Annotated in this window: 97 protein-coding genes, 3 tRNA genes, 1 rRNA gene, 1 pseudogene and 1 riboswitch (1 of these 103 only partly in view); of the genes and pseudogenes, 76 read left to right on the top strand and 26 right to left on the bottom strand. The window is 40.7% G+C overall.

Translation table 11 applies throughout. The annotated features are described in order from the left end of the window. The first annotated feature begins 5 nt into the window (after window positions 1-5). The 4 genes from rrf to ACTU7M_RS06570 all read left to right on the top strand — a co-directional run bounded on the left by rrf (window position 6) and on the right by ACTU7M_RS06570 (window position 1,285). Window positions 6-121: ribosomal RNA gene (gene rrf / locus ACTU7M_RS06585) — 5S ribosomal RNA — on the top strand. Between the two features lie 130 nt (window positions 122-251). Beyond that, window positions 252-536: a GNAT family N-acetyltransferase gene (locus tag ACTU7M_RS06580; RefSeq protein WP_443473597.1), complete on the top strand. Its 285-nt coding sequence runs from the start codon at window positions 252-254 to the stop codon at window positions 534-536. 96 nt (window positions 537-632) lie between these two features. Next, window positions 633-705 (top strand) — tRNA-Thr (locus ACTU7M_RS06575). Between the two features lie 133 nt (window positions 706-838). Continuing rightward, window positions 839-1,285, top strand: coding sequence for a DUF4385 domain-containing protein (locus tag ACTU7M_RS06570; RefSeq protein ID WP_443473588.1), 447 nt, complete (start codon window positions 839-841; stop codon window positions 1,283-1,285). 10 nt (window positions 1,286-1,295) lie between these two features. Here the strand turns inward: ACTU7M_RS06570 and ACTU7M_RS06565 are convergent, their stop codons facing one another. Genes ACTU7M_RS06565 through ACTU7M_RS06550 form a run of 4 tightly spaced genes read right to left on the bottom strand, consistent with a single transcriptional unit; the run spans window position 1,296 to window position 5,848 of the window. Then, window positions 1,296-1,811 (bottom strand): glycosyl-4,4'-diaponeurosporenoate acyltransferase CrtO family protein, encoded by a 516-nt coding sequence (locus ACTU7M_RS06565; protein ID WP_443473587.1) that lies wholly within the window; start codon window positions 1,809-1,811, stop codon window positions 1,296-1,298. A gap of 11 nt (window positions 1,812-1,822) precedes the next feature. Further along, entirely contained in the window at window positions 1,823-2,929 is a 1,107-nt protein-coding gene (locus ACTU7M_RS06560) for a glycosyltransferase (RefSeq protein WP_443473586.1), read from the bottom strand. A 12-nt stretch (window positions 2,930-2,941) separates the two neighbouring features. Next, window positions 2,942-4,339, bottom strand: coding sequence for an aldehyde dehydrogenase family protein (locus ACTU7M_RS06555; protein ID WP_443473585.1), 1,398 nt, complete (start codon window positions 4,337-4,339; stop codon window positions 2,942-2,944). 15 nt (window positions 4,340-4,354) lie between these two features. Next, window positions 4,355-5,848 carry a phytoene desaturase family protein gene (locus ACTU7M_RS06550; protein WP_443473584.1) on the bottom strand — a complete coding sequence of 498 codons (1,494 nt, stop codon included), beginning with the start codon at window positions 5,846-5,848 and terminating at the stop codon, window positions 4,355-4,357. 173 nt (window positions 5,849-6,021) lie between these two features. On the opposite strand from ACTU7M_RS06550, the gene ACTU7M_RS06545 reads away from it, so the two are divergent. From ACTU7M_RS06545 to ACTU7M_RS06520, 6 genes are all read left to right on the top strand, one after another. Further along, the gene (locus ACTU7M_RS06545; protein ID WP_443473583.1) at window positions 6,022-7,533 is read left to right on the top strand and encodes a phytoene desaturase family protein; all 1,512 of its coding nucleotides are present in this window, start codon (window positions 6,022-6,024) and stop codon (window positions 7,531-7,533) included. Between the two features lie 18 nt (window positions 7,534-7,551). Further along, window positions 7,552-8,427 (top strand): phytoene/squalene synthase family protein, encoded by an 876-nt coding sequence (locus ACTU7M_RS06540; RefSeq protein WP_443473582.1) that lies wholly within the window; start codon window positions 7,552-7,554, stop codon window positions 8,425-8,427. A gap of 4 nt (window positions 8,428-8,431) precedes the next feature. Beyond that, window positions 8,432-8,878, top strand: coding sequence for a MarR family winged helix-turn-helix transcriptional regulator (locus tag ACTU7M_RS06535; protein ID WP_443473581.1), 447 nt, complete (start codon window positions 8,432-8,434; stop codon window positions 8,876-8,878). Between the two features lie 21 nt (window positions 8,879-8,899). After that, complete coding sequence (locus tag ACTU7M_RS06530; RefSeq protein WP_443473580.1) at window positions 8,900-9,370, top strand: glutathione peroxidase; 471 nt, start codon at window positions 8,900-8,902, stop codon at window positions 9,368-9,370. Window positions 9,371-9,474: 104 nt separating this feature from the next. Continuing rightward, entirely contained in the window at window positions 9,475-9,855 is a 381-nt protein-coding gene (locus ACTU7M_RS06525) for a hypothetical protein (protein ID WP_443473579.1), read from the top strand. A gap of 76 nt (window positions 9,856-9,931) precedes the next feature. Beyond that, a complete protein-coding gene (locus tag ACTU7M_RS06520; RefSeq protein WP_443473578.1) occupies window positions 9,932-10,780 on the top strand; it encodes an SDR family oxidoreductase in 849 nt (282 codons plus the stop codon). Between the two features lie 41 nt (window positions 10,781-10,821). On the opposite strand, the gene ACTU7M_RS06515 is transcribed toward ACTU7M_RS06520, so the two are convergent. Further along, entirely contained in the window at window positions 10,822-12,165 is a 1,344-nt protein-coding gene (locus ACTU7M_RS06515; protein ID WP_443473577.1) for a ferredoxin reductase family protein, read from the bottom strand. A gap of 176 nt (window positions 12,166-12,341) precedes the next feature. Here ACTU7M_RS06515 and ACTU7M_RS06510 point away from each other — a divergent pair, with 176 nt between their 5' ends. The 9 genes from ACTU7M_RS06510 (at window position 12,342) to ACTU7M_RS06470 (ending at window position 24,342) form a co-directional block, all read left to right on the top strand. Beyond that, window positions 12,342-14,423 carry a glycoside hydrolase family 3 protein gene (locus ACTU7M_RS06510; RefSeq protein ID WP_443473576.1) on the top strand — a complete coding sequence of 694 codons (2,082 nt, stop codon included), beginning with the start codon at window positions 12,342-12,344 and terminating at the stop codon, window positions 14,421-14,423. Window positions 14,424-14,911: 488 nt separating this feature from the next. Then, on the top strand, window positions 14,912-15,868 hold the full coding sequence (locus ACTU7M_RS06505) for an ABC transporter permease (protein ID WP_443473575.1): 957 nt from the start codon (window positions 14,912-14,914) through the stop codon (window positions 15,866-15,868). Between the two features lie 9 nt (window positions 15,869-15,877). Further along, window positions 15,878-16,807, top strand: a complete 930-nt coding sequence (gene opp4C, locus ACTU7M_RS06500; protein WP_443473574.1) for an oligopeptide ABC transporter permease — start codon at window positions 15,878-15,880, stop codon at window positions 16,805-16,807. Between the two features lie 17 nt (window positions 16,808-16,824). Beyond that, window positions 16,825-18,456, top strand: coding sequence for an ABC transporter substrate-binding protein (locus tag ACTU7M_RS06495; protein ID WP_443473573.1), 1,632 nt, complete (start codon window positions 16,825-16,827; stop codon window positions 18,454-18,456). A gap of 18 nt (window positions 18,457-18,474) precedes the next feature. Next, window positions 18,475-19,854 carry a M20/M25/M40 family metallo-hydrolase gene (locus ACTU7M_RS06490; protein ID WP_443473572.1) on the top strand — a complete coding sequence of 460 codons (1,380 nt, stop codon included), beginning with the start codon at window positions 18,475-18,477 and terminating at the stop codon, window positions 19,852-19,854. Between the two features lie 21 nt (window positions 19,855-19,875). Next, window positions 19,876-20,973 carry an ABC transporter ATP-binding protein gene (locus tag ACTU7M_RS06485; RefSeq protein ID WP_443473571.1) on the top strand — a complete coding sequence of 366 codons (1,098 nt, stop codon included), beginning with the start codon at window positions 19,876-19,878 and terminating at the stop codon, window positions 20,971-20,973. After that, window positions 20,930-21,925: an ABC transporter ATP-binding protein gene (locus tag ACTU7M_RS06480; protein WP_443473570.1), complete on the top strand. Its 996-nt coding sequence runs from the start codon at window positions 20,930-20,932 to the stop codon at window positions 21,923-21,925. The genes ACTU7M_RS06485 and ACTU7M_RS06480 overlap by 44 nt, the downstream gene beginning before the upstream one ends. After that, a complete protein-coding gene (locus tag ACTU7M_RS06475; protein ID WP_443473569.1) occupies window positions 21,913-23,130 on the top strand; it encodes a M20 metallopeptidase family protein in 1,218 nt (405 codons plus the stop codon). The genes ACTU7M_RS06480 and ACTU7M_RS06475 overlap by 13 nt, the downstream gene beginning before the upstream one ends. A 114-nt stretch (window positions 23,131-23,244) precedes the next feature. Then, window positions 23,245-24,342 carry an NADH-dependent flavin oxidoreductase gene (locus ACTU7M_RS06470; protein ID WP_443473596.1) on the top strand — a complete coding sequence of 366 codons (1,098 nt, stop codon included), beginning with the start codon at window positions 23,245-23,247 and terminating at the stop codon, window positions 24,340-24,342. Between the two features lie 48 nt (window positions 24,343-24,390). Here the strand turns inward: ACTU7M_RS06470 and ACTU7M_RS06465 are convergent, their stop codons facing one another. Continuing rightward, window positions 24,391-24,588, bottom strand: coding sequence for a hypothetical protein (locus ACTU7M_RS06465; protein ID WP_443473568.1), 198 nt, complete (start codon window positions 24,586-24,588; stop codon window positions 24,391-24,393). A gap of 96 nt (window positions 24,589-24,684) precedes the next feature. Continuing rightward, the gene (locus ACTU7M_RS06460; RefSeq protein ID WP_443473567.1) at window positions 24,685-25,884 is read right to left on the bottom strand and encodes a hypothetical protein; all 1,200 of its coding nucleotides are present in this window, start codon (window positions 25,882-25,884) and stop codon (window positions 24,685-24,687) included. Window positions 25,885-26,064: 180 nt separating this feature from the next. On the opposite strand from ACTU7M_RS06460, the gene ACTU7M_RS06455 reads away from it, so the two are divergent. Both ACTU7M_RS06455 and ACTU7M_RS06450 read left to right on the top strand, forming a co-directional pair. Further along, window positions 26,065-27,261, top strand: a complete 1,197-nt coding sequence (locus ACTU7M_RS06455; RefSeq protein ID WP_443473566.1) for a M20 metallopeptidase family protein — start codon at window positions 26,065-26,067, stop codon at window positions 27,259-27,261. Window positions 27,262-27,383: 122 nt separating this feature from the next. Continuing rightward, window positions 27,384-27,995 (top strand): TVP38/TMEM64 family protein, encoded by a 612-nt coding sequence (locus ACTU7M_RS06450; RefSeq protein WP_443473565.1) that lies wholly within the window; start codon window positions 27,384-27,386, stop codon window positions 27,993-27,995. Here ACTU7M_RS06450 and ACTU7M_RS06445 read toward each other — a convergent pair whose 3' ends face one another. Continuing rightward, a complete protein-coding gene (locus ACTU7M_RS06445) occupies window positions 27,996-28,580 on the bottom strand; it encodes an ECF transporter S component (protein ID WP_443473564.1) in 585 nt (194 codons plus the stop codon). It lies immediately after the preceding gene. Window positions 28,581-28,702: 122 nt separating this feature from the next. Between ACTU7M_RS06445 and ACTU7M_RS06440 the strand changes: the two genes are divergently transcribed. The 5 genes from ACTU7M_RS06440 to ACTU7M_RS06420 all read left to right on the top strand — a co-directional run bounded on the left by ACTU7M_RS06440 (window position 28,703) and on the right by ACTU7M_RS06420 (window position 31,717). Beyond that, window positions 28,703-28,984, top strand: a complete 282-nt coding sequence (locus ACTU7M_RS06440; RefSeq protein ID WP_443473595.1) for a phasin family protein — start codon at window positions 28,703-28,705, stop codon at window positions 28,982-28,984. 24 nt (window positions 28,985-29,008) lie between these two features. Beyond that, complete coding sequence (locus ACTU7M_RS06435; RefSeq protein ID WP_443473563.1) at window positions 29,009-30,598, top strand: ABC1 kinase family protein; 1,590 nt, start codon at window positions 29,009-29,011, stop codon at window positions 30,596-30,598. An 88-nt stretch (window positions 30,599-30,686) separates the two neighbouring features. Beyond that, window positions 30,687-30,770, top strand: a tRNA-Tyr gene (locus ACTU7M_RS06430). A gap of 1 nt (window position 30,771) precedes the next feature. Next, a tRNA-Gln gene (locus ACTU7M_RS06425) sits at window positions 30,772-30,842 on the top strand. 242 nt (window positions 30,843-31,084) lie between these two features. Next, entirely contained in the window at window positions 31,085-31,717 is a 633-nt protein-coding gene (locus ACTU7M_RS06420) for an FMN-dependent NADH-azoreductase (protein WP_443473562.1), read from the top strand. A 48-nt stretch (window positions 31,718-31,765) separates the two neighbouring features. On the opposite strand, the gene ACTU7M_RS06415 is transcribed toward ACTU7M_RS06420, so the two are convergent. Continuing rightward, window positions 31,766-32,383 carry a DUF975 family protein gene (locus tag ACTU7M_RS06415; RefSeq protein WP_443473561.1) on the bottom strand — a complete coding sequence of 206 codons (618 nt, stop codon included), beginning with the start codon at window positions 32,381-32,383 and terminating at the stop codon, window positions 31,766-31,768. A gap of 135 nt (window positions 32,384-32,518) precedes the next feature. On the opposite strand from ACTU7M_RS06415, the gene cdaA reads away from it, so the two are divergent. The 10 genes from cdaA (at window position 32,519) to ACTU7M_RS06365 (ending at window position 42,804) form a co-directional block, all read left to right on the top strand. Next, entirely contained in the window at window positions 32,519-33,361 is an 843-nt protein-coding gene (gene cdaA, locus ACTU7M_RS06410) for a diadenylate cyclase CdaA (protein ID WP_443473560.1), read from the top strand. Next, a complete protein-coding gene (locus ACTU7M_RS06405) occupies window positions 33,358-34,389 on the top strand; it encodes a CdaR family protein (RefSeq protein ID WP_443473559.1) in 1,032 nt (343 codons plus the stop codon). Before cdaA ends, ACTU7M_RS06405 begins: the two co-directional genes overlap by 4 nt. Window positions 34,390-34,421: 32 nt before the next feature. Beyond that, complete coding sequence (gene glmM / locus ACTU7M_RS06400; protein ID WP_443473558.1) at window positions 34,422-35,774, top strand: phosphoglucosamine mutase; 1,353 nt, start codon at window positions 34,422-34,424, stop codon at window positions 35,772-35,774. 470 nt (window positions 35,775-36,244) lie between these two features. Beyond that, window positions 36,245-38,041 (top strand): glutamine--fructose-6-phosphate transaminase (isomerizing), encoded by a 1,797-nt coding sequence (gene glmS, locus ACTU7M_RS06395; RefSeq protein ID WP_443473557.1) that lies wholly within the window; start codon window positions 36,245-36,247, stop codon window positions 38,039-38,041. A 91-nt stretch (window positions 38,042-38,132) separates the two neighbouring features. Then, window positions 38,133-38,879, top strand: a complete 747-nt coding sequence (locus ACTU7M_RS06390) for an alpha/beta fold hydrolase (protein WP_443473556.1) — start codon at window positions 38,133-38,135, stop codon at window positions 38,877-38,879. A gap of 30 nt (window positions 38,880-38,909) precedes the next feature. Then, window positions 38,910-39,992, top strand: coding sequence for a ribosome small subunit-dependent GTPase A (rsgA, locus tag ACTU7M_RS06385; protein ID WP_443473555.1), 1,083 nt, complete (start codon window positions 38,910-38,912; stop codon window positions 39,990-39,992). Between the two features lie 72 nt (window positions 39,993-40,064). Then, the gene (locus ACTU7M_RS06380; RefSeq protein ID WP_443473554.1) at window positions 40,065-40,415 is read left to right on the top strand and encodes a DUF2200 domain-containing protein; all 351 of its coding nucleotides are present in this window, start codon (window positions 40,065-40,067) and stop codon (window positions 40,413-40,415) included. An 18-nt stretch (window positions 40,416-40,433) separates the two neighbouring features. Then, window positions 40,434-41,201 (top strand): tryptophan-rich sensory protein, encoded by a 768-nt coding sequence (locus ACTU7M_RS06375; protein WP_443473553.1) that lies wholly within the window; start codon window positions 40,434-40,436, stop codon window positions 41,199-41,201. An 83-nt stretch (window positions 41,202-41,284) separates the two neighbouring features. Continuing rightward, entirely contained in the window at window positions 41,285-41,827 is a 543-nt protein-coding gene (locus ACTU7M_RS06370; protein WP_443473552.1) for a cysteine hydrolase family protein, read from the top strand. 11 nt (window positions 41,828-41,838) lie between these two features. Further along, window positions 41,839-42,804 (top strand): alpha/beta hydrolase, encoded by a 966-nt coding sequence (locus ACTU7M_RS06365; RefSeq protein ID WP_443473551.1) that lies wholly within the window; start codon window positions 41,839-41,841, stop codon window positions 42,802-42,804. On the opposite strand, the gene ACTU7M_RS06360 is transcribed toward ACTU7M_RS06365, so the two are convergent. Together ACTU7M_RS06360 and ACTU7M_RS06355 are read right to left on the bottom strand one after the other, a co-directional pair. Next, complete coding sequence (locus ACTU7M_RS06360) at window positions 42,787-43,377, bottom strand: trimeric intracellular cation channel family protein (protein WP_443473550.1); 591 nt, start codon at window positions 43,375-43,377, stop codon at window positions 42,787-42,789. The genes ACTU7M_RS06365 and ACTU7M_RS06360 overlap by 18 nt on opposite strands. Window positions 43,378-43,449: 72 nt before the next feature. Beyond that, window positions 43,450-43,920: a GNAT family N-acetyltransferase gene (locus ACTU7M_RS06355; protein WP_443473549.1), complete on the bottom strand. Its 471-nt coding sequence runs from the start codon at window positions 43,918-43,920 to the stop codon at window positions 43,450-43,452. Window positions 43,921-43,996: 76 nt separating this feature from the next. Here ACTU7M_RS06355 and ACTU7M_RS06350 point away from each other — a divergent pair, with 76 nt between their 5' ends. Continuing rightward, window positions 43,997-44,431 carry a VOC family protein gene (locus tag ACTU7M_RS06350; RefSeq protein WP_443473548.1) on the top strand — a complete coding sequence of 145 codons (435 nt, stop codon included), beginning with the start codon at window positions 43,997-43,999 and terminating at the stop codon, window positions 44,429-44,431. Window positions 44,432-44,527: 96 nt separating this feature from the next. On the opposite strand, the gene ACTU7M_RS06345 is transcribed toward ACTU7M_RS06350, so the two are convergent. After that, window positions 44,528-45,112, bottom strand: a complete 585-nt coding sequence (locus ACTU7M_RS06345) for a sugar O-acetyltransferase (RefSeq protein ID WP_443473547.1) — start codon at window positions 45,110-45,112, stop codon at window positions 44,528-44,530. Window positions 45,113-45,239: 127 nt separating this feature from the next. On the opposite strand from ACTU7M_RS06345, the gene ACTU7M_RS06340 reads away from it, so the two are divergent. The 8 genes from ACTU7M_RS06340 to ACTU7M_RS06305 all read left to right on the top strand — a co-directional run bounded on the left by ACTU7M_RS06340 (window position 45,240) and on the right by ACTU7M_RS06305 (window position 54,863). After that, complete coding sequence (locus ACTU7M_RS06340) at window positions 45,240-46,220, top strand: diaminopimelate dehydrogenase (protein ID WP_443473546.1); 981 nt, start codon at window positions 45,240-45,242, stop codon at window positions 46,218-46,220. Window positions 46,221-46,294: 74 nt separating this feature from the next. After that, complete coding sequence (locus ACTU7M_RS06335; RefSeq protein ID WP_443473545.1) at window positions 46,295-46,492, top strand: DUF1697 domain-containing protein; 198 nt, start codon at window positions 46,295-46,297, stop codon at window positions 46,490-46,492. Between the two features lie 116 nt (window positions 46,493-46,608). Further along, window positions 46,609-46,809: a hypothetical protein gene (locus tag ACTU7M_RS06330; protein ID WP_443473544.1), complete on the top strand. Its 201-nt coding sequence runs from the start codon at window positions 46,609-46,611 to the stop codon at window positions 46,807-46,809. A gap of 77 nt (window positions 46,810-46,886) precedes the next feature. After that, complete coding sequence (locus tag ACTU7M_RS06325) at window positions 46,887-47,792, top strand: hypothetical protein (RefSeq protein ID WP_443473543.1); 906 nt, start codon at window positions 46,887-46,889, stop codon at window positions 47,790-47,792. Between the two features lie 556 nt (window positions 47,793-48,348). Then, a complete protein-coding gene (locus ACTU7M_RS06320; RefSeq protein ID WP_443473542.1) occupies window positions 48,349-51,507 on the top strand; it encodes a polysaccharide deacetylase family protein in 3,159 nt (1,052 codons plus the stop codon). Between the two features lie 73 nt (window positions 51,508-51,580). Continuing rightward, window positions 51,581-52,804: a glycosyl hydrolase family 8 gene (locus ACTU7M_RS06315; RefSeq protein ID WP_443473541.1), complete on the top strand. Its 1,224-nt coding sequence runs from the start codon at window positions 51,581-51,583 to the stop codon at window positions 52,802-52,804. Window positions 52,805-52,932: 128 nt separating this feature from the next. Next, window positions 52,933-53,355, top strand: a complete 423-nt coding sequence (locus tag ACTU7M_RS06310; RefSeq protein ID WP_443473540.1) for a GNAT family N-acetyltransferase — start codon at window positions 52,933-52,935, stop codon at window positions 53,353-53,355. A gap of 77 nt (window positions 53,356-53,432) precedes the next feature. Next, window positions 53,433-54,863: an FAD/NAD(P)-binding protein gene (locus tag ACTU7M_RS06305; RefSeq protein ID WP_443473539.1), complete on the top strand. Its 1,431-nt coding sequence runs from the start codon at window positions 53,433-53,435 to the stop codon at window positions 54,861-54,863. 32 nt (window positions 54,864-54,895) lie between these two features. Here the strand turns inward: ACTU7M_RS06305 and ACTU7M_RS06300 are convergent, their stop codons facing one another. Continuing rightward, window positions 54,896-55,732, bottom strand: coding sequence for an AraC family transcriptional regulator (locus ACTU7M_RS06300; protein ID WP_443473538.1), 837 nt, complete (start codon window positions 55,730-55,732; stop codon window positions 54,896-54,898). Between the two features lie 494 nt (window positions 55,733-56,226). Between ACTU7M_RS06300 and ACTU7M_RS06295 the strand changes: the two genes are divergently transcribed. From ACTU7M_RS06295 to ACTU7M_RS06250, 10 genes are all read left to right on the top strand, one after another. Continuing rightward, window positions 56,227-57,975 carry a DUF4153 domain-containing protein gene (locus tag ACTU7M_RS06295; protein ID WP_443473537.1) on the top strand — a complete coding sequence of 583 codons (1,749 nt, stop codon included), beginning with the start codon at window positions 56,227-56,229 and terminating at the stop codon, window positions 57,973-57,975. Between the two features lie 146 nt (window positions 57,976-58,121). Next, a complete protein-coding gene (locus ACTU7M_RS06290; RefSeq protein WP_443473536.1) occupies window positions 58,122-58,940 on the top strand; it encodes an undecaprenyl-diphosphate phosphatase in 819 nt (272 codons plus the stop codon). A gap of 46 nt (window positions 58,941-58,986) precedes the next feature. Beyond that, complete coding sequence (locus ACTU7M_RS06285) at window positions 58,987-59,706, top strand: glycosyltransferase family 2 protein (RefSeq protein WP_443473535.1); 720 nt, start codon at window positions 58,987-58,989, stop codon at window positions 59,704-59,706. Between the two features lie 12 nt (window positions 59,707-59,718). Then, entirely contained in the window at window positions 59,719-60,429 is a 711-nt protein-coding gene (locus tag ACTU7M_RS06280; RefSeq protein WP_443473534.1) for a lysophospholipid acyltransferase family protein, read from the top strand. A gap of 207 nt (window positions 60,430-60,636) precedes the next feature. Next, complete coding sequence (locus ACTU7M_RS06275) at window positions 60,637-61,161, top strand: CDP-archaeol synthase (RefSeq protein ID WP_443473533.1); 525 nt, start codon at window positions 60,637-60,639, stop codon at window positions 61,159-61,161. 14 nt (window positions 61,162-61,175) lie between these two features. Next, entirely contained in the window at window positions 61,176-61,781 is a 606-nt protein-coding gene (locus tag ACTU7M_RS06270) for a CDP-alcohol phosphatidyltransferase family protein (RefSeq protein WP_443473532.1), read from the top strand. A gap of 2 nt (window positions 61,782-61,783) precedes the next feature. After that, entirely contained in the window at window positions 61,784-62,650 is an 867-nt protein-coding gene (locus tag ACTU7M_RS06265; RefSeq protein WP_443473531.1) for a phosphatidylserine decarboxylase, read from the top strand. Beyond that, entirely contained in the window at window positions 62,643-63,527 is an 885-nt protein-coding gene (locus ACTU7M_RS06260; protein ID WP_443473530.1) for a UbiA family prenyltransferase, read from the top strand. Before ACTU7M_RS06265 ends, ACTU7M_RS06260 begins: the two co-directional genes overlap by 8 nt. 13 nt (window positions 63,528-63,540) lie before the next feature. Beyond that, window positions 63,541-65,952 (top strand): PEP/pyruvate-binding domain-containing protein, encoded by a 2,412-nt coding sequence (locus ACTU7M_RS06255; protein WP_443473529.1) that lies wholly within the window; start codon window positions 63,541-63,543, stop codon window positions 65,950-65,952. Further along, complete coding sequence (locus ACTU7M_RS06250) at window positions 65,930-67,000, top strand: hypothetical protein (protein ID WP_443473528.1); 1,071 nt, start codon at window positions 65,930-65,932, stop codon at window positions 66,998-67,000. The genes ACTU7M_RS06255 and ACTU7M_RS06250 overlap by 23 nt, the downstream gene beginning before the upstream one ends. Before the next feature lie 27 nt (window positions 67,001-67,027). Here the strand turns inward: ACTU7M_RS06250 and ACTU7M_RS06245 are convergent, their stop codons facing one another. Next, entirely contained in the window at window positions 67,028-67,933 is a 906-nt protein-coding gene (locus ACTU7M_RS06245) for an exonuclease domain-containing protein (protein WP_443473527.1), read from the bottom strand. Window positions 67,934-68,082: 149 nt separating this feature from the next. Here ACTU7M_RS06245 and ACTU7M_RS06240 point away from each other — a divergent pair, with 149 nt between their 5' ends. After that, window positions 68,083-68,706 (top strand): flavin reductase family protein, encoded by a 624-nt coding sequence (locus ACTU7M_RS06240; RefSeq protein ID WP_443473526.1) that lies wholly within the window; start codon window positions 68,083-68,085, stop codon window positions 68,704-68,706. Window positions 68,707-68,933: 227 nt separating this feature from the next. Here the strand turns inward: ACTU7M_RS06240 and ACTU7M_RS06235 are convergent, their stop codons facing one another. Together ACTU7M_RS06235 and ACTU7M_RS06230 are read right to left on the bottom strand one after the other, a co-directional pair. Further along, entirely contained in the window at window positions 68,934-69,419 is a 486-nt protein-coding gene (locus tag ACTU7M_RS06235) for an LURP-one-related/scramblase family protein (protein WP_443473525.1), read from the bottom strand. Window positions 69,420-69,437: 18 nt separating this feature from the next. Continuing rightward, window positions 69,438-70,127 carry a YjjG family noncanonical pyrimidine nucleotidase gene (locus tag ACTU7M_RS06230; protein WP_443473524.1) on the bottom strand — a complete coding sequence of 230 codons (690 nt, stop codon included), beginning with the start codon at window positions 70,125-70,127 and terminating at the stop codon, window positions 69,438-69,440. A gap of 127 nt (window positions 70,128-70,254) precedes the next feature. Between ACTU7M_RS06230 and ACTU7M_RS06225 the strand changes: the two genes are divergently transcribed. Further along, window positions 70,255-70,722, top strand: coding sequence for an S-ribosylhomocysteine lyase (locus tag ACTU7M_RS06225; protein WP_443473523.1), 468 nt, complete (start codon window positions 70,255-70,257; stop codon window positions 70,720-70,722). Between the two features lie 34 nt (window positions 70,723-70,756). On the opposite strand, the gene ACTU7M_RS06220 is transcribed toward ACTU7M_RS06225, so the two are convergent. Further along, entirely contained in the window at window positions 70,757-71,206 is a 450-nt protein-coding gene (locus ACTU7M_RS06220) for a VanZ family protein (protein WP_443473522.1), read from the bottom strand. Between the two features lie 72 nt (window positions 71,207-71,278). Here ACTU7M_RS06220 and ACTU7M_RS06215 point away from each other — a divergent pair, with 72 nt between their 5' ends. The 4 genes from ACTU7M_RS06215 (at window position 71,279) to ACTU7M_RS06200 (ending at window position 73,053) form a co-directional block, all read left to right on the top strand. After that, window positions 71,279-71,614 carry a thioredoxin family protein gene (locus ACTU7M_RS06215; protein WP_443473521.1) on the top strand — a complete coding sequence of 112 codons (336 nt, stop codon included), beginning with the start codon at window positions 71,279-71,281 and terminating at the stop codon, window positions 71,612-71,614. Between the two features lie 13 nt (window positions 71,615-71,627). Further along, window positions 71,628-71,882 carry a DUF6718 family protein gene (locus ACTU7M_RS06210; RefSeq protein ID WP_443473520.1) on the top strand — a complete coding sequence of 85 codons (255 nt, stop codon included), beginning with the start codon at window positions 71,628-71,630 and terminating at the stop codon, window positions 71,880-71,882. Window positions 71,883-71,932: 50 nt separating this feature from the next. After that, window positions 71,933-72,083, top strand: a riboswitch (adenosylcobalamin (AdoCbl) riboswitch). Between the two features lie 68 nt (window positions 72,084-72,151). Beyond that, window positions 72,152-72,535, top strand: coding sequence for a DUF4430 domain-containing protein (locus ACTU7M_RS06205; RefSeq protein WP_443473519.1), 384 nt, complete (start codon window positions 72,152-72,154; stop codon window positions 72,533-72,535). Between the two features lie 2 nt (window positions 72,536-72,537). Beyond that, entirely contained in the window at window positions 72,538-73,053 is a 516-nt protein-coding gene (locus ACTU7M_RS06200; RefSeq protein ID WP_443473518.1) for an ECF transporter S component, read from the top strand. Between the two features lie 57 nt (window positions 73,054-73,110). Here ACTU7M_RS06200 and ACTU7M_RS06195 read toward each other — a convergent pair whose 3' ends face one another. Continuing rightward, the gene (locus ACTU7M_RS06195; protein ID WP_443473517.1) at window positions 73,111-74,301 is read right to left on the bottom strand and encodes a coenzyme F420-0:L-glutamate ligase; all 1,191 of its coding nucleotides are present in this window, start codon (window positions 74,299-74,301) and stop codon (window positions 73,111-73,113) included. A gap of 222 nt (window positions 74,302-74,523) precedes the next feature. On the opposite strand from ACTU7M_RS06195, the gene ACTU7M_RS06190 reads away from it, so the two are divergent. After that, complete coding sequence (locus ACTU7M_RS06190) at window positions 74,524-74,961, top strand: VOC family protein (RefSeq protein ID WP_443473516.1); 438 nt, start codon at window positions 74,524-74,526, stop codon at window positions 74,959-74,961. A gap of 305 nt (window positions 74,962-75,266) precedes the next feature. On the opposite strand, the gene ACTU7M_RS06185 is transcribed toward ACTU7M_RS06190, so the two are convergent. Continuing rightward, complete coding sequence (locus ACTU7M_RS06185; RefSeq protein WP_443473515.1) at window positions 75,267-75,893, bottom strand: YczE/YyaS/YitT family protein; 627 nt, start codon at window positions 75,891-75,893, stop codon at window positions 75,267-75,269. A 132-nt stretch (window positions 75,894-76,025) separates the two neighbouring features. On the opposite strand from ACTU7M_RS06185, the gene ACTU7M_RS06180 reads away from it, so the two are divergent. The 3 genes from ACTU7M_RS06180 (at window position 76,026) to ACTU7M_RS06170 (ending at window position 80,019) form a co-directional block, all read left to right on the top strand. Next, window positions 76,026-77,378 carry an MATE family efflux transporter gene (locus tag ACTU7M_RS06180; protein ID WP_443473514.1) on the top strand — a complete coding sequence of 451 codons (1,353 nt, stop codon included), beginning with the start codon at window positions 76,026-76,028 and terminating at the stop codon, window positions 77,376-77,378. A gap of 69 nt (window positions 77,379-77,447) precedes the next feature. Continuing rightward, window positions 77,448-78,221, top strand: a complete 774-nt coding sequence (locus ACTU7M_RS06175; protein WP_443473513.1) for a helix-turn-helix domain-containing protein — start codon at window positions 77,448-77,450, stop codon at window positions 78,219-78,221. A gap of 304 nt (window positions 78,222-78,525) precedes the next feature. Beyond that, the gene (locus ACTU7M_RS06170) at window positions 78,526-80,019 is read left to right on the top strand and encodes an MFS transporter (RefSeq protein ID WP_443473512.1); all 1,494 of its coding nucleotides are present in this window, start codon (window positions 78,526-78,528) and stop codon (window positions 80,017-80,019) included. 47 nt (window positions 80,020-80,066) lie between these two features. On the opposite strand, the gene ACTU7M_RS06165 is transcribed toward ACTU7M_RS06170, so the two are convergent. Beyond that, entirely contained in the window at window positions 80,067-81,110 is a 1,044-nt protein-coding gene (locus tag ACTU7M_RS06165; RefSeq protein ID WP_443473511.1) for an aldose epimerase family protein, read from the bottom strand. A 98-nt stretch (window positions 81,111-81,208) separates the two neighbouring features. On the opposite strand from ACTU7M_RS06165, the gene ACTU7M_RS06160 reads away from it, so the two are divergent. The 6 genes and pseudogenes from ACTU7M_RS06160 to ACTU7M_RS06135 all read left to right on the top strand — a co-directional run bounded on the left by ACTU7M_RS06160 (window position 81,209) and on the right by ACTU7M_RS06135 (window position 87,338). After that, window positions 81,209-82,117, top strand: a complete 909-nt coding sequence (locus tag ACTU7M_RS06160) for a Gfo/Idh/MocA family protein (RefSeq protein WP_443473510.1) — start codon at window positions 81,209-81,211, stop codon at window positions 82,115-82,117. Between the two features lie 171 nt (window positions 82,118-82,288). Then, window positions 82,289-82,684, top strand: a pseudogene (gene tnpA, locus ACTU7M_RS06155) (IS200/IS605 family transposase); the annotation flags it as partial. Window positions 82,685-82,695: 11 nt separating this feature from the next. Beyond that, window positions 82,696-83,838, top strand: a complete 1,143-nt coding sequence (tnpB, locus tag ACTU7M_RS06150; RefSeq protein WP_443473509.1) for an IS200/IS605 family element RNA-guided endonuclease TnpB — start codon at window positions 82,696-82,698, stop codon at window positions 83,836-83,838. Window positions 83,839-84,056: 218 nt separating this feature from the next. Further along, complete coding sequence (gene tkt, locus ACTU7M_RS06145) at window positions 84,057-86,060, top strand: transketolase (protein WP_443473508.1); 2,004 nt, start codon at window positions 84,057-84,059, stop codon at window positions 86,058-86,060. A 200-nt stretch (window positions 86,061-86,260) separates the two neighbouring features. Next, window positions 86,261-86,629 carry a YccF domain-containing protein gene (locus ACTU7M_RS06140; RefSeq protein ID WP_443473507.1) on the top strand — a complete coding sequence of 123 codons (369 nt, stop codon included), beginning with the start codon at window positions 86,261-86,263 and terminating at the stop codon, window positions 86,627-86,629. A gap of 70 nt (window positions 86,630-86,699) precedes the next feature. Continuing rightward, complete coding sequence (locus ACTU7M_RS06135; protein WP_443473506.1) at window positions 86,700-87,338, top strand: SGNH/GDSL hydrolase family protein; 639 nt, start codon at window positions 86,700-86,702, stop codon at window positions 87,336-87,338. Between the two features lie 45 nt (window positions 87,339-87,383). On the opposite strand, the gene ACTU7M_RS06130 is transcribed toward ACTU7M_RS06135, so the two are convergent. The 3 genes from ACTU7M_RS06130 to ACTU7M_RS06120 form a co-directional block, all read right to left on the bottom strand. Continuing rightward, complete coding sequence (locus ACTU7M_RS06130; RefSeq protein WP_443473505.1) at window positions 87,384-88,361, bottom strand: aldo/keto reductase family protein; 978 nt, start codon at window positions 88,359-88,361, stop codon at window positions 87,384-87,386. Window positions 88,362-88,461: 100 nt separating this feature from the next. Then, entirely contained in the window at window positions 88,462-89,322 is an 861-nt protein-coding gene (locus ACTU7M_RS06125; RefSeq protein WP_443473504.1) for a DegV family protein, read from the bottom strand. Further along, entirely contained in the window at window positions 89,319-89,891 is a 573-nt protein-coding gene (locus ACTU7M_RS06120; RefSeq protein ID WP_443473503.1) for a DUF1836 domain-containing protein, read from the bottom strand. The genes ACTU7M_RS06125 and ACTU7M_RS06120 overlap by 4 nt, the downstream gene beginning before the upstream one ends. Before the next feature lie 112 nt (window positions 89,892-90,003). Between ACTU7M_RS06120 and ACTU7M_RS06115 the strand changes: the two genes are divergently transcribed. Continuing rightward, window positions 90,004-90,282, top strand: coding sequence for a DUF503 domain-containing protein (locus tag ACTU7M_RS06115; protein ID WP_443473502.1), 279 nt, complete (start codon window positions 90,004-90,006; stop codon window positions 90,280-90,282). Between the two features lie 59 nt (window positions 90,283-90,341). Here the strand turns inward: ACTU7M_RS06115 and ACTU7M_RS06110 are convergent, their stop codons facing one another. After that, window positions 90,342-90,776 (bottom strand): universal stress protein, encoded by a 435-nt coding sequence (locus tag ACTU7M_RS06110; RefSeq protein ID WP_443473501.1) that lies wholly within the window; start codon window positions 90,774-90,776, stop codon window positions 90,342-90,344. Between the two features lie 163 nt (window positions 90,777-90,939). Between ACTU7M_RS06110 and ACTU7M_RS06105 the strand changes: the two genes are divergently transcribed. The 3 genes from ACTU7M_RS06105 (at window position 90,940) to proS (ending at window position 93,676) form a co-directional block, all read left to right on the top strand. Beyond that, on the top strand, window positions 90,940-91,392 hold the full coding sequence (locus ACTU7M_RS06105; RefSeq protein WP_443473500.1) for a hypothetical protein: 453 nt from the start codon (window positions 90,940-90,942) through the stop codon (window positions 91,390-91,392). Continuing rightward, window positions 91,386-91,934, top strand: coding sequence for a GNAT family N-acetyltransferase (locus tag ACTU7M_RS06100; RefSeq protein WP_443473499.1), 549 nt, complete (start codon window positions 91,386-91,388; stop codon window positions 91,932-91,934). Before ACTU7M_RS06105 ends, ACTU7M_RS06100 begins: the two co-directional genes overlap by 7 nt. A gap of 302 nt (window positions 91,935-92,236) precedes the next feature. Next, window positions 92,237-93,676: a proline--tRNA ligase gene (proS, locus tag ACTU7M_RS06095; protein WP_443473498.1), complete on the top strand. Its 1,440-nt coding sequence runs from the start codon at window positions 92,237-92,239 to the stop codon at window positions 93,674-93,676. Between the two features lie 52 nt (window positions 93,677-93,728). Here proS and ACTU7M_RS06090 read toward each other — a convergent pair whose 3' ends face one another. Both ACTU7M_RS06090 and ACTU7M_RS06085 read right to left on the bottom strand, forming a co-directional pair. Continuing rightward, entirely contained in the window at window positions 93,729-94,031 is a 303-nt protein-coding gene (locus ACTU7M_RS06090) for a DUF896 domain-containing protein (protein WP_443473497.1), read from the bottom strand. 57 nt (window positions 94,032-94,088) lie between these two features. Then, the gene (locus ACTU7M_RS06085) at window positions 94,089-94,700 is read right to left on the bottom strand and encodes an alpha/beta hydrolase (RefSeq protein WP_443473496.1); all 612 of its coding nucleotides are present in this window, start codon (window positions 94,698-94,700) and stop codon (window positions 94,089-94,091) included. A 148-nt stretch (window positions 94,701-94,848) separates the two neighbouring features. On the opposite strand from ACTU7M_RS06085, the gene ACTU7M_RS06080 reads away from it, so the two are divergent. Continuing rightward, on the top strand, window positions 94,849-95,464 hold the 5' end (the start) of the coding sequence (locus ACTU7M_RS06080) for a UDP-glucose--hexose-1-phosphate uridylyltransferase (protein WP_443473495.1). It continues 869 nt past the right edge of the window; 616 of the gene's 1,485 nt are visible here — the first part of the coding sequence; it begins with the start codon at window positions 94,849-94,851; its stop codon lies beyond the right edge, outside the window.

Genomic DNA, 95,464 nt, shown 5'->3' with positions numbered 1-95,464 from the left:
AGATGTGCGGTGGCGATGGCGAGAAGGCCACACCTGTTCCCATCCCGAACACAGAAGTTAAGCTTCTTAGCGCCGATTGTAGTGAAGGGTTTCCCTTTGTGAGAGTAGGACGCTGCCGCGCAAAATTAAAACACCTTGGATTATTTATTAATCTAAGGTGTTTTTTGGTGCCCTCAAATACAAATTATTATCTTTTTACTATCTTCAATGCTAAACTGAACTTGATATTGGAAAATGAGAGGGGAATTATTATGGAGTTTGTTAAACATGGCAATGGCTATCGAAAGCTGGATGAATCAGGGAAGATGGTAGCAGAAATCACTTACAAGCCGATTGATGATAACACAGTGGGAGCTAACCATACCTTTGTTGATCCTTCATTGCGTGGTCAAGGAGTAGCCGAAAAGATGCTTGATCATTTAGTAGATGAAATGCGTAAAGAAGGCAAGAAGATTGTTGCACAATGTTCTTATGTAGTTACGCAATTTGATAAAAAACCTGATAAATATGCTGATGTCATGGCAGAAAAGAAGTAGGACACAGCTTATTGGAGAGGACTTTGAAATAAAAGTCCTCTTTACTTTTCTCAAAATAGTTTTATAATAATTCTTGTATGTGCTAGCACATCAAAAGCCGGATTAGCTCAGTTGGTAGAGCATCGCACTCGTAACGCGGGGGTCACAGGTTCAAGTCCTGCATCCGGCATACTGAAAAAAATAGATATATCAAGGTTTTCATGACCTTTGATATATCTATTTTTTGTAGCCAAGATAGTTGATTTGAATGATTTAGTGGAGTATGGTTTGTCATGAATGAAACTATTAAGGAGGTGGGAAAAATGACATTCAATTACGAACTCGATTTTGATAATATCAATTTTCGCGAACAACCTGAACTGTACAGAGTGGGTCGAGGAGAACAGGGTGTTCTGCTTGTAGAACCTTACAAGAGCGAAATTCTTCCGCACTGGCGCTTCAAAACTCCAGAAATTGCCAAGGAGTCATCTGAAAAAATATATCAGATGTACCTGGATTACAAGAAAGCCGCAGATTTTGTGGGAATGGATATGGCCAGGAAATTTCTACAGATGGGATACACCCGCTCCCGACGCTATGCCAACTATAAGGGCGGCAGGAAGTACGATGAAAAAGGCGAAATAAAAGAACGGACGCTTAATGAAGAAAAGGCAGCCTCCGCAGCCATATTCATGGAAAAATGGAAAATCGTGAGGGAAGATCAAGACTACCTCAAGCTGAAGAAAGAGCACCAGAAGAAATATGGCTGAAAATTGGTAATCACGGTTTTTCCTGCACTGCTTGTCGTTGCTGGCGACGCAAAATCAGTTTGTAGAGTCGTTCCAAACGGGGACGGTTATAGCGTTGCGCCATGATGAAAGGGATATTTGCCAAGAGGGCATAGATTACCATGATACTACCAGCCCAGGGTGGATTCCAGATGAAAAAAAGAAATGCGGGTGGAATCAAGGCCCAATGCGTCAGTTCGGCCCGTTTGGTCTCAATGATGAATTTCCGCAGGCCGTCTAAATCCGTGCCCTGTAAATTGGTTTTGTTATAGGCATTTTTAACAATTATGCTGCCGTCCGGGAGGAACCTTTTCCAATTGCGGATGCCGAAGAGGCTGTTCCAAAAATCGCCGTTCCGTTCCCATTCCCATGGCCGGAAACCTTTTTCCGTCCGCGCATACCAGTCATCGGGAACTTTCATGAAGAAGAGAGAGATTGCCATATGGAAGAAAAACCAAGCTACAAAATCAAGGATGATAATCCACGCGACAGGTAACGTGACGAACATATGGCAACCTCCTAAAGTTTTATTTTTCGCCCTTTCCAGGAGACACTTTTGAACACGAATGTTTGGAGAGCCGACCAACCAAAAAGAAAGACGAAATAAATAAATAGCACTGGATAACAAAATAAAGCGAGCCAATAGAAGCGACCAGATTTCCTTGCCATTCTGAAAAACAGCATGAAATACAAGAGATATCCAACAATAGCAACTAATAATTCAAAAGGCTTTCCTAGCAAAGCGGCAACTATTAAATAGAAAAATGTAGTTAGAGCACCGGTTATCCAGAAGCTCGTGCAAATTAATAGAAAAGGATGCGTCGCGACTGAACCGGAAGCAAAACTTTTAGCCCAGCCCTCAGCCAGACTACCAATCCCATCAGGATACATCCGAAAATGCAAAGTATGTTTACCCGAAAAGAGTGAAACCGGAAAATCCTGTTCGTGGAAGTATTTCCCTAGTGCAACATTCTCCATAATGGAGTCACGAACTTTTTTGTGGCCACCTACTTGAAAATAAGCGGACCTTGTACAAAGCAATGACGGACCAAAAGCACCCGCAGGTCTCAGACGGTTTCCTAAAACAGAAAAATAATTCATTCCGGTAAGGACCATAATATTAAAAACAGTTGATAAGTTTTCGTATAGGTGATGGACTATGTGGTAGGGTTGAATTGAAAGAACGCCTTCTTCTTGAAAGTGATTTATAATTCGAAGGAGGCTATCGGTTTCTGGGAAAAAGATATCCGCATCCAGAAACAATAACCAATCCCCAGCTGCGGCTTGGGCGCCATACCAACAGGCCGCTGACTTGCCAACCCAGCCAGACTTGTCGGCTTTAAATTGAATAACCTCTGCACCGTATTTTTTGGCAATGAGGGCAGTCTGGTCTTGGGAATGATCATCGATGACTAAAATTTCAAGTGGTTGGTAAGTTTGTTTTCTTAAGGAATCCAGGAGAATCGGCAAATTTTTCTCTTCATTTCTAGCTGGAATAATAATGGATACGTGTTTATTTCTTTTTTTGAGCTGCTCCCTATTTTCCGTAAGCGTTGGAACATGCCAGAGCATCGCCAATCCACTTAATAACGATAAAACTAAAATAATGACATAAATATAAAGCACGATTCTCCCTCCTTAGAAAATTTTTTTCCGTAGTTTTCGTAAGGCTTGTAGTGCTGATTTTGAGTAGGGTGGAAATTGCTTGGAAAGTCCTAGGGGAGCCTTTTTGGAATAAACAGCTCGTGGATAAGTAAAAGCTTGGAAACTAGCCTCACCATGATATCTGCCAAGGCCGCTCTTTCCTTTCCCACCAAATGCTACAAAAGGATTCACTGCGTGCATAATAACTTCATTAATGCTGAAAGATCCACTTTCCAAACCTTTTTGCAATTCCTCAATCGTTTCTTTTTTTGAACTAAAAACATATATACACAAAGGAATCGGTAGCCGATTCAATTCTGCTTTCAGATCGTCCAGCGAATCATAAGGGATTACGGGAAGAATGGGCCCAAATATCTCATCTTTGGTAACCTCACTGCCGGGTTTAACATCCACCAATAAAGTCGGCGCAATATAGCGGTTTTCCTCAGAATATTCACCACCGTAATAAATCTTCCCATCATCCAAATAACGTAAAACTTTGTGGAACTGTTCAGCATGAATAATCCGCCCATAATCTGGCGAAAGTTGCGGATCTACTCCATAGAATGCTTGAATCTGTGATTTCATTTTTTCCAGAAACGAACCCAACTGTTCACGAGGAACATATATCGTATCCGGAGCGATACAACTTTGGCCCGCATTTAAGAATTTGCCCCAAGCAATCTTTTTGACCGCCGCATCATTAACACCAGATTCATCCAAAATACAGGGATTCTTCCCACCTAATTCCAATAAAACCGGGGTTAAATGACTCGCCGCTGCCTCATACACTTTCGTGCCGGTCTCAGGACTCCCCGTGAAAAAAATGAAGTCCCATTGCAGCCTGGTTAAACTTTCTGCAACTTTGCTGTCCCCCTCAACCACATATAAAACCTTTTTTGGAAAATAAACAGGCACAAGTTTCGAGAGGAGTTTACTTGTTGCTGGCGCAAATTCGGAAGGTTTTAGAACAACGCCATTTCCACCCGCCAGCGCACCAATGACCGGCATCAATGCTAACTGTAAAGGATAATTCCAGGGGGCTAAAACCAACACACTGCCATAAGGATAATAAGAAGTGACGACTTTATCTTTGCCTGACAATAAAAAGCGACCCTGTGAAAGAGGTTTTAACCAGTCAGCTAAATTCTTCTCTGCATATTCAATTTCATTCAACAACACCCCCAGCTCAGAAGCATAAGCTTCTACTGCCGGTTTACCAAGATCTTTTTTCAGAGCCAGGAGCCATTCGGACTCATGTTCCTCTAATAGTCGTTTTAGTTGTGAGAGGGCGTAAAGCCGATGATCTAATCCTGTACACCCTAACTCGCAACTGCGTTGACGCTGTATTTTTTGAATGTCTTCAATCAGATCCAGATTATTGGTAACCATAAACAGGACACCTCATTATCGGTTTTGTTCTTTTTTGACGATTTTATCACTCACTTGTTGGCCACTGAGAGTAACCATTGGCATACCGCCACCTGGGTTGACCGTTCCGCCTACAAAATAGAGATTGTCATATTTCTCACTCTCTTTTTCATGCTTGAAACCGCGATTTGCTTTACGGTTTGAGACTGTTCCGTAAATAGCACCACGATGGGAGTAATAGGTCTCTTGAATATCTTCCGGCAACCATCTATTTTTTACAACCGTTCTTTTGCGTAAATCAGTCAAGCCCATCTCTTCCAACTTGATGAGCACCCGTTCCTCTAATGCATCATAGTCCGCTTTTGTAAAAGGTTTGTCCTGTATATAGGGGATATGGGGGAGGACCTTTATGTTCTCGTGGCCAGGGATCGTCTGGGACTCATCCGTTTTATTGACATTTACCAAATAAATCGTTGGATCATCGGGTAGTTCGTGCTTATGGAAAATTTGATTAAAGCTTTTTTCCGGGTTTTTTGAAAAGAAAAAGTTATGATGTGCAAGCTGTGGGTACTCACCTTTAACACCTAGGTGAAGAACCAATCCGGAACTTGCCGGTTCGAATTTTTCTTCCAGCTTTTTGGTGAATTTTTCACTCTCGCCCAATAACTTGTCATAAGCTGGAATAACTTCCATATTGGAAATAAAATAATCAGCTTCTACTAACGTACCATCTGCAAGTTCAGCCGATACAATTTTGTCACCATCGGAATTCAGGCGAATAATTTCCTGGTTCGTATAGAAATCAACACCGATTTCTTTCCCTAGTTTTACAATGCCGTCAGCTATCCCATGCATGCCACCCGGTACATACCAAATGCCTTGTTTATGTTGCATATAAATCATCATATTTAAAACAGCAGGTGCATCGTAAGGAGAAGAGCCCACATATTTGATGAAATAAGCAAGCATGTCCCGCAATTTTTGATTTTGGATGCGTTTTGCAATCGCATCATACATCGTTGTAAGAAGATCGAAACCCTTGATTGAATCAATGAGCCCATGATGACGGAACACTTCACCCGTATTATCGAGCCCCTCGTTAAAATAACCTTCTTCGGTGATTTCATATAGTTTGCGGGCATATTCCAGAAATTCCCGGTACTCATCCATATCCTGTTTACTTAATTCTGAATTTTGTTCAGCCATTTTTTCCAAGTCGCCGTAGAGATCCAAAATACTGCCATCGGGAAAGAAGGAACGCCATTCATGCTCTACCCGTTCCGTCGAAATGTAATCTTCCATCTTTACATCACTATTAGTAAAGAGTTTTTCAAAAATAGGCTTCATTGTCAGAATAGAGGGACCTAAATCGAAACCAAAGCCGTCTGTGTTTAAACGGTTGAGTTTTCCACCTAAGTGTCCATTTTTTTCATAAAGTGACACTTTGAAGCCACGCTGTGCCAAGGATACTGCTGCAGAAAGTCCACCTAAACCGCCACCGATCACTATTGCTGTTTTTGCCTGATGCATGTCTGTCCCTCCGTTTAATAATACATTTTGAATATCAAAATCATCTTACCTTATATCGCACACGATGTAAAACGTTTTCTTTTTTACTTTTTTGGGTTATTATTGTTTACATCGTACAAGATATAAAATATGATAGGGGTAATACTAATAAAATTCGAAAGAGACGGTGCGGCATGTATAGTGAGAAAAAGAAGGTAATCGTAATAGGAGCAGGGGTAGCGGGTTTATCAAGTGCTATTCGCTTACAAAAAGAAGGTTATGCAGTTGAGATTTATGAAAAAGAAAGTATTCCTGGTGGGAAGATGCATGTTATTGAAAAAGATGGCTTTAAATTTGATTTAGGCCCAACCATTGTGATGATGCCGGAGCTTTATCGTGAGGTTTTTGAGTTCGCCGGTAAGAATCCGGATGACTACATTCCAATGAAACGTCTGGACCCCATGTATCGTTCTTATTTCGATAGAGGAACGGAAAGTATTGATATTTCTTCTGATCTCGTTCAGCTTATGAAGACACTTGAAGCTAGAAGTCCACAAGATGCGGCTGGATTCCTGCAATACTTGAGCAGTATCTACGATCGTTTCTCGGTAGCGCGGGATTATTTCATCCAACGTCCTTTCAGAAAGAAAAAAGATTTCTATAATCCGTTTATGTTGCAACAAGCTTTGAAATTAAAAACATTCGATTCAGCGACAGACTCCATCTCCAAATTCGTTAAAGATGAAAAAATCCAGCAAATGCTGACTTTCCAAACGTTGTATATTGGCGTCAGTCCGAATAATGGTCCATCACTCTACACGATCATTCCCATGATTGAACTTCTCTATGGTATTTGGTATATCGATGGGGGTATGCACAAAATGGCAGAAGGAATGGAAAGTGTATTCCTGGAGTTAGGGGGTAAAATCCACTATAATTCTCCCGTTGAAGAAATTGTGGTTGAAGAGGGTCGTGCGACTGGTATCCGTGTAAATGGCGGGGAACAAAGTGCTGACTATGTCGTTTGCAATGCTGATTTCCCTTATGCAATGAAGAATTTAGTGAAGAATAGAGTGGCTAAAGGCAAATATACGGATGAAAAGATAGATAAGATGAAATATTCCTGTTCTTGTTTTGTACTTTATTTAGGGATGGATCGTAAATATGAGGAACTGGAACACGTGCATACTTTCGTCTTTTCTGAGGATCTGGATAAGAACCTTGAACAAGTCTTTTCCGGGGAATTTGTAGAGGATCCTTCTATTTATATCGTGGCAGCTTCAAAAGTTGATCCTACTGTTGCACCAGAAGGGAAAGAGGGACTGTATGTCTTGGTTCCCGTTTCAGACTTGGCAACAGCTGATTATGATTGGAACGACGAAGCAACTGCCAAGTATTATCGTAAGAAAGCCTTGGATGCTGTCAGCAATTTGCCGGGCATGGCTAATGTGGAAAATGAAATAATTTCCGAAAGTATGATCACACCACTTGATTTCCAAGAACGATTTAATGCCTACAATGGTGCTTGTTTTGGATTACAGCCAACCTTGCTGCAAAGTAACCACTTCCGCCCGCAAGCGAAAGCAGAAGCTTGCGAAAATCTTTATTTTACAGGAAGTAGTACGCATCCTGGAGCGGGTGTTCCAATTGTCCTTTTATCCGGAAAAATTGCCGCCGATGAATTAATGCTTGACGACAATAAATAAAGTGAAAGGGTGAATGCAATGGCAGGAACCGACTTGAAGAAAGATTATGCTTACTGTGAAAAAGTGATAAAAGCTTCTTCGAAAAGTTTTTATACGGCCTTTTCAAAGTTACCTAAGGAAAAAGCGGAGGCCGTCTATGCAATTTATGCATTTTGTCGACAAGCCGATGACACGGTGGACGCGAACGAGCCGACAGCGTTAAAGAAAAAGAAATTAATGCAACTGGAAGAGGAGCTGACTGCCTTCACCCAGGGAGAGACGCCTGATCACCCAATGTGGCGAGCGTTACGCGATGTTTTTACCCGTTATGATATGGACGCAGCACCATTTTTTGATCAACTTGAAGGGCAGAAACGTGATCTGTCCTTTCAAGAAATTACGGATTTGGCAGCTTTGAAAGAATATAGTTACTATGTAGCTGGTTCGGTCGGATTGATGCTATTGCCCATTCTGGCCCATCAAAAAGGAATAAACAAGGAAATAAAAGAAAGTGCTATATCCCTCGGTGTTGCAATGCAATTGACAAACATTTTACGGGATGTGGGCGAGGATTACCGCGATAACGACCGTATCTATTTGCCAACTGAATTGTTGAACCGTCATCATGTGCATTTAGAAAAAGTGATGCAGGCGGGGCCTGACCAAGCCTTCATCAGTTTATGGGAAGAACTGGCTAAAGAGTCGGAAGAGGGATATCAGAACTTTTTCGGTAGTATTCATTTGTTTGATAAAGATTGTCAGTTACCAGTCTTGGTTTCCGCAAAACTGTACAGTGGTATTATGGATAGTGTCCGCAAGAATGATTATGATTGCATTAATAAAAGAAATTTTGTTCCTGAAGTTAAAATGACGGAATTGATTCTTCAAGCAAGAAAACTTTTAAAGAAACGGTGATTTAATGGATGAGTCTATTTTTGATCGGCGCCTCGATGAACAGCTATGTTTTCGGCTATATCGTGCCTCGAGTGGCATCAACAAAATATATGCCCGGGCACTGCAGACTTTTAACCTGACATTCCCCCAATATTTAGTCTTACTTGCTTTATGGGATGACGAAGGAGTACCTATCAGTTCTATTGGAGCAAAGACCGGCATGGGGATTGGAACATTAAATCCGATACTGAAAAGAATGGAAGCAAGCGGGTGGATTGAAAAGAACCGGCATCCTTCTGATAAAAGAACCATACTAATTTTTTTATCAACGCATGCAAAGGAAAGTAAGCGATTAATAAACCAGTCCATTCTCAAGGAACTGGAAACCTGTAACTTCGAAGGAATTGATTTACCCGATTTAATGAGACAACTTTCGAGTTTACAACAACGTCTAGACGAGATAAATGATTGAATTTAATGGAGGTTAACGGATATGGGGATTTATGATATTTCAGTAACAACAGAAAATGGCGAAACATATAAATTAGACCGTTATAAAGGGAAAACAATGCTGATCGTCAATACAGCGACCAAATGTGGTCTTGCCCCCCAGTTTGATGAACTGCAAAAACTGTTTGAAAAATATCAAGACCAAGATTTTGTAGTCCTGGGTTTTCCTTCCAATCAGTTTAAACAAGAAGTGACTACTGCGGGCGAAGCCGCTGAGTCATGCCGAATGACTTATGGTGTATCATTCCCCATGCATAAAATTGTAACAATAAATGGAAAAGATGCCCATCCTCTTTTCAAACTTTTAACTGAAGAAACCAAAGGTATTTTGGGAAGTGCCATCAAGTGGAATTTCACCAAGTTCCTGGTAGATAAAAACGGGGATGTCATCAAACGCTTCGGGCCAACTGAAGAACCACTGTCTTTCGAAAATGAAATAGCAGCTTATTTGTAAAATGGATTTTTTGGCTAGTCGCGGCAGCATGGTGCCGTGACTAGTTTTTTTTAGGAGGTTTGATACAATAACCTTAACAAATATTCTGGCAGGAGGGATTGGATGTGTCAGTAAAAATTACGCGTAAGACGGGTTGGATTGGTCTCCTTGTATCAGTAAAAATCCGTATAAATGGTGATAAAGTTGCAAGAATTAATGATAACCAAACCATTGAGATGGAACTGCCAACAGAAGAAGCAATGATTCAAGTTACCCAACAAGGCTTTCGCAGTAATAAGCTGCAAGTTAAAAAGGGCGACAAACTCATGATACACATGCGCAAAAGTGCAAAAATTATATATTTATTAATGTCTTTTACACCACTATTATCCATTCTTTTTCTGTCAGGGTATGAGCATCAATTAATGATTAGCCTGGTAGCCATTCTGGGGCTGGGTGCAAGTTTATTTCTTTTTAATACACATATAATCACTAAAATTCCTTGATCCATATCATTAGGAAATGCCTCTTTTTGTTGTTACGCTTATTTTGTAAGGCAGTAAAACAAGAGGAGGATTTTTTATGCGTAAAAAAACGATTCTGATAACAGGTGCAGGGACGGGCTTCGGTAAAAATATCGCCTTTAGATTAGCGGAAAAGGGACATGATGTCATTGCCGGTGTCGAAGTAATGTCGCAAGTATCGGCTTTGGAAAAAGAAGCACGGGAAAAAGGGTTGGAACTGAGACTCGAACAACTCGATGTAACGAATCCTAAAGACCGCGAAAAAGCCTGGAAATGGGACGTCGATATTTTGGTGAACAATGCCGGTATTAAAGAGGGAGGCTCCTTAGTGGATATCCCAGAAGAAAACTTGCGCCGTCAAATGGAAGTAAATGCGATTGCACCCATGATTTTAACAAAAGAATTTGCGCGCAAGATGGTGCAGAATAAAAAAGGAAGAATCATATTCGTATCGTCCATTTCTGGACTGGCTGCAAATCCATTTTCGGGCCCGTACGCGGCTTCCAAGCATGCGGTTGAGGCTTTTGCGGAAGCATTGAGTATGGAATTGCAAGAATTTAAAGTCGAAGTCGCAACCATAAATCCAGGTCCTTATTTGACGGGATTCAACGACCGTGAATTTGAAACCTGGAAAAATTGGGATGATGATCCTGCTACGCGCGTCTTTGATTACGAAAAGCTCGCTTTTGCTATGGAGCAGTTCGATCCCGATGAAGTAACGGAACCAGCCATCAAAGTCATTTTGGGTGAAACCAAGACTTACCGCAACCTTATCCCGGAAAAAATGATTCCGATGATTAAAGAGAAAATGGATGCAGTATGGCAAAAAACCACCGATGATAAATTAGGTAAACGGCATCCTGCTGTCCAGAAGTCTTATGACGCTGAACCAGGAATGAAAGCATAATCTAAAAAGGGCCAGGACACGTGTCCTGGCCCTTTTTGTATTTAAAACGCAAATTCTTCCAAGAAAATCCGTTCTGGATCAACATGATTATCTGCCAACATTTTTTTAGCGGCATTCAGCATCGGAGGTGGCCCACAAATATAATAATGGGCTTCATCATAAAGATCTCCCGCACCAATTTCCTGTAAATATTTGGGGGAAATGAATCCATGGGCATACCCTGGCACTTCCTCATTGCTGAAGATAAAATGATAAGTGAAATTAGGGAATTCTTTTTCCAGTCGGTCCAATTCTTCGACCAACATAATATCCTCTTTAGTAGCCAAGCCCCAGACAAAGAAAATGCGCCGATCGGATTTATTCGCGATTTCGTGGCGTAAAATGCTCAAGTTGGGTGTAACACCGATACCACCGGAAAGAAGAACCATCGGCGTTCTAGACATTGCAGCGTCTTTAGGGAAATAATCCCCATAAGGGCCATCTAGAGTCACTTTATCACCGGACTTGACTTGATTGAGGGTCCGGGTGAAGTCACCTGACTCTTTGATAATCATTTGGAGTTTTTCCTTGCTGTGTTCAGGGGAACTCGAGAGGGAAAAGGGGTGACTTTCATTTGCTACATCTGAATCGACAAACCTCAGGAAGGCATATTGTCCTGCTTTATATGTCAGAACAGGTTGATTGTCAGCCGGAATTAATTCGAGCTGGTATAAGCTTTGGGTCGGCTTGCTAATGCTGTGGACGCTATACCTTGGTAAACGCATCAAGTTTATTTTGTAGATAGCATACCAACCTAAAACCACAATAGTGTAGGTAGTCAATAAGGTCATGAATATGGCATTTGAGGAGACGAAACGCAAGTTGAACAAGTGGAAATATATGGCCACGATTGCCAATAATGATAAACGGTGCAACCATAATTGCCGCTCACGTTTATATATAGTATCTTTCCGTTTCATTAATTTTTTGGAGCGCTTGATGAAGGTGTTGGAGAGCACAAAAACACCTGTCAATATGACGATAAGGAGCGAGAAAGCCCCGATAAAACCAAAAAGTGAGGCAGTGGATACTTGACCGGAAAAAATAACGGCGAAACCATTCCATTGATTCAGGAAGTGAATGAGGACCGCTAAGAGTGCTGCCATTCCCATAAAGCCGTGGACCGCATATAAATTTGGCAGGCCGATATGGTGCTCGATGACCTTGATTCTAACGGAAATCAACACTTGGGTCAGCATAAGGGAATAAGCAAACAAACCGCAAGCAAATGAAACGAGTACTTGCCATGAACCCGGGGTCCATTCCAACAAAAGGGTGCCTAATAAACTAATGAAAATAAGCAATGCCAAACTTGGGAAAAGTAGACGCATATATATTTTAGTCATATCTATTCCTCCAATAGGAAAATTACCTGTCCTACACTGTTAAACGACATGATTATTATGCAATTATTGTATCATTAACGACTTTTTATTAAAATTTTTATACTCATCGACACCTTTCTTAAAAATGATAAATATACTATAATCAAAATAGTGATAATTTGGAGGGAGCATTATTAATGAAACAACCAGACTTAACAGTAACGAGTAAATCACTTATTGAAGTGGATGGATTCAAATTTAAAGATTTAAATGGAAACGGTATCTTGGATGCTTATGAGGATTGGCGGTTGACAAGCGAAGAACGTGCTAAAGATTTAGTTAGCCAAATGACTACTGATGAAAAAGTGGGTATGATGCTCATCAACCAAATGAATATGGGTAAAGCGAAAAAAGAAGGCGACAATACACAAGTTTTGGATGAAGAATTCGAAAAGGCTGATGGCTCACCAATGAAACGTCGCGATAAGTACCCTTCGACAGAAACAATGGAACGATTGAAATTACGTCATTTCATTTTGCGCGACAATATGCCAAGCGAAGATATTGCGGAATGGGTTAACAAAGTTAATGAAGTAGCGGAGGCAACACGCTTAGGAATTCCGGCTCTTATTGCATCGAACTCTCGTAATGAAAACAGTGACGTTACCATTGAAGGTGATAAAACAGAAGGTAGTTTCTCACTCTACCCAGGAACATTGGGAATAGCGGCTGCTGTCCAAGGTGAGTTATCAGCTGATGCTGATTATACATTAGTGGAGGAATTTGCTGAAACGGTGCGTAAAGAGTGGTTGGCTGCAGGAATCCGCAAGGGGTACATGTATATGGCCGATATTGTAACAGATCCAAGATGGCAACGGTCGTATGGGACATTCGGTGAAAATCCTGATTTGGTTGGAGAGATCATTAGCCGCTTGATTCCGGGTATCCAGGGAGAGAAACTGTCTGAAGATTCCATTGCGATGACAATCAAGCATTTCCCGGGTGGTGGACCACGTGAAAATGGGTTTGATCCGCACTACTTAGCCGGTAAATGGAATGTATACCGCACTCCTGGCAGTTTGGAAGATTATCATTTACCACCGTTTACTAAAGCAGTAGAAAAAAACCCCAGCTCCATCATGCCTTATTATTCTGCACCAAGCATTGAAAAAAGTCATTGGCAAGCAATTGAGGGGGAAATTGTACCCTTTGAAGAAGTGGGAATGGCTTTTAATGCGTATATGCTCCAAACTTTATTGCGGGATAAACTTGGCTTCAAGGGCTATGTTAACTCTGATTCCGGAGTAACAGATAATACGGCTTGGGGAATGGAAGAGGCAAGTGTTCCGGTTCGTTTTGCCAAAGTTGTGAATGCTGGAACGGACATTATTGGCGCAACTAATGATGTCGGGAATTTAAAAGCAGCTGTTGTGAAGAACTTCATTGCACCCCAACGTATCGACCAAGCAAACGTACGGTTGTTGAAGGAAATGTTTGATCTCGGGTTGTTTGATGATAAGACATACGTGGATGTCGAAGCTGCGAAAGCTGTTCGTTTAGAGCAAGCAGGTAGAGAAAAAGCTTATGAAGCTCATCTTAAATCCGTGACATTATTGAAAAATGAAGCAGGTTTGCCAGTCGGCAAAGACAAAGTTTATGTGGAAGCTTTCCATAAAAACTTGGAAAAAGCAGAAAAAATTACTCGAAATGCACGCGAAGTTGCAAAAGAGTTAGGCATTTCACTCGTTGATGACTATAAGGAAGCTGAGACAGCAATCTTGTTCCTACAACCTGAAAGTGGTGATTACTTCAATGCTACTCCAGGTTTACTGGAACTGGAAATTTGTGAAGATAAGACAAACATTGCCATGAATGGTGATACTTATAAAGAAACGACTCTTTCCAATTATAAGCGCTTTGAAAAAATCGCTGATGAGATGCGAGCAGCCGGGAAGACAGTGGTTGCCAGCGTAAATATCACGTTGCCGTGGATTTTAGGAAATGTAGAGCCAAAGGTAGATATTTTAATCGCTGGCTATGATACCTTCCTTAAGGCACAGCTGGAAGTTTTAATTGGCAATTATCAACCAAAAGGTAAATTGCCGCTGACTTTGCCGAAAAATACGGCTGTTATTGCGGTAGACGAACATGGCGTTTGTGTATCCCGCAATGATGTTCCGGGATATGACAAGGACAAATACTTCCGTGAAGGCATGACCTATGCTTATGAAGATACATCGGGAAATGTTTATAAATTTGGATATGGCTTAACTAAATAATAACGAAAGTCAGAGCGGAAATAGATCGCTTTGACTTTTTTCTTTTACGGATTATTCTCTAATCTTTTGCTGAACCGGTGTTTCTCATCATCAACAAATATAAAAAAAGTTTCATTTCTCATAAAGCCGAGGCGTCAACTTTTGTAAACGCTAACTAATTCAAAACCAAAATTATGATTAAAAATAAATTAAAAAATGGTTTGACATTCTCATTTTGTAAAGGTAAAGTAAGGGCACTAAAGAACAGACAAGGAGCGTTAACTATGACGAACAAGCAAACCTATTTCGCAAATCCGAATAATAACGCTCATGCAGCAATTATTTTATTAATTAAGCCCTAGGATTCTAACTATTAAATTAGTTGAGTCCTCATTTGTGTACCATTGAGGGCTTGGCATTTCTGAAGCCCTTCGATGCGAAGGGCTTCTTTTTTTATTTGCTGGTCTGAGAACTTGAGTATTGCTTACGAACTATTTGGAGGTGTCAGCATGAAAAAATATTTATGGAAAAGGTTTATGATTGGATTCGTTGTTCTATTTTTTATCACTTTTCTGTCTTATATGATTATTAACTTTGCACCAGGAGATCCGGCAACCTTATATGTGAGTGCCGATGCTACTGAAGAGCAAATCAATCAAGTGAGAGAAAGCTTAGGTCTGGATAAACCCCTCCTGATTCGTTACGGCTATTGGCTAAAAGAGCTCCTGCAAGGAAACTTAGGTAATTCGTTTGCGACTCGCCAACCGGTTATGAACATTCTGATGGAAAGAGTAGGCCCGACCGTAATCTTGATGGGGTCATCCCTAGTGGTGGCATATCTGATTGCTATCCCACTCGGAATCTACAGTGCTGTTAAGCAAAACACTTGGGTGGATTACCTTATCACAGGTTCATCGATTATGGGTGTATCCATTCCAAATTTCTTTTTCGGATTATTCATGATTTACATCTTTGCCGTTCAGCTGAAATGGTTACCTACTGGCGGGATGCAAGTTTTGGGATCAGATGGCGGGTTTTGGGAAAGAGTTCAGCATCTCATCTTACCGGTTGCCGTTATTGCCTCTACCATTTCAGCCAATATGGTTCGTTATGTGCGTTCAACCATGATTGATATTTTTGGGGAAAATTATTTAAGAACAGCTAAAGCTAAAGGATTGAAACCGAGTCAGATTATCTTTAAACATGGTATCCGGAATGCCTTGGTTCCTATCATTACCATCATTGCATCTGATATTCCAAAATTAATAGGTGGCGCGATTGTTACCGAACAAATTTTCCAATGGCCCGGACTTGGAGCCCTGACCATTAGCTCAATCCAATCAAGGGACTACAATGTTTTAATGGCAATTACACTGATTTCAGCCATCTCAGTATTGGTCGCAAACATCTTGATGGATATATTTTATGCCGTAGCTGATCCACGGATTCGTTACAGAGAAGGGTAGGGATAATCAATGGCTTCAATCACGACAGATTTTCAACGCGTTAAAAATGACGATACCCTGTTTCCTCAAGAACAGAGTGTTGCACAAACAGTAAAAACGGAAAGTAACCGTCAAATTGTCCTGAAACGATTTATGAGACACAAACCCGCTGTTATGGGATTGACCGTTTTAACCGGCATGATTCTAGCAGCCGTGTTCGCACCCATGATTACACAATTTGATCCCACTTTGATTACGCCAGATTTCGAGGCCAAACCAGATGCGACTTATTGGTTGGGGACCGATGCGATAGGCAGAGATGTCTTTAGCCGCTTGATTTATGGTTCCCGTGTCTCCTTGTTTGTGGGTGTTAGTTCGGTAGCGATTTACACCGTTATCGGAACGACACTGGGATTGGTTGCAGGATTTTTTGGAGGGAAAACAGACAATTTTATTATGCGGATGACAGAAATCATCCAGTCATTTCCATCCTTCATGGTTATCCTCGTCCTCGTCAGCATTATTGGACCCGGAGTATGGACCATTACCTTAGTCTTGGGATTATTGAATTGGGTTCCGTTATGTCGCATCGTGCGCGGAAATGTTTTGACCATCAAAAACACTGAGTATATTCAGGCAGCTATTTCTGTAGGCTACAGCACGTCATATATCTTGTTCAAGGAGATACTACCGAACGTACTCTCCAGCATCTTCGTGAACGCAACCTTCGGAATCGCCAGCGCGATATTGACAGAATCGTCCCTTAGTTTTTTGGGAATGGGAATTCAACCACCAACAGCAAGTTGGGGGAACATGCTCTCCCAAGCCCAATCTTTAACTGTATTATCCAGCCAACCATGGTTGTGGATTCCAGCGGGAATTATGATTGTGCTCGCAGTTTTATCTATCAACTTCATCGGTGATGGCTTAAGAGATGCCTTTGACGGCACGACAAACTAAAAATTGGAGGAATGAAAATGAGAAGAATGAATAAAAGATTTATCGGTTTTATGATGACGGCGAGTATGATGGTGTTGGCTGCTTGTGGGAACACAGATGCAGCAGAGGAAGGCACCTCAGGAACGGAAACAGCCAGTAGTTCAAAAACTTCAAGCGACACCCTTTATGTTGGTGTGACGAATCCGATGGGTAACTTGAGTCCAATCAATGCCAGTGGTGTTTCAACCAGATGGGTACAGCGTTATTACTTCGATACGCTTTTGGAAATGACGAGTCCATTGGAATTTGAACCAAAACTGGCCGATTCATTCGAAACAACGGACAACCAAACATATACGGTAAAGCTTAATCCGAACGCAACTTGGACGGATGGCACACCAATCACAGCCGATGATGTAGTCTTCTCATTGAATCTTTTTGCTAATCCAGAAGTTCAGACCACCGGACTCTATTTAACGGCACTGGAAGGCGTGAATAATTCCGGAAAATTGGAAGAAGGAACGGAAATTCCGAACCTTGTTGCGGTGGATGAACATACGGTAACTTTCAAAACGAAAACCCCAACTGACCCGAACTATGTTAAAGAAATGATTGGAACAAACATTTTTGTCCAACCTAAACATGTGGTAGAAGGCATTCCCTTTGCGGAATTGGATGCATCTGATGCTTTCACAAAACCATCCGTAACGAGCGGACCTTACAAATTTGTTGAATACGTACAAGATTCCCATATGGAGTTGGCTGCCAACGAAGATTATTATCGTGGGGCACCAAAAGTTTCTTCCGTATTCATCCGCGTTATGTCGGGTACAAACTTGGCAACGGAGTTGCAAACGGGTGGGGTCACCATGAATGCGAGTGGTGGAATCGGAGAAATTGCCATTTCCGATATCGATATGGTTTCCGGTGTAGAAGGTGTGACGCTTGAAACACAGCCTTCCTGGACAGCACAGTATATGTATATCAATACAACCCGTTATGATGAAAACATTCGTTTGGCAATGTCCCACGCGGTAAACCGTGACACAATCGTAGACAATCTGCTCCAAGGAAATGCGGATGTTATTGCGAGTCCATATTCGGCAGCGAGCCCTTATTATAACGACGATTTGAGTCCGTTGGCATATGACCCAGAAAAAGCAAAAGACTATATCGCAAAATCAGAATATAACATGAGCGAACCAATTGAATTGATGGTTCCAACAGGAAACAAAGTGCGTGAACAATCCGCTAACTTGATTGAGCAGGAACTGGAAGCAGTTGGTTTTACCGTTGAACAAGTTACTTACGACTTCCCGACTACTTTGGAAAAAGCGCGTGCTGCTGATTTTGATTTGTACCTAGGTGGAATTGCAGTCCCGGTTGACCCGGATTTGGCAAGTTACTTCGGTTCAGAAGGCGGCTCCAACTATGCACATATCCAAGATGCTGAAATCGATGCCATGCTGGAGGCAGGGAAATCTGAAACGGACAGTGCCAAACGGAAAGAAATCTATGACGCTTTCCAAGTTATGTTGCAAGAAAAAGCACCAATCGTTCCGCTATATTCCCAACACGATATCGTCATCAAACAAGATAATTTGACTGGTGGTATTAAGGAATACTGGGGTGGCTCATTGTACGATGTACATGAATGGACATTGGATTAATTAAATGGAGGTAGAAGCATGACAAGAACCTATCAAACAACAGCTATTGAATCGGCTCAGGAAATGGCCCATAAAAGAATGGAAGAATTTGAAGACTATTTACGTCTGGAGTCTATTTCAACAGCAAACAGACAAATTCCCGAAACAGTTGCCTACGTGAAAGCATTAATCGAAAAAACGGGGGGAGAAGTCCAAGTCCTGGATGACTTGGGCGGAAATCCAGTTATATATGGCTTCTTCGCTGCTTCACCTCAAGGGAATAGTGAACGGACGCTTCTTTTCTACAATCATTACGACGTTCAACCGCCCGAACCACTTGAAGAATGGCTAACAGAGCCTTTTGAACCAACTGTTAGCGATGGCGTCCTTTATGCGCGTGGTGTATCTGATAACAAAGCCAACTTCATGGCCCGCTTAAATGCTCTTTCAGTACTGAGAGAAGCAGGCGGCTTTCCTTGCAACGTGAAATTTTTATTGGAAGGAGAAGAAGAAATCGGCAGCCCCAATTTGGGAAGGTATATTGAAAAGTATGCGGATTTATTCAAAGCAGATGCATGTATTTGGGAAGCGGGATCCAAAGATAAGTACGAAAACTATGTCGTGAGTGCCGGTATGAAAGGCATCGCCTACTTTGATTTAGAAGTAGATACAGCAAGTATTGATATCCACTCTTCCATGGCAGCGATTGTGGATAATCCAGCATGGCGTTTGATTCACGCTTTGGAATCAATGAAAAACAGTAATAATGAAATCGTGGTTGAGGGCTTCCATGATGGTATCCAGCCATTATCAGAAAAAGATAAATTAGCCGCAGCCACCCTGCCTTTCGAACCTGACCAGGTTGTCGAACAATACGGATTGACCGGTAAATTCATTACTGATGGCACAGATGTAACTCCGACAGAAGCGTTGGCGTTCTATCCAACAATGACCGTATGTGGCTTCTCCAGTGGCTACACGGGACCGGGCATTAAAACGGTTTTACCACGTTCGGCTAAAGCGAAACTGGATTGCCGACTTGTACCGGGGCAAAGTCCTGAAAAAGTTCGCGACAGTGTTCGTCGCCATCTGGATGAAAAAGGTTTTGAAGATGTCCGTTTAACGATGATTGCGGCAGAAGGGGCCCAACGTACCTCAGTCGAAGATCCGTTTATCCAGACAGTGGTTCAAACTGCGCAAACAGTTTATGGTGATAAAAATCCGGTCATCGTTTCGCCAAGCATGGCGGGAACAGGACCGAGTGAATTGTTTGAAAAATATTTGCACCTACCGATCGCAGGTGTTGGTGCAGGTTGGGCCCATTCAGGCGCACATGCCCCAAATGAAAATATTCGTTTGGAAGATTTTTACGAAAATATTGCACATATGGTGACCTTGATGGAAGTGTTTGGCAGTTAGAGAGAAGGAATAGGTGAGGATATGCATAAAAAGCTTTTGGAAGTAAAGAATCTGGAAATAGGATTTCGTACATATGCGGGGGAGGTTCAAGCGGTCAGAGGTGTTAACTTTGATTTGTACAAAGGAGAAACATTAGCGATTGTGGGTGAATCTGGATCAGGAAAATCGGTCTCTACGCAAGCAATCATGGGTTTGTTGGATAAGAAAAATACGATGATTAAAAATGGCGAAATACTCTATTTAGGACAAGATTTACTTAAGTTGAGCGACACAAAAATGCAGGACATCCGGGGAAAAGAAATAGCAACGATATTCCAAGATCCTATGACATCTTTGAATCCGACCATGACTGTCGGCAAACAAATTGCTGAATCGATTATCCAACACCAACGGACCTCTAAGGAGGAGGCTTTGGAAAAAGCCAAAGAGCTTCTCGAAATGGTTGGGGTGAAGGACTTTGAAAATCGGATGCATCACTATCCGCATCAATTTTCCGGTGGGATGCGGCAACGGGTCATGATAGCAATCGCCCTGGCCTGTAAGCCTAAAATCTTGATTGCCGATGAACCGACGACTGCATTGGATGTGACAATACAAGCGCAAATTTTGGAACTCATGAATGATTTGAAAGATAAAATTGATACATCCATTATTTTTATAACTCATGATTTGGGTGTTGTAGCCAATATGGCGGACCGCGTAGCTGTTATGTATGCGGGTAAAATCGTGGAGTGTGGCACAGTGGACGAAATTTTTTATAATCCTCAACATCCGTATACATGGGGCTTATTGGCATCCATGCCGACGATTGAAAATGTCGATAACGCTCTTTATTCCATTCCAGGGACACCGCCAAACATGCTCAATCCACCAATAGGGGATGCGTTTGCGGAAAGGAATGTTTATGCATTGGCGATTGATTTCAAGGAAGAACCACCTGTTTTTCCTGTTTCCAAAACCCATTTCGCGGCAACGTGGCTTCTGCATCCAGAGGCGCCGGCAGTAACACCACCTGCGGAAATTGTACGTCGCTATAAACTATATCAAGATAACCTAAAAGGAGGGACGAACGTTCATGGCACAAACAAAGAAAAAGTTGCTGGAAGTCAGCAACCTTAATCAGTTTTTCAACGCAGGAAAACCCAATGAAGTAAGAGCAGTGAATGATTTGTCCTTTTTTATTTATGAAGGTGAAACGTTTGGTCTGGTGGGTGAATCCGGATCGGGCAAATCGACGACCGGGAAGCTGGTTTCCAAACTTCAGGAAGCCACTTCCGGTGCCATCAAATTTGATGGCACCGACATCAGCTCGGTAAAAAAACGGCGCGAACTTCAAGCATTCCGCAAATCTGTTCAGATGGTCTTTCAAGATCCTTATGCATCATTAAATCCCCGTAAAACGGTTATGGAAATTATTGGTGGCGGACTTGAAGTGCATGGCTTGGTAAAAACACAAGCTGAAAAACAAGCGAAGGTTTTTGAACTACTTGAGCTAGTGGGTTTGAACCCCGAATACGCAACGCGCTATCCACGTGAGTTTTCTGGTGGCCAGTGCCAACGGGTGGGGATTGCCCGAGCTTTAGCGGTTGATCCCTCGTTTATTATTGCAGATGAGGCAATATCGGCACTGGATGTTTCCATCCAGGCCCAGATTGTTAATCTTCTTATCAAACTGAAAGAAGAACGTAATCTGACCTATCTTTTCATCGCACATGATTTGTCGATGGTAAAGTACATCAGTGACCGTATCGGTGTGATGAATGGCGGCCGGTTGCTGGAAGTTGCACCGGCAGATGCTCTTTATACAACGCCTTTGCATCCATACACGGAATCTCTCTTGTCGGCTGTTCCGCTTCCTGACCCAGTTAAGGAGCGCCAGCGCCGACGTATTGCTTACGACGAAACATTCCACCAATATGAGAACGAAAGCGACGTTGGACTGTATGAAATTGCACCGGAACATTACGTCTATTGCAAGAAACAGGAAATTCCTTTTTTAAGAAAAAAACACGAGAAAATGACTGCGCAAGCGCGAGCTTTCGAGAAAGAAGGTAAGGCATGGAACATGTAAAAATGACAGCAACAAATACTTACGAACGTTGGGCAGAAGAATTGGAGGAGAATTATACGGAAACGGTGGCGATGAGACGCCATTTGCATCAGCATCCGGAACCTTCCTTTGAAGAAAAAGAAACGGCGGCTTATATTGTCAATAAATTACGTTCTTTTGGCATTACGGATATTCAGGAGAATGTTGGCAATGGCTATGGAATCGTGGCAAAAATCGTTGGTGCTTATCCAGGCCCGACCCTTGCCTTCCGAGCGGACTTTGATGCACTTCGTATCCATGAAGAAAATGATGTGCCTTATAAGTCCCAAAATCCAGGCGTCATGCATGCTTGTGGCCACGATTCCCATACGGCAACGTTATTGAGTGTGGCGCAAGTACTAGCCAAATCTGCTGACGAATTACATGGTAATGTCGTTTTAATTCATCAAAATGCCGAGGAAGTTTTGCCAGGAGGGGCCAAAAGCATGGTCGAAGCCGGTGCAATGGATGGTGTTGATTATGTATTTGGTCAACATATTCAATCGTTACTGGAAGCAGAAACGATTGGCTATACACCAGGATATGCCATGGCGGCAGCTGATTTTTTCAATATTTCCATTCAAGGAAAAGGTGGACATGGCGCTTATCCGCATGAGACTGTCGATTCCGTCATTATTGCTACAAAATTAGTGGATGCCTTGCAAACTTTGGTAAGTCGGGCTGTTAATCCGTTGCATCCAGCGGTTGTTACTGTTTCAACTGTCCAAGCGGGGGGTGAAGCGAATAATATTATCGCGGATACTGCTTTGATCAAGGGAACGATCCGGACTTATCATGAAGAAGCGCGTGAAACGATTCGTAAAGAGATGGCTGTCATGGCGGATAGCATTGCTTCCATGTATCATGGAACAAGTGAGTTAACGTATGTTCGTGGTTATGATGCCGTGTATAATCATCCGGAAGAAACCTCCCGTTTTGTGGAATTGATGAAACAAAAATTTGGTGAGGAACGCGTCGTTGAACGTGAGCCTTCGATGGGCGGTGAAGATTTTGGCTATTTCACGAAAGTTCGTCCAGGAACTTTCTTCAATGTGGGTGCTTTCAATCCTGAATACGATGCAACTTTTCCGCACCATCATCCCCGTTTTAACATCGATGAAAAAGCGATGCTGGTTGCAGGTAAGGCCTTCCTGGCAATTGCAGATGATTATTTAATTAAAGAATAAAAGTAACAGAGTCCATTGTGTTGGTGAATCGACATGATGGACTTTTTGCGTCGCGATATACTATGATAAATGGAAAGACGAAAAAAGGAAGCGATCAGAGTGAAGCAAAGAGATATGAGAATGTTTGAACCTTTTACATTTCCAAACGGGGTTACGATTGAGAACCGGATTATCATGGCGCCGATGACAACCAATTCATCCTTCGTGAACGGAATGTTGACAACGGACGAGCTAGCCTATTATAAACGTCGTACGAAAGGGTTGGGCGCCGTTATCACCTCCTGTGCCCAAGTAATGGAGAATGGCCGTTTTGCCGGCTCTTTAAGTGCAGCGTCCGATGAAATGATTCCGAGTCTGCGCAAACTTGCAGATACCATTCATCACAACGGTACGAAAGCGATATTGCAGATTTTTCACGTGGGAAGGATGGGATCTCGGGAAACATTGAAAGGGCTCCAAACCGTCAGTGCCAGTGCCGTTGCGCCTTTACGTGAAAAGGCTGAAGAACCACGTGCTCTGGAAGAAGAAGAGGTTGAAGAAGTGGTAAACGCTTTTGGAGAAGCCACCAGACGAGCCATCGAGGCCGGGTTTGATGGTGTCGAGTTGCATGGCGCCAATACTTATTTAATCCAACAATTCTTCTCTCCTCATTCAAATAGAAGAGAGGATCAGTGGGGCGGAACGTTAGAAAAAAGGATGGCGTTTCCTCTTGCCGTAGTAGAAGTGGCAAAAAAAGCTATCACTAAGCATGCAACTAAACCATTTATTCTAGGCTACCGTATCTCACCAGAAGAATTAGAAGAGCCAGGTATTACGTTGGATGACACCATGCTATTATTAGATGAACTGGGCAAGACGGGATTGGATTATCTCCACGTTTCATTGGGGCATTATAATCAATCCTCTATGCGGGATAAGACGGATAAAACGGCTCTCCTTTCGAAAATAATTACACACATTGGCGACCGTATCCCAGTAATAGGGGTTGGACAAGTTAAGTCAGCGGAAGACATTAATCACGTATTGAAAATGGGTGCACCGTTAGTGGCTGTCGGGCGCCAATTGATTGTTGATCCGGATAGCGTGGAGAAAATCCGTAAAGGAAAAGAATTATTAGCCACTATTTCCGAAGAAAATCGCGAGGATTTAGTGATTCCCGATATGATGTGGGAATACCTGCATGGTCGTCCCGGATGGCTCCCCTTTGAATAAACAGAGAAACCGCCTTGCTCCAAGAAATTGGAGCAGGGCGGTTCAATTTTATTTGTCTTTATCTTCTTCATCTTTTTTTGCTAATTTGTCGGCCGCGTCGAGGTTAAAATGTTCAAAATCTTCCGGAACAACATCGGCTTCTTTTTCTTCTTCAGTCGGTTCTTTTTTTAAGTCTTCGTCATCAACCAGGGCATCGGGATGAAGAACGGGATTGACAATTTTAGGAATATCTTCTCTGTTTTGCATCTCTGCCACCTCCTTTTTCGCTCTATTTTCCCTAACTATAACATTATAAGAAAGCGTTTCCTAGCGAGATGGTCAGTAGAAGGGATTACGATTCTGTTACAGGCCTGCGATGATGGATGCAGCGATTCCAGCCAAAACGACAGAACCAATGGATACAGTGACGAATCCCGCCACCAGCATTTTAGGGAGAATGTGATTCCGGATGGCATCGCGCTCCTCGTCCGTTGTGCCGATAGCTTGGGTAACTTCCTGTGACACGATGAAAGTGCCCGGGAAGCCAAACAAGGCGGATATGCCGATTCCAAAACTCATCCACATGGACATTTTTAAAATTTTGCTTGCAACAAATGTGAAAAGCAGGATTCCGATAGAACCAAAACAAAGTGCCACCAAAATACTCGGCAAAAGACCAAAAACGATTTCTGGCGTGGCGGCTGCCAATGTGGACAGGATAACCGAAGTCAAAGCCGCCATTCCCAAGCCAAATGAATTACCTTTGACCAGAATGTTATTATCAAGGAATCCCAATTCACTGAAGACAATTCCCAGCAATAGGGCCATGATGTTTGCGTCCATCAAACGGAACCCGACACCATCATTTATCCAGGTGGCAACGTAAGCCGCGAGTAAAGCGATCAAGGCTGTCTTAGCCAGAAAATAGTTGCTTGACTCGTAAGCAGTAGGGGCTTGGGGGAACAGTTTTTTCTTTTCAACCTTTTCTTCGGTTGCTGTTTCAGCCTGCACGGGGGCAAGGCTTCCGGCAATAAATTGTTCCCGGACGATTGTTGCTTCTTTCTTCAAGAAAAATGATGCCAATGGATAACCGACAAAACCTTGGACAACAACCAGCAACGAGGCCAAAACGGCCAAGTCTTCACGTCCTAGGAAATTTGCGGCTTCAGCCATCTGGATTCCCGCAATCACACCCCCGGAAACAGGTGGTGCAGCAACCAATGCTGCTTCCAGCCCGATAATAGGAGACCCCAAAAGGACGATGCCGACCGAAACACCGACAATAGCTAACAAGGCAATAATGACCGTTTTCCATTGTTCTTTCAGTTGTTTAATATTCAACAGAGTTCCCATGTGCACCAATAGCATGGTAATCATGACCTGTCCTAATGCAAGCAAATTAGAATCAGCAAAAATCGTGGTCGGCAAACCGGACCAAAAAGCAGTTATAAAGAATACAGAAGCGAAAAAGAGCATGGAAATGATACTTTTCGTCTTGACCGCCAGCATATCACCGATGGCGAAGACGACTAAAATGATTGTTAAAGCCAAAAGACTGTTCATGATTGAACCTCCAAATAAAAGTTGTGTATAAATGTTTCTTCTAATCTTATTATAATATAAGTAAATCGTCAATTTACATTAGCTTATGAAAAAGAAATAACCATTTGACATTTAAAAGGATTCGCTTTAATCTAAATTGGAGCATGATTAAAAAAAGGTTAAAAAGGGGTCATTAATCGTATGGTACAAAATGCTATTGAAACAACAATAAAAGAATTCCTTCACGAAAACGAGGAACTGATGATTGCTTTTCGCCGGGACTTACATCGTTTTCCGGAATTGTCCTTTGAAGAAGTAGAAACGACTCGAAAAGTTGCTGAAAAATTGGATGCATGGGGTGTTAGCTACCGTCTGACCGAACCTACCGGATTGATTGCAGAAATCGTAGGCGGAAAACCAGGCAAAACAGTTGCCTTGCGTGCAGATATGGATGCATTATCCGTGCAAGAATTATCAGACGATTTAGAGTATCGTTCAACCACTGAAGGAAAAATGCATGCTTGCGGGCATGATGCACATACATCCATGTTATTGGCTGCTACTAAAGCTTTGAACAGTGTGAGAGAGCATATTCCGGGAACTGTTCGCTTGTTATTCCAACCAGCGGAAGAAATTGCTGAAGGTGCGAAAAAAATGATTGAGCAAGGAGCTATTGACGGTATTGATAATGTCTTTGGTATCCATATTTGGGCACAGGGACCAGCCGGGAAAGTTTCTTGTCCGGTAGGTCCATCGTTCGCAGCTGCTGATATTTTTAAGGTCCACTTTAAGGGCAAAGGGGGCCATGCTGCAACACCACATTTGACTATCGATGCAGCCGTGATTGCAGGGCAATTCATTACTGATGTTCAATCAATTGTTTCACGTAAAGTTGATCCATTGAAACCAGCTGTTGTCACAATCGGCAAAGCAACGATTGGACAACGATTCAATGTCATCGCGGAAGATGCTTATATGGAAGGAACAGTTCGGACTTTCCATAATGATATCCGTCAAACGATTGAAGATACATTGCGAGCATATGCAGTTGCTTTGGCGGAAGCGAACGGCGCAACGGTGGAGTTCGAGTACATTCGAATGACCGAACCAGTTGTTAACGAAGAAAGAACAGCGCATCTCGTTCAGAGAGTAGCGGAAGATGCTTTTGGAAGAAATAATTTATATTCAGAGCCACCAACAATGGGTGCAGAAGACTTTGGTTATTACATGGCTGAATGTACAGGGGCTTTTGCTTTAGTAGGTGCCGGAAACGAAGAAAAAGGCACGACTTGGCCACATCACCATGGGCGCTTCAATGTTGACGAAGAAGCTATGATAGTTGGTGCCGAATTATATGCCCAATATGCGTTAGCATATTTGAGCCAGGATGAATTTTAATAAGCAGATAAAAAAACCGACAGAGTTTCTGTCGGTTTTTTTAGTTTATGTAAATGGGACTTAAGGCGCAACCAATTCTGGTTTCAGTTGGTTATAATGAAAAAAGAAAGGGGTGAGCCAAGATGACAGAAAAACAGATTATTGAAACCAACCGCAATGTTATTCGCCTATTCACTGTAATGGGCATCCTTTTATCCGTTGGATTGGCTTACTATACCTATCAAATCGGCTATAATGAAATATTGTCCGGTACACAAGCCCTCATATTCAGAATGGGAATCTTGGGACCCATTATATTTATCCTCTTACAAATGTCCCAAGTGATCTATCCCATCGTGCCGGGAGGGATTATTCTCATTATCGCCCCTTTACTATTTGGTAATCTTTGGGGGTTTATCCTGAGTTTCATCGGTGTGACATTGGGGTCGATAGCCAACTTTTTCTTGGCCCGTCGGTTTGGAAAAACGTTTGTCCGCGCTTTTGTTCAAGAAGAAACCTATCAAAAATATTACGCCATTCTAACCAAAGGAAAACGATTTGATATTTTTCTGGGGGTCGCTTTTGCTTTTCCTGGCTTTCCGGATGATTTTTTATGCATGTTGGCTGGCATTACGGCGATGACTTTCAATCGGTTCATGAAAATTTACCTTTGGACTAAACCATTGAAACTCTTTGTTTATGGCATCGGTGGGGCATCCATTACTGATTGGTTCATGCGTTACCTGGGACTATGATCAGCGTTTTACTTTCATCAATGCTTTGGCGATAATAGGTGCAATGATGGCAGAAGCGACAGCTTCGGCAATCCCGTTCGTAGCTACAACGGCAGCCAGGGCACCCATTAGATTAGCTGAGCTGATTCCCAAGGCCTCAGAGTATTGCTCTCCAAAAAGCAGGGCAATAAAACCGAGAACTAAAATTGTATTTGTAAGTGAACCAACGACAGCTCCAATAACCATACCGCGTTTTTCTTGCCCGCGTTTATTGAATTGTTGGAAAATCCATCCAGCAGTTAAACCAATCAGAATACGGGGAATAAGAGAAATCATGGGATTGGTAAATAATAATAAATCAAGTGGAGAAGTTGGTAAGGTATAGGCTTTTAACATACGTACCAATCCCCAAATCCCACCGACAATCATCCCATCTTTAATGCCCAAAACAAAAGAAGCAACGATAACCGTGATTTGAATAATGGTTGGATTAAGTGGTGGAATCGGAATATTTCCAAGAAACGGGACAAAATTTTGAATGATGATGATAGCTGATAAAATTCCTAAAATGGCGATTCGATAGGTTTTGTTTTTGCTTTCTTTCATGGTTTTATTCTCCTTTGAAATGTTCCTTATATTTTACCAGATTAACTACATGGCGCAAATGATATTTTAGTTATGGTAAAATAGAATTAGATTAAAAGTTTTTATAAAGGAGAGGGAAAATGATGGAAGAATTGAAGAAAATATTTCTAGCTGGTGTTGGCCTGACCTCTATGTCTGTGGAAAAAGCAGAGAAACTGATTAATGAAATGGTAGAAAAAGGGCGGGTAACCGTTCAAGAAGGAAAAGAGCTACAAAGTGAACTGACGCGAAAAGTCACTGACAAACGCCCTATTCAAAAGAGCGAACTAGCTGACCTGGGCTATGCGAAAAAAGAAGACCTTGACGAAGTACATGAAAAATTAGATGCTTTAAGTGCAAAATTGGAAGCGCTGTTGAATAAATAATGGAAATAGGCGGGGGAGAGAACAATGGCAGATGACAAACGCTTGCGGGAAATTGTGCGGGTCCTTTCAAATTACGGATTTCGTTTTGTTTACCACCATAAAGTTCAAAATCGGACAGATGCTGTTGAGATTGATGCAGTTAATTTGCGCAAAGCTTTTGAAAAATTGGGACCAAGCTTTATTAAAATCGGCCAAATTCTCTCTACCCGTCTAGATATTTTACCGCAAGCTTTTGTGGATGAATTGACGCTCTTGCAAGATCGTGCGCCAGAATTCCCATTTTCCGAGGTGGAACGCATTTTTCTTGAGGACACGGGACTGTCTTTGGGCGAAGTCTTTTTGCATTTGGATGAAAAACCGTTAGCGAGTGCCTCGATGGCCCAAGTCCATAAAGGAACGTTGCGAACGGGCGAAGTGGTTATTCTTAAAGTGCAACGCCCGGTTATCGATGAATTACTTATTCGGGATCTGGATATCTTGATTCGCTTGAGTGATTTAATTCCGAAAGGGATTGTCGATGTTATTGACCCCAAGGAAGCTTTCCAGCAAGTGAAAGATGCAACGATGATAGAACTCGATTTTCGTAATGAAGCAAAACTCTTGGTGGAGTTCCAGGAAAAGAATAAGAGTGTAGCTTGCGTGGCAGTGCCTAAAGTGTATGAAGGTTTGACCAGAAGAAGAGTTCTGGTCGAAGAATATATTGAAGGAACAAAGATAACCAATAAGGATGAATTGGAATTGCTTGGTTATGATATGGAAGATATCAGTCAAAAATTGATTCTTTCCTATTTAAAACAAATTTTTAAGGATGGCTATTTCCATGGCGATCCTCATCCGGGGAATATGATTATTAAAGACGGCAAAATCTATTTCATTGATTTCGGTATTATGGGGAAATTGAGTGAAACCTTAAGGCTAGAACTCAATCGTCTAATAGAAGCTTTGGCTTTACAGGATCTCGATATGATGGTCAAGTCTGCTTTGAAGATTGCAACGCCAAGTATGCCCATGGATAAACGTAAACTATACCGTGATTTGGAATACATCTTTGATGTTTATTTGACCTCAGATATGCAAAATGTGCGCATATCCGAAGCATTAATAGACTTCATTAAAATGTTTAAACGCCATAGCATGGTGATTCCCAGTGAGTTGACGATTTTAGCCAAGGCACTTTCAATCCTGGAAGGCGTTTATTTGGATTTGGCACCAGATTTGAATTTAATTCGGACCGCAAAAGAGTATTTGGCTGAAAACATTAATGTCTATACCTTACTAGAAAGATTTGAAAAAGAGAAGGTTTTAGGTAAAGGGTATACCGTCCTAAAAGACGTCAGTGAAATGCCGGAAAATATTTCTACGCTCCTGAAACAAATCATCAATGGTCGTTTGCGTTTGAATATCGATACGGATGATCTGGACGAAAAGTGGGCGGACGTAAAAAAAATGTCGAACCGGGTCGTCATGGCCATCATCATTGTAGGATTATTACTATCTTCCTCTTTCATGTCTTCTACAGAAGGCGGACAGTTGCTGGGGCAAACTGGTTTCGTCGTTTCAGGTTTGTTTGGTATTTGGCTTCTTTACTCGATATTCCGCTCGGGTAATTTGTAAATGAGAATATCATTAAAAATGGTTGAATATAATTGAAAAATATCCAGACCTATTTTAAGATGGATAAGTCCGTAATTTACGGATTAAGGGAAGGGTAGCGAAGTGGCTAAACGCGGCGGACTGTAAATCCGCTCCTTCGGGTTCGGCAGTTCGAATCTGCCCCCTTCCACCATTGGGCTATAGCCAAGCGGTAAGGCAACGGACTTTGACTCCGTCATCGTTGGTTCGAATCCAGCTAGCCCAGTTCAAAATCGAATAATAAGAATGAGTGCGGCGATGAGGAGATTCGAAAATCCTCATCGCCGCTTTTTTTGAGAAAATGCGGCGATGGCTAGCAAAATATTATCCGAACGCCACACTCCACGGTGTTTCTGTGATTAAATAATTCCAATTTGAAATTTCTTAATCCAGGCTATTGATAAAAGCTTGTGAATAATGTACTATACTAAAAGTAAGCGAAATTATTCCCCGGGAGGACAATACATTATGAACGTATTATTAATTAAAGCAAATGACCGTCCAGCAGCAGATAGTGTTTCAAGCCGTATGTATGAAACATTTTTAAATGAGGTACAAAATAAAGAAAACTTGAATGTACGTATTTATGATATTTTTGAAGAAGATATGCCTTATATCGGTCAAGACCTATTTAACGCTTTTGGTAAAGGCGCAATTGGTGGCCAATTAACCGAAACTGAAAAAGCTGTATTAGAAGCAAACAATAAAGCACGCGAAGCATTTACAGAAGCTGATGTTATCGTTATTGCATTCCCATTATGGAACTTAACAATTCCAGCACGTTTACAAACATTCATCGATTACGTATTTGCAGGTGGTTTCACTTTCAAATATGACGCTGAGGGCAACATGGTTCAACTACAACCGAACAAAAAAGTTATTTTATTAAACGCACGTGGTGGCATCTACTCAACAATAGAAACACAGGCGATGGACATGAGTGTAAACTACCTACGTAATGTATTTGGCGGAGTTTTTGGTCAAGAAATTATTGCTGAAGTCGTTATTGAAGGACATAACGCACAACCTGACAAAGCAGAAGAAATCATTGCTGAAGGTTTGGAACGCGTTAAAGAAGCAGCTCAACTTTTATCTAAATAATCAAAAGGCAAGCCCGTTAATTTACGAGGCTTGCCTTTTTTCACTTATTTATCTAGAAAGTGCTAAGTAATAGCGTGTCCAGGTTGCTTTTTGATAAGGGACCGAGTAAAAGGCGACCAGGCCAAATGTGAGAGAAGCCGCCAGGTCCCACAATATAAAAGACCAATCCATCACGAACAAGTCCCATTTATAGCCATCCGTCAGACGTTGGGACAAGTCAATCGCTTGGGTGATGGTGATGGAATCATCTTCGGCTAGAATATACGGAACCAGAGAATAGGAATAGGCCTTGACGATGCCCGGAATAACCAACAATAATGTCCAGAGAAAGGTGTAGAGTCCCACCAAAAGCATGGCACCTATGTCGCGCAACCAGCGTTCGTTCTTAAACATACTTTCTTTCACATTATTAAATGAACCGATGCTCAAGTGAATGGCCAAACGACTAAGGGGAACTAAAAAAATAAGCTCAAAAATATTTAACCACTGAATCCGAATCTGAATCTGCGTATTTTTACCGATCAGTGAGGATGAATCATAGTTATCAAACTGCGAATAACTCTGGAAAAAAATAATAAAAATAGAAATAAGAGCAACCAAAAGCCAAGGTAAATAATTGTTACGTACATCATGTTTAGCTTGCTTTTTTAATGTTTTCCGATTCAAGTAACCACTCCCTTTTTATATAACAATATTGTATAGGAAACCCCTGAATTTGTAAAAGTTTGTTGATGATGGGTTATTCTAATAAACTGTTATGATATAATTAAGCAGATCTTACTAGTAGGGGTGGTCTTGTATATGAACTTTGACTTTGACAATATACTAAGCTGGCAAAACCTCACGAATGTCATTGATATCATGCTTGTTTGGTACTTAATTAACAAATTAATCACCATACTTAAGGGAACTCGGGCAATTCAACTTTTAAAGGGCGTTCTGGTCATTGTCCTTATTAAGATGGGGGCTGTTCTCTTGAATCTGAGCACGATTGATTGGATTATTAATCAAATCATTCGTTGGGGCGTAGTTGCGGTTATCATCGTTTTCCAACCTGAAATTCGACGCGGCTTGGAACATCTTGGTAAAACGGGTTTTCGGAATCGAGCAAATCGACGGGTTCGAACTTCTGAATATTTTATCCAGGAAATCGACAAAGCGGTCCAATACATGGCAAGGCGTAAAATCGGGGCTTTAATTTCAATTGAACTGAATGATCTTTTGGATGAATATGCACACACGGGTATACAAATAGGTGGAGATGTTTCTAATCAGTTATTGATAAACATCTTTATACCCAATACGCCCTTGCATGACGGTGCAGTCATCATTCAAGATTTTAAAATCACTTCCGCTGCCGGTTATTTGCCTCTGTCGGAGAATCCCTTGATATCCAAAGAATTAGGGACAAGACATCGGGCAGCAATCGGGTTAAGTGAAATTTCAGATGCATTGACCATTATCGTTTCCGAAGAGACTGGTGGCATCAGTATTGCACACCAGAATCGTTTGTACCGGGATATGACGCGAGAGGATTTTGTTGCTTATTTAACTGATCAGCTTGTTATGGACGAAGATGAAGAAGAGAAACCGAATTTGGTACAAGAATTCCTGGATAATTTGAAATGGGGGAATCCCAAATGAGTAAAAAAAACAAGGATTTATTTGAGAATGTCTGGATAGTTCGATTGACTTCTTTACTCGTTTCCATTCTCCTGTTTAGTTATGTTTATTCAGAAAACTATGGGTTGAGTACAACAAACCGAAATGATGCAATCAGCACGTTGCGAAGTGAAACAATTTCTAATTTACCAATCCAGATAAATATGGACACAGATCGTTACTTTATTTCCGGTCTACCGGAAACGGTGATGCTTAACGTCTCGGGTCCAGAAAGTGTCATTGTTCAAACTTTATCCGCCAGCGATTTTAATATCGTTACGGAAGACTTGGATTTACTTGGTCCGGGAAGGCATACTGTTCAATTACGGGTAGAAAACTTATCGGAAGAATTGACCTATCAAATTGTACCATCGCGTATTAATGTTCAAATTGAAGAGAAAGTAACAATTGAGAGTCCGATAAAGGTTGTGTTCGATACTAATTCGGTAGACGATTCTTATGTTGCAAAAGATCCGATTTTAAGCCGAGAGTCGGTAATTATAACAGGACCAACATCTACGATTGACCGAATCGATCGTATTTATGTGCGTGTCCCTTCTGAAAACGAACTGACAAGTTCAATTAATGCGACGCTTGTCGTTCAAGTAGAAGATGAAGCCCGCAATAAATTAAATGTTGTTGTGGAACCACAAGAAATAGACGTGGAAATTCCAATTGAACCATATGAAAAAACAGTCCCTATTCGTTTAGTCCAAAAAGGGACACCGGTTTCTGGTCGTACGTATGAGTTAAGCCTGGCAGGTACGGAGAATGTAACGTTGACTGGGAATCAAAAGCTATTGGCTGATGTGAATGAAGTGGTTGCCGAGGTTGATATCAGTAATATTCGTACGACTTCAGTTGTGACAGCAAATGTGGTACCATTAGATATTATGGGCACAGAAGTAACTCCAAACCAAGTTGAAGTGAATGTCACTGTTAAGACCACGGAGACAGAAGCAACTTCGGACCGTACAAACCAGACTACAAATACTACAAATAATAGATAAAAATTTCGAGGATACATAAAGGAGATTGAAGAATGGGTAAGTATTTTGGAACAGATGGCGTGAGAGGCCTTGCAAATAGTGAACTAACACCGGAATTAGCATTTAAATTAGGGCGTTATGGTGGACATGTTTTGAAGGAGCACGCTCCAGATGTAAACAAACCTCTTGTTTTGGTTGCACGTGATACAAGGATTTCTGGTCAATTACTTGAACATGCTCTTATAGCAGGTTTGTTGTCAGTCGGCATTGAAGTATTGCAATTAGGCGTTATTACTACCCCTGGCGTGGCGTATTTGACACGCGTTCAAGGTGCAGTAGCAGGCGTTATGATTTCAGCTTCACATAATCCAGCTGAAGATAATGGCATTAAGTTTTTCGGCGCAGATGGATTCAAACTTTCTGATGACCAAGAATTGGAAATTGAAGCATACTTGGACCAAGAAGAAGATACTTTACCACGTCCAGCAGCTGACGGTTTGGGAACAGTTGACGAGTATAATGAAGGTGTATTGAAATACATTTCATACTTGCAAACAACAATCCCCTCTGATTTATCAGGTTTAACAGTTTGTGTGGATGGTGCGAATGGCGCAGCTACGCCACTTGTAAACCGTTTGTTCGCTGATTTAGAAACAGATTTCTTCACGATGGGTGTTAAACCGAATGGTACTAATATCAATGCTGGTGTTGGTTCTACTCATCCTGAACAATTGCAAGAATTTGTACGCGAAAAAGGTGCTGATATTGGTGTTGCCTTCGACGGTGATGGGGACCGCTTGATTGCAGTGGATGAGAATGGTGAAATCGTTGATGGCGATAAAATCATGTTCATCTGTGGCAAATTCTTGAAATCAAGAAATGAATTAAAACATAATACAATCGTATCTACTGTTATGAGTAATCTTGGTTTCCATAAAGCAATTGAAAAAGAAGAAATGATTGCATTGAAGACCCAAGTTGGTGACCGTTACGTTGTTGAAGAAATGCGTAAAAATGGCTACAACTTAGGTGGAGAGCAGTCAGGTCACATCGTATTCCTTGATTTGAATACAACGGGTGATGGTATTTTGTCCGCTATTCAATTAATGTATGTCATGAAAGCAACAGGCAAAAAACTTTCCGAGTTGGCTGCTGAAGTAACAACTTACCCACAAGAACTTGTTAACATTCGGGTTAAAAATAAAAACGGTGTTATGGAAATTCCAGCTGTGAAGGCTGTCATCGATCAAGTTGAAGCGGAAATGGCTGGAAATGGTCGTATCCTGGTTCGTCCTTCCGGTACAGAGCCATTATTGCGTATCATGGCTGAAGCTGAAACAGATGAAAAAACACATGAATACGTAACACGTATTGCCGATATTGTCCGTCAAGAAATCGGTGAATAGAATATTATGAGAAGCAGTCAGGTTTTCCTGGCTGCTTCTTTTTTACAGCTTTATTTGATGGAATTAAACCATTTTGGACGAAGGTTAAGGTTGAAATGGTTTAATCCTGAATAATTAAACCATTTGAAGTAAAAACTTATGTCAAAATGGTTTAATTATTAAAATGGAAGAAATTAATGAAGCATTTGAAGGGATTGTTGACTAATTGCTGTCATTTAGTATATACTTTCCTTGCTTCTGGAAAATTTGAGAATAAGGAGGATAGGTGAGGTTAGAACGGATAGCGCCAGGCCTAACCAAGCTGACATGCTTGTGTAAGGTGACGAGGATTGAGTTTATCGAAAGATTCGGCGGATGACTCAAGGTAAGTGTAATCTACAGAGTGGATAAAAAATAAACTGCAAAGTTTAAACAGAGGTCCATTCCCACACCCAGAAGCAAATTTAATAGAAAAATGAGGTTTATTTGCTATGTGTGGAATTGTAGGATATATCGGTCAAGATGCTGTACAGGAAATTTTATTATCAGGTTTAGAGAAATTGGAATATCGGGGTTACGATTCAGCAGGGATTTTTGTGGTCGATGAAGAAGGGAAAAGTCATCTGTTCAAGGAAAAAGGTCGTATTGCGGAATTACGTGAGGTTGTTGATTTTACGGTTCCCGCACATATGGGGATTGGGCATACACGTTGGGCGACACATGGCGTACCAAGTATCGTGAATGCTCATCCACATCAATCAGTGGATGGTCGTTTTACACTTGTCCATAACGGTGTCATTGAGAATTTTCAGGAACTGAAAGAAACCTACTTACAAAATATTTTACTTTATGGAAATACAGACACAGAAATCGTTGTGAATGTCATTGCCCATCTGGCACAAAAAGAAAAATTATCCACCAAAGAAATATTGCGGAATACGTTAAAATTAATCAAAGGTTCGTATGCCTTTGCTTTAATCGATTCCGAAGCACCAGCAACGCTTTTTGCCGCTAAGAATAAAAGTCCATTACTGATCGGTGTTGGAGATGGCTTCAATGTCGTCGCAAGCGACGCGATGGCAACGATCCAGCTAACAAATGAATATGTAGAAATTCACGACGGCGAAATGGTTACTTTGACAAAAGACCATGTTGAAATTGAAACGCTGGAAGGTGAAGTAATTTTGCGCGATTCCTATCAAGCAACTGTGGACGCAGCGGATTTGGAAAAGGGCATGTATCCTTACTACATGTTGAAAGAAATTGATGAACAACCTGCGGTATTGCGGAAAATCATCCAACAGTACCAAAACGACAGGGGTGAATTGGCAATTTCCGCTGATTTAAAACAAGCTATTCAAGAGGCAGACCGCATCCATATTGTAGCTTGTGGCACGAGCTACCATGCTGGCTGGTTAGGTAAACACTACTTGGAGAAGATAGCGAACATCCCAACTGAAGTGCATGTGGCAAGTGAGTTCTCTTACAACCCGCCATTGGTTGTTGGAAAACCATTGTTTATCTTCATTTCCCAATCAGGCGAAACAGCGGATAGCCGTCAAGTTTTGGTAAAAGTGAAGGAGTGGGGTTATCCAACTCTGACAATCACCAACGTGCAAGGTTCGACGTTATCGCGCGAGGCTGATTACACGCTGTTACTGCATGCTGGTCCGGAGATAGCGGTAGCCTCAACCAAAGCCTACACAGCCCAAATTTCTGTTTTGGCGGTGCTTGCGGCAACACTCAGTGATTCAGCGGATATTGACATGATTCACGAGCTGGGTCTGGTTGCGAACGCTATGGATACCGTCATTACTGAAAAAGAACAAATTGCTTATTTAGCGCAAAGTTACCTCGCTGAGCAGCGCAGTGCTTTCTATATTGGTCGGGGACTGGATTACTACGTCTCGATGGAAGCAGCCTTAAAATTAAAAGAAATTTCTTATATCCAAACAGAAGGATTTGCGGCTGGAGAATTGAAACATGGGACCATTGCCTTGATTGAAGAAGGTACCCCTGTGATGGCAATTATCACCCAAAAAAATAATGCTAGCCACACCCGCGGAAATATTGAAGAAGTGCGTTCTCGTGGCGCACATACGTGTATCTTTGCGATGGAAGGATTGGAGCAAAGGGATGATCAAATGGTATTGCCAGCTGTTCATCCGTTGTTGGCGCCGCTATTGGCAGTCGTACCAACCCAGTTATTTGCTTATTATGCCACTTTGCAACGTGGTTATGACGTGGATAAACCTCGTAATTTAGCGAAATCTGTTACAGTAGAATAGACATTGCGGAGCAGGAGAAAGTTATTTCTTCTGCTCTTTTTGAATTTAGACTTATAATAAGAGTAACGAAGGGATGAAAGTGGGAGAGGACATGAAGAAGGTAAAAAAAGTGTTGGGTAGCATATTCATTTTCCTGCTCATTATGGTGGGTATATTTCTAATCTATGTGAATGATGATTCAAATGCGGAAGATGTAGCACTTACAGCCCTGGAATCTGACGACCTCATTCAAGTGGTGGGGGAAGATCCGCTGTACTTTTCTCCAAAAAACAAAGCATCAAAAGAAGTAGGGATTATTTTTTATCCAGGGGGCAAAGTGGAATATGAGAGTTATGCACCGTTGATGCGTCAATTGGCTGAAAATGGTTATTCGGTATTTTTGGTAGAGATGCCATTTGGATTGGCGGTGTTTGATATTGATGCGGCTGGAGATGTAATGATGGAACATCCAGAAGTTACGGAGTGGTATTTGGCGGGGCACTCACTGGGTGGGTCGATGGCTGCAATTTTTGCGGGGAATGATCCAAACCATGTAGATGGATTGATATTGTTGGCTGCCTATTCCACTGCAGATTTGGCCGAAACGGGTCTTCCGGTCTTGAGTATTTATGGTAGCGAAGATACAGTTTTGAGTCAGGAAAGCGTAGAGGAATACCGTTCGATGTTACCCGTTAACTATGTAGAATTCATAATTGAAGGTGGAAATCATGCGCAATTTGGTAATTATGGTGAGCAAGATGGCGATGGCGAGGCTTTGATTTCGCCTTTGGAGCAACAACAAGTCACGGTTGAAGAAGTGACGCGTTTTATAGAACAGGCCGAACTTTCACCACGTTAAGATGGTAACAAGCTAGGAGGAAATAAAAAAATGACGAACCTAGAAATGGACAAAATTGCCCTCACGGAATCATTTGTCAACGAAGCCCAAAAATATCCCGATTTATTTGTCGGTCGGGTTTCATCGCAATCGAAAAATTTATATAAGGTATTGACGGAAAAAGGTGAAGTCACAGCTGAAATTTCTGGTAAATTTCATTATCAAACAGAGGAACTGTCACAGTTTCCTGCGGTGGGAGATTTTGTGATGGTTGACCGGGTGAATGATGCATCTGGCCATGCCATTATTCATCACGTTTTGGCACGAAAAAGTGTCTTTGTACGAAAAGTAGCGGGCACACGCGAAGATAGTCAAGTGGTAGCAGCCAATATCGATACCGTCTTCATTTGTATGGCGCTAAATAATGATTTTAATTTAAGAAGGTTGGAACGCTACCTGGCCGTGGCTTGGGATAGTGGAGCGATGCCGGTTGTTGTACTGACGAAGTCGGACTTAAGTGCCGATGTTGAAGCGCAGCTGAATGATATTCATGCGGTGGCGGTCGGGGTGGATGTATGCATAACTTCGAGCGCACGAGAAGAGGGTTTTGACGCGCTACTAAAATATGTGGCACCTGGGAAGACGGTTGCATTTATCGGTTCTTCCGGTGTGGGCAAATCGACCCTCATCAATCACCTGGTCGGCAAGGAAATAATGATGACCCGAGGCCTCCGCAATGATGACAAAGGAAGACATGCCACGACTAGCCGTGAGTTACTTCTTGTTCCGGGTGCCGGTGTAGTCATTGATACACCAGGGATGCGGGAACTTGGCCTCATTCAAACGGACTTAGCCAAATCGTTTAGTGACATTGAAGAACTAGCCACCCACTGCAAATTCAATGATTGTACCCATACGACTGAACCGGGCTGCGCCGTTCAGCAAGCCATCCAGGAGGGCACCTTGCCAGTAGAGAGATTGGAGAGTTACCGTAAACTTGCCAAAGAAACGAAATATGATGGCTTAAATTCCAAAATGATTGAACGTGAAAAAATGAATGAGATGTTCAGCGAAATGGGTGGCATAAAAAATGTAAAAAAATACCTCAAGGAAATAAAGCGAAGAAAGCAGTGATAGCATTGCTTGGAGAATCGTAACTGTTCTGGCTATAATGGTAATAGCATAAGAGGTTGGAGGCGAAGTTAGATGAGTAGACATAAAATATATGATATGACCATGGCAAGAATCTATCCATTATACATTAACAAAGCAGAAAGAAAGGGGCGCTCGAAAGCAGAAGTTGATGAAATTATTTGGTGGTTAACCGGTTACGACCAAGAAAGTTTCGAGAATCAGTTGACTAAAGAAACGAACATGGAAGATTTTTTTGCGGAGGCTCCACAACTGAATCCATCCCGTTCATTAATAAAGGGAGTCGTTTGTGGGGTCCGCGTTGAAGAAATCGAAGAGCCATTGATGCAGGAAATTCGGTATATGGATAAGTTGATCGATGAGTTGGCAAAAGGTAAAAAAATGGAAAAGATACTAAGGACTTAATAGAATGGAGTGATTGAAATGCAGACAAAAACGAAAGCATGGCTTAACCTGATAATCCTTTTAGCAACGTTGGGAATCAATTTCCTCGGTGGCACGGGTATGATAAATAATGCTTCCCAAGGAGAGGTTTCCGCTGAATTTCAGACACTGATAACACCGGCGGGATTTGCATTCAGTATTTGGAGCGTCATTTATGGTCTTTTGGTTGCAAGTATGATTGTGATGATTGTAAAAAGTGATGAGCCGTATTATCAAAAAGCAATCAATGGCATTTCACCATTCTTTTGGCTGAGCTCAGCGTTTAATATGATATGGATTGTCGCCTTTTCCTACTATCAAATCGGGATTTCGACATTGTTCATAGTAGGGTACCTCTTGAGCTTAACGCGAATTATTCAAATTCTTTTGAAAATCCAGGAAGGTAAACGGTGGTTATTACCACTGACTTTTGGCCTTAACGCGGGTTGGTTGTTTATTGCAACGGTTGTTAATATTTCAGCCTTTTTAGTTCAAATCGAGTGGAATGGATTCGGTTATGCTGATGAAGTTTGGGCTACCCTCATCTTGGCAATTTCCGTTGTACTTTGTTTGGCCGTTTTATTACGCTTGAAGAATGCAGCTTTTCCACTTCCGATTGCGTGGGCCTATTGGGGTATTTATCAAGAGTTATCCGGTGCGAGTGATGTTGGACTGGTCAGGATTGTCGCGTTGGGTGGCATGGTTATCCTGGTTTTACTGGCAGGTTTCGTATTCTACCGAAATCGGCTTACCATTTTACCGGAATAGATTTTATCGAACCATAGCATCCTGCTGCGGTTCTTTTTTGTATTGGGTTATAATAAGGAAAAACGCGATAGGGGTCGATAAAAATGACAAAAGAAGCTTTGTTGATTGTGGACATGAGTAATGATTTTGTAGCGGATGATGGAACGTTGACAGTAGGAAAACCAGCTCAGGCAATTGTTCCTTATATTGTTGATTTGGCAAATCAATTTCTTGCTGAGAGAAAACCGGTTGTGATTGGCATGGATGCTCATCAAGTGAATGATTCACACTTTGAATTATGGCCAGCCCATAATGTTGTAGGCACCGAGGGACAAAAACTCTACGGAGCACTCAATGATTGGTACGATGAAAATCAAACAAACGACCTCGTTCATTATGTTCCTAAAACCAATTACAATGCTTTTTTCAAAACACCTTTAGCGGATACATTGCGGGAAAAAGGTGTGGAAAAAGTCCACGTTGTGGGGGTTACAACCGATATTTGTGATTTTATGACGGTTGCAGGTGCAGATTCAGAAGGTTTCCGGACCGCTATCCACAAACGGGGCGTGGCAACTTTTACCGAGTTGGGTGAAACGATGTTGAATCACATGGTACGGTGTTTCCACACGGAAATCATCGATTAAAGGAGTACGCGATGAAAAAGAGAATCCTCATTACCGCAGCGGTGTCAAGTTTCGTTGCTGCTTCGTACCTCGCTGTTGGAAATTTTTTCTATGAATACGCATTGAAAACGAAAAAGAAACAACTCGTTGAAGAGAATGACCCCGTTGAAAAAGATGTTTTAACAGAAACGGATTTAGCGAATGTTGCTTTTCTGGAAAAACATCCACCGCTTGAGAAATATCTTGTTTCAAAGGATAAAAGGGCGCTTAGATTGCATGCTTCGTTTTATCCGCAAGCCACAACTACACACCAATGGGTCATCGTGGTTCATGGCTATACGAGTCATAATCGGGAAATGACGCAATGGACGCGTGGTTTTTACGAAAAAGGTCTAAATGTCTTAACCCCTGATTTAAGGGGACATGGTATGAGCGATGGCGATTACATCGGTATGGGTTGGCACGACCGGATGGATATTTTAAATTGGGTGGATGCAATCATGGCGGAGGATCCCATCGCTGAAATCATTTTATTTGGTGTGTCAATGGGGGGCGCTACCGTCATGATGGTGGCAGGAGAGCGTTTACCTGAAAATGTGAAGGTGATTGTGGAGGATTGTGGCTATACAAGTGCGCGCTCCGTTCTTTCTTATCAATTGAAGGAACGGTTTAATCTACCGGAGTTTCCAGCAATACAAGCGGCTAATACGGTCGCTCAAATTCGAGCAGGCTACAATTTGTTTGAAGCTTCAGCGGTGAAGCAACTTTCCAAAGCGAAGGTTCCGATTTTATTTATTCATGGGGAAGAAGATACCTTTGTACCTTACCAGATGATGGAAGACTTATATGTAGCTACCCAAAGCGAAAAAGAAAAATTAACAATTCCCGGAGCGGGGCATGCTGAAGCAGTGAATGTTGCTCCGGAATTGTATTGGCATACGATATGGAAATTTGCTGGACGATTCATGAATTTAAGTGAACTAGACTCGGCGCGGTAAACGCCAATCATAATGCGCTGAAATGAGACGGAAGCAGACGATGGCCCCAAAAAGAAAACCAGCTTCCCATAGGTTATCAATCAGATCCAAACCAATAATGAGGCCGCCCATAGCGGCCCATAATGCGTAAATATCGGTATGCAGAATCATGGGTTCCTTGTGAGCGAGTATATCACGCACTACTCCGCCACCTGAACCAGTTAGGGTGGCGGCTACGATGATACCACTCAAGGGCATTCCTGCGTTTAAGGCTGCAAAAGCACCTTGAATCGAAAAAACGGCTAATCCGATAGCATCGAAAAGTACCGCCCATCTATCCCAACGGTCAATCCAGCGTTGGGGAACAAAAAAGACAACAGTGATGGTCACGAAAGCAGCAATGAAGTGTGCGTTTTGCGACCATATCAACTCAATGGGCGATCCGATCAGTAAGTTTCGGATAGCCCCACCACCAAATGATGTAATGAAGCCAAGGACATAAAATCCCAGAATGTCATATTTTTCTTCCAGGGCGGTAATCGCCCCACTGGCTGCAAAAGCAATGATTCCCATAAAGTTAAATAGTTCTATCATTCTGTTAAACCCTCCTGATAAACAAAATCTTCTTATACCTTATCATAGCTATTGGGAGGTTCGGAAATAGGATCACTTGAAGGTCAGCAAGTACCAAGCATCCATCGCGGTATGCTCTGAACCGGGTAAAGGTTGATCTAACAAAGTAAAACCAAATTTTTCATAGAGACGACAAGCCACATCAAGTTCCTTGAGCGTCTCCAGATAACAAGTTTCATAATGTGTGGCCGCATAAGCGAGAGCTGTTTTCATGAGAAGGTTTGAATAACCGTGTCCCTGAGCGCTGTCTTTCAGATAGAGTTTTTGTAGCTCACAAATTCCATCCTGCCATGGCGCGATTCCAACGCCACCAATGACTTCACCGTCCAACTCCAATACCCAGTATGCAGCATTTGGGGTGGCGGCATAATAAGAGGTTAAGTCCGCCAGCTGTGGATCAAAATAGGCAGTTCCGGGTAAATCAAAGCCACGGGATTTTAAAGCATCCTGGATAATTGTTTTGATGGCAAGGTTATCGGAATGGGTGATATTTCTAATAATCATGGCACACTTCCTTTTTTCAACAGTCTATCGAAACCATCTGAACGGGTCAAATTTATTTTTCAAAGGGGGAATTTATATGAACCGAATTAATTTAATCGCCTTAGGTGTCCGGGACATGGAAAAATCATTGGCGTTTTTCCGCGAAATCGGATTTCAAACGCGCACAGACGAAAAAAATCCGCCGATTGTTTTTTTCAATAACGAAGGATCCAAGCTGGAGCTATTTCCGTTGGAGGAACTGGCTCGGGATATTAATGCGATGGATCCTCCAGCATTATCCCAGGGAGGTTTCCCGGGATTGACACTTGCCTGCAATATGAAGTCCCAGGAAGAAGTGGACGCGGCTATGAAGAGAGCGGCGGAAGCGGGAGCAACAATTGCCAAAAAGCCCCAACAATTATCTTGGGGCGGTTATGGTGGGTATTTTATGGACCTGGATGGTTATTATTGGGAAGTCGCCTACGGACCAGACTGGGAATTTGATGAACAAAACATGCTGGTTATTGAATAATGACGTTTAAAATGACTTACTGGTATTTTCTGCCGAGCAAGTCATTTTGTTTTATTTTAAAGTGACTTGCGAATCAAAAAAACTGACTAAGTCACTTTAAAGGTCCTGTTTAACGATTTTATCCGCTTCCGTTATATCACGCAGAACGCGGCAAGGGGAACCGACGGCAACAACATTTGCAGGAATATCGCGTGTTACTACTGAACCGGCACCAATTACGGAATTTTCACCGATTGTTACACCGGGCATCACGACAACATTAGCGCCGATCCAGACATTGTCAGCGATAGTAATGGATTGATTATATTGCAGATGCTTTTTGCGTGCTTCAGGGTCAATGGGATGCGTACCCGCTGACAAAGTGACGTTTGGACCGAACATAACATCATCCCCGATATAGATGGGTGCGTCATCGACAAGGGTAAGATTAAAATTAGCGTAGCAATTTTTGCCAAAATGAGTATGACAGCCCCAATTAGCATAGAGTGGGAGTTGAATATAACTGCCTTCTCCGTAATGGGCTAATAATTGTTTGAGTTTCTCTTCTTGTTGTTTTATTTGGGTAGGGCGCAGTTGATTCAAATCGAATAGTAATTCATTATAAGCGCGTTGTTCTTCCAGAATATCCCCATCATCCGGATTATATATTTCCCCGCTAAACATTACTTTTTTAAAATCCATTGTTTACCTCCCGTAAATTAAATGAGTTATTACCATCTTACACTTAAACCTTCGCAACATCACGGAAATACATCCGAGCATGGTTCATGTATAATAAACTTAATTATAAAATGAAAAGAGGGGTTTTATGGTAAATAAGAAGACAAGGATCGGAATTGTAGGTTATGGAAATCTTGGAAAAGGTGTGGAAGAACAAATTCAATTCAATGAAGATTTAGAATTAGTCGGTATTTTTTCCCGCCGCAAGCCCGAGTCGGTAGAAAGTGAGAATCCCGTTTTTCATATGGATGATTTAGTGTCGATGAAAGACGCTATCGATGTTCTTCTTTTATGCGGAGGCTCAGCGACGGATATCCCAGAACAAGCACCGGTTTTACAAGAATCATTTAATACCGTCAATGCGTATGATAACCATGCGGAAATACCTGCTCATTTTGAAATTTTGGATGAGATTGCACTTCGTCAAGGTAATGTTGCCATTGTCGCAACAGGTTGGGATCCGGGCCTCTTTTCATTGAACCGTTTAATTTCCGAAGCGATTTTGCCAAAAGGTGAAACCTATACGTTTTGGGGAAAAGGAGTAAGCCAAGGCCATAGCGATGCAATCCGTCGTGTGGAGGGGGTTAAACGTGGCGTTCAATATACTATTCCCAATGAAAGTTTGATTAAACAAATCAAAGATGGCGAACAGGTTGTTTATACCAAGACTTCTTCACATAAACGCGTGTGCTATGTTGTAGCCGAAGTCGGAGCGGATGAACCGACGATCGCTGAAACGATTTCCACAATGAAAGATTATTTTGCCGATTATGAAACGGAAGTCCATTTCATTGATGAAGAAACTTTTGAACGTGACCACGGCGGTATTCCTCACGGTGGACACGTCATTCGTCGCGGTTACACGGCTGAAGATACAATGGCGGTTTATGAATTGAATCTGGATTTGGGAAGCAATCCAGGCTTTACGGCAGCAGTGATGGTCGCGTATGCGCGCGCTGCTCATCGTTTGGCAAGTGAGGGAATTTATGGGGCAAAATCTGTATTTGATGTGGCACCGTCCTATTTATCACCAAAGACATCGTCACAACTAAGAAAAGAACTCCTATAATAGATGCGCCGAGATGAAACTTAAACCTTTTATCTCGGTTTTTTTGATGAATATGAGTCAGGAGGAGGATAGGAATGCTATATCTCGGTTTATTGCGTGGCATAAACGTTGGTGGCAAGCATCGCGTTCCAATGGAAGATCTAAAAAAGTTATTTTATCGATTGGGATGCACGAGCGTGGAGACACTACTAAACAGTGGCAATATTCTCTATGAATGGGAAAACTCGTTAGCAGACAATGAAGTTGCTGAAGAATTAGCTGAACATTTATGAAAGCGTTTTTGTGTTATAATGGAGGCGACGTAAGCAATCACCCTCGCAAACACAAACCCCTAAATCATCTTTTATACTGCTTGAAGGTTTTTCTTTTCAAGAAATGAGGAAAAATTATGAATAAGACGACGAAGGGAAACGTTAACAGCGTCTCTCTCTTCAAGAAAATCGGTATGATTGTCTTGTTTCTCGCTACGTTTCTATTTTCCGCTAAGGCGTTTGCTTCTTCCTGGGACATGATGCCTGAAATCGATACTTTGGCACAGGAAGAAACCGTTGAAGGACCTGGTTTTTTTCTGGTACTTTGGTACGCGTAGATGGGACTGTCAATGGGACGGCTTTTGTCACCGGTGAAAATGTCCAGATTAATGGTACTATTAATGGTGATCTGTTTGTGGCGGCACAGAACGCAACCATAACCGGGGAAATAACTGGAAATGTTTATTTTGCTGGGATGACTATTATCATGGAAGGTGAAGTTGCACAGGATACTTTCATGGCCGGCCAAACTCTGACCATTGGAGAAGATGCATCTTTAGGTAGGGATTTATTTACAGCAGGGAGTACGATCATTCAAGCGGGAGCTGTTGAACGGCACATGTTTGGCGCAGGCGATAGCATTGTATTGAATGGCTCCATCGGAGGAGACGTCAATCTTGATTTAAATCGATTATCCCTGGGAAACGCGGCGGTAATCAATGGCGACCTTACTTACACGAGCGATAAAGAAGCCAACATGGAATCAGGAGCCCAAGTGCAGGGCGAGACCGATTTCCGCCAGGTTGAGAGAAACAGACAGGATATGTATAACAGGCAGATGCGTCGAGGCTTTGGTTCCCAAATCTGGTTCGCGGTTTTAAGTGTACTTAGTGCTGCCTTAATCTGGTTAGTAATTAAATTATGGCGCCCAACTTGGTGGGAAAGAACAGCACAACCTCTGTTGGAAAGACCACTAGCCACTATGGGAATTGGCCTATTGGCATTGTTGGTGACACCACTACTTGGTATCTTGCTGATGATAACCATTATCGGAATCCCGTTGGCATTTATTTTGTTGACAGGGTATGGCATCATGCTCTACCTAGCTAAAATATTTGTTTCTGTTGCGGCTGCTCTTGCACTTACTAGAAGAATCCATGGTACTAAGCGGATTAAGGAAAGCTGGCTGGTTGTTTTGAGTCTACTTATTCTAGGACTGATTGGGATGATACCGATTCTCAATTTCTTCTTATGGGTTCTGATGGCTATCGCGGGTCTAGGGACATTTGCCCTATCCCACTATAAAAAAGCTTCAGCATAGTAAATGTAACGGAAAAAGTAACTGCCAAAACTTAGTTGGCAGTTACTTTTTCTCGCGTTTCGTCATTTTTAGATTAAAAAATTAATTGATGTTCGGTTTCCACAAGGTTTAAATTAAAATAAAGTGAGAAAACCAGTGACAAACAATAGGAAGCGTGCTAAAGTAACCATAGAATAATCCACTCTCCACCTTTCAATACGTATCAAATCACTTCTGGAAAAACACTCTTCTTTTCTGACTCTCCAAATTTTATCCCTCTTACAACTTTTTTATCCACGATACAAGTAGCTTTATTTGTTATACCCTTTTTTCACCAACTGGGTCCCCCAAAATAATCTTCGATTACCAGTCCTTGCGTCACCACCACATTTTAACACCTGCCACCAAACGACCAACAACCTTATCTTTTCGTTGCCTCACAGGTCACCGGTGACGCTTATGAACAATTTTGAAAAGTGAGTTGTTTTAAATGAAAATACATCTTACCGAAACTAAAAAATTCATATTTCTTGAAAGTTCAGGGAAGAGGTGGAAATACTCCAAAAGAATTTTTTACTTGCTTTTCCTGATTACGATCGTTTTCCTGGCTCTGATTATAAGAGGTCTACTTGCTCAACCGATCCTGACCAACTTGGAGATGGGATTTGGAAACTTTGAACCCATTAATAATCCGGTGCTCCTGCAAGAAGATTTCGCAACACTGGATTCAATCAATGTGACGGGAGAAGAAACAAAACCGAAAGTATTTGCCTTTTACCAACTGGACGGATTTCCCAACAAGGAGAACAACGATTCCCTCCTGGGAAATATTGATAGCATTGACATTTTAGTTCCAGATTGGTTTTTGTTTGACAAAGAAGGTTCAATTATAGAAAAATCGGATCTAGAGATTGATTTATTGGCAACTGAGAACAACGTACAAATTGTCCCATCTATTTCCTTAAGTGAGAGCACCACAGCCGATGATCTTCATGATTGGCTTTCAAACCCAGCAATCAAGGATAAAATAATCAAGAATCTGCTAAATAAGATTAAAACCAAAGGCTACAAGGGTCTGCATTTAAATCTTTCGGCAGTCCATTGGGATGATAGAGAGCTATATAATGAGTTTGTTACTGATTTATATAACACTTTCCATCAATCTAATTTGCTCCTTACGGTTTTTGTTCGGTTAGGCGATGAAACCTATGACACCAAGTTTCTTACCCAAGTCTCGGATCATATTATGGCTAATGTATTTGACCAACATATTGAAAAAGATGAACCGGGTCCTTTGGCATCTTTTCAGTGGACACAAGAGACACTGGATCAATATCAGGGGGAAACAGAAAAACTGGTTCCTTTATTGGCCAACTATGGATATGCCTGGAACTTGACAACTAATGAGCCCGCCATCCCATATGATTTCACCAGTTTAATGGAAATGGTCAATAGGCAAAAATTCGAAATACAGTGGGAAGATCATTTATTAAATCCCTATATTCGCTATAAAAAAGATAAAGAAGAACATGTCATCTGGCTTTTGGATGGGACGACTTTTTATAATCAAATGAAACTGGCCCAAAGCAAGGAAATTCCATCCATAGGTGTTTGGAATCTGGGTTCGGAAGATCCGTCCATCTGGAAATTGTTGGTAAATGATAAGGTTGATGCCCTGGATTTGGAAACAATACCGAACCGTGTATCTACCGCGGTATCCGGGGATGGAGACTTTCTAAAAGTGACGATGGTAGAGGCGGAAGGGAAAAGGAACCTCGAAATAGACCATCATTTTATAACCAAGGCGACTTATGAAAAATACCCAACGCCCTATCTTCTGGAAAAATATGGAATGAATGAGAAAAAGGTAGCCATCTCTTTTGATGACGGACCTAATCCAAAATATACTGGAAGAGTTTTAGAAATTTTAGACCAATACAATGTGAAAGCAGCCTTTTTCCTGATTGGCCAAAACGCCTCGATGTACCCCGAACTTACGAAAAAAATCTATGATGAAGGGCACGAAATTGGCAGCCACACTTATACGCATAAAGACATAATGTCAGTTTCCAATCAGCAGTTGGAGTTTGAGTTAAATTCCACTCAACGTGTCATTCAAGGAATTACGGGGCACTCAGTAATCATGTTCCGCCCCCCTTATCTTTTGTTGAACGACGAACCTAATGAATTGCCGTCCAAAAAAGTACTGAATCGCTTTTTGACCATTCAAGAGATGGGATATACTGTTGTTAGTTCGACAATAGATCCCAGAGATTGGAACGGAGGAACAGCAGAACAGATATTTAATGACACCATCAAACGAATTCAAAATGGGCGTACGATTCTTTTCCACGATTCCGGTGGTGATCGAAACCCGACGATTGAGGCCCTACCAAGGGTTATCGAATGGCTGAAAGAGAATGACTATTCAATTGTTCCGGTGAGTGAATTAGTGGGATTGGAACGAAAACTTGTGATGCCGGATGTTCAAGAGGCTGAAAAGACAATGGTCCCGCTGTTTCAATTTGGTTCTTCCTTTAATGCGATGTTCATCACATTCGCAAGAAATCTCTTATCTGTATTGATTGGTATAGGCTTGGTACGTCTCGTCATTTTGGTTATTTTCAGTTACAAACAAAAAAGAAAAAGTGAAAAGCTTGTGTTCGACGAAGACAAACGTCCGTTTGTTACGGTTCTGATTGCTGCTTACAATGAGGAAACAGTAATCGGAAATACCATCCAGTCCATTTTGGCGAGTAGCTATCCCCATTTTGAAATCCTGATTGTAGATGATGGTTCAAAAGACAAAACAGCAAGCATCGTGGAAGCAGCAAGCAAAAAGTATCCTAACATTCGCTTGCTGAGAAAAGAAAATGGCGGAAAAGCCTCTGCTTTGAACCTGGGTATTCAAAAAATTTCATCAGAAATTATTGTTACCCTGGATGCCGATACGCTCATCGTGGAAGACACGATTGCTCTGATTATCAGACATTTAGAAAATCCTGAAGTTGGTGCTGTTTCGGGAAATGTGAAAATCGGGAACAGGAAAAACCTTCTTACTTGGTGGCAACATATCGAGTATGTGACTGGATTCAACTTGGAAAAACGTGCGTTTGATGAATTGGATAGTATTACTGTTGTTCCAGGAGCCATCGGAGCTTGGAGAAAGAGTGCCTTGCTGGAAGTTGGTTTATTCGAAGAAGATACACTGGCGGAAGATACTGATGTCACGATGAAGCTGTTGCGCAAGGGTTATAAAATAAGAAGTGAAGTTGCAGCGATTGCTTATACGGAAGCACCCGAAGATTTAAAAAGTTTTACTAAGCAGCGCTACCGTTGGACCTTTGGTATTCTACAGTGCATTTGGAAGCACCGAACAGCTTTATTCAATATGAAAAATAAAAAACTCGGATTCCTGGCCATGCCGAATATGATTTTCCAATATGTCTTGTTGGCAACTGCGCCACTTGTAGACTACATTTTGATTCTGGCGCTTATCTCTGGTAATATGTCTGTAATCTATTTCTATTTAGCGTTTTTATTGGCGGACAGCTCAGTTTCTATCTATGCTTTCAATTTGGAAAAAGAAAAGAAAAAACCATTACTGACACTGTTCATTCAACGGATAGTATACCGCCAATTTTTTACCATTGTTGTATGGAGAAGTTTTGTCAATGCTATCAAAGGACAGTTGCAGGGCTGGAATAAATTACAACGAACCGGTCATGTGACATGAGTAATGTGTGAAGCTCTCGTTTCACGATAGGCCGGAAACAGGAATTGAGGTGATAAACCAGAGGATGAAAAAAATGTTGAAGAACTTGGTTTTGTTGGCGCTTGCATTCGTTATCGGAGGGTGTAATTCAAGGGAGCAGGAAAAGGTCATGTATCCAGATAATGTCTCAGAGGAGCAGAGAGAAAAAGATATCCAGTATGCTTTCGAGGTATGGAACGAACGGTATTTGAAGCAAATTGATGAAGATCAATATTATGTGGCGTATGATGACAATGATAGTACCGTTTCGGAAGCGCATGGTTATGGGATGTTAATCTTGGTAATGACGGAAGGGCAGTATGGCATCGAAACAAAAAAACATTTTGATGGTATGTATCACTATGCCAAGTCTCATCCCTCGGACCGAAATCGTTCCTTTATGGCCTGGAAACAAACGCGTCAATCAGATGGAACGATGATGGATGACAAAAATGGTAGCCATACTGGATCTGCCACAGACGGTGATATGGATATCGCTTTTTCCTTATTACTTGCCGACCAGCTGTGGGGGAGCGATGGCGATATCGACTACAAGCAGGAAGCAATCACAATAATTTACGCTTTGATGGAAACAGTTGTTAACCATGATGAGTGGACTTTGAAGCTTGGTGATTGGGTTAGGGATGAAGACCCCAAATATGGGAAAGCCACAAGGACCTCGGATTGGATGATTGGTCATATGGCTACCTTTTACGAAGTGACAGGTGATGAGCGCTGGCTACAAGTATTGGATAAGACCATCGAACTGACCGCAAGCATCCAAAATAAATTCAGCCCCGAAACAGGGCTCCTTCCTGATTTTGTTCGGAAACAGGAAGATGAATGGATTCCTGTGGAACAAAATTTTCTGGAAAGAGAAAATGATGCCTATTATGCCTACAATGCATGCCGCGTCCCTTGGCGGTTAGCCTCTGGTTATTACGTCACAAATAACATAGAAGTGAAGCAGCAGATAGAAAAAATCAACGCTTGGGTCATCGAAATGACGAACGGTGATCCTTCCATGATTAAGTCTGGTTACGATTTGGCTGGAAATGCGCTTGTCAGCTATACCGACATGGCTTTTGTCGCTCCGTTTATCATGAGTGGTTCCATAAATGCTGATAACCAGGAGTGGGTCAATCTTTTATGGGAAAAAATGACAAAACAACTGGGACCGGATGAAGCCAGTAATTATTACAGTGACACAATCCGCTTACTTGTCATGCTATTCATGGGGGAAGCGGAAAACCCATCCATTAACGTGACAAATATATAAATAAAATTATGGATATAAAAATACCGGACTACTATTTTAAAGTAGCTCGGTATTTTTGTATCTATTGGGGTTGATAATATGTGGTGGTCTGTGGAGGTGGTATAATTTACTTAGAAAGAAGGTAAAAAATGATTATAAGAGAAGCAGAAGAACAAGATTTAGATAAATTGATAGAGCTTTGGTATGAAGCGTCCCTCAAGGCCCATGATTTCATTGACCCGAAATATTGGGAAGCAAATAAAACAACGATGCGTGAGCTATATTTGCCTTTGTCTCAAAACTGGGTAGTAGGTGATTGCGATGGATTTGTATCCATGATGGGAAGTGAAGTCAATGCGTTATTTGTTTCCCCTGGCCAACAACACAAAGGTTTAGGCACTGCATTAGTAAATTGGGCAAAGAGAGAGGAAGACTCCTTGACTTTAAATGTTTATGCTCGCAATGAAAAAGCAATTCAGTTCTATGAAAAAATGGGCTTCTCTAATATAGAAACAAGTATGGATGAAGTGCTCAATGAAAAACAGTTTCGGATGCAGTGGGTAAAAGGGTAAAATTTCAACAACAGTTGTTATCATACATGTTATAAAGATATGTGGAGTAAAATAGAGTTAAGAAAAGAGGAATACGTGTGACAAAAATAGCAATCGTGGGAATGGGCGCCGCCGGGGTGAGTGTACTCCATGCCATGACGAAGTTCCCTGAGTATGCTGATGCTGAAATCATTATTTATACAGATCCAGATACTTTTGGAACCGGACTCCCTTATCAGCCGGACACAAGTATCCTTTTATTGAATCAAAGGGCAGAAACAATGAGTATTAAAGTAGAAGACCCGCTCGATTTTGTAAAATGGGCAGCAGTAAATAAAGGTTTCAATGACGGGGAGAAAGCGCATTTACCCAGAACTTGGTATGGTGAGTACTTACAAGAGACCATGAACAAAGCGATTGAAATACTCAAGCCCACCATTATTAAGGAAGAAGTGCAAGATCTTTCTATTAAAATAGATGGAGCAATAATATTGAAAACGTTAAACAGCGAAAAACAAGTCAATATGGTTCATTTATGCATCGGCCACCTGCCCTATCAGGATCCTTACCACTTAAAAGGACATCCTAGCTTTATCTATAATCCCTATCCAACTTATGAAAAACTGGAAGCCATACCTAATGGTTCGCGTGTCGGTATTGTTGGAACCGGCTTGACCGGTATTGATATGATGCGCTATTTGTTAAGGAAGCGTGAAGGAATAAAAATATATTTCTTTTCTGACACTGGGACTTTTTCGTCAGTAAGAGGGGAGGAACCGGATGATGCGTTAAATTACCTCACGCTTGAACAGCTCGAAAGAGAGAAGAAGCATAATGGTGGATTTGTATCCCTTTCAAAAATGATTGAATGGTTCAAGTTGGAATGTGAGGATAAAGAAATCAATGTGGGAGCGCTTTTGAATCGTTATTCAAAAGGGGATATCGATGACTTAAAAGCGCAGCTAACGGATGAAGGTCAGTTGGGAATGCTTCAGATGATTATTCATGCCATGGACCCCTATTTAGCAGATTATTGGCTAGCGTTAAACGAAACGGATAAAAAACAATATTTTCATGATTATCGTGCTGACTTCGAACGCTTTCGGAGTCCAATTCCAAGCGAGTCAATTTCAGAATTGCTTGAAGGGTGTGAATCGGGGAAAATTTCTATCCACAAGGAATTGAAAGCGATTGCTGATGTGCAGGGAGCTTTTGATGTTTCTTTCGAAAACGGAAAAAATATTCAAGTTGATTATCTCATTAATGCAACAGGCCAGGATAAAAATATTGAGAAATCCTACAACAATAGCAAGCTATTAAATAATTTGTTGAATAAACGTATTGTGCAACCGGAAGTTTTTGGGGGTATTCAGGTTATTTGGCCAACTTCTCAGGCAGTTAGTCAACGCTACGGTATTATTTCTAATTTGGTGATCCATGGACAACTCATCAGTGGGTTGCAATATGGAAATAACACGGTAGGGATGATTCGTGATCATGCTTATCGAGTCGTAAAAATAAATAAATAAAAAGAGCTTCCAGATGGACGCTCTTCTCAAGGTTAGAAATTTTGTGGTGGTGTCGGTGGCATATTGCCTTGACGACGGTATTGTGAAGGCGTCATGTTAGACAACTCACGGAATGTTTTAGAGAAATGGGATGGCGATTGGAAGCCAACCAAATGGGCAATGTCGGCAATTGCAATATTGGTATTACGCAACATCTTTTGTGCCTCATCAATTCGAACGTGAATCAAATAGTCGATTGGTGACATACCAACTTCTTGTTTGAAAATACGGATTAAATAGAATTTATTAATGTGGATCAGTTCAACCAAGTCATCCAAAGTGATGTTTTTGTGGTAGTTCACTTTCATAAAGTTCTTAACTGTCTGGATTTCTTTATGATTTTTCTTGTTTAGTGAATTACGGATAGAGAACTCTTCGTCACGCAATAGATGGATTAAAATAACTTCAATATAACGTTTTGCGACTTCCTCATAACCAGATTTCTTAGCAGTCATTTCTTTAGTAAGGAATGTGATGAATTGACTTGTATCCGCTTCTTTTTCGTCATGAACGTAATAGGTAAATTCGCCATCAGCTTCACTTACGGAAGAAAATTCTAAGCCATGGATTCCGACTTCTGTAATATCTATGCTTGTATTATTTTCTAAATCCCAATAATGATCGATATTAGGATTAATCAAAATAATTTGATTTTTTCCAACTGTACGTGAAGAATCTTTAAAAGTTAATGTTGCTTCACCGTTATGAATGTAAATCATCTTAACGTGTGGTTGTTTTTGGAAAGTGGTGGTAAGTTCGGGCGTAACAGTCATTCTTGTGGCAGAAACAATTTTGAGAGACAAGTTTTTGAAATTCGACATGGTGTACATGGTTACCCTCCTCTTAAGGTTAATTGTATATGATAGATATATTTTTTATAATAATTTTATTGATTACTATTAATATAATAAAGCATTTTTTGGGAATGTCTAGTAATTTACCTTGAAAAACCAAAAAAATAATAGTGAAATTGATGAAATAATAATAAAGTAATTTTTTTAGTATCAACTTGTCTAGCGAAGAATCATTATTTTACGTTACTAAAATAAAAAAAGCTAGAGCGAACATTTTTGTTCCGAAAAAATAAACTTTTGATTATTTTCGAAAATCAAGTATAACATTATGCTAAAAAGTTGTCACTAAAATTTTTTATAATTTAGATAAAATTAAGTATTTTATGCGGTATAAATAAGGCTCCATAGGCTTGGGTATTTTCGAAAATAAAACAAACAAATGTTTTCATGTTGTTGGTTCGGTATGATAAGTAAAGATGTTGATATATTAGGCTTATTTATTAAAAGTAAGGTTTGAGGAGGTAAGGGAAATGAATATTCTAAACAGTTTTAAGAAGGGTGTTACCGGTATCGTGCAATCTTTAAGCAGATATCCCGTCACGATTCTTTGGCTTCTAGTAGTGGCAACGCTAAATGCCATGCAAATCCAAAATGACTTCGACTTGTATAGTCGTTGGTTATATACGGCATTAACGGGGGTTATGCTGGCAGCAGTAGCACAACATCTTTATGAACATTTCTTTGTTAAAGAAAATAATCGATGGTTATTGGCTTTTTTGGCGGTGGTGTTGGCAATTTTGTATTACTTCAGTTTGCCGAGTAATAATCAATACGACTTAATTTATCCTATTCGGACGATTGTTTTATTATTCGCTCTGTTCATTGCTTTTATTTGGATTCCAACCATAAAATCTGACCGTTTATATTTTCACTCAAATTTCCTGATTATTTTTGAGTCTGTGATGATGACCTTTTTGATGGCGGTTGTTTTGTCAATAGGCGTCTCGGCGATTCTGGGAAGTGTTGATTTTCTTTTGTTCAATTTTGACTCACGTGTTTACGGGCATGCATTCAATATAATCGGAACGCTATTCGCCCCCATCTATTTTTTGAGTCTTATCCCAAATTATAAGAAAACCAATCCAACAGATGCGGACCACGCAACAAAAGTACCACGTTTTCTTGAGATTTTACTTGTGTATATCGTGATTCCTTTGGTTGCCATTTACACATTGGTCTTGACGGCATATGTCGTCTTGAATATAGGTGGGGAATTCTGGACCAACAACTTACTTGAACCCTTGTTGGTATCCTATGCGATCATTGTTATCGTTGTTTATCTTTTGGTCTGCAACATCGACCATAAATATAGTCGCCTCTTCCGAAGAATATTCCCCAAAATTATGTTGGTGGTTGTCCTCTTCCAGACTGCAGCGAGCATTTTGCGTATTCAAAATCTTGGTATTACGCATGGGCGTTACTATGTCATTCTGTTTGGGATTTTTGCGACCGTTGCGGCCATCATATTTAGCTTTTTTCCAAAAGAAAGAAGTGGTTGGATTGCGCCCGTCTTGATTGCCCTTTCGCTTATTTCGGTTGCGCCCGTCATTGATGCTTTCTCAGTTGGTCGAGGCAGTCAACAGAATTTGTTGGAAAGGAAATTACAAGAAAATGATATGTTGGTTGCTGACGAAATTGTACCCAATTCCCAAATACCTTTAGAAGATAAGGTTGCAATTACAAAAAGTGTAGATTATTTAACAGTTTGGGGAGATGTGGACCAAGTTTCTTTTTTGCCAGATAATTTTGACATTTACTCCGACTTTAACGAAGTATTTGGCTTCAATATGATTTATTCTGTATCGCCAGACGATGGGCCATTTGCTCCGGAGGGGAGATTTGTTTACCTTGATTGGGAAGGAGCGGGTTCGGTTTCATTGGAAGGAGCAGATTATTTACTCAAGGTAAGTCTCTACAACAATGAGGAAAATCGTAGTCAAAAAGTTAGTGAAGACCTAAACCTGATAATCGAAGATGCTGATTCTTTGATTCTGGAAAATAATTCGGGAACGCAAATATTGCGTTTTGAGATGCAACAATTATTTGAGAAGGCCTTCTCGGAAGCAGATGAAACGCAAAAAGGTGGAAATGTGACGCTTGAATCCATGATGGAGACACAGGAAAATGAACAAGCAAAAATGACTGTCATCATCACACAACTGGAAGAATATAATGATGTCACAAATGGTGAACTTTTCGTTATCATCACCATTAAATGATAGAAGATGCAGCAACGACTCGTAATTTCGTTGCTGCATTTTTCTGATTTAAAGGTTATTATCGAACATTTAAGAAATTCCTTGTTCATAATTTGACGTTGTTTTAGTAGAATGAAGGTATTGTTATAAAGGGGGATATTAAATAGATGATAGAAATTTTAAAGGCCATCATTCTTGGTATTGTAGAAGGAATTACCGAATGGTTGCCGATATCAAGTACGGGACACATGATTTTGGTAGAAGAGTTCATCCAATTGGATATGACTGCTGCGTTTAAAGAAATGTTTTTTGTGGTCATTCAACTGGGGGCGATTTTAGCAGTTGTAACCTTGTACTTTCACAAACTGAATCCCTTCTCGCCCAAGAAAACGGCACAAGAGAAGAAAGAAACGATGGAAATCTGGTATAAAGTTGTGGTGGGGGTCATTCCTGCCGGTGTTCTAGGGTTATTATTGGATGACTGGTTGAACGCACATTTTTATAATTACCTCGTAGTAGCTATTATGTTAATCGTTTATGGCGTTTTATTCATCGTGATCGAAAATCGCAACAAAGGTGAAAAAGCAAGTGTAACAAGCTTCCAGGAAATGTCATATAAAACAGCATTTATCATTGGATTATTCCAATGTTTGTCGCTTATTCCCGGAACATCTCGCTCTGGCGCAACTATTTTGGGCGCCATTATCGTGGGAACATCCCGTTTTATCGCAGCAGAATATTCTTTCTTCTTGTCGATTCCAATTATGTTCGGAGCTAGCGCTCTGAAGCTCGTTAAATTTGGATTCAACTTTACCGGGATGGAACTAACCATCCTCCTAACAGGTATGGTTGTTGCTTTCCTTGTTTCCGTTGTAGCCATTAAATTCTTGATTAAATACATTCAAAACAATGACTTCAAGGCTTTTGGATGGTATCGTATCGTTCTAGGAATTCTCGTAATCGGATATTTCCTCTTTTTCGGATGATAATGTTAGAATGAGGGTAATAATGCGTGAGAGAGAGGTATAAGATTTGAAAAAGTCTACAGTAATTATCCCAACTTACAATCCTGCTCGAGAATTTATTTCTTATGTGAAAGAACTTATTCATGAAGGGATAGAAAACATTATTATCATTGACGATGGAAGTACAAATGAAACGCAAGCTGTTTTTCGGGAAATTGAAAAATTTCCCCAGTGCATTGTTTTAATCCATCCGGAGAACCGCGGTAAAGGTGCGGGTCTCAAAACCTCTTTTCGTTATTTAAAAGAAAATCGCCCGGATATTACAAAAATTGTCGCAGCGGATTCTGATGGCCAACATGCCGTAAAGGATGTTCTCAATTTGTTGAAAGTTTTAGAGGAATCGAACCACGGTATCGTTCTGGGTGTTCGCGACTTCGATTTAGAACAAGTACCAAATAAAAATGCTTTCGGAAACAAGCTAACAAGTCATGTCTTTAAAGGTCTTTTTGGAACTTATATTTCTGACACACAAACGGGCTTAAGGGGATTTCATAGTTCTGATATTGATTGGTTGCTGTCAATCAAAGGCGAACGTTTTGAGTATGAAATGAATATGCTGATGATGGCTATTCATAACAAAATCCCTCTTCAAGAGGTTGCTATCCAAACACTCTATTTTGGGAAGAAACCAGCCTCGCACTACAAAACATTCCGTGATTCATGGCGAATCGCCAAGCAAATCATGATTGGCTTTTTTATGAAAAAACGGCTCATTGAATATAGGTAGGAGGGATAAAGGATGCCAACAGACTATGGCGTATTTTATAAGTTCATACGCGGCATTTTGCGTCTATCTTCTAAGAAAGCGACTATTCAAGACTTTCGTAAAAATAAAGAAGGTCCGGTTGTTTATGTCTCCCACCATCAAAATATGGTCGGTCCGATCAGTGTCCTAAAATGGTATCCGGAATTCGTGAGAACATGGATATTCAGCGTTTTTATGGCCTATGAAACGAGCTATCATCAATATGTGGATTACACATTGACCGAAAGATTTGGTTGGCCACGTAGTATCGCCAAAATTGTGGCTATCCCGTTGGCTTGGTTTGCTTCGACATTGACACGATCTGGACGAGGGATTCCCGTATACAGGCAGTCACGCGACGTATTGCAAACGATGAATGAATCGGTAGAAGCTTTGGAAAATGGGAGCAGTATTTTGATTTTCCCGGATGTTGATTACAGTGATGATAGCCAAGAAATGAAAGAAATTTACGATGGTTTTTTATATATTGAAAAATACTATTATCGTAAAACGAAACAGCATGTGCCTTTTGTGCCCATCGTGGCCCTCAATGAGTCAAATGAAATTCGTGTGGGAGAACCGATTTATTTCACCGGTCGATTGAGTTTTTTCAAGGAGAAAAAAGTCGTCGCCGAAGAAATTCAGCACGCATTAAATACCTTGCCAAAAGATGTCATCACGCAACATGTCACAAAAACAATTTAACAAAATTTATTGACCGAGGCCATGGCGCCTTGGTTTTTTTGTTACTTGAGCCAATCTTCGCACTTAAATGCCTACTTTTAGTCAGATGGGTTATCAGTCAGAATTTTAGTGACATTATGCTATACTTTTGGCAATTGGGAGGTGGTTTGACTGATATTGCGTATGTATATTACCTTGATGCCGGTGATCATAGCGGGTGTTGCGAATATGAAATTATTAAAGTCATCATGGCTTAAAAATTGGCAAACGCCGATGGATAAAGGAAAACTGTGGCGTGATGGTCAGCGGGTTTTCGGGGAAAATAAAACGTGGCGAGGTGCCTGGGGAATGGTGATGACTAGCGTACTTGCCATGGTTTTATGGGGCTTTATTTGTCGTCTTATTCCTTTTTTGGAAAGTAATAATCAATTTTATATAAAGCAATCAAATACGCTTACTTTTAATATTCTAGTAGGAGCATTACTGGGTATTGCGTATATTCTGTTTGAGTTGCCAAATAGTTTTATGAAGAGAAGACGAGGGATACAACCGGGAAAAGCAGCTTATGTAGCTAAACCTTGGAAATATCTGTGGTTAGATCAAATGGATTCCTTATTCGGTTGTGCCTTGGTGTTATGGCTGTTTTACCCAATCGGTTTGGGCCAATATCTGGGTTATGTATTTTTAGGAGCAGTGACCCATTTAGTTATTAATATGGTTCTCGTTAAGTTAGGGTGGAAGAAATCAATTTAGGAGAGGAGAACGTTATGTACAAAGTGATACCTGCCTTTCATAGGTCCAATCTATTGAGTTTGCTGGGTTTATTTTTATCGCTTATGTCCATGAGAAACATTTTCCAAGTACAATTAGATGCTGCTATTATATTATTCGTATTTTCCGGTCTCTGTGATCTTTTTGATGGAAAATTCGCCAGATTATTCAAACGTGATGAGAAGCAACAACAAATGGGCGAATATATTGATTCATTCGTGGATATGGTTTCCTTTATTGCTCTGCCCATTGCGTTTCTCTTTCAATTACTTGAAGGACAGTATGTACCGCTCATACTTGCGACTTTGTATGCAGTTTGCGGTGTTCATCGCCTCGGTTATTTTCATATTACCAAAGGTGATGCTTTTATTGGTATGCCATTGACGTATATCACCTTAACCTTAACGGTAACGTATGCTTTCTTCAGTCTTTTTGGAGCAGTGGGGAGTGCTTTGTTTCGCGCAACAGTCGCACTTATTTACTTCATTTTACCGTTAGGTTTCATATGGAATGTTCCGGTTGCAAGACCATCCGGAAAGATGTACCTCCTTTTTATTATATTGGCGATAATCGTTGTTGTTATTGTTGGAAGTAGGTTATGACCATGCCGAAAATTTACAATCGTCAAACCGAAGACTTTTATGAAGAATTGGAAGTGGGCGGAAAAACACTCAAGTTTCTTTATGGAACTTCTTTAGGAAGAATCATTTTGAGACCGCTTATCCAGCCTGCTTTTTCCAATTGGAAAGCACGGCTTAATAATACCAAGCGGTCCATTAAAAAAATCCAGCCTTTCGTTGAAAAATACGACATCGATTTAACTGAATCCGAAAGGAATTCTTTTCATTCTTTTAACGCCTTTTTTACCCGGCGTTTGAAACCTTCCGTGCGTCCCATTGCGACCGCAACCGACCAATTAATAGCCGTCGCCGACAGCAAGTTGATGGTCTATCCGATAACGCGTGCGGGTGTTTTTAAAATTAAAGGCCAAAGTTATACGCTCGAAGAATTGGTTCGGGATAACGATGTAGCCGGACAATTTCAAGGCGGGCATTGCTTCGTGTATCGTCTGACGATGGATGATTATCATCGCTACTGTTACCCGGAAGCTGGAAAAAAGGTTGCTGGACAATACATCCCCGGCGTTCTTCACTCAGTGCGCCCGCTAGCTCACCGCCATACACGTGTATTTTCCGAAAATACCAGGCAATGGCAACTATTGGAGACGGAACATTTTGGGCGCATTTTATTTATCGAAGTGGGTGCGATGTTGGTTGGGAAAATCCACGATCACGGTATTACGCAATTTAAAAAAGGACAAGAGAAGGGCTATTTTGCCTATGGCGGTTCTAGTATTGTGGTCTGTTATGAAAAAGATACCATTATGCTGGATGAGGATATTTCATCCCACAACCATAAAGGGATTGAAGTAAAAGTTCGATACGGAGAAAAGGTGGGGAGACATGTTTAAACGACTACAAATTTATGCGAATGAAATGTACCCAGTTATCCCGCGATTATTTATAAGTACTTTAATGGTGGCTGTTCAATATTTAGCTGTTTTAACTTTTGCGGAAGCGCCCCCGATTTATCAATTTCATTGGGAAGATTTAGGGATTGTTTATACAGTCTTTGCCTTTTTGTTTTTATTACGGATAGCTGATGAATTCAAGGATTTAGAAAATGACCGGATTAATTATCCCGAACGCCCCTTGCCATCCGGTCGCGTTTATAAACGAGATTTATGGTTCCTGGGAACGCTACTTTTTGTAACAATGGTGGGAATCAATTTAGTGCTGCCACAACCGCTGGGGCCATTTTTATTGGTTATCTTTTATGGATTTTTGATGACAGTTTGGTTTTTTCAACGCGATAAAATAGAACCGAGTTTAGTATTGGCACTTGTCACACATAACCCGGTTCAGTTAATTCTTAGTTTTTATGTGATTCATTTTGTTACCTATCATTACGGGTTAGCCTTGTGGACATGGGAAAATGTCTGTGTTGCCATCGTTCTATATATTCCAGCACTATTATGGGAAATATCCCGAAAAATTAAAGCGCCTATGGATGAGAACCAATACGTCACCTATTCTCAGGTATGGGGTTTCAAAGGTTCGCTATTGGCTATTGTGGGCATTGCCGCGGTAGGCGTTTTAGCCGCCTGGATTCTAGTTTATGAATTAAGCGCATCTGTTTTATTGATCGTTGCCTATGGGGTATTGTTATATTTCTTTTATCGTTATTATCAAGCACCGGCCGGAAAAAACTTAAAAACGATTGTTCCCGCTTATTTGGTGGTGCATCTCTCTATTTTTTTGATACTTATCGCAATGCTATATTTCTAAAGGAGTAGGATTCATGAAAAACTGGCTCACGTATAACCAAATGACACGAGAAAACAGTGGCGGCAAAGCGGTTGAGCTTGCTAACATGAAAAAATTGGGGTTAAATGTTCCCGATTTTTTCGCCTTATCCATGCCCGTTGCAGATTATATTCGCCAAACTGGAAATACTATGGAAGTGGAAGAAGAATTGCTGGCTTCGCTAAGCGAGGTCCCGCTCTATGCAGTGCGTTCTTCCGCTATTATGGAAGATGGTAATGAAACTTCTTTCGCTGGTCTATTTGAAACCTTTTTAAATGTTCCCAAAGAAAAATTGGGGGAAAAGATTTTAGCATGTTTACGCGCTGTTGGGAATAATCATATCCAGGACTATGTGCATTTTCACGAAATAGAAAAGCGCGAATTGGGTTTAACGGTAATCGTGCAGGAAATGGTCCCGGCGGAAAAATCCGGTGTGTTATTTACCGCGAATCCACAAGGTCTTTTGAATGAAAGTGTGTTAATCGTCGGCAATGGCCTGGGAGAAGGGGTTGTGAATGCGGAAGTTCCGGTAACCACCTATTTTTTAAAACGTGACGAATCATTGATTTATTTTGAGCGAGAAGAGGACAGTCCGCAATTGCGTGAGGAAGAACTGGAAAGCTTGTTGGAACAAGTGGATGGCCTTTCGGAAGAAAAGTTGGATATTGAGTTTGCGGTTTACAAGGGTGAAGTTTTTGTGTTACAAGCCCGACCGATTACAACGTATCCTAGGGGAGAAGTTGTCGTATATAACAATAGTAACTTGGTAGAGAGTTATCCTGGCTTGACCCAACCATTAACGGAGAGTTTCATTAAGTTTGCTTATGAGCACGTTTTTAAAGGGGTCGCTTGGCGTTTTTCACGTTCACAAGCTTTGGTAGCCAGTTACCAATCAGCTTTCGAGGAACTCGTGGTACGAATTAATGGACGCATGTACTATAATATGAACCATTTATATGGATTACTACAATTTTTACCCTTTCCCAAACTCATCCTGCCTATTTGGCAAGAAATGATGGGTTTCTCGCAAAAAGAAGTCGTTATCTCACATGATTTAGAGAAAAAAACGAGTCTATGGGAAAGTTTGTCAATTTCCGTACGTATTTTAAAAGAGTTGATAACAGCTCCTCAGCAAATGGATGAATTGAATCAGGAATTTCAAGACACATCTGTTTTTTTCACAGAAACATACAAGGCTGATATGACCGCGGATGAAGTTGAACAACTCTATAACACTTTAGCAGAGCAGGTTTTAACGAAATGGGATATAACACTGGTTAATGATTTATACGCGTTTATATACACCGGAATTTCAAAACGTATCTTAAGAAAATGGGGCAAAGATCCTGAAAGTGGTGAATGGTATCATTGGTTTTCCGGAATTCCTATGATGTCCAGTATGGAGCCTGTAATCGGGATGCAACAGCTAATGGCTTTTGTCCGTGAACATGACTTGGTTGAAGAATTGAAGCAGATTCAAACAGAGTCAGAATTGGCCTTGTTTTTGAATCGCAAGCCTGCGTTTGCACAAGAATTTACGCGGTATATCGATAAATATGGTGATCGAGGATTGGAGGAACTGAAGCTGGAAGCTGATACCTTCCGCAGCCAGCCGTTAAAAGCTATTCGGCAGATGGTGGATTTATTGGATACTTCGCCAAAGCCTATCACAACGGCTCCGTCAGAAATGGAGGAACCGTTTAAAGGGTGGCGTAAACATGTCTTTCGTTTTGTTAGTAAACGAGCGCGTCTGGGTATCCAACACAGGGAAACATCACGCTTGAATCGGAGCCGTATTTATGGAATGGTGCGGACTTTGTTCGGGCGTCTGGGAGAGATAGCAGAGCAAAAAGGCCTTATTTCAGCTCATGACGATGTGTTTTGGTTAACAACAGAGGAAATATTTGACTTAAAGGATTATCATGGTGTCATCGAGGAGCGTAAGTTGGCTCAAGAAGGATTTGAATCACTACCGGCATACGGGTATTTGGTGTTTCAGGGGAGTCCCTACAATAAGGTTGTTCGTAATATAGAGAATGCTCGCCAGGGCACTGATGAAAAAATATTGCAAGGTACTCCCACTTCAAATGGTATCGTCGAGGGTGAGATCTTAGTGGTCCACCAGCCAAACGAGGTGAGGACCGATGCCAAAGATAAGATTTTGGTGACGCAGATGACGGATCCGGGTTGGGTGTTTCTGCTCACGCAAGCAAAAGGGATTATTGCCGAGAAAGGATCCTTATTGTCCCATACGGCTATTATTTCCCGCGAATTGGGAATCCCAGCTGTTGTTGGCATTAAACATGCAACGCAACAATTGCAATCGGGCGAACAAGTGATATTAGATGGTAATACTGGACAGGTTACTCGAAAGGAGGCTTTTGATGAAGGTAGAACGATTAAATGAAGTGGAACAAGAACGCTTTATTGATTTTTCCGATACCCTCTATGAGCCTGGTTTTCGCACTGAAAACAAAAAAGATTTGCGACAGCTGCTGGAAGGGAAGCATCCACTCAGTCACTACTTCAAGGTAACACCAATAGTGGTTAAAGAAGGCACTCAAATCATTGCACGAGCTGTTTTGACATGTTACCCAGATGATTCAACTGCGTATCTGGGTTATTTCGAGGCCGAAAATAATTTAGAAGCTGCCAAATTATTAATGGATTTTGCAACGCATTTAGCCCAGATGTATGGGAAGGAAAAAATAGAAGGACCGATGAATGCAAGTTTTTGGTTAGGTTACCGTTTAAAAATCAATCATTTTGAACAAGAACCTTATTTTTCGGAGTTGTATCACCATGCCTATTACCAAAAACTTTGGGAAGCCAATGGTTTCAATCGGTCGGCGACTTATTTTTCCAATCACTATGCTCCTGTCGATGAAATGATTAATCAAGAAAAATATGTGGCGCGCTACCATCTGTTTAAGGCTAAAGGCTACACTATTAAAAGTCCATCAAAGCAAACGCTGGATGCTGATTTTAAGAAAGTATCGGAAATGTTGCAGGAGCGATTTAAAAATTTTCCTGTATTTAAAGGTATCAGCGATGAAGAGTTCATGAAATTATATGATAATTTGAAACTCATTCTGGTTTTACGTTATGTGAAATTAGCATTTGATCCCATGGGGAAGCTGGCTGGTTTTTTGATTGCAGTGCCGAATTACGGCAACCAGCTCGTTAAAGAAACATTATCTAAAAAAGAAATTCTACGCGTTTTGTTAACGAAGCAAACCACGCGAAACTATATCATCCTTTATATGGCCGTTAATAAACACCATGAAGGGCTTGGTTCAGCCTTGGTTTATTCTTTAATTGAAGAATTTAAAAATCGCAAAATCAGTAGCATTTCCAGTTACATTCTGGAAGGTAAAGTGTCGGGAAGTTATGTCATTTCAAGTATTACCGACCAGAGCGAGTACGCCTACTATAGTAAAAATATACAACCCTAAGTGCATGGCGCACTTAGGGTTGTATATTTAAAATAACCTGAGGAAGTCTTTTTCCGACAAAATGGTTAAGTTGCGACCCAATCCCTGAAGTTCACGAGCTTGTTCGATTTTACGACTTTCTGAAGCCGTGCCGATTTTTGCCCAATCACTATTGGAAACAACGAGATAGGTTGTTTCGTAGGCGAGCTGCGGGTCGAAGTATCCGCCCGCATCCACAACCATCTGTGCGGCTTCTTGGCGTTTAACTTGTGAAAGTCGACCAGTAAAACAAACGTGCTTTTTATAAAAAGGATGAGTGATATCAAAAAGTGCCGATTTTGGACGTAGAATAGTACTTTGTTTCGCCGTGGGTTTTTTAATGTTTTTAATCGGCCCGAAGCGGTGGGAGAATAATTGCCCCATTTGGTAATTATGTTCTTCTAGAAATCCCTTGATTTCATAATCATAAGGACGCAGCAGCTTACTTGCTACTTGACCGCACGCGGAAGCGTCGTCCATGGCATTATGATGGTTCTCGATGCCCAGACCATAGTAATCCAGGACGTTTACGAGACTATTACTTTTAAGATTGAGCAATTTTTTCGCCATGACACAGGAACAGAAATAAGCATTCTCCATTTTGGGTAAGCGGTATGTTTCAATCGTGGTTTGAAGGCATTTAACGTCAAATTGCGCAAAGTGAGCTACTAACGGATCATCCCCAATGAAACCACGTATTTCCGGATACAATTCATCGAATCGTTTTTCATCCCTGACATCCTCTGGATAAATACCATGGACGCCAATGTTAGAAGTGCTAAAAGATTGAACAGGATTAATTAAACGGTAATAGCGATCAACCTCTTTACCGTCTGAAAAACGACTCATTCCGATTGAACAGATGCTATCACCACGATTATTGGCTGTTTCGAAGTCAATGGCTACAAAATCCAAATTCTTTTCCCTACTTCCCATTTTAGTTTGCAATTGATTATACAGCTTTTTTAACCAATATACCACTTGAGTGCTTGGAGCAATTTAAATAGCTGGAGGAAGACCCTGTGGTATACTGAGGGAAAATTCTTATAGAAAAGAGTGACAGGATGTATCATTATGCGATTGAAGATTTAGACAACAAAACAATGTATAAATTCATTTCCGGTAGTATTGTTCCACGTGCGATTGGCTGGATTACAACCCTGGATGAAGAAACGAAGGTGGTGAATGCGGCACCTTTCAGTTTTACTAGTGGGGTTTCAAATCAGTTGCCGCTTATATCCATGGCCATTCTTCGTGGCACGGATGGTGAGCCGAAAGATTCCGCACGCAATTTAATTAAATATAAAAATGGCGTTGTCCACATTGTGAGTCAGGATGTTGTGGATAAAATGAATGAAACGTCTGCGCCTTTACCAGCAAATGAGAGCGAGATTGCATTCGCAGGCCTCCACTTAATCGATAGTAAAACGGTCAAAACCCCAGGTATTCAAGAAGCGAAGATTCGGATGGAAGTAAAGTTGTACGATTATCATCCCGTCAAAAACCGGGAGGAGAAAGTTGTAACAGACTTCTTTTTCCTGGAAGTAACAGATTTCCATTTTGACGAAGCCGTTTTTGATAAAGAAAAAGCCTACATCGATGTGGCAGCCTTAAATCCGGTCGCTCGTTTGGCGGGGCCATATTATGCGACGCTGGATGAAATGTATCGTAAAGATCGACCAAAATAAGAGAGGCAGGGATTTTGCCCCCGCCACTATCCCTAGTTCCTCAATAAACCATTTCCCCATAAAAAACAGGGCGAAATGGTTTAATTATTGGTAATAACACCATTTGAACGAATAAATATGGATGAAATGGTTTAATAAAGATTAATAGAACCATTTCGATAAAAAAATACCTCGAAAATGGTTTAATAACATATCGAGGTAGGTTGATTTAAATTTCAAACTTGATACTAACTGGAGCTTGCTGCTTGTTGCGTGGCTATCACGCAATCGATCGTGATAATGATGCCTAAAGCCAGGAGCATATTGCTGTCATCTTCAATATCCAATTCATAAGAGTCACCCCAAGTGAACCATTCCTTGGTTATAGTTGCGACCAACGCATCGTTTTCCCAAATTTGGTAATCATGTTCCCAGATGTTTCCTTCTACTTCCCAATCAGGCCCAAAAATGCTGTAACGCGGTTTGAGGAAAGACAATTCTTTCTTGACAGTGGCCACTTCATGGCCATGCATGAAAAGGGTATAATTTGGGAGCCAATTCCACAAGTTTTGTTTGATATGGAGGACGACATTGCCAGAAGCATCCGCTACGTCAATTTTTTTACCCCAGGAAAATAACTCGCCTTCCACAAAATAAACATCTTTACCTTTTTCATCCTTTACCGTGAAGCGGTCACGCCATGAAAACACTTGTTGCTTGATGTAGTATTTCATCTATATCATCCCTTTACTTCATATTTTCAATATAGCAGTTAGTTCGTCCAAAGCTGTAATTTCATAAGTTGGTTGAATGTGAGAATAAGGATTTTTTTGTTTTGTTGGGTTGAACCAACAAGTATCGATTCCAGCATTCATTCCTCCTAGAATATCAGAAGTCAGTGAGTCACCAATAATCAGAGTTTTATTAACATCGCATTCGGGAATTCGCTCAAAAACATAGTCAAAATATTCTTTTGTTGGTTTTTGAAAACCTGTTTCTTCGGAAACAAAAATATCGCGGAAATAGTTAATCAAGCCTGAATCGTTGATGCGACGATGTTGCGTGCGCGCTACCCCATTCGTCACGGCATAAAGATCAAATTCTGACTTCAAGTTTTCCAGCAATGAAAGACTGCCCTCAATCAAGAAGTGTCCTTTTTCTAAATTGCCGCGAAATTTCTTGTCCATCTCTTTACCATTTACACTCAGTTGGTGAAGGGAAAAGAAAGTTTCAAACCGCTTTGCGATTAAAACATCCTTAGCGAGTAACCCTTTCTCGAATTGGCTCCAATAATCTTGATTAATTCGGGAATAATTTTGAATATTTATTTCACTTGGTTCAATCCCCAATTCCATCATCAGACTTGAAATGGCGTGGTGTTCTGCAGCCTTGAAATCGAGTAAAGTATCATCTATATCAAATAGTAAAGTTTTGTAGGACATGTGTTTCTCCTTGTCAGATATTCTAATCTAGATTTTCACGCTTATTAGATAAAATGTCAAATCGGGTCTCTTTCATTCTCAGTGATTTTCTTGTAGGATGGGAAAGAAGGAAAAAGGAGGAATTTAAGTGGCTAAAGTAGAAAGTTTTGAACTGGATCATAATATTGTGAAGGCGCCCTATGTACGAGTGGCTGGTACAGAAACAAATGGAGAAGCAACCATTCAAAAAATTGATTTGCGTTTCCTACAACCAAATAAAGATGCTTTTCCAACAGGTGCAGTTCACACCTTGGAACATTTATTGGCAACCTATATGCGTGATTATTTACCGGGTATTATCGATATCTCGCCAATGGGATGTCGGACAGGATTCTATTGCATTAAATGGAATGAATCAACTGCGGATGAAATTGCGGAAGCTTTAGAAAAAACATTGGAAAAAGTTTTGGAAACAGAAGTGATTCCAGCTGTAACTGCTAAGGAATGTGGAAACTATCGCGACCATAGCTTATTCTCGGCAAAAGAATACGCACGTGAAGTTCTGGAAAAAGGCATCAGTCGCGATCCTTTCGAACGCGTGCTGCCTGCAAAATAACAAACAGAAACAGCTCTCCCTCAGGAAAGCTGTTTTATTTTTTTTTCATATTTTTCGCCGTCCCATATCCTAACAGACCAAAAGCAGATCCGCTCGTATCCAACAGCACATCCCAAAAGCTAGGACCACGATTTGGTACAAAAGCTTGATGGATTTCGTCGCTAATTGCGTACAAGAAACAAATGGAAAGAGCCAACGCGTAACGTTTTTTACTTTTTACGCCACTTTTAGAGAGTGCATTCACGACCAGTAACCCCAGTATAAGATAAACGGTGAAGTGGGCACCTTTGCGAATGAGGAAATGTATTGTGTCTTGGTCTAGGGTGATAGAGGGGAAGAGGGAATGCCAGAGCGAAAGAATGGTGCTGACGATTGAACCACTCAAAGAACCGGAATCAGAGCCTTTTTGGGCCGAAAAGGAAAAAATGAGCCCCATCCAGGCTACGACAAATCCCCAATTTAACCATTTATTATTTCGTGACATATAGAAACTCCTTTTTTTATAGGTTTAGTATATCATGTTATAATATTAAAAAAGGAAAAATTAAAGGAGGGAATGGCATTGATTCCATATGTAGAAGCGCAACGCATAGAGGATGTTCATACCTTTATAGCGGAACATCAATTTGCTTTTGTTTATGTTTCTCGGATAGACTGCGGCGTATGCCATGCTGTTTTACCACAGGTTAGGGAAATGTTAACTGCTTTCCCTGAAGTTAAAATGATAAAAGTGGATGCTGACAAGATTCCAGCCATAGCAGGGGCGTTTAGTGTGTTTACTGTACCAGCGTTGTTACTATTTGTAGATGGCAAGGAAATGATTCGCAAAGCCCGTTTCGTCATAATGGCAGAACTGGAGGAACAGATAGCACGACTTGTAGAAAATTACTGATTCAGGAGGAGTTATGGGAAATAAATATTTAGTTGCAAAAACGTTTAAGAAAAAAGGGAGCGCGGCAATTTCGTTGAGAGATGTCACGGATTTTCTGAATTATATCCCGCAACTCGAAGGGGTTTTCAAACGTTCCGCTGAATTTCTTATCGTAAGTTGCGATGAAGGGGCTAAGCTGGACGATGCATGGCCAGAGTACGCTCCAATACAAGTTGAGAATACAAAAGAGGCTTTCGAGAAAGCTGTTCAGGAAAAGACGACTCGCTAATTTGCAGACTTGCTAAAAAATGAAGTCTTGGATACAATGATGAAAGATAAAACCCAATACAAAGACTCCTCGGATATGGAAGTTGGTGAAAATCCAACACGGTCCCGCCACTGTGAGAACATCATCGCTGTTCAAGTCAGATCTTTATCCCTGGATGCTTATACGCACGCATACGGTTTCGAGGTAAAACGGTATTGTTTTTTTGGTCTATGTGGCAGGGCGCATAGGCTTTTTTGTTGCCTGTGTAAAAAACAAAAGGAGTGTAAAGAATGAAAAAATGGTTTTTATTGCTTTTTGCAGGGGCAACTTTGACAGCTTGTGGAACAAAAACTGAAGCAGTCGATTCAACGGTGGAAAGCGCAGATTTGTCTGAGGTCACGATTAATGTATCTGTTGAAGGGGAATTGATTGAAGCAGGTTCAGTGACAGCTGAGGTAGAGCCTGGAGAATTCTTGTTGGATGTTATGAAAGAAGAATTCGAAGTCGTTGATGAAGATAACTTCATCACAACAATCAATGGTTACGAGCAAGATGCAGAAGCAGGTAAATACTGGTTATTTGATTTGAATGGGGAAATGGCACCAGTAGGCGCTCATGAATTAGAATTGTCAGATGGAGACGTCGTGGATTTCGATTTAGCAGGACTTGAGTAACCATGTCAATGAAGCGTTATGATGCAAAACATATTGCATTGCTGGCAATTTTGGTTGCATTGAATTATGTCGGACGCGTTGTCTTTCAATTTTTACCCAATGTTCAACCCATGACCGCTATTTTGTTAATACTGACCTTGTATCTAGGCCTGGGGGACGGGTTGATTGTGGCTGGTCTATCCCTCTTTTTATCAAATATGATAATGGGGATGGGTCCTTGGACGTTTGCCCAACTGTTTAGCTATGCAGTGATTATCCTTTTTACAGGAATCGTACTACGGCCTATTCATGGAAACAAAACAAAGTGGCTTTTTGTTTTGTTTGCCTTATTTTCAGGTTTTTTCTATGGGTTCGTGATATCGTTGGTGTCATATAAAACCTATGGCATGACTAATTTTTGGGCCTATTATACTTTGGGTTTGCCGTTTGACTTTGCTCATGCAGTTGGGAATGCAGGTTTTTATATCATCCTGGAACCTATCTTGCGACCATTATTTGAAAAGTATATTAAAAAATAATTTTCCACAAAAGATGTCAAAAAATCCGCACAACCAATACAGGTTATGCGGATTTTCTTATTTAGTATAATTATCGAAGTAACCTTGGATGAAGATGAAAGGTGTTCCTTTATCTCCACTACCTGAAGTTAAATCGGACAGGGAGCCAATTAAGTCAGTCAATTGACGAGGAGTTGTTCCTTGAGATTCCATTGCGCCAACCAAGTCAGTTTCTTTGTTCTTGATGAACTCAGAAATTGCTAGACGTAATTCTTCACCTTGTAATTCAGCGAAGTTGTTGTCAGCCAAGTATTTCAATTTGATTTCGCTAGGAACTCCGTCAAGACCAGGTGTGTAAGCTGGAGATACAACTGGATCAGCAAGTTCCCAAATTTTCCCGACAGGATCTTTGAACGCGCCGTCACCATATACCATAACCTCAACCGTTTTGCCTGTTGCTTCTTTAATGCGGCTTTGGATGTTATCAACGATTGGTTGTGCATTGCGAGGGAACAATTTAACTGTTCCTTCAGTTGCTTTGTTAGCGCCAAGCAAACCATAGGACTCATTAAAGCCACTGCCGTTAACAGGTTCAGCCAAAATGTTATCCAAGCTGTAAACTTTTTCAGCACCGTTATCTTTCAATTGTTTTTTTGTTCTGAAACGTGAGTGAATATCGCAATTCAAAACGCTCTTTGTATAGTCTAGAATGGATTTTGCGTTATTTGAGAAAATAACTTCACACTCAATACCATATTCTTCTACAATTGATTTATAGTAATCAATATAGTCGATTCCAGTAAAGGTATGTTTTTTATATCCAAAGTGTTCACGGAACTCAGCTTCGGACAATGTATCTGTCCAAGGGTTCACGCCTTTTTCATCCAGTGATTCTAAATCTACTAAATGATTACCAACCTCATCAGCAGGGTAGCTAAGCATCAATACGATTTTTTTCGCACCTTTTGCAATTCCACGTAAACATACAGCAAAACGATTACGACTTAAAATTGGGAAAATAACACCGATTGTATCATCCCCGAATTTTTTGGCAACATCTGTTGCAATGTCATCGATAGATGCATAATTTCCTTGTGCCCGAGCAACGATTGATTCTGTTACAGAAATGATGTCACGGTCACCGATGGTAAACCCTTCAACCTTTGCTGCGTTCAGTACAGTGTCGACAACGATTTGTTCTAAGTCATCACCTTTGTTGATGATTGGACCACGAAGACCTCTAACGACAGTTCCTACTACTCTCTCCACTTAAATCTCTCCCTAAATGTTCAGTCAATCCCTATCTTACTATAAAATAAAGGAATAAGAACTGAAAAATTCAAACTAATGGTAGTACTGGGTAATTATATGCTTATTGAATGAGTTTTACAACAAAAAAATGAAAGTTAACGAATAGTTATTCTTTGACGGCTAGTGTAAAACAAACTAAGATGAACGTGCAAGTATCTTATTCGAAAAGAGGGTTATAATATGTTAATCGATTCATATCCTTACCTAGTATTCGAAGGAAGAGCAGAAGAAGCAATCAACTACTACGCGGATATCTTAAGTGCAGATATTCTAGACCTCACAAAGTTCAGCGATATGCCAGAAGATCCTGAAAGAGATCCCGTGCCGGAATCTATCCAAGACCGGATCATGAATGCTACCCTCCAATTGCCAAACGGATCCTATCTCATGCTTTCCGACAATTTTCCGGGAATGCCGTATGTTGTGGGTAACAATATCACCGTGACACTCGTCTTTGACAATATAGAAGAAACACGCGATGTGTTTGATAAGTTAAAACAAGGTGGAAAAGTGAATATGGAACTACAGGAAACTTTCTGGAGTCCCCTCTATGGCCAAACAACCGACAAATTTGGGGTGGAGTGGATGCTTTCAACCTTGGCGGTAGACATAACTTAAAAAATGAAGAGGCCGGGACAAAAGTCCCGGCCTCTTTCCTGTATTCGTACATCTGCCCCGTAAACGTGCTCCAAAAGGCAGCCCCGACGTCACTTTGTCATGGTTGTTGCTGCTTCGGCAGCTTACAAACATGATACACTTGGGCGTTAGCCCACAGTGCCTCCATAATAAAGATCAGATGGTCTGCGACCATCCTGCGCTTATTCGTTCCAGTTGCCATAGCCGTTGCTACTTTAGTAGCTTACGGATATGGTATACGGTAGAAGATTCGGGGCTAAACGCCTTTTGTCCCACTCCCTTCATTTTTAATTTGCTTCGAATTTTTGTAATAGCTTGAAAAATTTAATCCGGAAAAATTGCAATAGAGGTCCCATTAAGAACGCACTTACAAGTGTCACCGCTCCAACTGTTGCACCCAGCACATATCCGAGGCCAACGGATGAAAAGTCCAACACAATCCGAGCATATTGGAAACGAATTTTGCCTTTTCCAAGTGTCTCTGCAACTAATGGTAACGCATCATACGGAGAAACTCCCAGATTAGCAACAATATTCATTGCCGCTCCGATTGCCAAGAATAAAACACCCAGAATAGCAATGACAATCCTCAGCCATAATGCTTCGGCTTGTCCAAATGTTCCGAGACCAAAATTAACGATAATATCGGAAATATTTCCCACTAACAAAATGTTCAAGATGGTACCCAGGCCGATTAAGCGTTTATCTACAAATAGAATAAAAATAGTGGCAATTGTGGTAGTGAGAATACTTGTTATGCCATAGCGAAGTCCTGTAAATTCAGTAATTCCAAGATTTAAGGTTGTAAAAGGATCTGTTCCAAGAGAGGCAATGCGTACAAAAGCGACAGCAAATCCTATTAAAATGATCCCAAGTATCGTATATAGGAGCCGCACAGTTAAGTTTTTTTTCAATTTTTTTCCTCCTCTTTATCGGCACTGAATATTATATAAAAAATGTTCGGAAATAACCATCTTTTATTATTCCTAAAATGTAGTAAAATGAATCCGCATACTAAAAATTAGACCGCAGATGGAGACTGAAAAATGACAGATATGACCGTGGGGAAACCGTTGACACTCCTGATTAAATTTACGATTCCTTTAATTTTAGGGAATTTGTTCCAACAATTATATAGTCTAATAGATACGATGATAGTGGGGAGAACACTTGGCTTAAGTGCGTTAGGCGCTATTGGGGCAGTTGCGAGTTTAACTTTCTTCTTGCAAGGATTTATTCAAGGGATTGCTTCGGGCCTTTCTTTGGTGTTGGCACAAAGGTTGGGAATGAAAGATGGAGACCGAATCCGTAGCAGTTTTATTTCTAGTTTGTTGTTGTCGCTGGTTATTGTTGTACTTATCAGTGTCCTGGGTTATGTATTTTCGGACTTTTTGTTGTCGTTAATGCATATACCTGTAAAATTCTATAGTCAGAGTAAAGATTATTTTATTTATTCCATACTGGGACTGGGCGCAATGATGCTTTTTCATGTCATGATAAATTCATTACGCTCCATGGGAAGTACCAGGCAATTATTATATTTGATGGTATTATCGCAAATCCTTAATATTATTTTTGACTTTCTGTTCGTTATTATTATACCGCTAGGAGTGAAAGGAGTTGCTTTGGCAATTATTTTGTCTCAATTTCTAGTCGGAATCATCTGTTATTTTTATTTGTCTCGTCGCATCAGTTATTTCAAGATTCAAAAAGGTGATATTCAAGTTGATAAGAGAGAAATAAAACTTCATTTGAAAATGAGTCTCCCGATAGGTATTCAGTCAGCTATCATAACCATAGGTTCGATTATCTTGCAGTTGATGCTGAATACTTTGGGTTCTTCTCCGGTGGAGGCCCATGCTATTGGACAAAGGATTGAAGCCATGATTGTTATGCCTTTGATTTCAATTGGAGTTGCTATGGCAACATTTGCCGCTCAAAATGCAGGGGCGGGGTTGATGGAAAGAGTATGGCAAGGGATACGTGGCAGCTTGGTTATCTCCCTGGGTTATAGCCTCACCATAGGCCTTCTTCTATTCTTCTTTGGTACCTCTTTATCACAGACTTTATTTGGAGCCGACGACCCGGAAACATTGATGTATATTGAGCGCTATCTACAACTTACGACACCATTTTACATGGTATTATCCGTATTATTCGTGATTCGCTATACACTTCAAGGTATTGGAAAAGCCGTCGCTCCAACGCTTGCGGGGTTGATGGAAATGACAATGCGAATTTTGGTCCCGCTTGCACTTGCCGGTACATTTGGCTTCACGGGCATTCTTGTTAGCCATCCGATGGCCTGGATAGGTTCAACCGTGATATTGGTATATGCTATCAGGCTTGTTAAAAAAAATGACGATGCCACTCAATTCAAGCGTTTCATGACTTCTTGATTGGAGTTGCCTTTTGTAGTTCTGGGTTATTTCAAGTATAATAATAGAAAAACGTTTGGGGTGAAATGGATGGCAGAAAACTATACAAGTTCCACGAACCTATATGATTTATTGTCAGAAGATAATCTTGATAATCGAGGCAATTCGATACACTTTATCGAAAAATCGATGGAACGGGATAAACTACTTATTCAAGCCATTCAAAGTGGAAATAGAGAAATGTTGGACCGCGCCACTAAAATGCCGGGACTAGATCAAAATAGCGGATATTATTATGGTAATCCACATTTGAAGGGAGATCCATTGCGGACACGCAAGAATGGGATGATTATCCGAAATACATTATGCCGGGTAGCGGGGGAGCTAGGTGGGGTAGCTGCCATTTATTTACATCTGGTTTTTGAAAAATATGCCATCCAAATCGAACAGGCAACCACAACGGACTATTTGGAACACGTCATCAGTCCCAATATGTTTGCTGAATATTGTGATCTGGTAGCAAATTATTCAACCTTAAAGTATTCACCTTTAATAAAAGAAATTGTTGTTTTCATTGGAAATCACTTGCGGGAAGAATTAAATGTATCAAATTTGGCCGCAACATTTCATGTGAACAGTTCACATTTGGCACGAAAGTTTAAAAAAGAAACAGGTTATACCATTAGTGAGTACGTAAACCACCAAAAAATAGAAGCGGCAAAGTTGTTATTCCAGGGTGGGGAAGTAACTGTAGGGGAAGTTTCAGAAAAATTAGGTTACAACAGTAATTCCTACTTCAGTAAAATATTCAAGAAAATTACTGGGAGTTCTCCAGTTGTGTATCTTAAAAACTTGCATAATTAAAAATGTGAAAGCGCCTAACATAGGCGCTTTCATTTTGTTTTGTGCAAAAGTAGTTCAAAAACCAGCAATTTTAGTTAATGTCTAATGTTCATTTTTTCACTATACTTATGAGGTCAAATTGATTGTAAGTGCTTTAATGTATAAAGGATATTCCTACTTTTTATTGGCAAAGAGGATATTTAAAAATCAATTTGTCGTTAAAGTGAAATGAAATCGTTTTCAATAATAATTTGTTTTTATTGTGATATATTTTTCGAAAGCGGTTTTCATAAATAGTGTTTAAATATAAATTGGAGGTAAGGAAATGTCAGATTCAACTAGTAATATGCAAGAAAAATATCATACAGCCAAATGGTGGCAAATTGTCTTATTCTCATTAAATAACTCTTCCACAAACTTGTACTTATTTGCATTCGGATTTGTAACTTATTATTCAACTGGTCTTGTAGGACTTGCAGCATTGTTCATTAGTCAACTTATGGGATATGTTCGTATTTTTGATGGTATTATTGACCCTGCAATTGGGGTGTTTATTGATAAAACAGAAACTAGATGGGGCAAGTACCGTCCGTTGATGTTAATGGGTAACTTGATAACAATTGCATCATTCTTGATTTTGTTTACAACACATTTGTTACCGGAACCTGCTCGTCTACCCGTATTGGTGGTAGCTTTGATTATCCATAAAATTGGTTATTCATTACAAGCTTCTGTTACAAAAGCTGGTCAATCTGTTTTGACAAGTGATCCAAAACAACGTCCAATGTTCAATATTTCAGATGGAATTTTCATGATTTTTGTTTTCACTGGTGGACAAATTTACGCTTCGAACTACCTAGAGCCAAAATATGGTGGCTTTACACTTGGTTTCTTCCAAGAGTTAGTTGGTACTGTTATCGTTGTTTCCTTGATTCTATGTATCTTGGCTATTATCGGTATTTCGGCAAAAGACCAAAAACAATACTTTGGTTTAGGTGAAAATACAACTGAAACAAGCTTAAAAGATTACGCACATGTTATTAAAGGCAACCGTCCTTTGCAAATGCTTTCTATGGCAGCTGCATTCGTTAAATTCTGTGTACAATTGATGAGTGACCAAGTTGCTCAAATTATTGTTTTCGGTATTTTACTTGGTAACTTTGCACTATCTGGTCAAATGTCCATGCTGACAATTATTCCAGATTTGTTGATTACTTTTGGAGCAACAGCTTTGGCTCGTAAAAAAGGACTACGCGGCGCATATATTATTTACCTATCCCTAGCGTCTGTATTCTTTGTTGTATTGGGTATGTTGATGATGAACATCCAACCAGGTGATGTGGACTTTGGTAACATCACATTTAAAGCAGTTCTATTTATTTCGATTTACGCTTTGGCTCGTGGCTTCTCCCGTTCACCATCCTCTTTGGTACTTACAATGTCAGCAGATATTTCTGACTACGAAACAAGTGAGTCTGGTCGTTATGTTGCGGGTGTAATCGGAACGATTTTCTCATTAACAGACTCATTGGCATCTTCACTTGCACCAATGATGATTGGTTGGCTTTTAGCGGCAGTTGGTTTTGGTACAGCTTATCCAACGGCTGACACACCATTGTCTGGTGACTTAAGAATGATAGCACTTCTGCTTTATGCAGTCCTGCCGTTTATCTCAATTGTTATTGCCCTAGTATTTATGAAATTCTACAAACTGGATAGTAAAGCAATGGAAGGCGTTCAAGAAAGACTGTCTGAGTTGCGTTCAGCAGAAAGTCCTGTACAGGAATCAGAAGTAGAAGTGGCAACAACAAACAATTAATAATAAAAGAACCATTCTCCCGTTTCATCGGGAGGATGGTTCTTTTGTTATTCCACGCTAAATTTATAAATGGTTTGTGATTCATAGGTTTCGCCTGGATTTAAAACGGTATTCCCAAAATCATTTTTATTGATCGAATCAGGATAACCTTGCGTTTCAAGTGTGATACCCGTATAGGCTGGAATCGCGCTCCCGTTGTATGTGAACGCGCTTGGTCCGTTGTGCATAAATACAACCACCACTGGTTCAGTCGTTGTCATTTCGATACAACGGCCGCTTGTGCCTTCATATAAACGAGCAGCAACCTTATTTTTAGAATGATTCAAGATGAAAGGATGATCCAGCCCAGCCACTGCTTTGGCCTGAGGATGATCAGATTCTGTAGCCTGTTTTGTAAAGGTAGGTTGGCGGAAATCAAAAGGTGTCCCAGCCACAGATACTTTATTTCCGGTTGGAATGGTATTGTCATCCAGTTCTACAAAGCGATCAGCCGCAATATGCAGTTCGTGATCCAAGATGGTGTTTTTCATATTACCATGTAAATTAAAATAAACATGATTGGTTGGATTGAATAGTGTGGGTGCATCGGCAGTAGCTTTATAATTAATTTTCCATTCGTTTTCTTCAGTAAATGTATATATAACTTCTACATTCAAATTTCCTGGATAGTGATTCGATCCCGCTGGATCAGAATAAGAGAAGACAATACTTGCTTGGGATTCGTTGTTCTCTACGCGGTATTCCCAAATTTTTGTATCAAGACCCTGGGCTCCTCCGTGCAGATGATTACCGTTTTGATTTTGTTCGAGTTGATAATCTATCTCGTTAAGCTTGAATTTACCTTGGGCAATTCGTCCCGCTACGCGCCCTATAGTTGCGCCATAAAAGGGCCGATGAAGCATATAATCATCTAAATTATCCAAACCGATTGTGATGTTTGCAAAAGAGCCATCTTTGTCAGGGGCTGACCATTCAAGTAAAGTGGCACCATAGGTCATGGCGGTGATGGACGCACCTGACGTGTTTGTCAGTGTGATAGCTATGACATCGGTTTCATTTATCTTCCCGAAAACTTTTTCTTTAATTTGCAAATTAATTTCTCCCTTCAAAAAAACTGGTTATTAATATTGTAACAGTTTTCATTAATGATACAATATAAGAAAGTCGAAATTGAAAGCGAAGGTCATACATGTTGAAAATAGCAGTTATTGGAATTGGAAACATCGCCCAAAAAGCTTACTTGCCTGTCATTTCACAAATGCGGAGTGATATTGAATGGCATCTTGTTACCAGAAATCAACAAGTATTAAACGACGTTGGTCAAGCATATGGATTCCGGCATTTGCACCAATCCATTGAAGCGTTAGAAGGAATCGAACTAGATGCCGCTTTCGTTCATAACGCTACTCATGTCCACTATGAAACAATCAAATTTTTATTGAAAAAGGGTGTTCACGTTTACGTGGATAAGCCCATTAGTGAGAATTTAGCTGAATCAAAAGAATTGCTGGCTCTGGCAGAAGAAAAGAGAGTGCTTTTGACGGTAGGTTTTAACCGTCGCTTTGCTCCGATGGTTAAAAAATTGAAGGATATTCCGGACAAAAAAATGATTTTTATTCAAAAGGATCGCGTAAATAATGACGAGGAAGTCCGTTTCGCGATATATGATTTATTTATTCATATCTTGGATACTGCTTTATATTTATTGGATGACCCTATTATAGCATCGCAATCCCGTATTACTGAAGAAGATGGCAAACTCAAACGGGTATGGCTGTGTCTGGAAACCGAGCAAACAACAGCCATTGTCTCAATGAATTATGAAGCTGGTGCCAAACAAGAAAAAATAGAGGTTCAGTCACTCGCGGGCATACATCGTGTGACGGATTTGACCGAACTACAAATATTGGAAAAAAACCGTGCAATAACTGAAAGTTTTGGTGACTGGACAGGGACACTTGAGAAGCGGGGGTTTGCTCCACTTATTGAGAGCTTTATTGAAGGTGTATCTACGGGTATTAATCCGGTAAGCTTATCAAGCTCAGAAAAAACACATGAATTGTGCGAAAAAATCGTGCAAGAGCACCTAGCTTTTTAACTTAATTAGGCAGAAGTCGCCCATCCTCTATAGGTGGGTGATGAATGCCGTTCGGTATGCGGGTTACCGTTGGGAACTCGTAAACCGATCTGAAAGGCTTATTGCCTTTTTATTTTGTCCTAGGTTATAATCAGTCTAGATAAGAAATGAGCTGAGATAACAATGGAATGAGATACGAATAATCATTCAGTATTTCTTCTCCATTATCATCTTGTGTTGGTAACTAAATACCGTAGACAAGTGATTGATGATGACATATCTGAATTTGCTAAAACAACTTTTGTACGCATTGCAGAAACGTATCACATAACCCTGGTGGAATGGAATCATGATCAAGACCATCTTCATATTATGTTCAAAGCACACCCAAAAACAGCATTGACAAAATTCATCAATGCTTATAAAAGTGCGAGCTCCCGATTGATAAAACGAGACTTCCCAAACATCAAGCAATATCTTTGGAAAGGAATGTTTTGGTCTAAAAGTTTCTGCCTCTTGACAACTGGTGGTGCGCCACTTGCTGTCATCAAGACGTATATTCAAAATCAAAGCAACAATCATAAATAGGGGTGGACCTTATGGAACGACTAAAAGCCTATAAATTCAGAATTTATCCAACAGAAGAGCAAGCGGTTTTTTTTGCGAAGTCTTTTGGCTGTGTCCGTAAGGTCTACAATCTCATGCTCGCTGACCGAATGAAAAATTATGAAGAAACCAGAAATGATCCCGCTAAAAAGAAGAGCTTTCCAACGCCGGCTAAATACAAGAAAGACTTTCCGTTTTTGAAAGAAGTGGATAGCCTTGCTTTAGCGAATGCACAACTAAATCTAGATAAAGCATATAAAAATTTCTTTCGTGATAAATCCGTCGGATTTCCAAGGTTCAAAAGCAAGAAAAATCCTGTTCAAAGCTATACCACTAACAATCAAAATGGCACGGTACGTTTATTTGATAATACATTCATCAAAGTTCCTAAACTGAAATCGCTTATTAGAATTAAGCTTCACAGACAACCAAAAGGATTCATAAAATCCGCTACCATCTCTCGTCATTCAAGTGGGAGATATTATATTTCCTTATTGTGTAAAGAAGAAATATTGGAAATACCTAAAACCAACTCTGCTATAGGGATTGACCTGGGTGTTACAGACTTTGCCATTCTTTCTGATGGTCAAAAGATTGATAACAATAAATTTACGTCAAAGATGGCAAAGAAACTAAAACGTGAACAACGTAAGTTGTCTAGGCGTGCCTTGTCGGCCAAAAACAAAGGTCGCAATCTATTTGAAGCTAAAAATTATCAAAAGCAAAAACGCAAAGTTGCACGACTACATGAAAAAGTAAGGAATCAGCGTAACGACTTTCTGAATAAGTTGAGTACAGAAATTATCAAAAATCACGATATTATCTGTATTGAAGACTTAAACACAAAAGGGATGTTGCGTAACCATAAACTGGCTAAAAGCATTTCTGATGTTTCCTGGTCTAGTTTTGTGACGAAACTACAATACAAAGCTGACTGGTATGGTCGTGACATTATCAAGATCGGGCGATGGTTTCCTTCCAGCAAAATCTGTTCAGAGTGCGGACACAAAGGTGGCAAGAAACCGCTCGAAATGCGGGAATGGACGTGCCCAGTTTGTGATGCACATCATGACTGGGATACAAATGCAAGTGTCAATATCCTGACCGAAGGTCTACGGATAAAACAATCAGCTTAGATAGAATCAGGAACCGTAGGGACTACGGGGATAGCTTGGTAAATAAGAGAAACCGCTGTGGGTAAAGAAATGCGCTTACAAGTATGCTCTATTCCCAAGAAGCTCCCACTTCAAGCGTTAAGAACTGGTAGGTTTAGCTAAGTGGTGAGTAGTTCACGTATCATTCATTGCGTATTTAGGTTAAAATAAGAACAGTACGAGTATCAAGGAGGAAAACTATGTTTGACAAGACTGATGCATTAGCAGTAAATACCGTCCGTACGTTAAGTATTGACGCAGTACAAAAAGCAAATTCAGGACACCCAGGGTTACCTATGGGAGCCGCTCCAATGGCTTACACGCTATGGACGAAACATTTGAAGACAAACCCTAAAAACAGCAAATGGGTTGATCGTGACCGGTTTGTTCTATCGGCTGGACACGGTTCCGCGCTATTATATAGCTTGCTGCATCTAGCAGGATATGATGTAAGCATTGAAGACCTTAAAAATTTCCGACAATATGAAAGTAACACACCAGGTCATCCAGAAGTACACTATACGGATGGAGTAGAAGCGACAACAGGTCCGCTTGGACAAGGTTTTGCCAACGCAGTTGGAATGGCTATGGCTGAAGCGCATCTTGCCGCAACTTATAACCGCGACAAGTTTAATGTAGTGGATCACTATACCTACTTCCTATGTTCAGATGGCGATTTGATGGAAGGTATTTCTCATGAATCAGCCAGTTTAGCAGGACACTTAAAACTTGGAAAATTGATTGGTGTCTATGACTCCAATGATATTTCTTTAGATGGACCATTGGACAAAGCGTTCAGTGAAGACGTAAAAGGACGTTTTGAAGCATATGGTTGGCATCATTTACTTGTTGAGGACGGCAATGACTTAGGAGCTATCAATGATGCAATCGAAGAAGCCAAAAATGTAACCGACAAACCTTCGTTGATTGAAATCAAGACCGTTATCGGTTATGGTGCAGAAAATGCTGGAACGAGCAAAGTCCATGGTGCACCTTTAGGAGCAGATGGCGTTACATTTGCAAAACAAAGTTACCAATGGGAACATGAGGATTTTTCTGTTCCAACAGAAGTTCAACAACGATTTGAAGAAACAATTCTGGAGAACGGCCAAAAAGCTGAAGAAGCATGGAAAGTATTGTTCGAAGAATATCGTACTGCTTATCCAGAATTAGCCCAACAATTCGAAGATGCACAGGCTGGCAAATTACCAGCAGGCTGGCAAGAAGCTTTACCAGTGTACGAAGTTGGTGATGACGCTAAAGCGACACGGGTAACAAGCCAAGAAGCGATTCAAGAAATTGGGAAAGTATTGCCACAATTTTGGGGTGGTTCGGCTGACCTTTCTTCATCAAACAACACAATGAACAAAGCGGACGAAGACTTCGATGCAACGAATTATGCCGGACGTAACATTTGGTATGGCGTTCGTGAATTCGGTATGGCAGCTGCCATGAACGGTATTGTCTTGCATGGTGGAACAACAACATATGCTGGTACATTCTTCGTATTCTCGGATTATCTGCGTGCATCCATCCGTTTAGCGGCGCTATCCAAGTTGCCAACAATTTATGTCTTTACGCATGACTCCATTGCGGTAGGTGAAGATGGTCCGACTCATGAACCGGTAGAACATTTATCCAGCTTCCGTGGCATGCCAAATACAAACATTATCCGTCCGGCAGACGGTAATGAAGTATCAGCGGCTTGGGAAATGGCTGTAGAATCTGAAGATACACCAACACTGTTAGTATTGACTCGTCAAAACTTACCAGTTTTGGAAGGTACTAAAGAAAACGCACGCGAAGGCGTCCGTAAAGGTGCCTATGTTCTTTCAGCACAACAAGGCGACAAACCAGAGGGGATTTTGATTGCGACTGGTTCAGAAGTTTCGCTTGCAGTTGAAGCACAAAAACAATTGAAAGAAAAAGGCATCGACGTATCTGTTGTATCCATGCCAAATATGTCTGCATTTGAAAAGCAAGATGCAGCTTATAAAGAATCTGTTCTTCCAAATGGCGTTCGTACACGTATGTCTATTGAAATGGCAGCAACTTTTGGATGGGAAAGATATGTGGGCTTGGATGGTTTGGCTTACGGTTTAGATCGTTGGGGAGCAAGTGGTCCTGGCGGAACTGTAACAGCTAAACTTGGCTTCACAGCTGACCAAGTAGTAGATGCTTACTTAGCTAAATTCAATAAATAACAGTGAAACGCAAGCCTGGATAGCCAGGCTTGCGTTTTTTTGGTTCTATGATATTTGGGTCAAGTGAGTAGTTCCAAGTCAAAATTGTGAGTCACCTCTGTTTCCGATTGCCAAAATGAATGTTGAAAATCAGTATTTAGACGGATGGAAAAAAGGGATAGAATTCGTAAAATAGTAATATAAAAGAAAGGTGATGCCGAATGACACTATTGGGAAATATCATATGGTTTGTGTTGGGTGGTTTTATTAGCTGGATTTCGTGGATTGTTTTCGGGGTACTCTGGTCGATTACGATTGTCGGAATTCCTATTGGCATTCAGTGTTTTAAATTTGCTAAAATGGCTGCAGCTCCATTCGGAAAAGAAATTCGCTTTAGTGATTCTGGGGCATCTTTGCTTATTAATATCGTATGGATGCTATTGGGTGGCTTGGTTATGGCGACAGAGGAAGTCATCATGGGAGTTATTTTCTGTCTCACGGTTGTGGGTATTCCTTTTGGGCTACAACATTTTAAACATGCAAAATTAGCGTTGATGCCGTTTGGATCAGAAATCTATCGCATCAGTTAACAGGTTGGAAATTATCTTTCCACCTGTTTTTTGATTATAATGAAACTAAATTGATGGTAGGTGATAAGAAATGTTACTAAATAACTCTGATCGGATATTATTTATCGGGGATAGTGTGACGGATGCTGGGCGAAATCGATTAAAATCAAAAGACCTGGGCAACGGCTATCCCAAAATGGTGGCGGGGATGCTACAAGCGCTCTATCCTGAGCTCCAATTAACCTTTTTAAACCGGGGAATAAGCGGGAATAAAGTAGACGACTTGGAAAAAAGATGGCAAAAAGATTGTATCGATTTAGAACCGGATATAGTCTCTATCCTGATTGGAATCAATGATACTTGGCATCGGGTGGGCCAAAGGAATTTTGGTACCGAGGCGGCCTTCCGCCAATTTGAGCATATCTATCGTATTTTGCTCCAACAGATTAGTGAACAAACGGACGCAAAAATTGTCATGATGGAACCATTCCTTTTGCATTACCCTGAAGACCGACGAGAATGGCGCATTGATTTAGATCCGCGTCGTGAAATTATTGCCAAACTGGCAAATGAATTTGCAATTCATTATATTCAACTGGACGAACTATTAAATGAGCAAGCCAAAAGAACTGGTGCCCAGTTTTTAACGGGTAAAGATGGCATTCATCCCACCTTGGCAGGGCATCGGACAATTGCCAGAGCTTGGCTTGGGATTGTGGAAAATGAATAGCTAAAAAAACGCATGAACCAAAATCGGTTCACGCGTTTCCTTGTTTTATCTACGCTCTCCAAAATTACTGATTGGCTGGAGTAAATCGTTGATTCCTTTCAGGATATCATCGGATAGTTCAACATCTACTGCCTTGACATTATCCTCAACTTGTTCGGGCTTGCTTGCGCCAATGATTGCGGAACTTACTCCAGGTTGGCGTAATATCCAGGCTAAAGCCAGTTGTGGAAGCGTAATATCCAAGTGTTGGGCGAAACTTGCCAGCTCTTGAACTGTTTCCAATAAGCGATCATCACTTAGGTATTTTTGTAAAGAATTACCAATGCTTTCGTTTGCGGCACGACTATCGCTAGGTGCGGATTGACCTGGTTTATACTTCCCGGTTAAGATACCTTGCGAAAGCGGGGAGAAGACGACTTGGCCCATTCCGTTTGCCATGGAAACAGGTAGGACTTCTTTTTCAATATAACGTTCAATCATATTGTAGATTGGTTGATTAGAAACAAGCGGGCGGAAATTGCGTTCCTTGGCAATTTCATGCGCTTCCTGTATTTTATCAGCTGGCCATTCACTAACACCGGCATATAAAATTTTACCTTGCCGTTGCAAATCGTCTAAAGCCCAAAGTGTTTCTTCAATAGGAACATTAGGATCATAGCGATGGCATTGATATAAGTCCAAATAATCCATACCGAGTCTCTTCAAACTTGCATCGCACTGTTCAAAGATGTGCTTCCGGGAAAGTCCACGGTCGTTTGGTCCGTCGCCCATCGGGAAATAGACTTTACTGGCCACTACTAAACTGGAACGATCATAATCCTTTAAAACTTTTCCCAGAACAATTTCTGCTTCACCGTTTTCATAGACATTGGCAGTATCGAAGAAATTAATCCCCGCATCGTAAGCCGTCTGGATGCATTTTTGAGCTGTATTATCTTCAACCGACTTTCCATACGTAAGCCAACTGCCTAAAGCAACTTCACTGACTCGTAAGCCACTTGCACCAAGATTCCGGTATTTCATAAAAAAACCTCCCAGCTATTTTGTAAGGGTTTACCTAATGGATTCATCATACTCCAAAAAGGTAAATTTATCCATACAAATAGCCAGAGAGGCTTTCATCCTAGTCTTCTAAAATCATGACACCGACACCCAATAATCCAGGGCCCGTATGGACACCCAATACTGGAGAAATCTGGCCCTCATGATAAATGGTGGCATTTTCAATTAAATCACGTAGGTCTTCCTTCATCTGCAACATCTCATCGAGAGCGTCACCGTGGCATAGAGCCAGATAATAGTTCTTATGACCTTTAACTTTTTCACGGGTTAAGTCTAACATCTTAGTGATGCTTTGCTTGCGACCACGTACTTTGGCGATGGTGTCATAAATACCGTCAGGGTTACAAGAAATGATTGGTTTAATTTTAAGGGCACTCCCCAAAATACCGGAGACTTTACCAATTCGGCCGCCTTTCATTAGATATTCAAGTGTTTCTAATCCGAAGAACACGGTTGAGTTTTCTACCGCGGCTCTTGTCTTTTTGACAACAGTATCGAAATCCAAACCTTTTTCCAGTAGTTCAGCAGCATAAATACCAATAAAACCGGAACCGATACCAATATTAAGTGTATCGATAACTTCAATGGTCAAATCGTCACGATCCTGGGCAATTAAATGCATGGATTGATAAGTGCCACTCAATCCGCTGGAAATAATGGAGGCGATAATATGGTCGTATCCATCTGCTTTGATTTGGTCAAGCAAGGCATCGATATCACTGCGTAGTGGTAGACTTGTTTTAGGAACTTCTTTTTTAAAAGAATCGTAAACTTCTTGTGGTGTGATGTCGACACGGTCTTTGTAGGAGCGGTCAGTGTAGTTGATGACAAGCGGCATCGTGTATAAACCATATTTTTCAGTTACTGCTTCTGATAAATCATTACAAGAATCTACTAAAATTGCGACTTTGTTATTTTTCATTTGGAATCGTCTCCTTGTTCTTTGATCATTTTGGTGACACCATTGTATGAAAGGATGACATGCGTTAATAATTTTGCGACCACAGATAATGTGACCATTTTGAGTGCTAAATTCTCAGGGCGGATACCGTCCAAGGTCATTGATCCATTTTCTTCCATACCGATAAAGGCAAAAAGTTGAAGGGATTGCTCAAGTTCCACGCAAAAACTATCATAAGCCTTTTCTACACCCTGCAATGAAATTTGTAGTTCGATGCCTTTTTGAATATCATTAAGGGGAAGAACTTGTTTCAAAATAGAAACGACAATAAGTTTAGCTATGTGAGCTTTATAGTATTTTTTCTTGATCGGTCGATCAATAATTCCGTTTTTAACGTAGTTATTAATCATTGCTGGCGTAATTGTGTTCTCGCTTTCAGGAAGATGCAAGAATGAAAGTTGCGACTCAATTATGGTTAAGACTTGGTCATTGTAAATACCAAAATCTGGTAGACTATCCCAGCGAATTAACTTAACGTCCAGTAACTCATTGCGAAAACGGATTAGGTCGTTCGTTTCCAGAAAACTCACCTCTTTTGGCTATCTGGTTTTTAAAACTAGATGTAATGTTATTCGTTACTAGATAACTGTAACAACTCCAAAGTAAAACGTCAACAATAAATACTTAAATGGAGAGGATATTATGGCATTCACTAATGTAGAAGTTTCTTTCAAAATATTCGATGCGTACTCATTGAAAGACAAAAGAAGTACGGTAAAATCAATTCTTGCGCGTGTACATAACCGCTATAATGTAAGCGTTGCTGAAGTTGGCGAACAAGATATGCTAAATGTTTCCAAAATAGGAATTGCGGTAGCTAATGCTTCACCCATTGTAGCCCAACAGATTGTTGATACTATAATCGCGGAAATCGAAGAAAAATATGAGATTGAAATCTTCGAAATTCATTATATTCAATAAGGAAAAGACCCTACCATCATTTGATGATAGGGCCTATTTTAATTAACAAATAGTGCTACTTAGCGTGCAACCAGTACATCGCATGGTGCATGTTTGACGACATGTTGGGATACAGAACCTACAAGTGCTCGTGTGATTGCGCCTTTACCTGTAGCGCCTATCACAATCAAGTCGATATCGAATTCTTTTGGAAATGCCTCCGAAATCAAGGTTAGCGGATTTCCGTTAGTGACTGTTTTTTGTACCTCAGTGACCCCTGCGTCTGTCGCATATTTAGCCATTTCTTCGATAAATTGTTTGTCAATGTGATCGGTAACGCCTGTGGTAACAGGTTGATACTCAGGGGATAAACTTACGTTTCGTGTGTCAACAACGTACAAAATATGAAGCTTGGCATTATTACGTTTAGCAATTTCTACTGCGGTTTTGAAAGAGTGTTCAGCTTGTTCGGACCCATCAACCGGCACCAAAATGTTTTTGTATTCGCTTCTCATATTTCTCGACTCCCTTTCTTTTTAAAACGAGCTATTAATCTAATTTAATTCTAACTTAAATAGTCAAATAATGAAAGGGTTTTCCATTTCGCAAAGGATTTCCTTCGCAATTTTATAATGATTTTAGTAAACTAAAAAAATAATACGTGAAGGAGTGATTGAAATGGCTTTGGTATTAAAGGTTGAAGAAATCTATCAACATTTATCGGAATACGATTTGTTGAATCCACAAATAAAACAAACACTTGTCTATGCTCAGGTAATGCCCACAACGGGGCAATTTTTATTGTTAGGCGCTTATGCCACGCTAATCAGTGGTGCTTATTTTGTAATGGCTTTAGAGGAAGAACGAGTTGTACTGATTCCATTGCATAAAATCACAGGGAAAATAGATAAAAAATTAGCGCCTATTTTTATTCCCCGTGAAGAGTTGGTTGATGTTTATGTTAAAGAAGGAAGAATGATGAATAGTGTATCTTTTACCGGGGAAGATCAACAACTGACGGTCAAATTAAGTAAAGTCGTAATTGGAATGGCTTGGCACAAAGAAAATATGTCCCGATTTATGGCGGGCATCCGCAGATTAGAAGAGAAGGTGGTGGCGAATGAATGGTAGTGAACTTGGAATTGATTAAAAACAAGAAGATTGAAAGTGAGCGCCTTATATTGCGCCCCGTCACCTTGGAAGATGCACCGGATATGTTTGATTATGCATCTGATGAGGAAACAACCCGGTATGTTTTTGAAAGGCATCAAACAATTAAAGATACAGAAGAAACAATTGGGATCTTCTTTTTAGCAAATCCGATTGGCAAATATGCCATCGAATTAAGAAGTGAAGGAAAAATGATTGGAACCATTGATATTCGGGTTGATGAAGCTAATAAAAAAGGGGAAATCGGCTATGCTTTGAGCCGCCATTACTGGGGGAACGGCTACATGACTGAAGCGTGTGGGGCAATCTTAGAGCTTGCTTTTGAAAAGTTACAGTTGGAAAAAGTATATGCGATGTATGATAAAGATAACCCTGCATCAGGCCGTTTAATGCGGCGATTGGGAATGAAAAAAGAAGGGGTTGCGAGGCATAATCGTATCCACAAAGGTAAATCAGTGACCGATATTTTTTATGGTATTTTAAAATCAGAATATGACTCCTGAAAAGAAAGGATTGAATTCAGGAACTTTTTCACTTACAATAGGAATGCATACAAACTGGACCAGTAAATACGTACATGGTTAAAGAGAGCTTTTCCAAGGCTGGAAGAAGAGCACCTAATGTAGTATTGAACCTACCAATGGGATTTTCCGCAGTATGATCGGTGGTCTGCCGTTATCAGGACAGAGTGGGGCTTTCAGAAATAAAGCCAAACAAGGTGGTACCGCGGAGTAAAGTATATTTCGTCCTTAAGGAAGGATGAGTATGCTTATTTTTTTTGAATTAAAAATAAAGGAGTACACAAATGAGTAATTTACAAAAAGAAGATTTTTCAGCGTGGTATATTCAAACAATCAAGCAAGCAAACTTGATGGATTATTCACCAGTTCGTGGTTGTATTATTTTCAAGCCAGATGGCTATGAGATTTGGGAACACATCCAAGAGGCGTTTAACGGCCGATTTAAAGAAGAAGGCATTCGTAATGCTTACTTCCCAATGTTGATTCCTGAGTCGTTTTTTACTAAGGAAAAAGATCATATCGAAGGATTCTCGCCAGAACTACCTTGGGTAACAGAAGCAGCAGGTGAAAAGTTAGAAGAACGTTTGGCATTGCGTCCGACTTCCGAAACGATGATTGGGACAGCCTTCAGTGACTGGATCAATTCTTACCGCGATTTACCAATGGAAATCAACCAATGGGCTAACGTATTCCGTTGGGAAAAGAAAACTTTACCATTCTTACGTACATCAGAATTCTTGTGGCAAGAAGGCCATACGGCGCATGAAGATGAAACTTCTGCACGTGAACGCACCATGAAAATGTTGCAAGTTTACAAAGAAGTCATCGAAAGCGTGTTGGCAATCCCAGTTTATGAAGGTCAAAAAACACCTTCTGAGCGTTTTGCTGGAGCAGTGGATACATTCTCTGTTGAAGCAATGATGAAAGATGGAAAAGCTGTTCAGGCGGGGACTTCTCATTACATGGGCACGAAATTTGCTGAAGCATTCGACATTAAATATTTGAACCGCGATAACGAACACGTTCTGGCCCATACGACATCTTGGGGAGTTTCAACTCGTCTAATCGGTGCAACAATCATGGTCCACGGCGATGAACAAGGATTGGTATTGCCGCCAGCAGTAGCAGCTAAACAAGTTGTTTTGGTTCCAGTTGGACCTTGGAAGAAAAAACCAGAAATCGTTGAACGTTTGGAAGTTCTGTTGAAAGAATTGAATGCTGCAGGAATTCGAGCATTAATCGACGATAGCGACAATTCTCCAGGCTTCAAGTTCAACGAATGGGAACTTCGTGGCGTGCCAATGCGTGTTGAATTTGGACCACGTGATATGGAAAATAATCAAGTTATGATTAAAATGCGAGATTTGGATGGCAAAGAAGCAGTTGGCCTTGATGGCATTGTGGACTATATCCAAACGGCTTTATCAGAAATGCAAGTTCGTCTTCTGGAAACTGCGCGCAACAATCGTAAACAACATGAATACACACATATCAACACACTAGATGAATTGAAACAACATATTGAAGAAAAACGTGCTGCTGGAGAAACACCAGGATTCGTCTTGGCTGGTTGGGATGGAACGGAAGAAACAGAAGCTAAGATCAAAGAAGAAACTGGCTTTACTACTCGAAATATTCCTTTCAATCCAGAAGTGGAAAAAGAAACATGTATCGTATCAGGTAAACCAGCAAAACATACCGTTTGGTTGGCAAGAGCTTACTAACAATAAAAAACAGACAGGGCACCGGATTAGGGTGACCTGTCTGTTTTTTTATTTAATCCTCTTTTTTTGTAATGGTGCCATCATCAAGGAACGTAATGTTACGACTAGCCAAAATTTCTTGTGCTTTTTCAAGACTTTGTTGACGTTGTGCTTGCTTAAGCTTTTCGGGCGTTACATCTGTTCCTTCAGGATCATAAACGGTTGAATTCAATAGGATTTCATTCAAAGAGCCACGGAAGTTTTTGATATATTGTTGACGTAATTCTTTTTGTTCGATTTTTTCTTCAGCAGTCAAACCAATTTCTGTTTTTGATTTTCTTGCCAGTTCATTGATGCGTTTTAATAATTTATCCATGAAGCATGTTCCTTTCGTTCTAAATTAAAATGTGGAGAAAGGAAGTGGGGAATGAGTTTATGCAAATTGGCTGTTATACCAAGATTTTGCAGCATCCAACTCGTTTTGTGTCAAAGAATGACCTGCGTTACCCCAGTCGGTGGTAACTTTACTTCCTGCTTTCTCCAACTGCGTAATTAATGCACGTGTGTTTTCCGGTGGACAGATTGGATCGTTGTTTCCAGCGCCAATAAAAACAGGCAAATCTTGGATAGTTTTCATGTCGCGCTCTTCAAAAGGAGTCATCGGATGGTGAAGGATGGCACCCTTAAAGGTATCTTCGTAGAAGTATAACATACTAGCAGCGATGTTTGCACCATTTGAGTATCCTAAAGCAATCACGTTGGCCTTATCAAATTTGTATTCTTCGCTGGCGGTTTGTAAAAAATCATACAGGTCATGGGTACGTTTTTCCAAATCTTCTTTGTCAAAAACTCCCTCCGCTAACCGACGGAAATAACGATTCATCCCATTTTCGGATACATTCCCGCGTACGCTTAAAATGCCGGCATCAGGATCAATGTAGTTAACAAGGGGTATTAAATCATTTTCATTTCCACCTGTCCCATGTAAAACAAGGAAAGTTGGATGATTGATTTTACCGGGCTTATATATGTGTTCATAGATCAATATTTTCCGCTCCTTCAAGATGTCTTTAATTTGTATATTTCAAATTCGAATCAATTGTAACATGATGTTAGAAAAGAGTCAATTTAACCGGATTATGCTATGATGAAGGGGACCTTTTTAAAAAACAATCGAGAAAAGAGGGCTTTTTTTGAGTATTGATCAAATAATTCAGGATTTTGTAACGAAAGGTTCTGCGATTCATCGCATCCATGTTTTAGATTATTATTATGCGGTTAACCGCCTCTTACAACTATTACATTTAGACCATTTTAATACAGATGTAACACCATCCATTCCCTTACCGAAACTATTGGATTCAATGGACCGGTTAGTAGATTATGCAACAGAACAAAAAATTATTGCCGATACACAACGGGGGCGAGATGAATTTGAAGCGCAAATTATGGATATCTTGACGCCCTTACCATCTACTTTAAATAAAGATTTTTGGGACTGCTATCAGGAAGCCCCAATGCGTGCAACCGACGAGTTTTACCAATTGTGTCGCGATAATGACTACATAAAAACGCGCCAGATAGCAAAAAATGAGCAGTTTAATGTCTCATCACCTTATGGCGATTTGATAATAACTATTAATTTGTCTAAACCAGAAAAATCAAAACAAGATATTTTAGAAGCCCAAAAGAGTACAGATGGTTACCCTAAATGCCAATTGTGTGCAGAAAATGAGGGCTACAAAGGTCGCCCTGGCATTGCGGGTAGAACGAATCATCGTGTCATTCGTGTTCCGATCTTAGGGGAAA

Source organism: Jeotgalibaca sp. A122 (assembly GCF_052266715.1).
Taxonomy (GTDB): domain Bacteria; phylum Bacillota; class Bacilli; order Lactobacillales; family Aerococcaceae; genus Jeotgalibaca.
Note: the sequence above shows the minus strand (reverse complement) of the source record. Positions and strands in the feature narration are given on the sequence as shown.

Coding starts and splice junctions, on each gene's coding strand:
- ACTU7M_RS06580 (WP_443473597.1), top strand. CDS start 252: ATGGAGTTTGTTAAACATGGCAATGGCTATCGAAAGCTGGATGAATCA.
- ACTU7M_RS06570 (WP_443473588.1), top strand. CDS start 839: ATGACATTCAATTACGAACTCGATTTTGATAATATCAATTTTCGCGAA.
- ACTU7M_RS06565 (WP_443473587.1), bottom strand. CDS start 1,811: ATGTTCGTCACGTTACCTGTCGCGTGGATTATCATCCTTGATTTTGTA.
- ACTU7M_RS06555 (WP_443473585.1), bottom strand. CDS start 4,339: ATGGTTACCAATAATCTGGATCTGATTGAAGACATTCAAAAAATACAG.
- ACTU7M_RS06550 (WP_443473584.1), bottom strand. CDS start 5,848: ATGCATCAGGCAAAAACAGCAATAGTGATCGGTGGCGGTTTAGGTGGA.
- ACTU7M_RS06545 (WP_443473583.1), top strand. CDS start 6,022: ATGTATAGTGAGAAAAAGAAGGTAATCGTAATAGGAGCAGGGGTAGCG.
- ACTU7M_RS06540 (WP_443473582.1), top strand. CDS start 7,552: ATGGCAGGAACCGACTTGAAGAAAGATTATGCTTACTGTGAAAAAGTG.
- ACTU7M_RS06535 (WP_443473581.1), top strand. CDS start 8,432: ATGGATGAGTCTATTTTTGATCGGCGCCTCGATGAACAGCTATGTTTT.
- ACTU7M_RS06530 (WP_443473580.1), top strand. CDS start 8,900: ATGGGGATTTATGATATTTCAGTAACAACAGAAAATGGCGAAACATAT.
- ACTU7M_RS06520 (WP_443473578.1), top strand. CDS start 9,932: ATGCGTAAAAAAACGATTCTGATAACAGGTGCAGGGACGGGCTTCGGT.
- ACTU7M_RS06515 (WP_443473577.1), bottom strand. CDS start 12,165: ATGACTAAAATATATATGCGTCTACTTTTCCCAAGTTTGGCATTGCTT.
- ACTU7M_RS06510 (WP_443473576.1), top strand. CDS start 12,342: ATGAAACAACCAGACTTAACAGTAACGAGTAAATCACTTATTGAAGTG.
- ACTU7M_RS06505 (WP_443473575.1), top strand. CDS start 14,912: ATGAAAAAATATTTATGGAAAAGGTTTATGATTGGATTCGTTGTTCTA.
- opp4C (WP_443473574.1), top strand. CDS start 15,878: ATGGCTTCAATCACGACAGATTTTCAACGCGTTAAAAATGACGATACC.
- ACTU7M_RS06495 (WP_443473573.1), top strand. CDS start 16,825: ATGAGAAGAATGAATAAAAGATTTATCGGTTTTATGATGACGGCGAGT.
- ACTU7M_RS06490 (WP_443473572.1), top strand. CDS start 18,475: ATGACAAGAACCTATCAAACAACAGCTATTGAATCGGCTCAGGAAATG.
- ACTU7M_RS06485 (WP_443473571.1), top strand. CDS start 19,876: ATGCATAAAAAGCTTTTGGAAGTAAAGAATCTGGAAATAGGATTTCGT.
- ACTU7M_RS06480 (WP_443473570.1), top strand. CDS start 20,930: ATGGCACAAACAAAGAAAAAGTTGCTGGAAGTCAGCAACCTTAATCAG.
- ACTU7M_RS06475 (WP_443473569.1), top strand. CDS start 21,913: ATGGAACATGTAAAAATGACAGCAACAAATACTTACGAACGTTGGGCA.
- ACTU7M_RS06470 (WP_443473596.1), top strand. CDS start 23,245: ATGAGAATGTTTGAACCTTTTACATTTCCAAACGGGGTTACGATTGAG.
- ACTU7M_RS06465 (WP_443473568.1), bottom strand. CDS start 24,588: ATGCAAAACAGAGAAGATATTCCTAAAATTGTCAATCCCGTTCTTCAT.
- ACTU7M_RS06460 (WP_443473567.1), bottom strand. CDS start 25,884: ATGAACAGTCTTTTGGCTTTAACAATCATTTTAGTCGTCTTCGCCATC.
- ACTU7M_RS06455 (WP_443473566.1), top strand. CDS start 26,065: ATGGTACAAAATGCTATTGAAACAACAATAAAAGAATTCCTTCACGAA.
- ACTU7M_RS06450 (WP_443473565.1), top strand. CDS start 27,384: ATGACAGAAAAACAGATTATTGAAACCAACCGCAATGTTATTCGCCTA.
- ACTU7M_RS06445 (WP_443473564.1), bottom strand. CDS start 28,580: ATGAAAGAAAGCAAAAACAAAACCTATCGAATCGCCATTTTAGGAATT.
- ACTU7M_RS06440 (WP_443473595.1), top strand. CDS start 28,703: ATGGAAGAATTGAAGAAAATATTTCTAGCTGGTGTTGGCCTGACCTCT.
- ACTU7M_RS06435 (WP_443473563.1), top strand. CDS start 29,009: ATGGCAGATGACAAACGCTTGCGGGAAATTGTGCGGGTCCTTTCAAAT.
- ACTU7M_RS06420 (WP_443473562.1), top strand. CDS start 31,085: ATGAACGTATTATTAATTAAAGCAAATGACCGTCCAGCAGCAGATAGT.
- cdaA (WP_443473560.1), top strand. CDS start 32,519: ATGAACTTTGACTTTGACAATATACTAAGCTGGCAAAACCTCACGAAT.
- ACTU7M_RS06405 (WP_443473559.1), top strand. CDS start 33,358: ATGAGTAAAAAAAACAAGGATTTATTTGAGAATGTCTGGATAGTTCGA.
- glmM (WP_443473558.1), top strand. CDS start 34,422: ATGGGTAAGTATTTTGGAACAGATGGCGTGAGAGGCCTTGCAAATAGT.
- glmS (WP_443473557.1), top strand. CDS start 36,245: ATGTGTGGAATTGTAGGATATATCGGTCAAGATGCTGTACAGGAAATT.
- ACTU7M_RS06390 (WP_443473556.1), top strand. CDS start 38,133: ATGAAGAAGGTAAAAAAAGTGTTGGGTAGCATATTCATTTTCCTGCTC.
- rsgA (WP_443473555.1), top strand. CDS start 38,910: ATGACGAACCTAGAAATGGACAAAATTGCCCTCACGGAATCATTTGTC.
- ACTU7M_RS06380 (WP_443473554.1), top strand. CDS start 40,065: ATGAGTAGACATAAAATATATGATATGACCATGGCAAGAATCTATCCA.
- ACTU7M_RS06375 (WP_443473553.1), top strand. CDS start 40,434: ATGCAGACAAAAACGAAAGCATGGCTTAACCTGATAATCCTTTTAGCA.
- ACTU7M_RS06370 (WP_443473552.1), top strand. CDS start 41,285: ATGACAAAAGAAGCTTTGTTGATTGTGGACATGAGTAATGATTTTGTA.
- ACTU7M_RS06365 (WP_443473551.1), top strand. CDS start 41,839: ATGAAAAAGAGAATCCTCATTACCGCAGCGGTGTCAAGTTTCGTTGCT.
- ACTU7M_RS06360 (WP_443473550.1), bottom strand. CDS start 43,377: ATGATAGAACTATTTAACTTTATGGGAATCATTGCTTTTGCAGCCAGT.
- ACTU7M_RS06355 (WP_443473549.1), bottom strand. CDS start 43,920: ATGATTATTAGAAATATCACCCATTCCGATAACCTTGCCATCAAAACA.
- ACTU7M_RS06350 (WP_443473548.1), top strand. CDS start 43,997: ATGAACCGAATTAATTTAATCGCCTTAGGTGTCCGGGACATGGAAAAA.
- ACTU7M_RS06345 (WP_443473547.1), bottom strand. CDS start 45,112: ATGGATTTTAAAAAAGTAATGTTTAGCGGGGAAATATATAATCCGGAT.
- ACTU7M_RS06340 (WP_443473546.1), top strand. CDS start 45,240: ATGGTAAATAAGAAGACAAGGATCGGAATTGTAGGTTATGGAAATCTT.
- ACTU7M_RS06335 (WP_443473545.1), top strand. CDS start 46,295: ATGCTATATCTCGGTTTATTGCGTGGCATAAACGTTGGTGGCAAGCAT.
- ACTU7M_RS06330 (WP_443473544.1), top strand. CDS start 46,609: ATGAATAAGACGACGAAGGGAAACGTTAACAGCGTCTCTCTCTTCAAG.
- ACTU7M_RS06315 (WP_443473541.1), top strand. CDS start 51,581: ATGTTGAAGAACTTGGTTTTGTTGGCGCTTGCATTCGTTATCGGAGGG.
- ACTU7M_RS06310 (WP_443473540.1), top strand. CDS start 52,933: ATGATTATAAGAGAAGCAGAAGAACAAGATTTAGATAAATTGATAGAG.
- ACTU7M_RS06300 (WP_443473538.1), bottom strand. CDS start 55,732: ATGTACACCATGTCGAATTTCAAAAACTTGTCTCTCAAAATTGTTTCT.
- ACTU7M_RS06295 (WP_443473537.1), top strand. CDS start 56,227: ATGAATATTCTAAACAGTTTTAAGAAGGGTGTTACCGGTATCGTGCAA.
- ACTU7M_RS06290 (WP_443473536.1), top strand. CDS start 58,122: ATGATAGAAATTTTAAAGGCCATCATTCTTGGTATTGTAGAAGGAATT.
- ACTU7M_RS06280 (WP_443473534.1), top strand. CDS start 59,719: ATGCCAACAGACTATGGCGTATTTTATAAGTTCATACGCGGCATTTTG.
- ACTU7M_RS06275 (WP_443473533.1), top strand. CDS start 60,637: ATGAAATTATTAAAGTCATCATGGCTTAAAAATTGGCAAACGCCGATG.
- ACTU7M_RS06270 (WP_443473532.1), top strand. CDS start 61,176: ATGTACAAAGTGATACCTGCCTTTCATAGGTCCAATCTATTGAGTTTG.
- ACTU7M_RS06265 (WP_443473531.1), top strand. CDS start 61,784: ATGCCGAAAATTTACAATCGTCAAACCGAAGACTTTTATGAAGAATTG.
- ACTU7M_RS06260 (WP_443473530.1), top strand. CDS start 62,643: ATGTTTAAACGACTACAAATTTATGCGAATGAAATGTACCCAGTTATC.
- ACTU7M_RS06255 (WP_443473529.1), top strand. CDS start 63,541: ATGAAAAACTGGCTCACGTATAACCAAATGACACGAGAAAACAGTGGC.
- ACTU7M_RS06250 (WP_443473528.1), top strand. CDS start 65,930: ATGAAGGTAGAACGATTAAATGAAGTGGAACAAGAACGCTTTATTGAT.
- ACTU7M_RS06240 (WP_443473526.1), top strand. CDS start 68,083: ATGTATCATTATGCGATTGAAGATTTAGACAACAAAACAATGTATAAA.
- ACTU7M_RS06235 (WP_443473525.1), bottom strand. CDS start 69,419: ATGAAATACTACATCAAGCAACAAGTGTTTTCATGGCGTGACCGCTTC.
- ACTU7M_RS06230 (WP_443473524.1), bottom strand. CDS start 70,127: ATGTCCTACAAAACTTTACTATTTGATATAGATGATACTTTACTCGAT.
- ACTU7M_RS06220 (WP_443473522.1), bottom strand. CDS start 71,206: ATGTCACGAAATAATAAATGGTTAAATTGGGGATTTGTCGTAGCCTGG.
- ACTU7M_RS06215 (WP_443473521.1), top strand. CDS start 71,279: ATGGCATTGATTCCATATGTAGAAGCGCAACGCATAGAGGATGTTCAT.
- ACTU7M_RS06210 (WP_443473520.1), top strand. CDS start 71,628: ATGGGAAATAAATATTTAGTTGCAAAAACGTTTAAGAAAAAAGGGAGC.
- ACTU7M_RS06205 (WP_443473519.1), top strand. CDS start 72,152: ATGAAAAAATGGTTTTTATTGCTTTTTGCAGGGGCAACTTTGACAGCT.
- ACTU7M_RS06200 (WP_443473518.1), top strand. CDS start 72,538: ATGTCAATGAAGCGTTATGATGCAAAACATATTGCATTGCTGGCAATT.
- ACTU7M_RS06190 (WP_443473516.1), top strand. CDS start 74,524: ATGTTAATCGATTCATATCCTTACCTAGTATTCGAAGGAAGAGCAGAA.
- ACTU7M_RS06180 (WP_443473514.1), top strand. CDS start 76,026: ATGACAGATATGACCGTGGGGAAACCGTTGACACTCCTGATTAAATTT.
- ACTU7M_RS06175 (WP_443473513.1), top strand. CDS start 77,448: ATGGCAGAAAACTATACAAGTTCCACGAACCTATATGATTTATTGTCA.
- ACTU7M_RS06170 (WP_443473512.1), top strand. CDS start 78,526: ATGTCAGATTCAACTAGTAATATGCAAGAAAAATATCATACAGCCAAA.
- ACTU7M_RS06160 (WP_443473510.1), top strand. CDS start 81,209: ATGTTGAAAATAGCAGTTATTGGAATTGGAAACATCGCCCAAAAAGCT.
- tnpB (WP_443473509.1), top strand. CDS start 82,696: ATGGAACGACTAAAAGCCTATAAATTCAGAATTTATCCAACAGAAGAG.
- tkt (WP_443473508.1), top strand. CDS start 84,057: ATGTTTGACAAGACTGATGCATTAGCAGTAAATACCGTCCGTACGTTA.
- ACTU7M_RS06140 (WP_443473507.1), top strand. CDS start 86,261: ATGACACTATTGGGAAATATCATATGGTTTGTGTTGGGTGGTTTTATT.
- ACTU7M_RS06135 (WP_443473506.1), top strand. CDS start 86,700: ATGTTACTAAATAACTCTGATCGGATATTATTTATCGGGGATAGTGTG.
- ACTU7M_RS06130 (WP_443473505.1), bottom strand. CDS start 88,361: ATGAAATACCGGAATCTTGGTGCAAGTGGCTTACGAGTCAGTGAAGTT.
- ACTU7M_RS06125 (WP_443473504.1), bottom strand. CDS start 89,322: ATGAAAAATAACAAAGTCGCAATTTTAGTAGATTCTTGTAATGATTTA.
- ACTU7M_RS06115 (WP_443473502.1), top strand. CDS start 90,004: ATGGCATTCACTAATGTAGAAGTTTCTTTCAAAATATTCGATGCGTAC.
- ACTU7M_RS06110 (WP_443473501.1), bottom strand. CDS start 90,776: ATGAGAAGCGAATACAAAAACATTTTGGTGCCGGTTGATGGGTCCGAA.
- ACTU7M_RS06105 (WP_443473500.1), top strand. CDS start 90,940: ATGGCTTTGGTATTAAAGGTTGAAGAAATCTATCAACATTTATCGGAA.
- ACTU7M_RS06100 (WP_443473499.1), top strand. CDS start 91,386: ATGGTAGTGAACTTGGAATTGATTAAAAACAAGAAGATTGAAAGTGAG.
- proS (WP_443473498.1), top strand. CDS start 92,237: ATGAGTAATTTACAAAAAGAAGATTTTTCAGCGTGGTATATTCAAACA.
- ACTU7M_RS06090 (WP_443473497.1), bottom strand. CDS start 94,031: ATGGATAAATTATTAAAACGCATCAATGAACTGGCAAGAAAATCAAAA.